Genomic DNA, 111,067 nt, shown 5'->3' on the forward strand with positions numbered 1-111,067 from the left:
GTTGGTCATCACGATCGAGAACAGGAGGCTGCCGCCGAGGATCACGGCGAGGCGTACGAGGAGCTTCATGTCTCCAGCCTCGCTGATCGTGCTGCGGGGCGCATGAGTGCGAGTACTCAGCCTTGCGGGAACGACTTGACCCTTGACACGGATGAGCCACGCCTCGATCGTGTTCGATAACGATTTCGAAGGAGCCGCCATGACTGTACGGAGCAGCGGCTGGCAGCCGGGAGGCGCGGTCCGTCCGACGTCGACGCCGCTCGCCGCCGCCAGGGGCACGGGCAACGTTGCCGCCCTCACCTTCGACGACGGCCCAAACCCCGGCGAGACGGATCGCCTGCTGGAGATTCTGGCGACTCACCAGGTCACCGCGGTGTTCTGTGTCATCGGCCAGAACATCACTGCCCCCGGCGGCGCCGAGATCCTCAGCCGCATCGTCGCCGCGGGCCACACGCTGTGTAACCACTCCACTTCCTACGCCGACATGGGCAGCTGGTCGCACGCCCAGGTCGAGCGGGATCTCAAGGCCAACCTCGCGACGATCCGAGAGGTGCTGGGAGACCCGGCTCAGAAGGTGCCCTACTTCCGGGCTCCCAACGGCAGCTGGGGCAACACCGGAGAGGTCGCCGCGTCCCTCGGCATGCAGCCGCTCGGGCTGGGCAACGTGATCTTCGACTGGGACGGCAACGACCTGTCCGAGGAGACGCTGGCGAGCAACCTCCGCGCGGCGATCCAGCCCGGCGCGGTGGCCCTGGCCCACGACGGTGGTGGCAACCGCGAGAACACCGTCGACGCGGTCGAGACGGTGCTCCCGGAGAAGCTTGCCGAGGGATACACCTTCACCCTGCCGCAGGGCGGCATCCCGGGCGCAGACTGGACGCCGAGGGTGCGGTGGTGACGTACGACCTCGTCGGCCCGGGCCAGGTCGGCGACGTCGGCTAGATTGCGCGTCGTGAATGGATCGACGAGCAGGCGGAGTGCCCTGGTGGTCGGTGCGGGGATCGGAGGGCTCACCGCGGCGCTCGCGCTGTCCCGGGTGGGATGGCAGGTGACCGTACTGGAACGCGCGCCGGAGCTGGGCGAGGTCGGCGCCGGACTCTCGATCTGGCCGCGGGCGTGGAAGATCCTTGCCGACCTCGGGGTCGCGGATCGCCTCGTGGACGGGACCCGGCCGGCGATCCAGGCGGGACTGCGGCGGCCCGACGGGCGCTGGTTGGCGAAGGTGGGTGCCGACGCCGTCGAACGGACACCGGTGATGGTGCATCGGGCCCGGCTGCACGAGGCGCTGGTGGGCGAGCTGGAGACGCGCGACGAGGTCGAGGTACGCACCGGGGTGACCGTCACCTGCCTGGCTGATCTCGACGACGTCGACGCCCGCGGCCCGGCCGACGTGGTGGTCGCCGCCGACGGGATCCGCAGCACGATCAGGAACGAGCTGCACCAGCGCGAGGACGTACGTTATGCCGGCTACACCGCCTACCGCGGCGTCACCGCGGAGCCGGTGCCGGGTAATGCGTCGACGACGGGCGGGGAGACCTGGGGGACCGGGGTGCGCGTCGGCTACGCGCCGCTGGTGGATGGCCGGACCTACTGGTTCGTCACCGCCAACCGGCCGGAGGGGGAGACCGGCGGGAACCATCACGCCGACGTCACCGCGCTCGTGGGCGACTGGCACGACCCGATCCCGCAGCTGTTGGCGGCGACGCCGCCGAGCGCCGTTCTCCGTGGGGACATCTGTGACCTGCGGCTGCCGCTGAAGCGGTTCGACCACGGGCGGGTCGTGCTCCTCGGCGACGCCGCGCACGCGACGACCCCCAACCTCGGTCAGGGCGCCTGTGCCGCGATCGAGGACGCCGCCGTTCTGGCCGCGCAGCTCGCCGGCCATGCTCGCGTCGAGAGTGCGCTGGTGGCGTACGACCGGACCCGGCGGCCCGCGACCTCTCGGCTGGTGCGGGCGTCCCGGCTGGTCGGCGTGCTCGGCCAGGTCGAGAACGGCCCCGTGGTGGCGGTCCGTGATGCCGGGCTCGCGGGGCTCGGCGCGATCGCGGGGCTGCTGAGCAGGTAGGCGTCACAGCCGCGGGGCCGCTGGTGTCTGGATGACCATGACGGCTACCTATCTCACCCTGACGCTCATCGCCTCGATCGCCGCGCTCGGCGGGGCGGTGCTCAACCTGACCGGTCATCGGATACCGGTGACCGAGGCCCAACGGCTCTCGGTGCCGCTGGAATGGCTGAGGTTCCCGATCGGGGCGTCCTACGCGCTGGGCTTCCTGGGGCTGCTCGTCGGTCTCGCGGTCCCGGCGGTCGGGATCGTCGCGGCCGCCGGGTTCGTCGTCTTCTTCGTGCTCGCGATCGGGGCGCACCTGCGGGCGGGGGACCGGAGCCTGGGCCGCGCGGCCGGTGGTCTCGCGCTCTCACTGGCCACGCTCGTCGCCACCGGGATGTACGCGGCGGCGCAGTCGGATCTTGGAGGGGTCGTCGCGGCGTACGTCAACGAACGTCCGGACCCGTGGTGGCCGGTCGTGCTGCTCGCGGTGATCCAGATCGGCGACGCGGCGATGTGCTTCAAGCCGGTCAGCTTCATCGCCCAGTGCTTCACCGACGTCGGGCTGCCGCGGGCCCTGTGGCCGGTGATGCCGTGGGTCAAGGTCGCCGCCACCGCCGGCCTGATCGCCGGGCTGTGGGTGCCGTACGTCGGGGCGCTGACCAGCGCGGCGCTGGTGGTCTACTTCGTGCTCGCCGTCTCGGCCCACATCCGGGCCCGCGATTTCGGCCGCAACCTCGCCCTCAACGCCACGTTGTCGCTGGTCCTGTGCGCGGCCGTCTTCGTCTTCTGCTTCCTGAGCTGAGCGGTTCCTATGACGCGCCGAACAGGGGCAGGCACGGCTCCAGGCCGCTGACCTCGATCTCGCTGCGATCGTTGAGCTCCCACCGTTCCCGGCCGAGCCGGAGGCGGTGGGAGACGAGCACCTCACCGTCCCGTACGTCGCGGGAGATGCCGTCGGGCTCGTAGCCGAGCCTGGTCGACACCCCGACGGAGGCGGCATTGTCGGGGAAGGCCTCGGAGGTGGCGTAGGCGCCGCCGAGATGGTCGAAGACCAGGGTGAGGGCGCCGAGGCGGGCCTCGGTGCCGAAGCCGCGGCGGTGGTGTCGCAGGCCGAGCCAGGACGCGGTGGTGACCTCGCGTCGGGTGGCGAACTCGGTCGCCGAGACCCATACGACCCCGATCGGGTCGTCGTCGAGGAAGGCGGCCAGCCCCAGGCTCCAGTCGTCGGGCTTCCACTCGCCCCGGCTGGACCAGGCGCCGCGCATCACGTGGCGGGCCCGCTCCAGCGGTGGCCGCTCGGCCCACGGGGTCAGGAACGGCCGCTGTGTCGGCTCGTGGACGCCGTCGGCAGCGACCTGTGCCAGCTGCGCGAGCTCGAGGTCGGTCGGCAGCCGCAGCTCCAGGCGCGGGGTCCGGATCACCAGGCCGAACAGCGGCCACACCTCGGTGGGAGTCATCCGCCCATCATTCGAGAGCGCGTACGCCGCGGGCAACCAGTTATCAGGACTCGGTGCTGCCCTGGGTCCGCACGTGCTCGAGGAGGTCGGGCGCTGCCGAGGTGTAGCGGTCGACCTCCTCGCCGCTGTCGCAGGTGCACAGCACGATGGTCACCTCACCGGCGCGCGGCCAGATCGCCTCCCAGGTCGCGCCGGCCTCCTCCCAGCGGAGCAGTCGCTCGAGGTCGTACGTCATCGCGTGATCCGTGCGGTCAGCCGAGGACGGCGTCGACGGACTGGTCCCAGAGGCCGGCCGCCTCGTCGATGGACGCGGAGTCGACGACGAGGGCGGGGATGAACCGCACGACCTGGCCCCAGGCGCCGCAGGTGAGCAGCAGCAGGCCGCGCCGAGCAGCCTCCTGCTGGGCCGCGGCGGCGGTCGCGCCGTCCGGCTCGCCGTCAGGGGTGCGGAACTCGTTGCCGAGCATGAGCCCGAGGCCGCGTACGTCGGTGATCGCCTCGTGCTTGCTCGCGACCTGCTCGAGGGCGGAGCGGAGCTCGGCGCCGCGCTCGGCGGCGTTCTTCACCAGACCCTCCTCCTCGATGACGTCGAGGGTCGCCAGGGCTGCGGCGCAGGCGACGGCGTTGGCGCCGTAGGTGCCGCCCTGCGAGCCGGGCCAGGCCTTCGACATCAGCGCCTCGCTCGCCGCGATCGCGGATAGCGGGAACCCGGAGGCGAGGCCCTTGGCGGTCATGATGATGTCGGGACGTACGCCGAAGTGGTCGTGTCCCCAGAACTCGCCGGTGCGGCCGAAGCCGGTCTGCACCTCGTCGATGATGAGCAGGATGCCGTGCCTGTCGGCACGCTCGCGCAGGCCGGCGAGGAAGGTCTCGTCGGCGGGTACGTAGCCGCCCTCGCCGAGGACCGGCTCGACGAGGAACGCGGCCGTGTCGGCTGGGGCGCTCTGGGTCTGCAGCGTGTAGTCGAGCTGGCGCAGCGCGAACTCGGTCGCCTGCTCCTGCGGCCAGCCGAAGTGGGGTGCGTCGGGGAAGGGGGAGACCACGACGCCGGCCATCAGCGGACTGAAGCCGGCGCGGAACTTGGTGCCCGAGGTGGTCATCGAGGCGGCCGCGACGGTCCGACCGTGGAAGCCGCCGTGGAAGACGACGATGTTGGGGCGACCGGTGGCCTGCCGGGCAAGGCGGATCGCGGCCTCGGCGGCCTCGGAGCCGGAGTTGGCGAAGAAGAGACTGTCGAGTCCTTCGGGGAGCACGGGTCCCAGCCGGTCGACCAGGTCGAGGAGAGGGCGGTGCCTGACCGTCGTGTACTGCCCATGGACCAGGTTGGCGATCTGGCGCTGGGTGGCCTCGACGACCTTCGGATGGCTGTGGCCGGTGCTCGTCACGCCGATGCCGGCGGTGAAGTCGAGATAGCGGCGGTCGTCCTCGTCGAAGAGCTGGACGCCTTCGCCGCGAGCCGCCACGACCGGGGTTGCCTGCTTGAGGATGGGGGAGAGCTTGGCCACCGTGGACTCCTGTTGATTGTCGACAATCCGACTGGCTACTACAGTAGGCGAGCGTTCGACGGCTGTCAGTAGGACAGTCGAATGCTGACCTTGGAGGCTGATGCGGGATGGGCGGAGAACCGAACGAGGCACGGGTCGTGGCGGAGGTGCCGAAGGGGCTCCTTGTCGCAGGTCAGTGGGTGGATGCGAGCGACGGCGCGACCTTCGACGTGCTCGACCCGTCGACGGGGGAGACGCTGTGCGCGGTCGCCGACGCGACCCCCGAGGACGGCCGCCGTGCGCTCGATGCCGCGGCGGGCGCGCAGAAGGAGTTCGCCGCGACTGCGCCGCGCGCCCGGGCCGACATGCTCATGGCCGCGTTCGACCTCCTGCACGAGCGGATCGAGGACCTCGCGCTGCTGATGACGCTCGAGATGGGCAAGCCGCTGGCCGAGGCGCGCGGCGAGATCGCGTACGCCGCGGAGTTCTTCCGTCACTTCGCCGAGGAGGCGGTGCGGATCGAGGGCGGCTACCAGACCGCGCCCGCCGGCGGCTCCCGGTTCCTCATCACGAAGCAGCCGGTCGGCCCCGCGCTGCTGATCACGCCGTGGAACTTCCCGATGGCGATGGGGACCCGCAAGATCGGGCCGGCGATCGCGGCCGGCTGCACGAGCATCATCAAACCCGCCCAGCAGACGCCGCTCTCGATGCTGGCGCTGGGGGAGATCCTTCGCGAGGCCGGCGTGCCCGACGGGGTTGTCAACATTCTGCCGACGACCCGGCCGGGTGAGCTGACCGAGCCGCTGCTGCGCTCCGGCGTGATCCGCAAGCTCTCCTTCACCGGTTCCACCGCGGTCGGGCGGGTGCTGCTCGGCCAGAGCGCGGAGAAGGTGCTGCGTACCTCCATGGAGCTCGGCGGCAACGCCGGCTTCGTCGTCTTCGAGGACGCCGACATCGACGAGGCGGTCGCGGGCGCGATGGCCGCGAAGATGCGCAACACGGGGGAGGCGTGCACGGCCGCCAACCGGATCTACGTCCAGCGCTCGGTCATCGAGGCGTTCGGCGAGCGGCTCGCCAAGGCGATGTCCGAGCTGCCCGTGGGTCGTGGCGTAGAGGAGGGCGTACGCGTCGGGCCGCTCATCGACGAGGCGGCCAGGGAGAAGGTGCAGACCCTTGTGGACGACGCCGTGGCCGGCGGCGCGCGGGTGCTGACCGGCGGCACCGCCCCCGACGGGCCCGGCTACTTCTACCCGCCGACCGTGCTCACCGGAGTCCCCGCGTCCGCGAAGATGGGCAGCGAGGAGATCTTCGGCCCGGTCGCGCCGCTGACCCCGTTCGACACCGAGGACGAGGTGGTCGAGGCGGTCAATGACACCGAGTACGGCCTGGTCAACTACGTCTTCACCAACGACCTGCGCCGCGGCCTACGGGTCGCCGAGGCGCTCGAGTCCGGCATGGTCGGACTCAACCAGGGCGTGGTCTCCAACCCCGCCGCCCCCTTCGGCGGCGTCAAGGCCTCGGGACTGGGGCGGGAGGGCGGGCGTACCGGGATCGAGGAGTTCCTCGAGACCAAGTACGTCGGGATCGCGATGTGACCCAGGCGTGATCCGGTCTAGACGTAGCCCTCGTCGTTGTCCTCGGCGTGGATCAGGCGCCGCAGCGCTTCGTCCATGTGCAGCTCGACGCGCTTGAGGGTCAGCTTGACGTCGCCGGCCTCGATGGCGTCGACGATCTGGATGTGCTCCTCGACCAGCTCGAGAGGCTGCTGGTAGGTGCCCTCCAGTGCGGTCAGGCACATCCGCGTCTCGACGATCAGGGTCTGGTGCATCCGGGCCAGGCGCCGGCTTCCGGAGCACTGTACGAGTACGTCGTGGAAGCGGAAGTCGGCATCGCTCAGCTTCGCCGGGTCGCCCAGCTCGAGGGACTTGGACATCGCGTCGCAGGCGGCGCGCAGCTCACGCAGCGCCGCGGGGATCCGCGCCTTAGCGATCATCGTGGCGGCGGCACCTTCGACGGCTGCCCTGGCCACGTAGATGTCTCGGATGTCGGCCTCGTCGAGCTCGATCACGAAGAGCCCGCGGTTGGGCTCACTGCGGAGCAGGCCCTCCTGGACGAGGCGCTGCATCGCCTCGCGCAGCGGGCCGCGGCTGACGCCGAACTGCGCCGAGAGCGCGGTCTCGCTCAGCTGTGCACCGGGCTGCAGGGTGCGCTCCATGATCGCCGTGCGCAGCTGGCGAGCGATGACCGAGGCCGTCGACTCTCTGTGCACGGGTTCGAAGCTCGATGTCACTGTCAACGTGGTCTCCGATAGGTCACCGAGAAAGAGTTTGATTGTTGACAATCATTGCATGTGGCCAGGGTCGCGGGACGGAAAGACCAGCGAGCGGGCCGGGCACGAGTGACGCGCTCGGCCCGCTCGTCAGCAGCTGCCGGTCAGAGGGTCTGGGCCTTGTCGAGCTCGGCGAGCTCCGCCTCGGACTCCGGCGTACCCGGGATCTCGGTGCCTCGGATCGACTTGCCCGCCGTCTCGACGACGAAGAAGAGCGCGATCAGGCCGACCACGGATCCGGCGATCATGTAGTACGCCGGCATCAGCACGTCGCCAGTCGCGCCGATCAGGGCGTTGTTGACGTACAGGGCAGTGCCACCGAAGGCAGCGGTGGAGATGTTGTAGCCGATCGCCATGCCGCCGTAGCGCACCTGCGAGGGGAACATCGCCGGGAAGGTCGCCGAGATCGTCGCGAGTTGGGCGACGTAGACGATGCCCAGCACGGTGAACCCGAGGACCGCGGGCCAGAAGCCCTGACCGATCAGGAGGAACATCGGCACCGACAGCACGATCAGGCCGATGAAGGAGCCGCCCCACATCGGTTTGCGGCCGACCTTGTCCGAGAGCGCACCGGCGATCGGCAGGAAGACCAGCATCGCGATCTGTCCGAAGATGACCAGCAGGTCGGCGTCCGAGCTGCTGAAGCCGGCTTCCTCCTGCAGGTAGGTCGCCATGTAGGCCAGCAGGGTGTAGTTGGCGATGTTGAGCGCGGCGACCAAGCCGATCAGGGTGAGGATCGGCTTCCAGAACAGCGAGAAGAGATCCTTCAGCGCGGCCCCGGCACCGCCCTCGACCGCGTCCTGCGTCTCGAGCTCCTGGAAGACCGGGGTCTCCTCGAGCCTGGTCCGGATGTAGAGGCCGATGAGGCCGATCGGGCCACCGATCAGGAACGGGATGCGCCAGCCCCACTCGGTCATCGCCGCGTCACCGATGATCGACTCGGTGGTGAAGACGACGGCGATGGCGGCGGTGAAGCCGACGATCGTGCCGAACTCCAGGAAGCTGCCGTAGAACCCGCGCTTCTTGTCGGGTGCGCACTCGGCCATGTACGTCGCAGCGCCGCCGTACTCGCCGCCGGTCGAGAATCCCTGGATCACCCGGAGCAGCACGAGCAGAACCACGGCCCAGATGCCGACCGAGTCGTACGTCGGCAGGCAGCCGACCAGGAAGGTGGCGCCCGCCATCAGGATGATCGTCATCGCGAGGACGCGCTGACGCCCGATGCGGTCGCCGAGGGGGCCCCAGAAGAGGCCGCCGAGCGGTCGCAGGATGAACGAGATCGCGAAGGTCAGAGCAGTGCCGGCGAACCCGTACTCCGGGAAGAAGTTGGCGGTGATCTCGGTCGCGACGTAGGCGAAGGCGCCGTAGTCGAACCACTCGGTCGCATTGCCGACCGCTGAGCCGGTGATGGCTCTTCGAAGCTTCGATTTGTCGGGTTGTGCCTCGTTGGAGGGGATGGTTGGGGTTCCTGACATTTCTTCTCACCTGCTCGGTGTGATTGATGGCTGGGGACCGCGTTTGACCCGCAGTGTTGACTGTAGGTTTGTCAACAATTTGCGCCACGTTAGCGCTGTCTGTGCGCCCTGGCTAGGGCGCGGCGATGGTGACGCAGGGTGTGGCGGGAGGTTTACATAAAGCCGCGAGGCTACCCGAACAGGGCTCCGAGCCCGGGCAGGGGGCGGGGGCTCCCGGCGAGTCGCAGGCCCTCCCAGACGGTCACCTGGTTGGCCGTCAGCACGGGTTTCCCGAGCTCTTTCTCCAACGTATCGATGCTGGTCAGCGTGTGCAGCGCGGTGTCAGGAACGAGGACCGCCTCGGCCTCGGGAACGTCGACGGCCACGGCCATCTCCAGGACCGCGTCCGGACCGAGACGGCCGGCGTCGACGGCGGTGAAGATTCCACTGGCACCGAAGGAGACCACGTCGATCCCGCCCGCCGCCAGGAAGGAGCTGAAGTGTCCGGCCAGATCCTCGGGGTAGGAGGCGGCGACGGCGACCTTCCCGAGCTCGAGCGCCCGGGCCGCCTCGACGAACGCGATCGAGGTCGACGAGGCTGGGACGCCGAGTCGCTCGCTGATCGCGGCCGCCTGGGCCGCGGCACCGTCCCAGCCGTAGACGAAGCTCCCCGACGTGCACGCCCACATCACCGCGTCGGGGGAGTGCACCGCGATCGCGTCGGCGCCTTGGGCGAGCCTGGCCGCGGAGCCGGTGTCGAGGAGCGCCTCGACGGTGTGCTCGTCGCGTCCCATGGAGGTATGGACCAGGGGCAGCCAGACCTCACCGCCGAGCGCGTTCTCGAGTGCGGGGAAGTCGTCCTCGGCTGCGTAGCCGGGATAGAGCAGCCCGATGACCGGCGGCCGGGTCATGAGGCTTGCCCCCACAGGTGCTCGGCGGTCGGCGGGGTGCGGCCGACCAGCCGCAGCGCAGCCTCCATGGTCGCGCGGTTGGCGGAGATGACCGGCTTCCCGAGCTCTGCCTCGAGCCGGCCGATGATGTCGTACGTCGCCAGGTTCGTGCACGAGACGACGACCGCCTCGGCGGCGTCGGTGTCGGCCGCCCGCACCAGTTCGAGCGTGGTCTCGTAGGGAACCTCCCAGATGTGGTGGCCCAACCCGAGGTCGCCGGCGCTCACCACGGTGACTCCGGCCTCGGCCAGGAAGCCGGCGAACCGGGCGGCGAGCGCGACGTCGTAGGGCGTGGCGACCGCGACCCTGGAGACGCCGAGAGCGGCCAGCGACTCCAGCACGGCGCCGGAGGTGGTGATCGCGGGAGCACCACCGGCGCGGTGCATCGCCGCGGTCAGCCGGCGCTCGCCGTGCCGGCCGTGGACGAAGCTGCCGGAGGTGCAGGCGTAGACGTAGGCATGGGGATCGGCGGCCGAGAGGTCGCGTACGGCCTGTTCGACGACCGCGGTCTCGCTGATCTCCTCAGCCATCTCGAGGGTGACCGCCCGGTCGGTGAAGGGCGTCCGGTTGAAGAGCAGGCAGGTGTCGGCCGGGGCCCACCGCCACAGCTCGTGGTCGAGCACCATGTCATGGGGAACGACCACGGCGATGCGTACCGTCGGGTACATCGCACCTCGCTAAGATTGTTGACAATCTTCAATCTGCTTTCCTAGCGTAGTCTCGGATTATTGCGAAGGTGTGTCGATGCGACGGAGGATTTTTCTTGGAGACGTCCCGGCGCCCCGCGATCACGATCCTCTGTCCGCCCGACGGCGGCAGACCCGCCGGGATGGAGCGCCTCGAGGCGGATGCCGAGCTCACCTACACCGATGCCGCGGGCCTGCCCGACGCGCTTCGCGGAGCCGAGGCGCTGCTGCTGTGGGACTACTTCTCCGAGGCTGTCCGTGACGCCTGGCCGAGCGCCGGCTCGCTGCGCTGGCTCCATGTCGCCGCCGCCGGGGTCGACAAGCTGCTCTTTCCGGAACTGGTCGCCTCCGAGGTGGTCGTCACCAACGCCCGCGGGATCTTCGACCGGGCGATGGCGGAGTTCGTGCTCGGCTCGATCCTGGCCGTGGCCAAGGACATTCACCTCAGCCATGAGCTGCAGTCGACCCGGAAGTGGCTTCGCCGCGAGACTCGGCTGATCAGTGCCGAGACCGCGCTCGTGGTCGGCACCGGCGCGATCGGTCGCGAGACGGCCCGGCTCCTGCGCGCGGCCGGGATGGACGTCCGCGGCGCCGGCCGCACCGCCCGTAGCGGTGATCCCGACTTCGGTGAGGTCGTCGCCAGCGCCGATCTGGCCGCGCACGTCGGCTGGGCCGACCACGTCGTCATCACGGCCCCGCTGACCGACAAGACCCGTGGCCTGATCAGCGAAGACGTGCTCGCCGCGATGAAGCCGGGCAGTCACCTGGTCAACGTCGGCCGCGGGCAGATCGTCGACGAGGCCGCGCTCGTCTCCGCGCTCCGAGACGGCCCGGTCGAGGCGGCGTCCCTGGACGTCTTCGAGGTCGAGCCGCTGCCGGCCGAGAGCCCGCTGTGGACGATGCCGGGCGTGGCGGTCTCGGCACACATGTCCGGCGACTACGAGGGCTGGCGGGAGGCGCTGGCGGACCAGTTCGTCGACAACGCACGGCGCTGGCTGAGCGGCGAGCCACTGCTGAACGTCGTCGACAAGCAGCGCGGCTTCGTCGCCGCGGAGCAGGGGGAGAGGCCATGACCGACCCGATGACCGACCCGAAGAGCGTGTCCGGATCCGACCTCAGCGCCCTGACCGCCGCCGAGCTCGTGGCCGGCTATCGCTCGGGCGCCTTCACCCCGCTCGACGCGACACGGTCGGTGCTCGACACGATCGAGGAACGTGACCCCGCGGTGAACGCGTTCGTCCGGGTCGACCCCGACGGCGCGCTGGCGCAGGCGACCGCCTCCACCGAGCGATGGCGAGCCGGGCACCAGTTCGGCAGCGCCGACGGCGTACCGACCTCGGTCAAGGACATCCTGTGGACCGCAGGATTGCCGACAATCCGCGGCACCTGGCTCATCGACGAGGCCGGGCCGTGGCCGGAGGATGCCCCCGCGGTCGCGCGACTGCGCGAGGCCGGCGCAGTGATCACCGGGAAGACGACGACGCCCGAGTTCGCCTGGAAGGGCGTCACCGACTCGCTCCGCTACGGCTCCACCGGCAACCCCTGGGACGCGAGCCTGACCTCGGGCGGCTCCAGCGGCGGCGCCGCGACGGCGGTCGGTCTCGGCATGGGCCCGTGGGCGCTCGGCACCGACGGGGGCGGCTCGGTACGGATCCCGGCCTCCTTCACCGGCACGGTGACGATCAAGCCCACCTACGGACTGATCCCGCTCTATCCCGCCAGCCCCTTCGGCACCCTCTCGCACGCCGGTCCGATGACCAGGACCGTGACCGACGCGGCCGCGCTGCTCGACGTGATCGCCGGCTTCGACTCCCGCGACTGGTCGGCGATGCCGGCGCCGGGTGCCTCCTTCCTGGCCGGCCTGGACGACGGTGTCGAAGGGCTGAGGATCGGGTTCTCACCCACGCTCGGCTACGTCGAGAACGACCCCGAGGTCGAACGGCTGGTCCGCGAGGCGGTCGCCGTGCTCGAGTCCGCGGGCGCCCAGGTCGAGGAGGTCGACCCAGGTTTCACCGACCCGGTCGAGGCGTTCGACGTGCTCTGGTTCTGCGGCGCGGCGAAGGTCATCGACGCCTATCCGCCCGGTGCGATCGAGAAGATCGACCCGCTGCTGCGCGAGGGCATCGAGACCAAGGGCCGCGGCTCCGCGGCCGACTACCTGGACGCCACCGCGGTACGGATGGACCTCGGCCGGTTGATGGGGCGCTTCCACGAGACGTACGACCTGCTGGTCACCCCGACCATGCCGATCACCGCCTTCGAGCGGGGGCTGCAGGCGCCGAAGGGCTGGCCCTCGCAGTGGTGGCCGAGCTGGACGCCGTACACCTACCCCTTCAACATGACCCAGCAGCCGGCGGCGAGCGTGCCCTGCGGCACCACCGAGGAGGGTCTGCCCGTCGGCCTCCAGATCGTCGGTGCCCGCCACGACGACGCCCGGGTGCTGCGAGCGGCGCGGGCCTACGAGCGGGCCAGCGGTGAGCTGTTCGTCCGACCTGTCGACAATCCTCGAGGAGCCCGATGAGCCGCTACATCACCGTCACCCTGGAGCGCCGCGGCGTCTCCTGCCTCGCCCGCCTGCTCGACGAGGAGGCGCCACGCACCGCCGGCGCCGTGTGGGACGCACTGCCGCTGAGCGGACAGGTCTTCCACGGCAAGTACGCCCGCAACGAGATCTACAACCTGGTGCCCGCCTTCGCCGCGAAGGAACCCGGCAAGGAGAACACGACGGTCACCCCGATCCCCGGCGACCTGTGCTACTTCGCCTTCTCCTCCGACGACCTCGGCAACCCGTCCTACGGCTACCCGGAGGACCGCGGGCCGGGAGAGATGACCGAGATCGTCGACCTCGCCCTCTTCTACGGCCGCAACAACCTGCTCATCAACGGCGACCAGGGCTGGGTGCCGGGCAACGTCTTCGGCACGGTCGTCGACGGCCTCGAGGAGATGGCGCAGGCCTGCCAGGACGTCTGGATGAACGGCGCCACCGACGAGACTCTCACCTTCGCGCGCTCGCACGACGACGCGCAGTAGCGACGACTGGGAACCGGACGGATCGGGTATCGGTCCGGTGTTCGAGGACACCGTCGATAGGGTTTGGACATGTCGTGGTCGGAGAGCAACACCCATCACTGGGACGACTGGTCGCTGGCCGACCTCGTCGCGGCCAAACAGGGGCAGCGGGTGAGCCTCGTGGTGCCCGCTCGCAACGAGGCCGCGACCGTCGGCGGCCTGGTCGACAAGCTGCGTACCAGCCTGATGGAGACCTCGGACCTGGTCGACGAGCTCGTCGTCATCGACTCCGACTCCTCCGACGACACCGCGAGGATCGCCGCCGACGCCGGCGCCGACGTCTACGCCTCGGCCGCGATCCGGCCCGAGCTCGGTTCCTACCCCGGCAAGGGCGAGGCGATGTGGAAGTCGCAGTTCGTCACCACCGGTGAGCTGATCGTCTTCATGGACGCCGACCTGACCGAGTGGGACACACATTTCGTACGCGGCCTCGTCGGCCCCCTTGTCAACAATCCGACGATCGAGCTGGTCAAGGGCTTCTACCGGCGTCCGGGAGAACACGGTCTCGACGGCGGCCGGGTCACCGAGCTCGTCGCCCGCCCGCTGCTGGCCCTCCACCGCAGGCCGCTGCGAGACCTGATCCAGCCGCTGGCGGGGGAGTGGTCGATCCGGCGCTCGCTGTTCGAGCGGCTGCGCGTCCCGACCGGCTACGGCGTGGAGCTCGCCGCCCTCATCGACACGCTGGACACGCGCGGCATGGACGCGATCGCCCAGGTCGACCTCGGCCAGCGCGACCACAGCCACCAGGACCTCTTCGACCTCGGCCTGATGGCGACCCAGATCGTGGGCATGATGTCGCGCCGCCTCGGCACGGGTCCGGCGGGCGACGACGTCGAGATGCGGCAGTACATCCCGATCGACGGCTCGACCAAGGTCGTCGACCGCTCCGTGAGCCTCCTGGAGCGGCCGCCGGTGCGCGACATCCCGGGCGGTATGGTCGCCTGATGCTGCGCCTGGGACGACAAGCCTTCGGTGATGACGAGGCGCTGATGATGGCGATCGTCAACCGCACCCCGGACTCGTTCTTCGACAAGGGTGCGACCTGGGCCGAGGACGCAGCCTTCGAGCGGGTACGGCTGGTGGCCTCCCAAGGCGCGGAGATCGTCGACATCGGCGGGATCAAGGCAGCCCCCGGGGCCGAGATCGACGCCGCGGAGGAGAAGGCCCGCGTGGTCGACTTCGTCGCCCGGGTGCGCGAGGAGTTCCCGGCGCTGGTGATCTCGGTGGACACCTGGCGCGCCGAGGTCGGCGACGCGGTGTGCGCGGCCGGCGCCGACGTCATCAACGACGCCTGGGGCGGGGCCGACCCGGAGCTCGTCGACGTCGCCGCGGCCCACGGCGCCGCGATCGTGTGCACCCACACCGGAGGCGTGACACCGCGGACACGGCCTTACCGGATCGAGTACGACGACGTGGTCCGCGACGCGATCGACTCGACCCTCGGCTACGCCCAACGGGCCCTGGACGCCGGCGTCGCCAAGGACTCGATCGTGATCGACCCGGCCCACGACTTCGGGAAGAACACCTTCCACTCCCTCGAGATCACCCGCCGGCTCGGCGAGATGGTCGCGACCGGCTGGCCGGTGCTGGTCTCGCTCTCCAACAAGGACTTCGTGGGGGAGGCGCTCGACCAACCGGTCGGAGAGCGCCTCCTCGGCACCCTGGCCGCGACCTCGGTCTGCGCGCTGGCCGGCGCCCGCATCTACCGTGTCCACCAGGTGCAGGAGACCCGGCAGACCGTCGACATGGTCTGGACGATCGCCGGCCGGCGTCGCCCGAAGCGAGCGATCAGGGGACTGCAGTGACTCGAGTGGCGCTGGTTCCCGGATGCCTGGCGCTGCTGCCGGAGTACGCCTCGCTCGACGACCCCGTCCACGAGCTCCGCTCGGCCTGCCTGGCCGCGGTGGCCTGGCTGGGCGAGGACGTACGCGTGATCGCTGGTACGCAGGGGGCCCGGGTGGCCTCCTCGCTGCTGGCCGAGGTCGGCACGGCTCCGGTGACCAGCGGCGAAGCGGCGTACCTGATCGTCGGCAACGGCTCGGCCCGCCGCAGCGAGAAGGCACCGGGCCACCTCGACCCGCGGGCCGTCGGGTTCGACGAGGCGCTCGGCAAGGCGCTGGTCACGCCCGACCCCGAGGCGCTCGGCGCGCTCGACCTCGGGCTGGCCGATGAGCTCTGGGCCGACGTCGGCCCGATCGTGGAGGCGGCAGACCTGCTGCGCAGCGTCGGCACGGTGGCGGTCGACTACGACGACGACCCCTTCGGGGTCCGTTACTGGGTCGCTCGCTGGGAGTAGCCGAGCAGGTCGGTGAGCCCCGCCGCGTAGACCTTCGGGGTGACGTCGCCCAGCATGAGCCGCTGCAGGATGAAGCCGGGCAGCAGGCCGGTGAGGACCATCGCGATCCTCTCGGGATCGGCGTCTCGGGGGAACCGGCCGGCCTCGATGGCGCCTTCGGCGTAGGTGCGCCAGGCGGCCCGGATCCGGCGCGCCTCGGGTGCCATCAGCTCGCGGACCTCCGGGTCGCGGGCGGCCTCGGCCCAGGTCTGCAGGGCGATCCGGGGGAGGTCGACGCCGAGCTCGGCGGAGAGGTCGAGGAGGTGCTGGGTCGCGGCCTCGATCGCCCGCTCGGGCGGGGGAGTGTCCTCACCGGAGCTCGGGTCGGGGGTGAAGCTGGTGATGGCCTGGGCGATGGTCGTCAGGCCCGACTCGGCGATCACGCGGATGATGTCGCTCTTGCCGCGGAAGTAGGTGTAGACCGAGCCGGCGGACAGGCCGGACTCCTTGACCACCGCGGCCATCGTCGTCTTGTGGAAGCCGTCGCGCTCCACGCAGCGCAGCGTCGCCGCGATGATCTGCTGGCGCTTCTCGGCGCGGTGTTCCTCGCTGATCTTCGGCATACCGGAAGCATACCTCAAAAGAAAACGAATATTCATTCTTGATAAATCCGACAGGACGGAGGAGAGTGTCTGTCAAAGAGAATGAACATTCGTTTTTTTGGAGAGGGAACCCGTCATGTCCCAGTCAGTCAAAGCCGTGATCGGGGTCAGCCTCGGTCTGGTCACCTTGCTCACGTTGCTCATCTCCGCGTTCGCCTGGCCCACCAGTGAGCTGGAGCCCAGGTCGCTGCCGTTGGTCGTCGCCGGCCCCGAGGCCGCGGTGACCCAGATCGAGACCCAGCTCGCCGCCAACGCGGGGGAGGACGCCTTCGAGATCACCGCCGTCGCGGACCGTGAGGAGGCGGTCGAGGCGATCGAGGACCGGGAGGCGTACGGCGCGATCGTCGTCGGCCCCCAAGGCTCGGAGTTCCTGGTCGCCTCCGCGGCCAGCGCCAATGTCGCTCAGCAGCTCACCCAGATGGCCACCGCCATGGGTGCCGAGACCGGCGCCCAGCCCCAGGTGACCGACGTCGTGGCGAGCGCGGAGGACGACCCGCGCGGCATCGTCTTCGGTGCCTCCGCGCTGCCGCTGGTGATCGGCGGCATCATGGCCGGCGCCATCACCTCGCTGGTACTGACCCGCACCCGGGACCGGGTCGCGGCCGCCTTCCTGATCGCGATCGGCGGCGGTCTCGCGATGACCGGCGTCGTCCAGGGCTGGCTCGGAGCCCTGGAGGGCAACTACCTGGCCAATGCCGGAGTCGTCGCTCTCGGCATCCTCGCGGTCGCGCTCCCGATCATCGGCCTGCGCCACCTCATCGGCCCGGCAGGCGTCGGCATCGTCGCGCTGCTGATCCTGCTCGTCGGCAACCCGCTCTCCGGGATCACCTCCGCACCGGAGATGGTGCCGTTCGGGTGGCTCGGACAGCTGATGCCCCCGGGTGCGGCCGGTTCGGCGCTGCGCGGCTTCTCGTTCTTCGACGGCGCCGGAACCACGATGCCGCTGATCGTCCTCGCCTGCTGGGCCGGGGTCGGCCTGCTGCTGACCCTGCTCCCGCACCGCGAGCAGGACAGCGCCGAGGATGCCGGAGCCGGACGGACCGAGCGTGACCTGGACGCCGTAGCACGGTAAAACAGTGGGGATGAGCCATCCACACGAGCCGGTCGGCGAGTGGTGGCGCGACCAGGTGGCCGCGCTCCACCGCTGGGGCCGGCTCGTGCTGCGTGACGAGGACGACTCGGTCCACCAGATGCGTGTGACCGTACGCAGGCTGCGCAGCGTCCTGGCGACGTACCGCCCGCTCCTCGACACCGAGCAGACCGAGCCGCTCCGCGCGGAGCTGAAGTGGCTGGCCGCCCTCCTGGGAGACGTACGCGACGCGGAGGTGCTCCGCAAACGGCTGCGGCAGTGGTCGGCCGAGCACGGTCCGGGACCGTCGGGTGTCGACGCACTCCGGGCCGCGCTCACTGAGCGCCAGGCCGTGGGCCGCGCCCGGCTGTTGCCGGAGCTGGACGGCGAGCGCTATCGAGCCCTGACCGCCGCCCTCGCCGCGGCCGATGGTTTTCCCTGGTCAGGAAGCGCCCCGGGCAAGAAGAAGCTGCGCAAGCGGCTCCGCCGGGACTGGCGACGACTGGCTGCGGCGGTCGATGCCGCCGAGCGCGCCGATACTGCGGTCGAGCGGCGCCGGCAGCTCCACGAGGTGCGCAAGAAAGCCAAGCGCACCCGCTACACGGCCGAGTCGCTACGTGAGGTCTTCGGCAAGGACGCCGAACGCCTCGCCGAGGCCGCCAGGTCGATCCAGTCGGCCCTCGGCGACCTCAACGACTCCGCGGTCATGATCCGGGCGATCGAGGACATCCCCGGGCGCGACGACGCGCTCCGCGAGTTCCTCGAAGCCGAGGAGGCCGCCGCCAAGGCCGCCGAGGAGAAGTTCGCCTCCGTCTGGAAGAAGGCGAACCGCTCGAAGGTCCACGGTTGGCTGAATCCCTGAGTCAGCCGATCGGGAAGTCGAAGTACGTGTCCGGGTAGGGCTCCTCGATCAGCGAGTAGTGCCACCACTCGTTCTCGTAGCGGCTGAACCCACATGACTCCATCACCGAGCACAGGTGCGACCGGTTGCGCGCCGCGACCTCGGAGACCCCGGCCGCGCCGTGGTGGGAGATCTCGTTCATCAGGTCGTGGTCGCCGCCCATGTCCAGCAGCGCCCCCGTGGCCAAGGAGAAGAGGGTCAGGTCGACGGTGCTGCCGCGGCTGTGGGCGGACTTCGTGGCGACGTACCCCTTCTCGAACATCTCCGGGCGGGTGATCCTCGGATAGTGGATTCGCTTGCGCTCGTCGTTGCCCGGCGAGGGCTCCTCGGCCCAGCGCAGGAACGCGTCGACGGCGCGCTGGGGGCGGTAGCCGTCCCAGAGCAGGATCCCGAACCCGAGGGCGGCCGCCTTGTCCCGGGCATCGGCGAGCGCGGCGCACAGCTCGCGGGTCCCGACGATGCGGTTCACCAGGTAGCCGTCGACCGGCTTGCCGGTGAAGTTGTCCCAGGTGGCGTACTTGCTGTCCCAGCGGATGCCCGGCGCGAGCTCGTCGACGAAGCCGAAGCCGTCCTTCATCGCGGGTTCTCTTCAAGTGCCAGGGTGACCGCGCGGTCGAGGAACTCGGTCATCGAGATCCCGGCCGCGGCCATCATCCGCGGGTAGCGGCTGTAGGAGGTCAGCCCGGGCAGCGTGTTGACCTCGTTGAGCACCACGGTCCCGTCCGGCTTGAGGAACATGTCGACCCGCGCCAGACCGCGGCAGCCCAGCGCGCGGTAGACCCGCTGCGCCTCGGTCTTGACCAGCTCCTGCGCCTCGGTTGGGATGTCGGCCGGCACGATGAAGGTCGCGTTCTCCGAGCCGGTCTCGGGCGCGTCCTCCTGGTGGATCTTGAAGAAGCCGTGCGAGAGCGCGACGTGGTCGACCTCTCCGGTGACCAGCTCGGCACCGTTGCCGAGGATGGCGCAGCCGATCTCCTCGGCGACGACGCCTTCCTCGACGAGCACCTTCTCGTCGTACTGCCGCGCGGTGGCCACCGCGTCGGCCAGCTCCTCGGCCGAGGTCACCTTGCTGACCCCGAACGACGACCCGGAGCGGGCCGGCTTCACGAAGACCGGATAGGGGAGTACGCCGGGGTCGATCGACTCGCCGGCGTCGAGAATCCAGAAGTTCGGCGTCGGGATCCCGGCCTCGCCGACGACGGTGTAGGCGAGCGACTTGTCCATGCACAGCGCCGAGCTCTGCACGTCGCAGCCGACGTACGGGATCCCGGAGAGCTCGAAGAGCCCCTGGATCGCGCCGTCCTCGCCGAGCTTGCCGTGCAGGACCGGGAGCACGACGTCGAGCCGGATGGTCTCGTAGCTGCCCTCATCGAGGACGAGCAGCCCGTGCACGCTGCGGTCGGGGGAGAGCACGACCGGGCGGTGCGCGCCGTCCTCCCAGCTCGCCTCGGGGCCGTCGCACAGGCGCCAATCACCGCTCTTGGTGATGCCGATCCAGTAGGCCTCGTACTTGTCGGCGTCGAGGTTCTTCGCGACCTCCTGCGCCGACTTCACCGAGACGGGGTGCTCCTCGAAGACGCCACCGAAGATGATGCCGACCTTGAGCTTAGACATGCGGAAACCTGCTTTCGAATTCACGACAGTTGACGATGGAGTTCTCGACCGTGTCCGTGAGGGCATGGTCGGTGAAGTAGGCGATATGGGGGCTGACCAGCACATTCGGCATCTCTTGGAGCCGTGCCAGCCAGCCGTTGGGGATCTCGCGTCCGCGGAGGTCGGCGTAGAAGATGCCCTCCTCGCCCTCGATGACGTCGAGGGCCGCACCACCCAGCCGGCCCTCCTCGAGCGCTTCGATGAGCGCCGGGGTCTCGATCAGCGCTCCGCGACCGGTGTTGATGACGTACGCACCGGGGCGCATCCGGTCGATGCGCCGCCGGTCGAGGAGATGGTGCGACTCCTCGCTGAGCGGTGCGTGCAGCGTGACGATGTCGCTGCGCTCGACCAGCGTGTCCAGATCGACGTGCTCGACCCTCTCGGTCGCGGGCCGTGGCCGGATGTCATAGGCGAGTACGTCGCAGCCGAAGCCCCGCAGCCGGTCGATGACCGCCGCGCCGATCCGCCCGGTCCCGACCACGCCGACGGTCAGGTCGCGCAGCTCGCGGCCGCGCGTGGCCGCCGGACGGTAGTCGTGGGCGTCTGTGCGCCGGATCGTCGACTTCGCCTGGCGTACCGACATGAGCATCAGCATCAACGTGTAGTCGGCCACGGAATCGGGTGAATAGGAGACGTTTCCGACCGTTATCCCGATGCTCGCCGCGAAGTCGACATCGATGTGGTTGAAACCGACGCTTCGTGTCGAGATATACCGGACACCGGACTTCTGCAGCGCGAGAAGCGTCTCGTTCGATATCGGCGACTTATGGCTGACGCTGATGCACCGGTCTCCTGCCGCGAGCTCGACATTGTCCTCGGTGACGGGATCAGGCGTGGTCCTCAGTGAGACCCCGAGACCAGGCGCCAGGGAATCGAAAAGAAGGCTCTCATCAGGGGCGCAGCCGTAGACCGTGATCCCGACGGTCGGCGAGATCACGGTCTGCTCCATCGGCTCGGTCGGCGCCGTCAGGGTCGGCTCGTGGTAGATCATCGACGCCAGCAAACCTCAGGAACGGTTGCGGGCCCGTATGGAATTTCCGATATGTCGACGATAGGTAGATCGGGGATCCGGGCGGAGTTATCGTCCGTATATCGATTAGTGGATACGCGCCGGCAACGTGGGTTTTCGAAGACTGAGGGGATGATTCCCCTCAGCTTGGACGAAATCGCCTCGTTGGTCGGCGGGAAGGTCGTCGGCGACGGCTCGGTGACCGTGAGCGCGCCGGCCGTGATCGACGGCCGTGAGGCAGACCCGGGCGGCCTCTTCGTCGCGTTCGCGGGCGAGCACACCGACGGCCACGAGTACGCACCCCAGGCCGCCGAGGCCGGTGCCGTCGCCGTGCTCGGCTCGCGCCCGACGGCGCTCCCGACGGTCGTCGTCGACGACGCGCAGGCTGCGCTCCAACGCCTGGCCGCCCACGTCATCGCACTGCTGCGCGACGAGATGACCGTCGTCGCGGTCACCGGCTCCCAGGGCAAGACCAGCACCAAGGACATGATCGAGGCGGTGCTGGCGAGCGCGGCGCCGACCGTCGCAACTTCCGGCTCGTTCAACAACGAGCTCGGCGTACCGCTCACCATGCTGCGCGCCGACGCGACCACGAGGTTCCTCGTCCTGGAGATGGGTGCTCGGCACATCGGCGACATCGCCGAGCTGACCGGCCTGGTCGCGCCGGACATCGCCGTCGTGACCAACGTCGGCCAGGCCCATCTGGGCGAGTTCGGGTCCCGGGAGGCCATCGCGACGGCCAAGAGCGAGCTGGTGCGGGGCATGGCGATCGGCGGCACGGCGGTGCTCCACGCCGACGACCCGCGGGTGCTCGCCATGGGCGAGCTCACCGACGGCCCGGTGCTGGCCTTCGGCGCCGGTGAGCGGTCGACCGTACGCGTGCGTGACCTCGCCCTGGGCCGGCTCGGCCGGCCCACGTTCACCCTTCAGCACGCAGACGCGGAGGCCGTCGTCGCTCTCCCGTTCGTCGGTGCCCACTGGACCCTCAACGCCGCGGCCGCCGCAGCGGCGGGGCTCGCCGCTGGGGTTCCGCTCGAGCAGGCCGCGGCCGCGCTCAACACCGCCTCGATCTCGAAATGGCGGATGGAGTTGCGCGCCCTCGCCAGTGGCGCGACCCTCCTCAACGACTCCTACAACGCCAACCCCGAGTCCACCCGCGCCGGTCTCGACGCGCTCGCCTCGATCGACGCCAGGCGCCGCATCGCCGTGCTCGGCGAGATGCTCGAGCTCGGCGAGACGAGCCGCGACGCGCACCACGCGATCGGGACGTACGCCGCGACCCGCGCCGACCTGATCCTCACCGTCGGCGAGGCCGCAGCAGTGATCGCGGACGGCGTGGGGGAGCGGGCGGTGGCCCTGCCCGACAACGCCTCCGCGATCGACTGGCTGCGCAGCCACCTCGCGCCCGGCGACGTGGTGCTCGTCAAGGCCTCACGCGGAGCCCGCCTCGACCAGGTCGCCGCGGCGCTGGTCTGAGGTCGGCGGAACGGATCGCCGGCGGCGCCACCACGGCCACGACACGATCGCGGCCAGCGTGGCACCGCCGGCGTTGAGGAGCACGTCGTCGATGGAGGAGACCCGGTCCAGGCGGAGGGTGTACTGCAGGGTCTCGATCGTCACCGAGGCGGCGACGCCGAGAGCGAGGACTCGCCCCACCGAGCGCAGCGCCCGGAAGCGGATCGGGCCGAAGAAGCCGGCCGCGGCGAAGAGCAGCAGGTTGCCGACGACACCGACGGTCGTCATGGTCGGCAGGTCCTCGAGCGGCACCAGGCTCACGCTGCCGTCGACCCGCCCGGCCATCGGCCCGGGGACCATCGTCAGCAGTACGAACGGCACGGTGCCGTAGACGATCGCGACCTCGGCCAGCGACCTACGCCATGCCCGGCCCGGCGCGACACCGAGTGCCCGGCGCAGCATCGCCAGGACCGGCACCGCCAGCACCGCCACGGGCAGAGCCAGGACGGTGAGCAGGGCGATGCCCACGAAGGTGAGCGAGCCCGATTCGTTCACCATCACTGGCCTCGCCGCCTCATGTAGAGGTCGAAGGCCCGGTAGACGATCGGCCGCAGCGGCAGATCCCACTCGCCGACGTACCTCACCGCCTGCCCGCCGGTGCCGACCTTGAACTGGATCAGCCCGACGTGGGAGTCGTCGGTGGACAGGGTCGGGGTGATGCCGCGCAGGTCGTAGACGTCGCAGCCGGCGGCCAGCGAGTCGCGGATCATCGCCCACTGGCAGGCGTTCGAGCCGCGTACGTCCCGCTTCTCCGTGGAGGAGGCGCCGTAGGCGTACCAGGCGTGGGCGCCGACGCGGACGTAGATCGTCGCGGCCACCAGGTCGCCGTCGTGCCAGGCCAGGTAGAGCTTGATCCGCTCGCCGTCCTCCGCGGCGAGCGCCGTGAACATCTTCTCGAAGTAGGCCAGCGGCCGCGGGGTGAAGTGGTCGCGCTCGGCGGTGTGGACGTAGAGGTCGTGGAACGCCTTCAGGTCCTCGCCTCCGGCGGAGGTGGTGATCTCGACGCCGGCCTTGGCGGCCTTCTTGATGTTGCGCCGCCAGAGCTGGTTCATCCCCGCGAGCACGTCGTCCTCGGACCGGGCGGTTCCGTCGGGGTGGCGCAGCGGGATCTCGTACGTGAACTGCGGCTGCCCCGCCCCGAACCCGTCCTTGGGGTTCTGCGGGATCCAGCCGGAGTCGCGGAGGTAGCGCGTCACCTCGGCGCCGACCGGGTCGGGTCGGCCGGGGACGTCGGTGAGGCGTACGACCTCGGGGTCGGCGATGCCCTCCTTGACCTGGGCGGCGTTCCAGGTGTCGGTGGGCACCGGGGGAGCGACCCGGATCGCGAACGCTCCCTGCGAGCGGAGGTAGGCGACCAGCGGCGGGAACCAGACGGTGAGCCCGCCGGCCCAGTCGATGTCGGGACCCCACGGCAGGTAGGCCAGCGTGTAGCCGAGCCGCGGCACCGGCCGGTGCAGCACCAGCCCGGTCCCGGCGAGCCGGTCGACGGCGTACCAACCCAGCGACTCGCTGCGCCACTCGGTCTTCACGTCGGCCCAGGCCGGGGTCTGCAGGAAGCTGACCGACCGCCGCGACCGGACGTGGTCGAGGTGCTCGGCGGGGCTGATCGGTCGGACAGTGAAGGTCACCGTGCCAGTAAACCCGCGGAGATGTCGTCAGGGCGTATGGCATTTCGGATACGTCGGCGATATGTCATCAACCTAGGATCAGAGCATGCGGGTGCTGGTGGTCGAGGACGAGCCGTTGATGGCTGGAGCGATCCGGGACGGGTTGCGGCTGGAGGCGATCGCCGCCGACATCGCCGGTGACGGGGACACGGCTCTGGAGCTGTTGAGCGTCAACGCCTACGACATCGCCGTGCTCGACCGCGACATCCCCGGGCCGTCCGGCGACGAGGTCGCCAAGCGCATCGTCGCCTCCGGCACCGGGATGCCGATCCTGATGCTCACCGCGGCCGACCGGCTCGACGACAAGGCCTCCGGGTTCGAGCTCGGCGCCGACGACTACCTGACCAAGCCGTTCGAGCTGCGCGAGCTGGTGCTTCGGCTGCGGGCGCTCGACCGGCGGCGTGCCTACAACCGGCCGCCGGTGCGAGAGATCGCCGGCCTACGGGTCGACCCGTTCCGGCGCGAGGTCTACCGCGACGGCCGCTACGTCGCGCTGACCCGCAAGCAGTTCGCGGTCCTCGAGGTGCTCGCCGCCGCCGAGGGCGGCGTGGTCAGCGCCGAGGAGCTGCTGGAGCGGGCCTGGGACGAGAACGCCGACCCGTTCACCAATGCCGTACGCATCACCGTCTCCGCACTGCGCAAACGGCTCGGCGAGCCCGCGATCATCGCGACCGTGCCGGGCGTCGGATACCGGATCGATGTCGATTCCTAGACGTCCGGGGATGAGCGTTCGGCTCAAGCTGACGCTCAGCTATGCCGGGGTCATCGTGGTCACCGGGGTGCTGCTGCTCGCGGTGGTGTGGGTCTTCCTGCTGCGGTACGTCCCCGACGGGGTGTGGCTGGAACTGCCGCAGCAGCCGGGGAGGCCGAGTTCTCCCTTCGTCCCGAACCGTTCGGACCTGGAGCGCGCCTTCGCTCCGCGGGCGGCCACGATGATGGGCTTCCTGGTCGTATTCGGGCTGGTGGGAGGCTGGATCCTCGCCGGCCGGATGCTCGCGCCGCTGCGGAAGATCACCGAGGCCACGCGTACGGCAGCGGACGGCTCGCTCTCGCACCGGATCGAGCTCGAGGGCCCCGGCGACGAGTTCCGGGAGCTCGCCGACGGTTTCGACGACATGCTCGCGAAGCTCGAGGCGCAGGTCGCCGAGCAGCAGCGGTTCGCGGCCAACGCCTCCCACGAGCTGCGTACCCCGCTCGCGATCACGCAGACCCTTCTCGACGTCGCGGGCAAGGACCCGAACCGCGACGTCGACGAGCTCATCGACCGGCTGCGCCTGATCAACTCCCGCGCGATCGACCTCACCGAGGCGCTCCTCGTGCTCAGCCGCGCCGACCAGCGCTCCTTCGCCCGTGAGCCGGTCGACCTGTCGCTGGTCGCCGAGGAGGCGGTCGAGACGCTGCTGCCGCTGGCCGAGCAGCGGGGCGTACGGATCGAGACCTCCGGAGACCAGGCGTCGGTCATCGGCTCGCCGGCGCTTTTGCTGCAGGTCGCGACCAACCTGATCCACAACGCGATCGTCCACAACCTGCCCGAGGACGGGTCGGTGTCGGTCACGATCAGCGCGAACGAGAGGAGCGTGGTCCTCACCGTCGCGAACACCGGTGAGGAGCTCTCCCGCGAGCTCGTCGCCACGCTCACCGAGCCGTTCCAGCGAGGCACCCAGCGCATCCACGGCGATCACGCCGGCGTCGGCCTGGGCCTGGCGATCGTCAAGAGCATCACCCGCGCCCACGACGGCAACCTCGCCGTCCTCGCCCGTTCCGGCGGTGGGCTCCGGGTCTCGGTCGAGCTGCCCAGAGCCTCCTGAGTCATCGGTCAGCGCGGTGTTGCTCCGGTGCGCAGCAGGTCGAGGGTGCGCGGCTCGATCAGGGTGGAGAGGGTGACCACGCTGGTCGAGCGGACGACGGCGTGGGACTGGTCGATGCGTACGAGCACCTCTTGGAGCTTCGCGTGCGACCCGGTCGCCACCTTGCAGAAGACGTCGAAGGAACCCGTGGTGACGTACGCCTCCAGCACCTCGGGGATCTCGGCGAGGTCGCGACGTACGTCCTCGAGGGCTCCCTGGGAGATCTCCAGGGTCACGAAGGCCTGCACCGTGTGGCCGGCGGCGGCCGGGTCGATCGTCGGTGCCCAGTCGCGGATCACCCCGGCCTCGGTCATCTTGCGGAGCCGGCTCTGCACGGTGGCGCGGGCGACGCCGGCGACCCTGGAGAGCTCGAGGTCGCCGACTCGCGGGTGGGCGTGCAGGGTCTCCAGCAGGGTGACGTCGAGGTCATCGAGGTTCATGGCTCGATGGTAGTCAAAGTGCCTAGCAAAGCGTGATGGATGCTGGTCCGATCTGACAGATTGCCCAGTGCCCGGTGGTCAACTTGTTTGGTGTGACTCGGCCCACTTGACTTGCCCGCATGACGCTTGCAGACACCCTGACCAACCAAGAGAAGCTCGCCGGACTCGGGCTGGCCGAGCTGGAGCAGCTCGTCGGCCTCGTGGCGTACGACGACACCTCCGACCCGTTCCCGGTCACCGGCTGGGACGCGGTCGTGTGGGCTGTCGGCAACGCCACCCAGACCGCCCACTTCTTCCAGAGCGCCTTCGGCATGGAGCTGGTCGCCTACTCCGGTCCCGAGACCGGCAACCGCGACCACCACGCCTTCGTACTGCGCAGCGGGGGAGTGCGGTTCGTGATCAAGGGCGGCGTCGCGCCCGAGAGCGAGATCATCGCCCACCACGCCCGCCACGGTGACGGCGTCATCGACATCGCCCTCGAGGTGCCCGACGTCGACCGCTGCATCGAGCACGCTCGCAAGCAGGGTGCCCGCGTCCTGGAGGAGCCCCACGATGTGAGCGACGAGCACGGCACCGTACGCATCGCCGCGATCGCCACCTACGGCGAGACCCGCCACACGCTGGTCGATCGGTCCGGCTACGACGGCCCCTACCTGCCCGGCTACGTCACCCGCACCTCGACACTGAAGAAGCCCGAGGGCGCCCCCAAGCGCCTCTTCCAGGCGCTCGACCACGTCGTCGGCAACGTCGAGCTCGGCAAGATGGACGAGTGGGTCGACTTCTACGGCCGAGTCATGGGCTTCACCAACATGGCCGAGTTCATCGGCGACGACATCGCCACCGACTACTCCGCGCTGATGTCGAAGGTCGTGGCCAACGGCAACCACCGGGTGAAGTTCCCGCTCAACGAGCCGGCGATCGCCAAGAAGAAGTCGCAGATCGACGAATACCTGGAGTTCTACCAGGGCCCCGGCGCCCAGCACCTCGCGCTGGCGACCGGCGACATCCTGGCCACCGTCGACGCGCTGCGCGACGCCGGCATCGAGTTCCTCAACACCCCCGACTCCTACTACGAGGACCCCGAGCTGCGCGCCCGGATCGGTGAGGTGCGCGTGCCGATCGAGGAGCTGCAGAAGCGCGGCATCCTGGTCGACCGCGACGAGGACGGCTACCTGCTGCAGATCTTCACCAAGCCGATCGGCGACCGCCCCACGGTCTTCTTCGAGATGATCGAGCGCCACGGCTCCCTCGGCTTCGGCAAGGGCAACTTCAAGGCCCTCTTCGAGGCCATCGAGCGCGAGCAGGAGCGCCGCGGCAACTTCTGATCCCCGCCGAGTCGGCTCATTCTGACCGGATTCCACGCCGAGTCGGCGCGTCATGACGCGCCGACTCGGCGCCTTCCTTGGTGAGGATGCGCCGACTCAGCGGGACTGTTGGGCGAGGCGTACGGGGGCGTTGCCGGCGCCGTAGCCGTCGTAGCGATCGCGGCGCTCGACGAGCTCGAAGAAGACCTCGCCGACGGTCTCGGTGTAGCAGTGCAGGTACTCACCATCGGCGTCGCGGTCGTAGAGCAGATCGAGATCGCGCAGGGTGGTGACGAGGTCGTCGGTGAGGCCGAAGCGGGCGACCAGATCGTCGTAGTAGTTGCCCGGGACCTCGAGCGGCCGCAGACCGCGCTCCCGAGCGGCCGCGACGACCCCGATGATGTCGTGGCAGGCGAGCGCGATGTGCTGGGCGTGGCCCTGCTGATCGTTGGGGAGCTGCCCGGACGGGAGTAGGTTGAGCGGAAGGCGTACGCCGCCGGCCGGCGAGCTCATCACCTGGCTGCGTACGAGACCGGCCGGGCCGGCGACCTCCTGGGTCGGCTGCGGGGTCAGCGACAGCACGCTGGTGTAGAAGAGGACCGCCTCGTCGAAGCTGTGCCAGGGCTGGACCAGGTTGACGTGGTCGATCCGCACGGCATGTCCGTCGGTGCTCGAGACGCCACCGTCGAACTCGCCGATCCAGTCCTCCGCGTGCGAGAGGAAGACCTCGGTGCCGTCGGGGGAGGTGAAGGCGCGCAGCGCCTGCTCTCCGGCGTACGTCCGGCGGTGGACCGGCGGCGCCATCAGCCGTGCGGCACGCTCTGCGGCCGGGTCCGAGTCGGCGACGTCGAAGCCGACGGCCGCGATGTGCGGCTCGGGGGAGGAGCTGGGCACGTCGTTGCACACGACGCGGGCCGCACCCCAGGTCCACAGCCGTACCTGCTTGCTGCGGTGGCGGCCGCCGAAGTCGAAGCCGAGCTGCTCGAGCAGCACCTCGACACCGGAGGTGTCTGGTGCCTTGATCTCCACGAAGTCGAAGGCCTCCGGCGCGTCCACCTGGGGCAGCCGGGGGAGCGGGCGCCCGCGGCCGGCCTCCTCGCCGAGCAGTTCGGCGGTGCGGTCGGCCAGCCAGCGCAGCGAGCGCTGGGCCTGACGGGCGGTGCGTACCGGGTCGGTCTGGCGGAAGGTGTCGTTGAAGACCTCCAGCGACAGCGGGCCGTCGTAGCCGGCGCGCAGCACGTGGCCGAGGAAGGCCGGCAGGTCGAAGCTGCCCTCGCCGGGGAAGAGCCGGTGGTGACGGCTCCAGGAGAGCACGTCCATGCTGAGCGCCGGAGCGTCGGCGAGCTGCAGGAAGAAGATCTTCTCGGCCGGGATCTCCTCGATCTGCTTGGGGTCGTGGCCGCGCGAGAGGATGTGGAAGCTGTCCAGGCAGATCCCGACGTTGGGGTGGTCGGCGAGCTCGACGATGCGCCACGAGCGCCGGTAGTCGTCGACGAACCGTCCCCAGGCGAGCGCCTCGTAGGCGAGCCGGATGTCGTACGTCGCCGCCAGGTCACCCAGCCGCCGCAGCTGTCCCGCGGAGACCTCGTCGTCGTCGACGGTCGCGGTGCCGACGTTGCTGCAGACCAGCATCAGGTCGATGCCGAGCCGCCGCATCAGCCGGAACTTCGCCTCGGCGCGGTGCTGTACGTCCTGGAAGGCGGTCTCGTCGACGCCCTCGGCGTCGCGGAAGGGCTGGTAGAGGTCGAGGGTGAGCCCGAGCCGGTCGGCGAGTGCCCGGATCTCCTCGGGGGACTGAGGTGCGGCGATGAGGTCGGGCTCGAAGATCTCGATCGCGTCGAAGCCGGCTTCGGCCGCGGCGTACATCTTCTGGACCAGGCCGCCGCTGAGACAGACCGTGGCGATCGAGGTGCGCATGGTTCTCCGTTCGTCGCTAATGTACGAAACGGTACATACATTGTTGTGAGTTGGGAAGCCGGTCGTGCTCTAGGCTCGGGGCATGGTTCAGTCGCGTGATGCCGAACGCACCCGGTCTGATCTGCTCGAGATCGCGACCGAGATCTTCTCCGAGCAGGGCTACTCCGGTGCGCGGGTCGACGAGATCGCCGAGCGCACCCGCACGACGAAGCGGATGATCTACTACTACTTCGGCGGCAAGGAGGGGCTCTACCTCGCCGTCCTCGAGGCTGCCTATCGCCGCATCCGTGAGACGGAGCAGGGGCTGCATGCCGACCACCTGAGTCCCGTCGATGCGGTGCGACGGATCGCCGAGCTGACCTTCGACCACCACCACGACCACCCGGCCTTCATCCGTCTCGTCTCGGTGGAGAACATCCATCACGGCCAGCACCTGGGGAAGGTCGAGTCGCTGCGCGACCTCGGTACGCCGGCCGCCTCGCTCCTCGACGAGGTCCTCGCCCGCGGGCGCGCTTCCGGCGAGCTGCGCGACGACGTCGATGCCGTCGACGTGCACATGATGATCAGCTCGTACTGCGTCTTCCAGGTCGCCAACAGCGCCACCTTCGGCTTCCTCTTCGGCCGCGACATGCTCGCGCCCGACGTACGCGAGCGTCACCGCCGCATCCTCGGCGACATCGTCGTCGGCTGGCTCACCGCTCACTGACGCAGACCCCCGAAGAGCCCGTTCCCGCGCTGCGGGGACGGGCTCGTTGCCGTGCGGGGGTTGACGTCGCGGGGACGGATGTGATCCCCTTCACTCTCGTAACGTACTAGTTCGTACATTAAGGATCGTCTGGATGAAGTCTTCGTTTCTTGTCGGCCTGATCGGCGCGGGAGTAGGACCCTCGCTGAGTCCGGCGCTGCACATGCGCGAAGGGTTCGAGCACGGGTTGTCGTACGTCTACAAGACGCTCGACATCACCGAGCTGGGCGTCCCGGCCGAGCGCGTGGGCGACCTGATGAGGGAGGCTCGACGACTCGGCTTCGACGCGCTCAACATCACCCACCCGTGCAAGGAGCTCGTGATCGAGCACCTCGACCGGCTCGACGAGACCGCGGCCCGCCTCGGTGCGGTCAACACCGTCGTCTTCACCGACGGCGGTGCGGTCGGCTACAACACCGACACGACCGGGTTCGGCCACGCGCTGCGTACCGGGATGCCGGGTGCCCCGCTCGGCACCGTCGTCCAGCTCGGCGCGGGAGGGGCGGGCTCGGCCGTCGCTCACGCGCTCGTGGCCCAGGGCGTCGACCAGCTGGTCATCGCCGACATGGATCTCGACCGCGCCCAGGCGCGCGTCGAGGAGATCCGGCGTCACCACCCGGAGAGCACCGTCGAGGCGAGCCACGTCGACAAGCTGCCGGCGCTCCTGCCCGACGCCGACGGATTGGTCAACTGCACCCCGGTCGGCATGGCCGACCACCCCGGTACGCCGCTGGACACGAGTCTCCTCCGCCCCGAGCTGTGGGTGGCGGACATCGTCTACCGGCCTCTGGACACCGCGCTGCTGCAGGCGGCGCGGGAGGTCGGCTGCCGGACGCTCCACGGAGGCCACATGGCGGTCTACCAGGCTGTCGACGCCTTCCGGCTGATCACCGGCATCGACCCCGATGCCGGGCGGATGCTCGCCCACCTGCGCGAGCTGGCCGCGGCCGGCTGACTCCCAGCTTCAGTTCCAGACATTCAGACACAGCACCCCCCCACCAGCCCGCGGTCAGGACCGCGGGTCAAACCCCGAGGAGGACCCGATGGCGGGACCTGACACCGAGAACCAAGAAGGCAAGACCCCGGTACGGGCCGCGCTGGCCAGCTTCATGGGCAGTGCCGTCGAGTACTACGACTTCTTCGTCTTCGGCTCTGCCGCGGCGCTGATCTTTCCGCACGTCTTCTTCCCCAGCACCGGCGACGCCGCGCTGGTGATGTCGTTCGCGACGTTCGCGTTCGCGTACGTCGCCCGCCCTGTCGGCGCGGTCTTCGTCGGTCACTTCGGTGACCGGATCGGCCGCCGGAAGGTGCTGCTGTTCACCCTTCTGCTGATGGGTGGCGGCACGTTCCTGATCGGCTGTCTGCCGACGTACGACCAGGCCGGCTGGATCGCGCCCGCACTGCTGGTCTTCTGCCGGCTGCTCCAAGGGCTCTCGGCCGCGGGCGAGCAGGCTGGCGCCAGCTCGCTCACACTCGAGCACGCCCCCGACGACAAGCGCTCCTTCTACACGTCCTGGACCCTCACCGGCACCCAGGGCGGCCAGATCCTGGCTGCGCTCGTCTTCATCCCGGTCGTCGCGCTGCCCGACGACATCAAGTACGGCATCGGCTGGCGGATCCCGTTCTGGCTCTCCGCGATCGTCGTCGTGGTGGCGTTCTTCATCCGTAGCCGCCTCAACGAGACCCCGGAGTTCGAGGAGGCCAAGGCCAACAACGAGGTCGCCAAGCTGCCCCTCGCGGTGCTGCTGCGTGACCACTGGGTCGACGTGCTGCGGGTCATCTGCTGCGCCTTCATCGCGGCCGTCTCCACGGTCTTCGGCAACCTGGCCATCGCCTACGGTGTCGCGGTCGGCATGGTCGACTCGATCACGCTGTGGCTGGTCGTCGCGGCCAACGTCGTCGCGCTGTTCACCCAGCCGATGTTCGGCCGGCTCGCGGACCGGATCGGGCGCAAGCCGGTCTTCATCTACGGTGCCGTGGCCAGTGCGGTGATGATGCCGTTCTACCTGCTCTCGATGAGCCAGGGCAACGAGCTGCTCGTCTTCGCGCTCGCGATCGTCACCTTCTCCTTCGGATACGCAGCCGCGAACGCGACCTGGCCGTCGTTCTACGGCGAGATGTTCTCGACCCCGGTGCGCTTCTCCGGTGTCGCGATCGGGACCCAGATCGGCTTCATGCTGGCCGGGTTCACACCCTCGATCGTCACCGCTCTGGGTGGCGTGCAGGAGGGCGGCTGGGTCGTCACGGCGGGCTACACCGCGGTCGTCTGCCTCGTCGCGTCGGTCGCTGCCCTGACCGCCCGCGAGACCAAGGACGTACGCACCGCCGACCTCGGTATGCGGCCGCTGGCCCGACAGGGTGCGACGGTCTGATCCGCTGAGCCGCTCAACCCCCGCGTCGCGGGCTGTGACCGCCGGTCACAGCCCGCGGCGGTGGCGGTTGCGGCGGCGTACGACGTCCTTCAGGTCCGCGACCGGGCCCAGGTGGCCAAGTTTCTCGGGGTTGGTGACCGAGCGGATCCGCTGGATCTGGCCGTCGAGGATGTCGAGGGTCCAGGTGCCGAGGATGGCGCCGTCGGGGTCGCGCAGGATGGCGCCCGGCTCGCCGTTGAGCTCGCGCTGCTCCAGGCGGGCCCCGATGGCGAGCAACGGCGGCACGGCCGCGATCAGGATGCGAGCGGCCTTCTCGGCGCCGTACCGGCCACCGGAGCCACCGGCCACGCCACCACCGTCGTTGACGGTCTCGACATCGGCGGCGAGCAGCGCCTGGAGCCGGTCGAGGTCGCCGTCGCGCAGCGCCTCGAAGAACCGGCTGGAGAGCTCGACCCGCTTGCGCCGGTCGGCCTCGAACCGCGGCTTGCCCTCGTCCATGTGCCGCCGGGCGCGGGAGGCGAGCTGCCGGCAGGCGGCCTCGGAACGGTCGACCGCCGCGGCGATGTCGGCGAAGCCGAAGTGGAACACCTCGCGCAGCACGAATACCGCCCGCTCCAGCGGACTGAGCCGTTCGAGGAGCAGCAGCGCGGCCATCGACACCGAGTCGGCCAGCTCCGTCGCGAGCTCGGGGCTGGCGTAGAGGTCCGCATGCTCGTCGACGTGGCTGTCGGTCGGCAGCGGCTCGGGGAACCACGGCCCGACGTACGTCTCCCGCCGCACCCGCGCGGAGCGCAGCACGTCGAGCGAGATCCGGGTGACCACGGTCGACAGGTAGGCCTTGAGCGAGTCGGGCTCGGTCGAGGTCCCCTCCAGCCGGAGCCAGGTCTCCTGCACCGCGTCCTCGGCCTCGCTCACGCTGCCGAGGATCCGGTAGGCGATCGAGAACAGCAGCGGGCGCAGCTCCTCGAACTCGATCTCGGTCTCAGGTGTCACGGTCGTCCTCCCTCAGGTCCACATCTTCCACCCTGGGACGAGACGGCGCCTCGGACTGTGACATCGACCTTGGGACGTGCCTAGCCGTTGGCGGTCAGGAAGGCATCCAGATCCTCGAGGTCGTCGGTGTTGATGTGGTCGACGCCGGCTGCGAGCAGCTCGGTCCAGACCGCCTCGCGCGCGGGGCCGTCGGTGTCCGGCGTCGCCCAGAAGCGCACCCGGTAGCCCTTGGCGTGAGCGTGGTCGACGATCTCGTGGAGCTTGCGGCGCTCGGTCTCCGGCATCGGGCCGATGCCCTGCCAGACGAAGACCTTGGTCCAGTTGTCGCTGACCAGCGGCATCAGCGAGGCCGGCATGCCGGAGCGGAGGTCGCTCATCCGGCCGTCGTAGAAGCTGAACCGCTCGGTCGCGCTCCGCATCGTCTCCAGCGGCCGGTCACCGCTGATGACCGCCTCGACCGGACCGTCCTTGACGGTGCCGTTCTCGTAGCGCGTGAAGAGCTCCTCGTAGTCGCCGAGCTCCTTCTCGATCGCCGCGTAGGTCGCCTCGCCGGTGTTCTTGATGTCGATCAGGAGTTGGAAGGTCCCGTCGTAGCCGGGATACACGTCGCGTCCCTTGCCGCTGACAAGCTTCTTGAGCGGGGCGAGGTAGAGACCCTCCAGCGTGCGCGACGGGTCGAGGTCCTCCGCGTCGTGCGCCACCAGGAGCTCGCCGTCGACCAGCCACACGTCGGCCTCGACGCTCGTGAAGCCGTGCTCGAGCGCGTCGAGCAGCGGACGGTCGTGCTCGTAGTCGTTGTGCGCATGCGCCTCCGGGTGCGGCGTACCGAGGTCGGCGGAGGTCCGCGCAGAGTCGGTCGTGCTCGCCGTGGCGGCGGTGGGGGAGAGGAACGCAGCCGCGGCGAGGACCGCGGTCAGCGACCGGACGAAGGTACGCATCGGGATCTCTTTCGGTGAGGGTGGCCCTCAACCTGGCCGTGCCGCGTGATCCCGTGGCGACCGCCGTACGACCGCTGCCTGAACTCCTCCCGAAGGCTCAGCCGAGAAGGACGAAGGCGGCGAGACCGGCGTACGCGAGGTTCACGACGCCCCGGGTGACGACCCCGCCGGTGGTGTCGCTGAGACGGGAGGCACCGGCCGTGTGGCGGAGGTCGTCGAGGTGGACGAGCGTGTAGGCGAGGAACATCAGCACCGCCACGCCGGCCGCCCAGGGGCGGGTGGCCGGGACCAGCAGGCCGATCCCGATCACCACCTCGGCGACCCCGGAGGCGTACACCGTCAGCCGCTTGGCCGGCCACCACTCCGGGACGAGCGGCTCCACCTTGCCGGGGGCGACCAGATGGGCCACCCCGACGACGAGCAGGAGCGCGGCCAGGAGCCAGGCGACGACGGTGACCGCGAGACTCACAGGCTGGGCTCCCGGACCAGCGGTGCCGCTGCCGCCTGGACGCGTGCGGCGCGCGACCTGTCCTTGAGACCGATCGCGGAGCCCGGGTGACGCGCCTCCATCCCCAGGGCCCAGATCGTGCTGCGGCAGACCAGCTCCTTCACCTTCGCCGCGGTCACGCCACGGAGGCGAGCACCCACGGCCGAGTCGTCGCGGCGGGAGAAGTTCACCAGGCCGAGCCCGCGGCCGATACTGATGCACTCGCCCACGAACCCGATGCTAACGGGCTTCGGTGTCGCGCCCGCGAGGCGCTCGAGCACCGTCTCGGCGGCCAACGGCCCGAGCTGGTTGGCCGCCTGGCAGCTCATCCGGTACGGCAGCCCCGACGGCGCGGAGGCGTCCCCGGTCGCGACGATCCTGTCGTCGTCGACGCTGGTCAGGGTCTCGTCGGTGACCAGCCGGCCCACTTCGTCGGTGGAGAGCCCGCTGCGGCGCGCCAGGGCCGGCGTGGTGAACCCGGCGGTCCAGATCGTCACCGAGCTGGTGAGCTCGCGGCCGTTGTCGAGGCGTACCCGGCCGTCCAGCACCTCCGCCACCCGGGCACCCTCGACGATGCCGACGCCCAGCCGCCGCAGGGCGCGCTCGGCGTCCGCCCGGCCCTTCTCGTGCAGCCACGGGCCGAGCCTGTCGCCGCAGATCAGCGCCACGTTCCGGCCGGCCTCGGCGAGCTCGGAGGAGACCTCGATGCCGGTTGGGCCGCCGCCGACGACGACCACCGGCGCGTCGGCCGGCGTCGTCTCCAGCGCGGCCCGCAGCCGGGTCGCCTCCTCGTAGGTCGAGATGCCGAAGGCATGCTCCCGCGCTCCCGTCACCTGCGTCTCGCCGGTGCTGCCGACGGCGTAGACCAGATAGTCGTACGCCACCTCCTGCCCGTCCTCGAGCGCGACCGTCCGCGCGGCGGCGTCGATGGCGCTCACCGTGCCGACGCGCAGACGGACCCGCGGGCTCAGGATGTCGGCGTAGGCCACCACCGCCTCGGACGTACCGCCGACCAGCTGGTGCAGCCGGATCCGCTCGACGAAGTGGTCGCGCGAGTTGACCAGGGTGATGGCGATGTCGTCGCGCTTGGTGAGTCGGTTCGCGGCCATCACGCCGGCGTACCCGCCACCGACGACCACGACCCGGCTCCTGCTGAAGGCTTCTTGTTTGCTCATACCCCAAGGACACCGGCCCCGCGACGTCTGTGACATCGGGAGGTTGTGAAGCCGAGAGTGAGCCATAGGCCACTCTCGGCTTCACAACCTCCGCTCGATCAGGAGACCGTGACGGTGAACCTCGTCGTCGAGCCGTTGGACGCAGTGATCTTGCCGCGATACGTCCCCGGGGAGTCGTACGCATGAGCCGCCGTCACTGCATAGACCCCAGCAGCGTGGAGCGAATCCCGGAATTCAGACGCGGTGAACCGTGAGGGGACCGGAGCCGACCCGTCACCGAAGTCGACTGTCGCGGTGAGCGGTGCGGTCAGCGACGAGCCACCGGTGCTGTCTGCGTCGTCGACCTCGTCGACGGTGACCGTGGTCCCGTCCGTCTTGGTCCCGGGGGCGGCGAGCAGTCCGATCGAGACCGATCCAACCGACCCTGCCGACACCGCAGCATCGGTCCCGGCCAGCTCCGTCGACCAGGCGATCTGCGGCCCGTCGTAGAAGTTGGTGCCGGCGGCAGCCAGTCGCGGACCGACCGAGGCGAGCCGCGCCGCGAAGTCCGACGGCGAGCGCAGCGACTCGGCGGTCCAGCCGGTCTCCCCGTGCGCGAGGATGCGAGGGTAGATCATGAACTCGGCCTGATCGACGCCCCGGATCGTCTCGGACCACAGCGGCGCCTCGGTGCCGAGGATGTGCTCGTCCCCGACGCCCGCGATGACCTCCTGCGGGCTCCAGTCGTAGTAGTGCGCGACGTCGCAGTCGCCCGAGCACGCCCAGGAGAGCCCGATCGGCGTCTTCGGGTGATACTTCATGTCGAGGTAGGACATGTTCCCCGGCGAGACGAGCAGCTTGGCGCCGTCCTCGATGACGGCGCGCTTCGCGCGCTCGGTCGTGCCGGCCCAGTACTGCACACCGTCACCCGCGGTGAGCCCGGACTCGGCGTACTCGTTCCAGCCGATCGTCTTCTTCCCGAGTCCGTGGACGATCGCGAGCGCCCGCTCGACGAACGCCACGTAGCCCTCGTGGCCATAGCGCTGCGTCATCGCATGCGACTCGTCGCCGCCGACGTGCAGGAACTCGGACGGCGTCAGCGCGGCGAGCTGTGAGAAGACGTGCTCGATGAACGTGTAGGTCGCCTCCGAGGTCGGATCGAGGTAGGAGTAGCCGACGTCGATGGTCCCGTTGTGCGGCGCCACCGGCTCGTCCTCGGTCGCCGGGTGGCTCGACCCGGCGGTGTTGAGTTGCGGGATCGCGGCCAGGGCGGCATTCGTGTGGCCGGGGATGTCGATCTCGGGGATGATCTCGATCTCGCGCTCGGCGGCGTACCGCACCAGCGAGCGATAGTCGTCCTGGGTGTAGAACCCAGTGTGACCGTCGGCGCTCTGATACGGGTTGCCGAGCACCGCGGTCGCACCCGAGACCCGGGTCAGCGCCGTGTAGTCGATGTCGTCGTCGGCCGCCCGACCGGAGTTGGTGATGTCGATCCGCCACCCCTGGTCGTCGGCCAAGTGCAGGTGCAGCACCGAGATCTTGGCCGCCGCCGCGGCGTCGATGACCTGCTTGACCTCGTCGACCTCGAGGAACGAGCGGGCGACATCGAGCATGAGTCCGCGATAGCCGAACCGTGGCGCGTCCAGGATCGAGACGGCTGGCACCGTCCAGTCGGTGTTCACCCGGACGGTCGATGAGGCAAACGCCGGCAGCAGTTGACGCAGCGTCTGGGTGCCGTTGAACAGCCCGTGGCGACTCGCCCCGGTGACCTTGACCCCGTTGGCCGTCGAGGAGATCTTGTACGCCTCCGGGTTGCCCTCGACCTCGCCGAACCCGGCCTTGGGGTCGATGGTCAGGACGACATCGCGACGGGTCGCCCTGCCGGCGACGACCGGGAGATCGAAGCCGGTCGCCGGGCGCAGTTCGGCGGCCATGAGGACACCGACCTCGTCGGCGTCAGTGCCACGGGCGACGATCCGGGACTGCTCGGTCAGGACGAAATCGGGCCCGCCCTTCGCGCTCACCTGGAGCGGCTTCGGCACCAGGCCGGGCACGGGGGTCTCGGCCTTGCCCAGACGTTCGGCCCGGGGTTGAGCCGTGGCGGGTGACGTAGTCGACGCGGCGATGAGCATCGTGGCGACGCCGAATGCCAACGCCGTTGTCAGAATTTGGATAGGGCCCGAACGAATCATGCGCATGCCTCCATCAACGGCCAACTCGGTCAACCATCGAGCGTAACGGCGCTAGCGCCGCAGCGTCGCGGAATCAAGGATCGGGGTTCGACCTCTGTCCAGGACCCGGCGGTGTGACATCGACTGGAGCGGTCCGCGTCGGGGGTCGCGCCGGTCAGGCCAGAGCGGAGACGGCGTCCGCCAGATCGTCGACGGACCGGGCGCGCTCTGGAAGGCTCCCGTCGGGACCCAGGCTGAGCTGGAAGCCCATGAAGGCGGCGTCGATGACGTGGGCTGCCCGTTCGGCGACGGCGGGATCCACTCCCGACTTGTCCAGATGCGCGATGAGAACGCGCATCCACAGTGTGTTGGCTTCGCGGACCGCCGAGACGTACGGCTCCCTGCCGAAGAGACCGAGTGCGGCCGCCTCCACGTAGATCCGGCTGCACCGGTCGCCCTCCATCACCGCCCAGAGGTCATAGACAGCGGATCGCAGGTCCTTGGAGGGCTCGAGCGCGGCTACCTCGGCGACCGATCGCTTGTTGGATGTGCGGAGCACGTCGGCGACCAGCTGGTCCTTGGTGCCGAAGTGGTAGAGCAGGACCCGGTTGCTGGTGCCCAGCTCGGCCGCCAGCGGGCGCAGGCTCAGGCCGATCAGGCCGTGCTCGTGGACGTAGTCGGTCGCCAGTTCGGCCCAGGCAGCGCGGCGCTGTGGATCTTTCGCGGGCGCGGTACCAGCGGTCGTCATGCGGCGACTGTAACAACCGCCGCAGCCATTTGTATCAGTTGCAACAAATTTGTACCACCTGCAACAACTTTGTCCTCCCAGCACTTGACCTGGTCCTTCACTCGGCGCAGGATCATTTGCAATTCACCCGCGGTTGCCTGTTGAGCAACCCGACGTCGGAGGTTGCATGAGCCAGATCTACATCGACGGGCGCTGGTTGCCCGCGCAGTCGGGCGAGCAGCGGGAGATCCGCTGCCCAGCCGACGGCGCGGTTGTCGGAACCGTTGCGGAGGCTGGAGCGGAGGACACCCGGGCCGCGATCGCCGCGGCGCGGAACGCCTTCGACAGTGGCGTGTGGCCGGCGACGCCTGCGCGGGAGCGCGGCGACCTGCTGCTGAGGGTCGCCGACCTGCTCGAGCGGGACACCGCGATCGTCGCTCGGGCGGAGTCGCTCGACACCGGGAAGCGGCTGGTCGAGAGCGAGTACGACGTCGCCGACGTGGTCTCCGTGTTCCGTCATTTCGGCCACATCGCCACCGAGGACGCCGGGCGGGTGGTCGACACCGGGAACCCTTCCGTCAAGAGCCGGATCGTCCACGAGCCGGTCGGGGTCTGCGGACTGATCACCCCGTGGAACTACCCGCTGCTGCAGGTCGCGTGGAAGGTCGCGCCGTGCCTGGCCGCGGGCAACACGTTTGTGCTCAAGCCCAGCGAGATCACGCCGCACACCGCGATCCACCTGATGAAGGTGCTCGAGGAGGCCGGCCTGCCGGCCGGTGTCGGCAACCTGATTCTCGGCGAGGGCCCGACCGCCGGCGCGCCGCTGTCCGAGGACCCGCGCGTCGACCTGGTCTCCTTCACCGGTGGCCTGGCCACGGGTAAGCGGCTGATGGCCAACGCCTCAGGCACCGTGAAGAAGGTCGCCCTCGAGCTCGGTGGCAAGAATCCCAACATCGTCTTCGCCGACTCCGACCTCGAGACCGCGCTCGACTTCGCGCTGACCGCGGTCTTCCTGCACTCCGGCCAGGTCTGCTCCGCCGGAGCGCGGCTGATCATCGAGGAGTCGATCAAGGACCGCTTCGTCGACGAGCTCGTCGCCCGGGCCGAGCAGATCCGCCTCGGCGGCCCCTTCGACGATGAGGCTGAGACCGGGCCGCTGACCAGCAGCGCCCACCGGGACAAGGTCGAGGCGTACGTCGCGAGGGGTCTGGCCGAGGGCGCCACCCTGCGCACCGGCGGGAAGCGCCCCGACGGCGCCGAGTTCGCCGACGGCTTCTACTACCTGCCGACCATCCTCGACGACTGCACCACCGAGATGAGCGTGACCCAGGACGAGTCCTTCGGACCGGTCCTCACCGTCGAGACCTTCAGCGACGAGGACGACGCCGTTCGCATCGCCAACGACTCCATCTACGGCCTCGCCGGTGCGGTGTGGACCTCCGACGCCGGCCGCGCCGAGCGGGTCGCCGCCAGGCTCAGGATGGGCACGGTCTGGATCAACGACTACCACCCGTACGTCGCCCAGGCGGAGTGGGGCGGCTACAAGCAGTCCGGGATCGGGCGCGAGCTCGGCCAGGCCGGGCTGGAGGAGTACCGCGAGACCAAGCACATCTGGCACAACATCGATCCCAGCCCGCAGCACTGGTTCGCGCCGCGTACCGCCGAGGAGAAGTGAAGACGATGACCCAGACCTACGACTACGTGATCGTCGGCGGTGGCTCGGCCGGCTCCGCGCTCGCCAACCGGCTCAGTGCCGACCCTTCCACGAGCGTTCTGGTCCTCGAGGCCGGCCACAGCGACTTCAAGATCGACCCGTTCATCCACATGCCCGCGGCGCTGCCGTTCCCGATCGGCTCGAAGCTCTACGACTGGGGCTACGAGACCGATCCTGAGCCTCACCTCGGTGGCCGAAAGGTCTACCACGCGCGCGGCAAGGTGCTCGGCGGCTCGAGCTCGATCAACGGGATGATCTTCCAGCGCGGGAACCCGTTGGACTACGAGCGCTGGGCGGCCGACCCCGGTATGGAGACCTGGGACTACCGCCACTGCCTGCCCTACTTCAAGCGCATGGAGAGCCGCTTCCTCGAGGACGGCACCTCCGGCGCCGACCAGTGGCGCGGCGGCTCCGGCCCGCTGCATCTCGAGCGCGGCCCCGCCGCGAACCCGCTCTTCTCGGCCTTCTTCGAGGCCGCCCAGGAGGCCGGCTACCCGCTCACCGACGACGTCAACGGCTACCGCCAGGAGGGGTTCGCCCCCTTCGACCGCAACGTCAAGCACGGCCGTCGCTGGTCGGCCGCCCGGGCCTATCTGCACCCGGTGATGAGCCGCCCCAACCTCGAGGTCGAGACCTTCGCGTACGCCACCAAGATCCGCTTCGACACCTCCGGCGACGTCCCGCGGGCGACCGGCGTGGACTACGTACGCGGTGTCGGCCGGGCGAGCCGGGAGCACACCGTCAACGCCGGCGAGGTGATCTGCTGCGGCGGTGCGATCAACACGCCCCAGCTCCTCCAGCTCTCCGGCGTGGGGGAGGAGTCGCTGCTGCGGCAGCACGGCATCGACGTCGTGCACAACCTTCCCGGCGTGGGCGAGAACCTCCAGGACCACCTCGAGGTCTACATCCAGTACGCCTCCAAGCAGCCCGTCTCGATCGCACCCGGTCTGGTGTGGCACCAGCGGCCCAAGATCGCCTGGCAGTGGCTCTTCCAGAAGAAGGGCCTGGGCGCGACCAACCACTTCGAGGGCGGCGGGTTCGCGCGGTCCAATGAGGACGTGGACTGGCCCAACCTGATGTTCCACTTCCTGCCCATCGCGATCCGCTACGACGGCTCGATGGCGCCCGGTCAGGAGAAGGGCCAGCACGGCTACCAGGTGCACATCGGCCCGATGTACGCCGACACCCGCGGGCACGTGCGGATCAAGAGTGCCGACCCGGCGCAGAAGCCGTCGATGCTGTTCAACTACCTCTCCACCGCGACGGACCGGAAGGAGTGGGTGGAGGCGGTCCGGGTGGCGCGCAACATCCTCAACCAGCCCGCCTTCGCGCCGTTCAACGCCGGCGAGATGTCCCCGGGTCCGAGCGTGGAGACCGACGAGGAGATCCTCGAGTGGGTCCGCAAGGACGCCGAGACCGCGCTGCACCCCTCGTGCACCGCCGCGATGGGGACCGGCGAGATGGCCGTCACCGACCCCACCTCGTTGAAGGTGCACGGCACCGAAGGACTGCGGGTCGTGGACGCGAGCGTCTTCCCGTACGTCACCAACGGCAACATCTACGCGCCCGTGATGATGGTCGCGGAGAAGGCGGCCGACCTGATCGCCGGCAACACCCCGCTGGCGCCCTCCGATGCTCCCTACTACCGCCACCGCGACGACTCGCCGCTGTGGCCTGTGGGAGACCCGCGCAACCAGTCCTGAAACCCAATCGTGACCCGAACCGGCGCCGGGTGGACTAGCCTGCCGGGCACCCGAACCGGAGGAGACAGCTCATGCCGGAGACAATCGACCCGTCGCGTACGCCCTTGGGTGAACCCGCCGCAGACCCAGACGAGATCCCGACGACGAAGCCGGAGCTGAACAAGACCGTCTTCTTCGGCTCCGCCGGAGTGGTGGTCGCGTTCACGCTCTTCACGTTGCTCGCCCCGGAGACCTCCGGGACCGCGATCGGGCACGTGGTCACCTGGATCTCGGACTACTTCGGCTGGTGGTACTTCGCGCTGGCCGCCGGGCTGATCGCCTTCGTGCTGTTCATCTGCCTGTCCCGCTACGGGCGGATCCGGCTCGGCCCGGAGGAGTCCCGGCCGGAGTACTCGATGTTCACCTGGACCGCGATGCTCTTCGCGGCCGGCATCGGCGCCGACCTGATGTTCTACTCCGTCGCGGAGCCGGTCTCGCAGTACCTCACCCCGCCCACCGGCGAGGGCAGCACCATTGCCGCCGCCGAGCAGGCGGTGACCTGGACGCTGTTCCACTACGGCCTCTCCGGCTGGGCGATGTACGCGGTCATGGGCATGGCGCTGGGCTACTTCTCCTTCCGCCACGGGCTGCCGCTGTCGATCCGCTCCGCGCTCTACCCGATCTTCGGCAAGCGGGTCCACGGGCGCCTCGGTGACGGCATCGACCTGGCCGCGGTCCTCGGGACCATCTTCGGTATCGCCACCTCGCTCGGCATCTCGATCGCGCTGCTCAACGCGGGGCTCAACGTCCTCTTCGACATCCCCGAGGGCCGCGGCGCGCAGGTCGGCCTGGTCGTGGTCGCGGTGCTGCTCGGCACCATCTCGGCGATCTCCGGTGTCGACAAGGGCATCCGTCGGCTCTCCGAGCTCAACGTGCTGCTCTCGCTGGCGCTGATGCTCTACGTGCTCTTCTCCGATGACACCGCGTTCCTGCTCAACTCGCTGGTGATGAACCTCGGTGACTACCTGGTGCACCTGCCCGGGATGAGCTTCGACACGATGCCGTACGACACCGCCGAGAACCCCGACGTCGGGGTCTGGAAGAACCTGTGGACGCTCTTCTTCTGGGCGTGGTGGGTGGCCTGGTCGCCGTTCGTCGGGCTGTTCCTGGCGCGGATCTCGCGCGGGCGTACGATCCGGCAGTTCCTGGTCGGCGTGATGATGATCCCGTTCGGCTTCATCCTGCTGTGGGTCTCGATCTTCGGCAACAGCGCCCTGGGCCGGATCCGAGGCGGCGACGCCGAGTTCGGCGAGCTGACCAACAGCAACTACGCGCAGGGCTTCTACGCCTTCCTCGAGGCCTACCCGGCGGGGACCCTGGTGATCGCGGTCGCCACGCTGACCGGCTTCCTCTACTACGTCACCTCGGCCGACTCGGGCGCGCTGGTGATGGGCAACTTCACCTCACGGCTGCCGCACCCGATGGCCGACTGCTCGATCCCGGTACGCATCTTCTGGTCGTTCGCGATCGGCGCGCTGACCCTCGCCCTGATGTTCGCCGGTGGGGATGCGTGGCTGACCACGCTGACCAACGCGACGATCATCATGGGGTTGCCATTCTCGATCGTGCTGGCACTGGTCGCGGTCGGCCTCTATCGCTCGCTACGGCTGGAGTCGTTCAAGACCGACAGCGTGCGCTACGCCCTCCCGGCCGCGATCTCCTCGGCCCGTCTGGTCGGGGCGGCCGAGGGTGCCGTACGTCCGTCGCTGTCGCAGCGCCTGCGCCGTTCGGTCACCTATCCGACGGCCAGGGACACCGAACGGTTCGTCGCCACGGTCGCGAAGCCGGTCCTCGAGGAGGTCGCCGCCGAGCTCTCCTCGCACGGGCTGTCCTCGGTCGTGACCGAGACCAAGGCCGTACGCGGCATCGCCGGTGTCCAGCTCCACACCGATCTGGAGGACGCGCCGGCGTTCGTCTACAAGGTCACGCCGCTGCCGTGCCCGGCGCCGACCTTCGCGGTCGGCCGGGTCACCGGTGAGGTCTACTTCCGTACCGAGGTACACCTCGCCGAGGGCACCCAGGGCTACGACGTCAACGGCTACTCACGCGAGCAGCTGATGGGTGACGTCCTCGACCAGTACGAGCGCCACCTCTCCTACCTCCACCTCGTCCAGCAGGAGCAGCTGCATGCCGAGGTGCCCGAGGCGCCGGAGGAGAACGTCAGCGGAGCAGATCGGTGAGGTCGATCTTGACCGGGAACGGCACCGGGACGTCGAGCCTGTCGCGGAAGATCCCGATCGGGACGTAGGTGTTGGTGAGGACGTCGCGCTCGTAGACATGGATCGCGGGCGCGCCGTCCTCGTTCTCGATGCGCCAGTAGTGGGCGATGCCCGCCTCGGCGTACTTCTGCGGCTTCACCGACCGGTCGCCGTGCTCGGACTCCGGCGAGACCACCTCGACCACCAGGGCCACGGTGTCGGCGTCGTAGAACGACGCCTGGTCGGAGATCCGCGCCGTGCTCACCAGCACGTCCGGCTCCGGCCGGTTGCGCCTGTCCAGCACCACCGTCAGTTCCCGATCCACCTCGAACCCGTCCGGCGCCTGCGCCGTCAGCGCGTTGGTCAGGGCCGTGACGAGCCGACTGTGCCAGCGGCGCTGCGGTGACATATTGAAGACCAGGGCTCCGTCGATGAGTTCGGTATGACGCGGCGCCTCGACGAGCATGTCGAGGTCTTCGGAGTACCAACCCTCCTCACGGGGAGGGTGCATCCAGTCGGGCAACGCGGTCATGTTTCGAGGATACCGCCTGTGGCTGGGGTCGGTGGGTGAGCGCGGACGTGACCGTGGCTCCGTTTCAGTGTTTCGCCGCCGACCCTTGGTTCGATTGTTTCTCGATCGCGCGCCGCGTCAAGGACGGGCTTCGCCCGCCGGCTTCGCCGGTCGCCTGCGGCGATCCTTGACCCGGCGCGCGATCGAGAAAGATTTGGCCTGTATCGGGTCGGCGGCGAGGGTGTGGTGCAGCGGATTCAGTTGGGTACGGGCTTGATATCCGTGGCTGGTCGTGCGCGGGCAGCCCGGTGCCTTCGTCGGTGCCTACGACAGTGGGCGGGACCTTGTGAATCGTTCACAAGGGAGCCGTCGCTTTTGGCCTGGTCGGGTTCGGTGCCGGCAGGATCATCAGTTCCCCACTGATCCGAAGAGCTCCCCACGGGCGCGGAGCTTCCCCATCCTCCGGAGGGTGGGGGAACCTTCACCGCCGTGGGGAAATGTCCCCGCCAGCAGGGAAACGGCGAAGGTGGAGTCGAGGAAAGTTGACCGAACGCTCGTTGGGCACGGGACGGACGGCGTCAGCGAGAGCTGGGGCCGCTCAGCGGTGGTGTCGTCAGGGCTGGCGGGCAGGCCTGGTGGAGCGATTCCTCGCCCAGCTGGTCAGGGGCGGCGGGTGAACCGGATCGTGCCGTCGGGTAGTCGCTCATGAACGTAAACCGGGTTGTGCGCCAGACGGTGATGATGGGGACACAACAAGGCCCCGTCCTTCAGGTCTGTCTTCCCGCCCGCCGCCCACGGGTCGAGGTGGTGGGCGTCGCACCACTCCGGGGGCATGTCGCAGCCCTCGGCCTGGCAGCACTTCTGCTGCAACCGGAGTGCTTTGCGCTGGATCGGCTGGAAGAACCTACTGCCGCGCCCGGCGTTGAGGACTTCGCTGTCACCGCCGAGGACCCACGGAATGATCGTGGCGTTGCAGGCCATCCGACGGGCCTCGGCCGCCGAGATGGTGGTGCCGTTGGTCTCGTCGTAGCCCAGGGTGGCGATACCGAGGTCTTTGCGGAGCTCCTCGAGGGAGATCACCACGTTGATGGTGGTCGCATCGCCACCGTGGCGGGGCAGCGAGGCCGGGTCGACGGTCTCCAACAACCGGGCGAAGCCCTGGCCCATCAGTCGCTCCCACGGCGGCAGCGGGGCGCCCTTGCCGATGAGTTGTTGTTTGCGGGGTTGGGCCCAGGCCTCCACCAGCCGCTTGAAGCGCATCCCGATCGAGACCGGCAGCACGCCCTCGAACCCAATCGTCCCGTCGTAGTTGTCCCACACCCGCAACGCCGTCTTCTGCTGCGCCCGTTCCTCCTCCGCCAGGAGGGCCTTTGCTTCGGCATCTTCGAACCGGACCGGATCGACCTCACGCAGGATACGTTTCCCGACGATCCGGAGTTCGTTGGCGGTCAACCCGTTGGCGTAGTCGACCAGCAGTTTCTCGGCCAACACCAGGTCCTCAGCACTCGCGACCGGGTCGGCCTCGATCTTGTCGAGTGCCTTGGTGATCACCCGGGCTTTGTCCTGGGACACAACACCTTCGGCGAGGCCGGCAGCGACTAGCTCGTACTTCGCGACACTGGCCGCGAGTTTGATCTGCGACCGGGCTACGCCCTTGTCGACCAACAACTCGGTTCGCATCCACCCGGAGGCGTCTTTCGTGCCGGTTTCTTCGGCGATGTCGCCTGCCGTAGCGAGGACTCGCAGCTTCAGTGCGGCTTGTTGGGCTTGGAGTTTCTCCAACCGTTCCAGCAGGTCCTTCTTCTGGTCCGTGCGCCAGTAGGCAGGCTCGGTGGCCAGCAGCTCTTGGAGCGCGGTCTCGATGGCCTTCAAGGCAGCGTCGATCGCATCGCCGGGGTTGGTGCCCCAGTGGTCGATCGAGCGGCCGAGACTCATCGCGCTCCTGCCCTTCAAACGGGTGCTGTGATGCGTCTGATTCTACGCCTTCCGCCACCCTCGGGCCATTTATTTTCCCAGGTCAAACCCGGGTTTCGCGGTGAGCGAACGACCTCGTATCTGTGGATGGTAAGTGGCCCGAAGGGCCACCCTTCCGCCCCATCAACCCCAACCTTCCGCCCCATCAACCCCAACCTTCCGAGCAAAGATCTCTCCGCGCCACACCCGGGCCGCCGCCCCGATAGCCAGCCAAATCTTTTCTCGACGGGCCCCGGTGTCAAGGACCGCGAAGCGGCCGGCGAAGCCGGCGGCCGAAGGCCGTCCTTTACTCCGGGGCCTGGCGAGAAGACCCTTCAAGAGAGGGTCGGCGGCCCACCCCAACCCCGAAAACACGGCCCGCAACAGAGGTGAAAACAGACTCACCCGAAGTCGATGAGCCGCCCATCCTCATGCATCACACAACCCCGCCCAATCCAAGCAACAGCGTGCTCCTTGTCCCCGACAGCAATGTGCGAATAGCTAGGCGGAACCCAGACGAGCTCAAAGTCGACGTCACCCAGCGCCGCCTCAGTAGCCCGAACGGCATCGTCGGAAGGGTCGAGGGTGCGTACAGCCTGTTCGACGGAGTCGAAGTATTTTCGGCCGGCCTCGGAGAGCTCCTTGGCGCACCACGCGCACGTGCCCAACGACTCGACCTGCGCAAGAGTGGCCCTGATCGGGGCGTCGAGACCGAGGAGCTGGGGGCAGGCCCGGACATGCAGGAGACGACCCGTCGCGTGTGCGACGAAGAGGGTCTCGGGGGTGTCGGAGGGCATCTCCGGAGCCTAGGGGAGGGAGGCATGCCCCGGGAGGTACCTGGGACGAATTCAGGACGTTCGGCCCCCGTGATCGCTGTGGTCCAGGTCACGTACGATCCGGGGTATGGCGCATTACCAACAGCGCGGGCACATCCCGCCCAAGCGGCACACCCAACACCGCGACGGAGAAGGGAATCTCTACTACGAAGAGCTCATGGGCGAGGAGGGGTTCTCCTCGGACTCCTCCCTGCTCTACCACCGCCACATCCCCTCGGCGGTGAAGGACGTACGCATCTGGGAGCTGCCCGACCACGGCACCACCCCCAACCACCCCCTGCGCCCGATGCACCTCGGGCTTCACGACCTTTTCCCTGGTGAAGACAGGCTGAGTTCGACTTGGGGGGCCAACGACGCGGTGACCGGGCGCCGCCTGGTGCTCGGCAACGGCGACGTACGTCTTCACTATGCGGTGGCGGGGGAGACCTCGCCGCTCTACCGCAACGCGATCGGCGACGAGTGTGTCTACGTCGAGTCCGGGACCGGTGTCGTCGAGACGGTCTTCGGCGACCTGATGGTGGGGGAGGGCGACTACGTGGTGATCCCGCGCGCCACCACCCACCGCTGGGTGCCGGTCGGCGATGCCCCGCTGCGGGTCTACGCGATCGAGGCGAACTCCCACATCGCCCCGCCGAAGCGCTACCTCTCCCGGTTCGGCCAGTTCCTCGAGCACGCCCCGTACTGCGAACGGGACCTCCGGCTCCCGACCGACCCGCAGACCGTGGACGCGACCGAGGCGGAGGCCCAGGGGATTGAGGTCTACATCAAGCACCGCGGCCCGGGCGCCGGCGGCATCGCCGGCTCGGTCCATGTCCTCCCGCACCACCCGTTCGACGTCGTCGGCTGGGACGGCTGTCTCTATCCGTACGTCTTCAACATCGCCGACTACATGCCGATCACCGGCAAGGTCCACCAGCCGCCGCCGGCCCACCAGGTCTTCGAGGGCAACAACTTCGTGATCTGCAACTTCGTGCCGCGCAAGGTGGACTACCACGAGCTCGCGGTGCCGGTGCCCTACTACCACTCCAACGTCGACTCCGACGAGGTCATGTTCTACGTCGGCGGCGACTACGAGGCCCGCAAGGGCTCCGGGATCGGCATCGGCTCGATCACCCTCCACCCCGGCGGCCACGCCCACGGACCGCAGCCCGGAGCGATGGAGCGCAGCCTGGGAGCGGAGTTCTTCGACGAGCTCGCGGTCATGGTCGACACCTTCCGGCCCTTGGAGGTCGGCGAGGCCGGCGCCACGGTCGACGACGGCAAGTACGCCTGGACCTGGGCGGGAGGCCGCCAGTGACGTCGTGGCTGGACATCAACAACAGTCAGTTCGGCCTCGAGGCGCTTCCGTACGCCACCTTCCGCACCTCCGCGGACCCCACCCCGCGACTCGGGGTGCGGATAGGTGACCTGGTGCTCGATGTCGCCGCAGCGGCCGAGGATCTGGCCGGGCACTGCGAGGGTGGCCTCGACGGGCTCCTCGCCGCGGGGCCCGACGTATGGGCGCAGGTGCGCGCCGAGGTGACCCGGCTGCTCAGCGAGCCCGCGTGCGAGGCCGAGGTCAGGCCGCACCTGGTGGCGATCGAGGACACCGACCTGCTGCTGCCGTTCACGGTGGCCGACTACGTCGACTTCTACGCCTCCGAGCACCACGCGTCCAACGTCGGGAAGATGTTCCGCCCCGACTCCGAGCCGCTGACGCCCAACTGGAAGCACCTGCCGATCGGCTATCACGGCCGCTCCGGCACCGTGGTCGTCTCCGGCACGGACGTCGTCCGGCCGACCGGGCTGCGGAAGACTCCCGACGGGATCGTCGACGGCCCCTCGATCCGGCTCGACATCGAGGCCGAGCTCGGGTTCGTGGTCGGCGTCGGCTCCGAGATGGCTCACCCCGTCCCGCTCGCCGAGGCCGCCGACCACATCTTCGGGATCACCCTCCTCAACGACTGGTCGGCGCGCGACATCCAGGCCTGGGAGTACGTCCCGCTGGGCCCGTTCCTCGGCAAGTCGTTCGCCACCTCGATCTCGCCGTGGGTCCTCCCGCTCGCGGCGCTCGAGGCGGCGTGGGTCCGGCCCCCGGAACGAGACGTTCCGCTGGCCGGGTACCTGGACGACTCGGCGCTGGAGCCCTGGGCACTCGACCTCGCCTTCGAGGTGCGGCTCAACGGTTCGCTGGTCGCCGAGCCGCCGTACGCCACCATGTACTGGACCGCCCCGCAGATGCTCGCGCACATGACCGCCAACGGTGCCTCGCTGCGTATCGGCGACCTGTTCGGCAGCGGCACGATCAGCGGCCCCGAGCCGGGCCAGCGCGGCTCGCTGCTCGAGCTCAGTTGGTCGGGGGCCGAGCCTTTCAAGCTGGACGACGGGTCGATGCGCACGTTCCTGGAGGACGGCGACGAGGTCACCATCACCGCCACCGCGCCGGCGCCGGGCGGCGGCCGGATCGCACTCGGCGAGGTCAGTGGGCGGATCCTGCCCGCGAAGGAGCGCGCATGACGTCGGTCTACGAGTTCTCGCCCCGTTACTTCGAGGTCGACATGCAGGGGGTGATGTTCAACAGCTGGTACCTCGGCTACGTCGACGAGGCGATGAACCACTTCATCGACGCGCGCGGGGTGCCCTACTCCCGCTGGAAGGAGCTGGGGGTCGACGCTCACCTCGCCCACGCCGACCTGGACTGGAAGGCCGGCATCGGCTTCGGCGACCGGGTCCAGGTGCCGGTGCGCACCACCCGGATCGGCACCAAGAGCTTCACGCTCGAGTTCGAGTTCCGCCGGGGCGAGGACGTCACCTGCGCCGTGTCGGTCGTCTACGTGATCGTCGCCGCCGACGGCTCCGGGTCGATCGCCATCCCGCCCGAGATCGCCGCCGCGATCGAATAGCTGCGCAAGAACGGTCAAGCGACCCGGGGGCCGTCGGTGTGAGACTCGTCGTGTGCACGAGACAGACGAAGAGATCGCCGACCTGCAACGCCTCCTGGACGCCTCGATCGGCCGCGCGAGCGGCCATCTGACCGGCATCGTCAACAACGACCAGCGCCTGAATGCCCGTCAGCTCGTCACCGAGCTGACGGGCATGAAGGTGCTGGTTCTGGCCACCGTGACCGCCCGCGGTGAGCCGCGGACCAGCTGCGTCGACGGCCACTTCGTACACGGTCGTTGGCTGTTCGGGACCTCGCCCACCGCCATCAAGGCCAAGCACATGCTCGCCCGCCCGGCCGTCAGCGCGACCCACGTCGACGGTGAGCGCATCGGCGTCTTCACCCACGGCCAGGCGCACGTGGCCTCCGAGGGGCAGGAGTTCGAGGAGCACAACGCCTACTTCACCGAGTTCTACGGCTCGGACCCGCAGACCTGGGAGGGGCCGGGCGTCGTCTACGCCACCATCGAGCCGAGCTGGATGGTGGCGTACGCCGCCGACCCCGCCTCATTTCCGACGAGCTGAGTAGTTACTCGGCACCACGAACAAGGCTCTTCTTGATCTCGGTCTTGAGCACCTTGCCGACCTTCGAACGCGGCAGGTCGGGCCAGACCTCGATCTGCTTGGGGGTCTTGACCGCGCCGATCCGCTCCTTGACGTACGCCTTGAGCTCGGCGACGTCGACCTCGGCACCGGGCCGGGGGAGGATGACGGCGGTGACGCGCTCGCCCCACTTCTCGTCGGGAAGCCCGATCACCGCGCAGTCGGCGACGGAGGGGTGGGTCATCAGCGCCTGCTCGACCTCGGTGGAGTAGACGTTGAAACCACCGGTGATCACCATGTCCTTGGCGCGGTCGACGATGTGCAGGAACCCGTCCTCGTCGAGGAACCCGATGTCGCCGGTGTGATGCCAGCCGTGCGCGCTCGCCTCGGCGGTCGCCTCGGGGTTGTCGAGATAGCCGCGCATGACCAGGGAGCTGCGTACGACGATCTCGCCACGCTCACCGGAACCGAGCAGCGTGCCGCGCTCGCCCATGATCGACACGGTCACCAGCGGTGCCGGACGACCGGCCGAGGAGAGGCGCTCGGTGGCGACGGTGCCGTCCGCGTGGAAGTGGTCGGCGGGCGCCATGGTCGCGATCATCATCGGCGCCTCGGTCTGCCCGAACAGCTGCGCCATCACCGGACCGATCCGGGTCAGCGCTTCCTCGAGACGCGTCGCCGACATCGGCGCCGCGCCGTACCAGAAGCAGCGCAGCGAATCGAGGTCGGTCGACTTCAGCGCCGGGTGGTCCAGCACCAGGTAGATCAGCGTCGGCGGCAGGAACGTGTGGGTGACGTGGTGGCGCTCGATGTGCTCGAGGAACGCGCCCACGTCCGGCGTACGCATCACCACGATCTTGCCGCCCAGGCACAGCACCGGGAAGCAGAGCACCCCGGCGGCATGGGTGAGCGGGGCGAGCGCGAGATAGGTCGGACGTTCCGGCGCACCCGGCCACGGGTAGGCCATCAAGGTGATGGCCGACATCGTCTCCAGGTTGGCGCCGGTGAGCATGACGCCCTTGGGGCGCCCGGTGGTCCCGCCGGTGCCGACGACCATGGCCAAGTCATCCACGACGTCGAATGGCTCGAACACCTCGTCGGCCGAGCCGAGGAAGTCGTCCCAACCGATCGCCCAGTCATAGGTCGCGTCGAGGCAGACCAGGGTGGTCAGCTCCGGCAGATCTCCGCGGATCTGGTCGACCAGGCCGGCGAAGGACGACTGGAAGATCAGCGCCGAGCAGCCGAAGAGGTCGAGAAGCTCCCGGTTCTCCGCTGCCTCGCTGCGCGGGTTGATAGGGCACCAGACGCCCCCGGCACGACTGATCCCGAAGACGGAGGCGAAGGCGACCGGGTCGTTGGCCGAGAGGATGGCGACCTTCGCGCCCGGGGCGACGCCGCGGGCCCGAAGGCCCGCGGCGACGCGCACCGAGAGATCGACGACCTCGGCGTACGACCAGGTGTCCTCGCCGCAGACGAGACAGGGCGCGTCGCCTCCGAGCGAGGCACCCTTGTCCAGATAGTCGACGAGCCGCATCCGGCCGCCCTCAGCCGCGCTGCCGGGTCACGACCGGCTCCGAGACGAGGCCGAAGGCCTGCAGCTGGCCGAGGAGTTCGCGGTGGCCGAACGCCTGGCAGCCCGAGGCGAAGCCCACCCGGCGAGGCGGCTGCTGCAGCAGCGAGTAGGCGACGTACGCCTGCAGCAGCCCGGTCTGCTTGTAGTTCTGGTTGCCGTGGATGACGCAGTGCGCGCGTCCGAGCGGGCCGGAGGCGTGCACCGAGTCGAGCGACTTGTTGAGCCGCGGGTTCTCACGCGGCGGCATCTGGTTCATCACCTGGGCCGCGGTGGCGGTGAGCGCCTCGTCGCGCTGCTCGGCGTCCATGTCCTTGGTCGCCTCGAGCGCAGCCGCCACGATCTGCGGCACCCCGTTCATCAGCGCGGCGTTGAAGACGCCACCCTGGGCCTTGCAGCTGGCCACCTTCGGGTCGCGTCGGTACCAGACCGGGTGCGAGGTGCCGCCCCACGGCAGCGAGAGCGCCAGCTCGTGCTGGCCCGGCACCACCAGCGGGACCAGCCCGGCGGTGGGGTCGAACTCGACGTACGCGTTCTGCTCGAGGAAGTGCGCCTTCGAGGTCGCCGCGTTGACCAGGATCGTGCGGGTCGAGGCGATCGTGGGGGAGCCACCCCAGAAGACCGCGATGTCGAGGGTGTCGAGGCCGGGTTGCTCGAGGCAGATCTCGGCGGCGATCTCGCCGGTGGTGTACATCTGTGCGATGCCCGGCGCGAGCAGCAGGCCCTTCTCGGCGAAGCCCTCGCTGTAGGTCTCGTCGCAGGTGATCAGCCAGTCCTGCTCGCCGGTGGTGTCGGTGTAGTGGACGCCGGCGGCCATCGCCGCCTCCACGACCTGGGGACCGTACGTGGAGAACGGGCCGACGGTGTTGAGCACGACGCGAGCGCCGGTGAGCAGCTCGGTGAGCGCCTCGACGGAGTGCTCGACCTCGGCGATCTCGTAGTCGGCGGTCTCGATGCCGGGCACGTTGGCGGCCATCGAGGCGACCAGCTTGTCCTTGGAGCGGCCGGCGGCCACGAACGGCACCCCGAGCTCGCGCAGGTATTCACACACCAGCCGGCCGGTGTAGCCGGAGGCGCCGTAGACGACGACAGGCTTGTTCTCGCTCATGGTCACATCCCCATTCCGCCGTCGACCGCGAGGCCGACGCCGTTGACGAAGGCCGCCTGGTCGGAGGCCAGGAAGACGACTGCGTTGGCCATGTCCTCGACCGTGCCGAGGCGTCCCGACGGGGTCAGCTCGATGACGCCGCCGACGGCCGCCTCCGGAGATTCGAAGAGACCGAGCTTGGCGACGTCGTCGGCGAGCCTGGCACCCATCTCGGTCGGCACCAGGCCGGGGTAGATGCAGTTGACGCGTACGCCGTAGCCGAGCTTGCCGCTCTCCATAGCCGCGACCCGGGTGAGCCGGTCGACGGCGCTCTTGGTGGCCGAGTAGACCGAGATGCCGGGGAAGGCGATGGTGGCCGCGACCGAGGCGACGTTGACGATCACGCCTCCGTTGTCGGCGGCGCCGTCGGACCGCATCGTACGCAGCCCGTGCTTGAGTCCGAGGGCGGTGCCGAGCACGTTGACCTCGAGCATCTTCCTCACATCGTTCGGGTCGAGCTCGGTGACCAGGCTGGTGATCTCGACACCGGCGTTGTTGACCAGGATGTCGAGCCCGCCGAATGCCTCGACCGCGGCGGCCGTGCCCGCCTCCCAGGAGGCGTCGTCGGTGATGTCGAGGTGCACGAAGGTGCCGCCGATGGACTCGGCCACCTTGGCGCCCTGGTCGTCCTGCACGTCGGCGACGGCCACCTTGGCGCCGGCCGCCGCGAGCGCTCGGGCGATTCCCTCGCCCAAGCCTTGGGCACCGCCGGTGACGAGTGCTGTACGTCCACTCAGATCGGTCATCGTGACTCCTTCGTCGATGTGATGTGGACCACAGGTAATCGCGTATCTTGACGAGTGTCAAGATTTCTCTTGACGATTGACCAGAAAATGGTCCGAATGGCATCGACCGGCGCACGGGAGGGGGTATCGTTTCCGCCCATGACCCAGGTCGCCGCACCCAAGTCGCCTCGCCGCACGCCTGCCGACAAGCACGACGAACGCCGCAAGGCCCTCGCTGAGTCGGCGCTGCGTACGTTGGGGGAGCTGGGCTACGCCCGCGCCAGCCTGCGCGAGATCGCCAACAACTCCGAGTTCAGCCACGGCGTCGTGCACTACTACTTCAACGACAAGCTCGAGCTGATCGTCTTCTGCGTGCGCTACTACAAGGAGACCTGCGTCCACCGCTACGACGGTGTCGTCGCCGAGGCCACCTCCCCGGACGACCTCGTCGCCCGCTTCGGCGACAAGCTGGTCGAGACGATCGTCGAGGAAGCGCCGATGCACCGGCTCTGGTACGACCTGCGCTCGCAGTCCATGTTCGAGGAGAGCCTGCGCGAGGCGGTCACCCAGATCGACCAGAGCCTGGAGGACATGATCGCGCGGGTCGTGAACCGCTACGCCGCGCTCGCCGGCACCGAGCCCGCGATCGCGGCGCCGGTGGTCTACGGGATGTTCGACGGTGTCTTCCAGCAGGCGCTGCTGGGCTACCTCAACGGTCGCGACGGCGCTCTGGAGGACCTGCGCAACCAGGTGGCCGGGCTGATGCCGATGCTGCTGGCGCAGCCCGCCGAGACCACCATCAGCCACGAGCAGGGAGAGCTGGCATGACACCGATGATCGGCCTGCCCACCGGAGCCGAGTGGGCTTCCCTGATCGGTGGCATTCTGCTGCTGCTGGTCTGGTTCGCGCTCACCGTGTGGTGGCTGGTGATGCTGGTGCAGGCCCTCCGGACGCCGGACAGCGTGTGGGCCGCGGCCGATCAGAGCAAGATCCTCTACGTCCTGCTGATGATCTTCCTCGGCTGGCTCGGGGCGCTCCTCTACGTCGTCATCGCCCGGCCCAGGCTCCGTTCCTGAGCCTCACACGACCATCGCGACCACGGCGGCCGCGGCTAGGACCGTCGCGGCGACGCGTACCCTCCCGATCGGCTCGCGCAGCACCAGCGCCGCTGCGAGCGCGACCCAGATCAGGCTCGAGCTGCGCACCGCCGCCACCAGTGAGACCGGGGCGTGCAGCGTGGCGTAGAGGCTGAGGACGTACGAGGTGGGGATCAGCACCGCCAGCACGGCCACGGTCCGCGCGTGGATCCTGAGCTGGCGCAGCCCCTCGGCGTACTTCCCGTGCACGATCACGCTCCACAGCACCACCTGGATCACCGTGCCGACGGCGTAGTAGGCGATCGGGTCGAGGCCACGCTCGACGACCACCCAGCCGTCGTAGGTCGTGTAGCCGGCGATCGAGACGGCGATGCAGGCGGACCACAGCAGCGGCTTGGCCTGCAGCGAGCCCCGGGTGCGCACGGTCTCGAACAGCAGCGCCCCGACCGCCGCCGCCATCAGGAGTACGCCACCCCACTGCGCCCAGCTCAGCCACTGCCCGAGGACCACCATGCCGGTGAGTGCCACCACGACCGGGGCCAGGCCGCGGGAGAGCGGGTAGATCTGGCTGACGTCGAAGTCCTGGTACGCCACCTGGACCAGGCCCATGGTCAGCGCATGCATCGCGGTGCTGCCGAGCGAGAGCAGGAGAAGCTCCCATGTCACCGCGATGCCGTGCCCGCGCACGATCATCACGACTGCGGTGACCGTGACGACCAGGCAGCTCTCCACGATCGCCACCGCCCACAGCGCCGGTCTCCCTGCGGGCGCGATGGTCTTCGACGCCGTGTTCCAGGCAGCGTGGGCGACCGCCGAGCCCAGGGCGAGAGTGACTCCGAGCAGCAGCATTCGGGCGAGCCTACGGCGTCGCTGCACGCATCGTGACCGGACTCCTCCTAGGGTGGGCCACTCCAACCCCACAACACCGAGGACTTCTGTGATGGACCCCGTCGACCTGGCTCTGATGATTCTTCGTCTCGCCGTGGGTGGCACGATGATCGCGCACGGCGTCAACCACTGGCGCGGAGGCGGCAAGATCGCCGGCACCGCCGGCTGGTTCGAGAGCCTCGGCCTGCGCCACGGCACCCTGCAGGCATGGGCCAGTGTGGTCACCGAGATCGGCGCCGGCGTACTGCTGATCCTGGGCCTGATCACGCCGCTGGCCGCAGCTGGCGTCGTCGCGGTGATGCTGGTGGCCGCGCTGCTGGCGCACCGCCCCAACGGGTTCTTCATCTTCAAGGACGGCTGGGAGTACGTGATGATCCTGGCCGTCGTCTCGGTCGTGCTCGGCGTCACCGGCCCCGGCACGATCTCGCTCGACGCGACCTTCGACATCGTCTACGACGGCTGGATCGGCGGCGCGGTCGCGCTCGGCGGCGGTCTGCTCGGCACCGCCCTGCTCCTCGCCGCGTTCTGGCGGCCGCAGCGGGACGGGGCGCCCGTGGAGGCCGATGAGGAGCCGACCCCGGAGGCCTAACGGCGCGAGCGCATCCCGAGCCGAGCGGTCTCCCCGGTGGCGGAGCGCTCGAGTTCGGCGATGAGGGTGCGGGCGTCGTAGCGGCCCTCGTGGCGGTGTGACCCGACGAAGAACGTCGGGGTGCCCCGGGCGCCGCTGTCGTTGGCCGAGGCCATGTCCTCGCGGACGTGCTCGGCGAGCTCCGGGTCCTCGAGGTCGCGAAGGAACTGCTCGACGTCGAGCCCGAGGACACCGGCGTAGCCGGCCAGGTCCTGGTGCTCGAGCTCGTTCTGATGCTCGAAGAGGTGCTTGTGCATCTCCCAGAACTTGCCCTGCCGGGCGGCGGCCTCGGCTGCGACGGCAGCCAGCTCGGCATGCGGGTGCTGGGCGAGGGGGAGGTGGCGTACGACGTAGCGGATCCGGGGGCCGAAGTAGTCGCGGACCTCGTTGGCGGTGCCGGTGGCCCGGGCGCAGAAGGGGCACTCGTAGTCGAGGTACTCGACCAGGGTGACCTCGGCGTCCTCGGCACCATAGATGTGGTCGCGCTCCGGATCGACCGGCGGTGAGAGCAGCTTCGGCAGGGCCGCGTCACGCTGGCCGAGGAAGCGCGCGGCGAGCTGGAAGATCACCCAGCCGAGCGCGGAGGCGATCACGACGGCGAGGAGTACGCCGACGATCGCGTCGCGCTGCAGCGTCTCGGAGTCGAAGGCGAGGGTGGTGATCAGCAGCGCGACGGTGAAGCCGATCCCCGACAGCGCGGCGCCGCCGAGAACATGGCCGCCACCGACGCCCTGGGGTAGCCGCCCGATCCGTAGGCGCGTGGCCACGAGCGCGCCGCCGCCGATCCCGAGCGTCTTGCCCAGGACCAGACCGGCCACGACACCCCAGGTCACCGGCGAGCGCAGTGCTTCTCCGAGGACGCCGTCGCGCAGGTCGACGCCGGCGTTGGCGAGTGCGAAGACCGGCACGATGAGATAGCTCGTTGGTACGTGCAGCGTCTCCTGGAGCCGCTCGTTGACCGAGATCGTGCGGGTCAGCTCGTCGCGGGTCTCGCGCTGCAGCGTGGGCAGCGGCGACTGCCGGAACGCCCGGAACCGCGAGGTCGCGACCTCCATCTGGGCCCGGGTCGGCTCCGCCGCCGGCACCAGCAGGCCGGCCAGCATCCCCGCGATCGAGGCGTGCAGGCCGGCGCCGAGGGTGGCCACCCAGGCGATCAGGACGAGCAGCACATAGGGCCCGGCCCGCCACACCTTGACCCGGTCGAGCACGAAGATCCCGACGAGGGCCAGTCCGGCCACCACCAGCGGGCCGACCTCGAGGTTCTTGGTGTAGGCGACCCCGATCACGCTCACCGCGACGATGTCGTCGATGACGGTCAGCGTGAGCAGGAAGATGCGCAGCTGGGTGGAGACCGCCGGCCCGACCAGCGCCAGCATGCCGAGCAGGAACGCGGTGTCGGTGCCGATCACGATGCCCCACCCGCGCGCCGCCTCACCCGACGGGTTGAGCAGCAGGTAGATCATCGCCGGCAGGATCAGGCCGCCGGCGCCGGCGATCAGTGGGACCACCATGCGGCGACGATCGGTCAGCTCGCCGACGGCGAGCTCGCGGCGTACCTCGAGGCCGACGACGAAGAAGAAGACCACCATCAGGCCGTCGTTGACCCAATGGTGCAGGTCCATCGAGAGCCCGACGTCGCCGAACCGGACCGAGAACACCGTCTCCCACAGGTGCTCGTAGCCGTGCGACCACGGCGAGTTGGCCCAGGCCAGCGCCAGCAGCGAGGCGACCACGAGCAGCGCGGCGCTCGTCGACTCCAGATGCATGAAGTGCCGCAGCCTGGTGCCGAGCTGCCCGGTCAGGTCCTCGTCACGCCGGCACTGCGTCTGCTGTTTCCCCACGGAATGATCCTAGGCCGGACAGGCGTCGCGACCTGTGGCTGTCCGTGTGAGAGTCGCCTCAGCGCCGTACGGCGACCGGGCCGGCGAGCGTGCCCTGGAGCAGGGTGCCGTCGGGGAGGATCGTGCCGACCATCTGCAGGGTGTTGGCCAGCGGGCCTAGGCCGAGGAAGGTCTCGGAGAGGATCTCGCCGTCGGCCGGGTCGATCCGGGCCAGCCGCCAGGTCAGGCCGCTGCCGCGGCGGGTAACCGTGTAGAGCACGTCTTCGCCGCGGGAGAGCCGGGGGACCGCGGCGGAGGGCACCTCGTTGCGCCAGACCGACGCACAGGTGCCGGAGCGCTCGTCGATGTCGATGCGCTCCATGCCGCCGGCGAAGTCGGCCTTCGCCGGGACGGACTCGCCCGCGTCCTCAGTCGCCTGCGCGGGGTAGGGGTAGCCGTAGGTGCTGGCGATGTAGACCGAGTTCTCCCAAGCGACGGGGGAGTTCTCGGTGCCGCTGCTCTCCTCGGTGAGGATCGGGACCCGGCAGACCTCGCGCCCGTCGCGTGCCCGGTAGACCAGGAGGTTCTCGCGCGGGCTGGCGTTGTCGGTGATCACCACGAACTCCGCGCCCGTGCGCTCCCCGAAGAACGTCGGCGTCGATCCGCTGCCGTGGCTGAGCTGTCCCGGCTTGCGGGCCTCGCCACGGTCATAGGGCTGTCGCCAGACGGTTCGCACGCCGTCGCCGTCGGCACGCAGGAGGTACGTCGCGTGGTCGGTCGTCACCGCGACCCCGCTCGGGGCGCTGGAGATGGAGTTGGCGACCTTCTCGCCGCCGGTGCCGAGACTCGCGGTGACGACGTCGCCCTCCGGCGTGACGTACCCGGCACGGCCCTGGGCGGTCGCGAACCAGATGTTGGCGTCGTAGCCCGGTCCGACGGTCGTGACCGCGTCGCCGTTCGGCATGTTCAGCGGCACCTCGCGCGCCACGTCGATCGACCAGCGGAAACGGGACTTGGAGTGAGCCAGCCAGAGCAGCGAGCCGGATCCGTCGACGGTGACGAGTCGCGACTCGTTGTCGACGTAGGCGTAGACGCCGCCGAGCAGCGACCCGGCCGAGAGATGGCGCCGGGCGACCGGGAGGAGCGTGCTGGGGTCGAGGAGGTAGAGGCTGGGCGCCCGGTCGATGTACTCGGTGCACAGCGCCTGCACCATGCCGTCGGCACCGCTGAGGATCGTCGGGCACACGGCGGGCAGCGGCACCGGCTGCGCGGGGGAGGGGTCGGCCCCCGGCCCCTCGAACGGCGTCGTGTCGGACGCCCCGGCGTCGCCGTGCATGTTCCAGGTGCCGTCCGGACCGGCGTACGGGTTCGGCGGCATGGTCGCGCCGGCCGCTGGGCCGACTGCCGGGCCGGCAAGGAGGGCGACGAGGGCCAGAAGGACGGTGGCGGGCGCGGTCCGGCGGATCATGATGAGGATCTAAGCACGAGTAAGTCGAGCGGGTCGGTCGGAGATCATGTGGCGGTCGCCACAGGCGTTACACGAATGTCCAACAGATGCGTGACCTGTCACCCACATCGTCGTTAGCCCCTGTGACGGCGAGTAACAGCCGGACGACAGCGTCTACGCAAGTGGCGCGACCCGGTTCTCAGCCGTACATGGGGGCTTCCGTTGTATGTGTCCGAGTGTTGACGGGCGCAAACACGCACATCGTGGACATAGCCCGATATAACTATGTCCAATAGGTCCTATGACTCATATTTTGTAGAGGACAAAGTCCTTTCAAGTCTTCCTTGAAAGTCTGGATGGGAGTTAGATGGGCAACATGACAACTAGGCGTTCTCGGCCCGGCCGCCCTAGGCATGTTCCCGACTCAGGTACGACCTCACCGCGTGACCAGATCCTGGATGCCGCATCGCGGCTGTTCGTCTCCCAGGGTTTCGCGGCGACGTCTACCCGCGAGATTGCCGACATGGTCGGCATCCGCCAGGCGTCCCTCTACTACCACTTCGCGGGGAAGGACGAGATCCTCGGCGAGCTGCTCCGCCGGTCGGTCCGCCCGACCACGGACAAGGTCGAGAAGATCCTCGACCAGGTGCCGCCGCTGGACTACGAGACGGCGCTCTACCTGCTGGTTCTCGTCGACGTACGCACCCTCGCGGACGTGCCGCACAACGTCGGCATGCTCTACCAGCTCCCCGATGTGGCCAAGTGCGAGGTCTACGACGAGTTCCGCAACGAGCACGCGGAGCTGGCCGGACACTACGCACATCTGGCCGGTGAGATCGCCTCGAAGACGGTCCGTTCGACGGTCAGCCGCAAGCAGCTGGGTGACCTGCTCATCCAGCAGGTCGAGGGCGTGATCAACATGCGCACCGAGGACCCGAACCGGAGGATCCCGTGCCGCGAGGCGTGGGCGATCGCCGCCACCTGCCTGCGGATCTGCGACGTGCCGCAGGAGAAGATCGACGCCGCGGCGCCCATCGCCATCGACCTGCTCCCGCAGTTCATCGACGAGAAGGTCGTCGAGCCCGCCTGAGGCCCATAACCCGGTGGACGCGGGTGCGCGGGTAGGTTTCGATGTGGGCATGACCCTCTTCGTCTCGCACACCACCATCGACTGTCATGACGCGTACGCGCTCTCGGAGTGGTGGAAGGCTCTGCTCGGCTACGTCGACGTGGAGGGTGACCCGAACCTCCCCGGTCACGAGGAGTGCATGATCCTCGACCCGGAGACCGGTCACCAGCTGCTGTTCATCGAGGTGCCCGACGAGGAGCTGCCCGCCAAGCGGATCCATCTCGACCTGCGCCCACGCACGGGCACCCAAGACGGGGAGGTCGAGCGGCTCCTCGAGCTCGGCGCGACCCAGATCGCCGACCACCGCGGGAAGTATGGCCCCGGGACCGGCTGGGTGATCTTCGCCGATCCCGAGGGCAACCAGCTCTGCGTACTGCGCTCCGAGGCGGAGGTCGCCGCCTGGAAGGCACAGAGGTCAGGGGCGTAGCAGCTCGTACATGCTGGAGAAGCCTTGGTCGCCGTGGCCTTGGGCGATCCGGCGGTCCATCAGCGACTTCACCTCCCGCATCCGCGCCGCCTCGATCCCGGCGGACTCCCGGTGCCCGATCAGGTCGTCCATCAGGGCTGCCTGGACGTCGAGCGAGCCGAGGTCGGGGCCGTACGTCCCGCTCTTGATCGCGCCGGCCATCATCGTCAGTAGGCCGGCGTAGCCGTTCAGCGACCCGGCGAGCCTCTCGGTGAATGCCTCCAGGTCCATGCCCTCGGCCTCGACCAGGCTGAGGGTGTGCAGGAAGCCGATCAGGAACTCGTATCCCATCGCGACCTGGGCGTTGAACTCCACGGCCGCGTACCCGGCGTCGGGTCCGTGGTAGACGACTGTGCCGAGCTCCCGCAGCGCCGGCTCGGCGGTCTCGTAGGCGTCGCGATCCCCGCTGAAGGCGAGCGACACCTTGGGCGTGCCGACGTCGGGCGGGTCTCCCATGACCTTCCCGTCGACGTACGCCGCGCCGTGCTCGGCCGCCCAGCTCTCGTTTGCCCGTGCCTGGGCGGGGGAGCCACTGGTCAGGCTGACCAGGGTGTGGCCGGCGGCGGTCTGGCCGACCGACTCCAGGACGTCCTCGACCGCGGTGTTGTCCAGCAGGCTGAGGATCGTCAGCGGGCTGGCCGCGACTGCCTTCGCTGCGGTTGATGCGACCTCGGCTCCCGAGTCCGTGAGCGCCTCGGCCTTGTCGGCCGTTCTGTTCCAGACCGTGGTCCGGTAGCCCCGTTCGAGGTACGTCCGGGCGACCGCCGATCCCATGTTGCCCATCCCGATCACGGTCACGGCGGGTCGATCGTTGCGTTCCGACATGGTCCAGCTCCATCTCTCGTGGTGGATCACCATCGTCAAAGATGAAGTTGACTTGAGGTCAAGGCCATTGTTGTCGAGCTAGCTGGTCTCCACCGGGAGGTCGTGGTTGCTCCACTGGCTCCACGAGCCGGGGTAGAGCGCGGCGTCGTAGCCGGCGATCGCCAGCGCGGCGACCTCGTGGGCGGCGGTGACGCCCGAGCCGCAGTAGGCGGTCACGGGGGAGCCGGCCTCGACCCCGAGCGCGGCGAACCGGGCCCGCAGCTCCTCGACCGGCCGGAAGCGGCCGTCGGCGGCGAGGTTGTCGGCGGTCGGTGCGGAGACCGCGCCGGGGATGTGCCCGGCCTTCGGGTCGACGGGCTCGACCTCGCCGCGGTAGCGCTCGGCGGCGCGGGCGTCGAGCAGAAGGCCCTCGTACGCCTCGACCTGCTCGAACGGCAGCACGGGCAGGTGGCCCGGGGTGAGCGTCACCGTGCCGGGCGCGGGCACGACGTCGTCGGTGGCCAGCGGGTGGCCGGCGGTGGTCCAGGCGCCGAGGGCGCCGTCGAGGAGGCGTACGTCCGCGACGCCCGCCCAACGCAGCAGCCACCACGCGCGGGCCGCGGAGGTGTTGCCGACGGCGTCGTAGGCGACCACGGTGTCACCCTCGGAGATGCCCCACCGTCGGGCGGCGGCCTGCAGGTCCGCGAGCTCGGGGAGCGGGTGGCGGCCGTCTGTGGGCTCGCCGTGGCGGGCCAGCTCGGTGTCGAGGTCGACGTAGACGGCGCCGGGGATGTGGCCCGCGAGGTAGGACTCGTGTCCGGGCGGGCCGCCGAGCTGCCAGCGTACGTCGAGGAGGACCGGGGGCTGGTCGGAGGAGAGCGCGGTCGCGAGCTCGTCGGCGTCGATGAGTACGTTCACGGGTGAAGTCTTTCAGGAAGGCGGTCAGGTGCTCGCCCATCCGGCGGCTTCGGCGCTCAGGTGTCGACAGACGTGGCCGGCGGCCGGCGGGGCGCTGGGGCCGGTGACGAGCCAGAGGGTGTTGAGCGGACCGAGCCTGGGTTCGTGAAGGCGTACGACCGTGCCGTCGGCGAGAGCCCCGTCGACCAGGTAGCGGGGCAGCACCGAGGCCCCGATGCCGGCGACGACGGCGCGGAGAATGCCGCGCAGGTCGGGCAGGACGAGCGCGGTGCGGTTGGTGGGGCGCTCGTCGAACTCGGTGAGCCAGTAGCGCCGGATGATCGGGAGGTCGGGGGAGTAGGCCGCCAGCGGCACGGCCGCGAGCGCGCGCACCGGGTCCTGCTCCAGCTCCGCGGGATCGACCTGTGCCGCGATCGCCGGCGCCGCGACCAGGAGGAACTCCTCGTCGACCAGCACGGCCGAACGCAGCCGCTCGTCGCCGGGGCGTACGGAGGAGATGACGAGGTCGAGGCGCTCGCCGGCCAGGTCGTCGAGGAGGTCCTGCGCCAGGCCGGTGGTCACCGAGACGTCGAGGCCGTCGCGTACGAGCGGGGCCAGGGCCGGCACGATCCGCGTGGTCATCACGTCGGCCGCGCCGCCGATCCGGATGCTCGCTGGGCCGATCGCGGGCTCGGTGTCGACGGCGCCGCGCAGCTGGTCGACGAGCGGCGTGATCCGGGCGGCGAGCGCGTCGGCCCGTTCGGTGGGCACCAGGCCGGTGCGAGAGCGCTCGAACAGGGTCGTGCCGAGATCGTTCTCGAGCTTGCGGATCCGGGCGGTGACCGCGGGCTGGGTGAGATCAAGGCGGCGGGCCGCACCGCTGATCGAGCGTTCCCGGTAGGCGTGCGCGAACGCTTCCCAGAGGTCGAGCGAGGTCATAGAAATCATTATGACCGGCCGAGTGGGTTCGGGAGTGAAGCGGGGGATGGTCGTCGTTACGTCATCACCGAACCGAACAAGAAGGAAAGAACCCATGACTCGCGTACTGATGGTCGTCTCGGCGGCCGACACCCTCGTCCTCGCCGACGGCACCGAGCACCCGACCGGCTACTGGGCCGAGGAGGTCGCCGCCTCTCACGAGACGCTCGTCGGAGCCGGCGTCGAGATCGACATCGCCACCCCGGGCGGTAGGGCGCCGACCGTCGACGCGCTCTCGCTCAGCGAGCAGGGCGGCGTCCAGCCCGAGGACGCCCAGCGCTTCCGCGCCTACCTCGACACCCTCGAGAAGCAGCTCGCCCACCCGCTGGTGCTCGCCGACGTCGACCCCTCGGCGTACGACGCCGTCTACATCCCCGGCGGTCACGCCCCGATGGCGGACCTGGTCGAGGACTCCGCGCTCGCCGCGCTCCTGACCGCCACCGACTCCGCCGGCCGCCCGGTCGTCGCACTCTGCCACGGCGTCGCCGGCCTCCTCGCCGCCACCGGCGAAGGCGGCTGGCTCTTCCGCGGCCGCCGGATGACCGGGTTCACTGACACCGAGGAGCAGCAGGGCGGCTACGGCGACAGCATCCCCTTCTCGGTCGAGCAGCGGATGCGTACGGCCGGCGGGATCGTCGAGGTCGGCGACCCGTGGAGCGACACCGTGATCGTCGACGGCGCCCTGATCACCGGACAGAACCCGCAGTCCAGCGTCTCCACCGCGAAGGCGCTCCTGAAGCAGCTCGCCTGAGCCTGCAGGCCTGAACCTGCTGGCCAGGGCTCGTCAGGAGGCGACTTCGCCGTCAGTGGCGAAGTCGGCCTCCACGATGGAACGCTCGAGCTTGCTGAGCAGCCGGGCGAGCTCGTCGCGCTCCTCCCTGGTGAGGCGGTGGAGCAGTGCGTTCTCCGCGCGCAGGTGGTCCTCGATCGCGCGGTTGATCACCTCGAGGCCCCTATCGGTGAGCTGGGAGTAGACGACGCGGCGATCCTCAGCGTCGCGTTGGCGGGTGATGAGCCCCGCGGCCTCGAGGCGGTCGAGCCGGAAGGTCACGCCCGCCGAGGAGAGCAGCGAGCCACTCGCCAGATCGCGGCCGGCCTTGCGGTAGGGCGCGCCCGCGCGGCGCAGCGCAGCAAGGACGTCGAAGGAGGCGGAGTTCAGGTCGTGGCGGCCGAAGACCTGGGTGAGCACCGCCTGGTAGCGCAGGTAGATCCGATGCACCCTCCCGAACAGCGCGATGGGAGAGGGGTCGAGGTCAGGGCGCTCGTGTGTCCACTGGGAGACGATCGCGTCGACCGCGTCATCGCTGCCCGAGGGCTGGTTGACGCCGGATCCGGTGTGACTCATGGTCGCAGTGTACGAGTCGACTCGGGCTCCGCGAGACAGGAAGTTAACACAGAGGGGGTTGACGGAGGATCGTGACGCACCGCACACTCTTAGGACTTAACGATTAAGCACTTAGGGATTATTTCTTGCCCAGTGCTGTGAACCGAAAGTTCCCCTCACATGGTCAACATCACCCCGGTGCCGCCGGCTGTCACGGCGGAGCAGATCAGCGCCAGGCTCGAGCGACTTCCGCTCTCGCGCTGGCACGTCAAGACCCGCGTGCTCGTCGGCGTGGCCACCTTCTTCGACGGTTTCGACCAGCTGATGATCGCCTACGCGCTGCCGGTGCTCATCCCGTTCTTCGGCCTCAATCCGGGGATGATCGCCTGGACGATCGCCATCGGCGGCATCGGGATGCTGCTCGGCGCGCTCGCCGGCGGCTGGGCCGCCGACCGGGTCGGTCGAGTGCCGGTCCTCATCGGCTCGCTGGTGCTGTACGCCGTCATGAGCCTGCTGATGGCGGGCACCTCCACGCTGTGGATCTTCCTGGTGCTCCGGTTCGTCCAGGGCTTCGGCCTCGGTGCGGAGGTCCCGGTCGCGGCGACGTACATCGGTGAGATCACCCGCGCCCACCGCCGCGGTCGCTTCGTGCTGCTCTACGAGCTGATCTTCCCGGCCGGGCTGGTCGCCTCCGCTCTGGTGGCGGCATGGGTCGTGCCTGCGTTCGGCTGGCGCTGGCTGTTCGCGCTCGGCGCCATCCCGCTCGTGCTGGTGCCCTTCCTGCGTCGCGTCCCCGAGTCGCCCCGCTGGCTCGCCGCCCACGGACGACTGGAGGAGGCTGACCGCGCGACGCGTCGGATCGAGGAGCAGGTCGCAGCCCAGAAGGGCGAGCTGCCGGATCCCGTCGTCGGTGAGGCCCAGGTGGTCAAGCAGGGCCGCGTACGCGTCACCGAGCTGTTCCAGGGCGTCTACCTGCGACGGACCCTGATGCTCGCGGCTGCCTGGCTCACGGCGTACTTCGTCAACTACGGCATCGCCGCCTGGCTGCCCACGCTCTACGGCCGGGTCTTCCACCTCGACGTCGACACCGCGCTGCGTTACAGCGTCGCCACCAGCATCGCCGGCATCATCGGCTGCGTCATCATCGCGCTGACCATCGACCTGATCGGGCGCCGCGTTGCGATCTCGGTCGCCATGCTCGGAAGCGCCACCACCCTGTTCATCCTCGCCTCGACCGGAGCGACCAGTGCCACCTCCGTGCTGCTCTGGTCGGCCCTCTCGGCGATGTGCATCTTCGCCGTGAACCTGGCGCTGTACGTCTACACCGCCGAGCTCTACCCGACCCGGATGCGTGCGCTCGGCTGCAGCGTCGGCGGGGCCTTCGGCCGGCTCGGCATCATCATCGGCCCGCTCGTGGTCGGCGGCCTGATCGGCCGCGGGTTCTCGATCGCCGACGTGTTCGTCGTCATGGGTGCGGTCGCGGTGGTCGGTGCGCTCACCACAGCCGTGTTCGCGATCGAGACGCGCGAACGTACGTTGGAGGAGATCTCCCAGTGAGCGCCGTCGACACCACGACGGACGCCATGACGGGGACGGTCGTGCCGGCCGACGAGATCCTGGTGGCGGGGGAGTGGCGCCGCGGCGACGGCGCGGGATCGGAGAGCATCGACCCCGCCGACGGCAGCGTGATCACCACCGTTCACCACGCCTCGGTCCATGACGTCGACGAGGCAGTCGCCCGCGGTGCGGAGGCGTCCGCTGCGTGGGGCAGGCGGCTTCCGCACGAGCGGGCGCGCCACCTGCACCGGATCGCCGATGGGATCGAAAGAGCGGCCGAGCGCCTCGCCCGACTGCAGACGCGTGACACCGGCAAGACGCTGACGGAGACCACCGCCCTCGTGGCCAGCGCGTCCGGCACCTTCCGCTACATGGCCGGGGCTCTGGAGACCTTCGACGAGGAGCTGACCACGCAGCGAGGCCCGTCGCTCACGATGAGCGTGCACGAGCCGATCGGGGTCATCGGCGCGATCACCCCGTGGAACTCGCCGATCGCCAGCGACGCCCAGAAGATCGCGCCGGCCCTCGCGGCGGGCAACGCGGTCGTGCTCAAGCCGGCCGAGTGGACACCGCTGGTCTCGCTAGCCCTGGGTCGCATCATCACCGAATCCGGACTTCCGCCGGGCCTGGTCTCGGTGCTGCCGGGCGCGGGCTCGGTCGTCGGTGACGCGATCGTGCGCCATCCCGGCATCGGCAAGGTCTCCTTCACGGGAGGGACGACGACCGGTCGCCTGATCGCTCACGCCGCGGCCGACAAGCTGATGCCGGTCACTCTCGAGCTGGGCGGCAAGTCCCCGGCCATCGTGTTCGAGGATGCTGACTTCGAGGCGGCGATCGCGGGGATCCTGTTCGGCATCTACTCCAGCTCCGGGCAGAGCTGCATCGCCGGATCGCGGTTGTTCCTGCCCTCCGCCCGTGCCGAGGAGTTCCTCGAACGCCTGGTCAAGGCCGTCGCGCGCCTGCGTATCGGCCACGGACTCGACCCGGTGACCCAGGTGGCGCCGCTGGTCCACCACCGGCATCGCGACAGCGTGGCCGGCCACGTCGACCGTGCCCGTGCGGCCGGCGGGGAGGTGCTGGTCGGTGGCGAGGTGCCCGAAGGGGACGCGTACGCCGCCGGTGCCTACTACAGGCCGACTGTCATCGCCGGCCTGGACAACTCCTCGCCGACCTGCCAGGACGAGATCTTCGGGCCGGTCCTCTCGGTGCTCACCTATGACGACGAGGACGACCTGGTCGCCCTCGCGAACGACTCGGTCTACGGGCTGGCCTGCGGCCTGTGGACCCGTGACTACCGGACGGCTTGGCGGGTGGCCCGCCGGATCGACGCCGGCACGGTGTGGATCAACACCTACAAGCAGTTCAGCATCTCCACCCCGTTCAGCGGGATGAAGGAGAGCGGCCTCGGCACCGAGAAGGGCCGCCGCGGCATCGCGGAGTACACGCGTCAGAAGAGCCTCTACTGGGGACTCGACGAGGCGCCGCACCCCTGGGCCGGCTGACCGGTCTCAGACCGTGATCTGGGCCACGGTTTTCCTTGACATAAAAAAGCCTAAGCGCTTAAATATTAATCACTAAGAGAAAGGGGTCGGGATGTCGATCGCCACACTGCACTCACTGCGCAGCGTCCAGCTGCAGGTGCCGACGCTCACCGAGTCGACGGACTTCTACTCCGAGGTCTGGGGCCTGTCGGTCGTCGAGCAGGACCACGACGACACCTGGCTGCGGGGCACGGGGGAGGACCACCACGTCCTGCAGCTGACCCGCGCGGAGCGGAACGGCCTCGGCGCCATCTCGTTCGCGGTGCGTACGCCGGCTGAGGTCGACGAGGCCGCCCGGCGGCTCGCGCTCCGTGGGATCCCGATGCTCACCGAGCCGGGTGCCCTGGACCAGGCGGGCGGCGGCTACGGCATCCGCTTCGCCGATCCGGAGGGCAGGGTGATCGAGCTCGTTGCCGACGTCCACGCCGTGAAGCCGCTCGACCGGGACCGTCCGGTCCCGATCGGGGTGACGCACGTCGTGCTCAACACGGTCGACATCGACCGCGCGGTAGCGTTCTACACCGACGTCCTCGGGATGCGCGTCTCCGACTGGTCCGAGCACCAGATGGCGTTCCTGCGCTGCAACACCGACCACCACAGCATCGCGTTCAACCAGGCCGCCTGGACCTCGGTCAACCACGTCGCCTACGAGATGCCGAGCATCGACCACTTCATGCGGGGCATCGGCTCGCTCAAGCAGCAAGGCGTCACCCCGTTGTGGGGTCCCGGTCGCCATGGCCCGGGCAACAACACCTTCTCCTACTTCGCCGATCCCGCCGGGCTCGTGTGCGAGTACACCTCCGACGTCGCCCAGGTCGTCGAGGACCAGTGGCTGTGCAAGGTGTGGCGCCGGGTTCCGGAGCTGTCCGACCTGTGGGGCACCGCGGGCCCTCCGTCCAAGGACGTACGCCGCCACATGGCAGGCATCGAGGACGCGGGCGTGTTCGCCGACCGTCCCGACCTGGCCGCTTCGTACGTCTCGACGCGGGGCCGCGATCTCGTGGAGGTGGCCCGATGACGAAGGTCAGCATCATCGGCGCCGGCGCCATCGGCCGCCCTGTGATCGAGGCCCTGGTGGCCGGAGCGGTCGAGGATGTCGAGGTCGTGGGAGTCGTCAACGACACCCCCGTCGGCGAGTGTCCGGTGCCGCAGATCAGGCTCGCCAAGGCGATGGAGACCAGCGACGTGATCGTCGAGTGCGCTGGTCAGGCGGTCGTCTCCCGGCACGGGGCCGAGATCCTCGGCGCCGGGCGCGACCTGCTCATCACCTCGGCCGGAGCGCTGGCCGACCAAGAGTTGGTCGCCACGCTCAGGGCCGCCGGTCCGGGGCGGATGTTCATCACCTCCGGTGCCATCGGCGGCATCGACCTGCTGGTCAGCGCCGCCAGCCACGGTGCCGTGCACCGCGCGTCGGTGACCACCACCAAGCTGCCCGCGACCCTGCTGCAGCCGTGGATGGACGACGAGACCCAGGAGCGGGTCCGTGCCGCCACCGCCCCGACCACCATCTTCGAGGGATCCGCCGCGGAGGCTGCGCGCTACTTCCCGCGCTCGCTCAACGTCGCCGCTACCGTGGGGCTCGCCGTCGGCGACCTGGAGCTGGTCGAGGTCCGCCTCGTCGCCGACCCGGGCGCCGAGCTGACCAGCCACGTCATCGAGGCCGACGCGGACGCGGGCAGCTACCGGTTCGAGATCCGCAACCATCCCTCGGCCGCCAACCCGCGTACCAGTGGCGTCGTCTCGCGCGCCGTGGTCCGGTCCCTGTCCATGCTCGTCGGCCGCCCGGTCGGTGCGGTCAGCATCATCTGAGGCCGCGATGACCACCACCACGCTCCGTGCCACCGGGGTCCACGTCGAGGACACCGGCAGCGGTCCGACCCTGCTGTGCCTGCACGGCATCGGGTCCAGCTCGGCCTCGTTCGCGCCCCAGATCGCGGCGCTCGCCGGCGAGTTCCGGCTGCTGGCCTGGGACGCACCCGGCTACGCCCGCTCTGCCGACCCGGAAACCGATCTCGACCTCGACGGCTTCGCCGACGCGGCGGCCGCCGTCATCGAGGAGTACGCAGCAGACGGCCCCGTCCACGTCCTGGGCGTCTCCTGGGGCGGTGTCATCGCGGTCCGGCTGGCGTCACGCCACCCCCGGCTCGTCCGCAGCCTCGTGCTCGCCGACGCGAGCCGTGGCTCCGGCACCGCTCCGGAGAAGGCAGCGGCGATGCGTAGCCGGGCCACCGAGCTCGGCAGCACGGGCAGCGCCGACTTCGCCGCCCAGCGCGGGCCGCGGCTCGTCAGCGCCGAGGCTCCCGACGAGCTCGTCGACCGGGTCGTCGCCACGATGCGGGACTCGATCCGGCTCCCGGGCTACGGCTTGGCCGCCGAGTCGATGGCCGCCACCGACCTCACCGCCGAGCTCGCCGCCATCGACACCCCGACCCTCGTGCTCTGCGGCGACCAGGACCAGGTCACCGGGATCACCGAGTCGCAGGCACTCGCCGGCGGCATCCCCGACGCGGTCCTCGTGACGCTGCGCGGCGCCGGCCACCTGGCCAACCAGGAGTCGCCCGAGGCGTTCAACGCCTGGCTCTCCTCCTTCGTCGGGATCGTCGAGCGCCTCTACGGCTGACGTCCCGGCCACCCGAAACCCGAGAACGAACACACCAAGAAAGGAACGACCCATGTCGATCACCCAGCAGCCCCTCACGTACGAGACGGCCGAGAGCCTGGAGCAGTTCACCGACTCCATCATCCTGACTCGCGCCTCGCGCCACGAGGACTGGGACACCCTCGGCTTCCAGGCCAAGGCGGGCGACCAGTTCAAGCGGGCCCAGATCCGTTACGTCGGTTCCGGCGCCACCGGCAACCACGAGAACGACAACCGCACGATCAAGTCCCAGGGCTTCACCTTCTCCAACATGCTGCTGCCCCCGGGCGGCGAGGGCCCCGAGCACACCCACCACGACGCCGAGGAGGCCTTCTTCGTGCTCGAGGGTGAGGTCGAGGTCGGCGTGCACCGCGACGGCCAGGTCGTCAAGCGCACCCTCGGCTACCGCGACATGATCGTGGTGCCCGCCGGCGTGCCGCGGAGCCTGAAGAACAACGGCGACACCGACGCGCTCTTCTGCGTGATCATCGGTGCCCAGAAGCCCCAGGTCCCGACGTACCCGGAGACCTCCGCGATGCACGGCGTCACCCGGGACTGACCCATGAGTCTCGACGGTGCACCGGTTCTGGTCACGGGCGCGGGTCGCGGCCTCGGGCTGGCGATCTCGCGGCGCCTGGCCCAGGCCGGTGCCCAGGTCTGGCTCGCCGACATCCGCGAGGACTGGCTGGAGGCGGCCGGTGCCGCGCTCCGCGCGGAGGGGTACGCAGCCTCGACCGTTCCGGTCGACGTCACCGACCATGCATCGGTGCGGGCGATGGTGAAGGAGACCGGGCCGGTCTACGGCCTGGTCAACAACGCCGCTCGCGCCGACGGGGTCGGCGGCAACCCGGTCCACGAGATCGACCCCGCCGAGTGGGACTCGCTGATGGCGGTCAACCTGCGCGGCCCGTGGCTGGTCAGTCGCGAGGTGGCCCCGGGGATGATCGAGGCCGGCGGCGGCCGGGTCCTCAACATCGGCTCGGACTCGGCGCTCTACGGCTCGGCGAACCTCGCCCACTACATCGCCTCCAAGGGCGGTCTCGCGGCGCTGACCCGGGCGATGGCGCGCGATCTCGGTCCCCACGGGATCACGGTCAACACCCTGGCTGCCGGCCTGACCACCACCGAGGCCGCGCAGCAGATCCCCGAGCACCGCCACCAGCTCTACCGCGACAACCGCGCACTGACCCGGGACCAGGAGCCCGCCGACGTCGTCGGGGCCGCGGCCTTCCTGCTCGGCCCCGAGGCCGCGTACATCACCGGCCAGCAGCTCGTCGTCGACGGCGGCTTCGTCTTTCACTGACAGGACCTTCAGACCATGGATCTCCACCTCGCCGATCGCACCGTGCTCGTCACGGGAGGCAGCTCCGGCGTCGGTCTCGCGACCGTCGCCACCCTCCTCGAGGAGGGCGCGAACGTCATCACCTGCGCCCGCCGTCTCGATGTGCTCGAGAAGGCGCTCGCCGACCTCGGCGCGCCCGCCGACCGGGTGCTCGCGATGAGCTGCGACGTACGCGACGCCGACCAGGTCCGCGCGCTTGTCGAGAGCGGCGTGGCCCGGTTCGGCGGGATCGACGGGCTGGTCAACAACGCGGGTCAGTCCCGGATGCTCGGTCTCGACAAGGCGACCGTGGAGGACTTCCGCGACGAGCTCGACCTCAAGTTCGGCGGGGTCCTCAACGTCACCGGAGCCGTGCTTCCCCACCTGCGCGCCTCCGATGCCGCCGCGATCGTGACGATCAACGCGGTCCTCGCCCGCCAGCCCGAGCCGCGCCTGGTCACCACCTCCGCCGCGCGCGCCGGCCTGCTCAACCTGACCAAATCGATGGCCTCCGAGTACGCCCCCGACATCCGGGTCAACAGCGTCTGCCTCGGGCTGATCGACACCGGCCAGTGGCGCCGCCGCTTCGAGGCGGACGAGAGCGCGACGACGTACGAAGCCTTCGAGCGCGAGCTCGCCGCCGACCGAGGCGTCTCCCTGGGCCGGTTTGGCCGTGCCGAGGAGGTCGCCTCGATGGTCGTGACCTTGCTGTCCCCGCGTGCCTCGTACGTCACGGGCGCGGCACTCGACGTGTGCGGCGGCGCCGCCCGCTACCTGGCCTGAGGAGACCGATATGACCAACCTGACCACGGCCCCCGAGGCCGACGTCATCACCCATGCCGACGGCGGCGCCCTGCTCGTCCAGGTGCTCCGCGAGGTCGGCGTCGACACCGTCTTCGGTGTCATCTCCGTGCACAACCTGCCGCTCGTCGAGGCGGTCTCGCGCGAGCTGCGGTTCGTGCCGGTCCGCCACGAGGCGAGCGCCGTCAACGCGGCCGACGGCTACGCCCGGGCGACCGGCGGCCTCGGCTGTGCCCTGACCAGCACCGGGACCGGCGCGGGCAACGCGGCCGGCTCGCTGATCGAGTCGCTGAGCTCGGCCACCTCCGTGCTGCACGTGACGGGGCAGGTCGAGTCTGCGTACCTCGGCTCCGGACGAGGCTTCATCCACGAGACCAAGGATCAGCTCGGCATGCTCGAAGCGATCTCGCTCGACGCGGTCTGTGTGCCCTCGCTCGAGGAGTCGGCCGGCATCCTGCGCGCCGCAGTCGACCGGGCCCTCGGCGGTCCCGGCCGGGCCGGCGGCCCGGTGAGCGTCGAGTGGCCCATCGACCTGCAGTACCTGCCGCAGCGCGAGGTCGTGACCCCCGTGCCCGAGGTGCCGGTCGCGTCGTCGCCGCCCGCGGGCCTCGATGCCCTGACCGAGCTCGTCGCGGCGGCCGAGCGGCCGCTGATCTGGGCCGGTGGCGGCGTCGCCGAGGCCGGCACGGCGCTCACCGAGCTCATCGACACCTGGGGAGCGGGACTTCTGACGTCCAACTCCGGGCGCGGCGCGGTCCCCGAGGACCACCCCTTGGTGGTCGGCAACTACGGCGCCACTCCTGGCGGCGGCGAGCTGCTCGCCGAGGCCGACCTGCTGCTCAGCATCGGCACCCACTTCCGCTCCAACGAGACCCGCGACTACGACCTCGTTCTGCCCGCGGTGCACGTGCAGGTCGACCTCGATCCCGCTGCACTCGGGCGGGTCTTCCCGATCGCGGCCGGCGTGGCCGCGGACGCCCGCGACGTGCTGCCCGCGATCACCAACGCCGTGCGCGATAGCGGCCGGGTCGCGGGGGCGTGGCGTGCCCGGGTGACCCGGGCACGCGAGGACGTACGCGCCACCCAGCGCAAGGGGCTCGGCGACCACGCCGTGCTCGCCGACGCACTGCGCTCCGCGCTGCCGCGCCGGTCGGTGCTCGCCCGCGACGTCACCATCGCGTCCTCGTCCTGGGGCAACCGACTCTTCGAGATCTACGATCCCCGCGACAACGTCTTCCCGCGCGGCGGCGGCATCGGCCAGGGCCTCGGCATGGGGCTCGGTGCCGCCATGGGCCGACCCGACGAGCCGACCGTTGTCATCGCCGGTGACGGCGGCCTGGCCGTACATCTCGGTGAGCTCCTCACGCTCGCCCAGGAGCGTCCGTGGCTGGTGCTGCTCGTCTTCAACGACGGTGGGTACGGCGTGCTCCGCAACATGCAGGAGGCCCGGGGCGTCGACCGTGCTGGTGTCGACCTGACCACCCCCGACTTCGCCGGGCTCGCCGGCGCGCTCCGGCTGCCCTATCAGCAGATCGGCACCGCCGCCGAGGCGGCGACCGAGCTCGGGCGGGCCGTCGCCCGACGTGGACCGGTGCTCGTCGAGGTCGACCTGGAGTCCTTCGGCCCGATGCCGCGGCCGTTCACACCACCGGTCAAGGTTCCCGACCCGACCACGAGGAGGTCGTCATGAGTGTCGCCACCGAGGAGCAGGAGCTGGAGCTCCTGGTCAAGCAGATGACCCTGGAGGCCGACGGCGTACTGTCGCTGCGGCTGGTCCATCCCGGCGGCGACCCGCTGCCGGAGTGGCGCCCGGGAGCCCACGTCGACCTGACCCTCAAGGGGTCGCTGGTCCGGCAGTACTCGCTGTGCGGCGATCCCGCAGACCGGGGCAGCTACCGGGTCGCGGTGCTGCGGGAGCAGGCCGCCCTCGGCGGTTCCGAGTACGTCCACGAGGGGCTGCGCCCCGGACACCGGCTGCGCGTGGTCGGTCCCCGCAACAACTTCGACTTCCTCCCCGCCAAGCGGTATGTCTTCGTCGCAGGCGGCATCGGGATCACCCCGCTCCTCGCGATGCTCACCGAGGCCGAGCGGCAGGGCACCGACTGGGAGCTCTGGTACGGAGGCCGCCGCGAGGACTCGATGGCGTTCCTCGACGAGCTGGCTGCGTACGGGGACCGGGTGAAGGTCATCCCGGAGGAGACCCGCGGTCGGCTCGATCTGTCTGCCGCGCTGCCGACGCCCGCCCCCGGAACACTGGTCTACTGCTGCGGACCAGAGGGGCTGCTGGCCGCCGTCGAGGAGCACGCCGCCGGCTGGCCCGAGGGGACGCTTCAGGTCGAGCGCTTCAAGGCCAAGCAGATCGAGGTCGACCCTGACGGCGAGCAGCCGATCTCCGTGGACTGCCGCCGCTCGGGCCGGGTCGTGCAGGTGCCTGCCGACGTACCAGTCATCGACGCCCTCGAGAGTGCCGGGATCACGGTCTCGAGCTCGTGCCGCGACGGCATCTGCGGCACCTGCGAGACCAAGGTGCTGGCCGGCACCCCCGACCACCGCGACTCCCTGCTCAGCGACGGCGAGCAGGCGGCTGGAACCACCATGATGATCTGCGTCTCCCGGGCGCGGACCCCCGAGCTGGCGCTCGACATCTGACGCGCCACACCGACTGCGTTGACTGCACAGAGGGAGAACAGAGAAATGGGCTATCTACAGCCGGTCCAGGCGGCGGTCGCCGAGACGACCCCGTGGGAGACCAAGCTCGCCGGCGCCATCGAAGAGGTCTTCGGGGGCGGCCGGCACGACCTGCCGGGTCTCGTCGACGGGCTCAACGAGCTCGGCATCCCGGCTCCCGGTGGTGGTCGGTGGACCACCGAGGGATTCACGACAGCGATCGCCGAGCTCGCCGCGGCGGGGAAGCAGGAGGACTGAGCCATGGGACCGATGGTGAAACGACAGCTGAGCGCGGAGAAGATCCTCGCGACCGGCCTGCGCAACCAGTGGTACGCGATCTGCCCCTCCGATATGGTGCCGCAGGGCGGCGTCCACCGGGTGCGCCGGCTCGGGATCGACTGGGTGCTGTTCCGGGAGTCCGACGGCACCCTGCGGATGCTCGAGGACCGCTGTCCGCACCGCGGCGCGCCGCTCTCGCAGGGACAGCACCTCGGCAGCAAGATCGCCTGCGCCTACCACGGCGTCCAGGTCGACGGCACCGGCAAGGTGGTCTCGGTGCCCGGTCTGCCCGGCTGCAACCTGGAGGGCAAGACGCTGGTCCCCAGCCCGCCGCTGCAGGAGCTGGGCGGTGCGATCCTCGCCTACATCGGCGACGAGCAGCACCCCGATCCGGCCCCAGTCGAGCTGCCCGACCCGCTGGTGGACGAGGAGATCTCCTCGTTCCTCTGCTACGCCGAGTGGGACACTCCCTGGCGCTACGCCATGGAGAACCTGCTCGACCCGATGCACGGGGCGTTCCTGCACCGCGAGTCGCACTCGATGTTCGGCGGCGACACCGAGGCCCGGTTCCGGATCCGCGAGACCGACCGCGGGTTCTTCTTCGAGAAGACCGACCAGCGCGGGGTGAACTTCGACTGGGTCGAGTTCTGCCGCACCGGCGTCGACTGGGTCGACCTCTCCATTCCGTATCCGCCGACCGCGGGTCCTGGAGGCTCGTTCGGCATCGTCGGCATGGGCACCCCGATCGACGCGGGCACCACCGCGGTGTTCTTCTGGCGCTACCGCAAGGTCAGCGGCTGGGAGCGCGACGTGTGGCGCTTCCTCTACCGCACCAGGCTCGAGGCTCGCCACTGGCACGTGCTCGAGCAGGATCGGGTCATGCTCGAGGCGATGGCCGACGACGCCGACCAGGCCGAAAACCTCTACCAGCACGACCTCGGGGTCGTCCGGTTGCGCAGGCTCTACAAGAAGCTCGCCGAGGAGCAGGTGGCAGCCCTCGCGCCTACTCCGGAGCCGGTGCCGGCCGGGCGCGCCTGAGGCGAGCCCGGCCGGAAGGCCATCGAAGGGTCAGCGGACAGGCGCACCCGGGCCGAGCGGGATGCCGAGGGCCCACCAGAGGAAAAACAGGGCGGTCCAGGCGAGGCTCATCGCGATGGCGAGCGGCAGGGTGTACGAGGCGAGGGTGCCGATGCCGGCGTCCTTGCGGTAGCGCTGCAGGAAGCCGAGGGCCATCACGAAGTAGGGGCTCATCGGGGTGATCGCGGTGGAGCCGGAGTCGGCGATGCGGAAGAGCGCCTGGGTGGTCTCGGGCGGCACCGAGAGCAGCATCAGCATCGGCACCAGGACCGGCGCGGCGATGGACCACATCGCAGAGCCGCTGGTGACCATGATGTTGACGATGCTGAGCAGCGCCAGGACGAGCAGGAAGACCACCCACACCGGGATGTTGCTGGTCTCGAGCGCCTCTGCGGAGTTGACCGCGAGCACGTCGCCGAGGTTGGACCACTCGAAGTACGCCAGGAACTGGGCGATCGCGAAGAAGAGCACCAGCACCGGAGCCATCTGCTTGATCCCCTGACCCATGAGCGCGGGCACGTCGCCGGCCTTGGTGATCGAACCGGACAACGTGCCGTACACGGTGCCGGCGAGGCCGAAGAGGAGAGCGACGACTGCGGCGATGCCGGTGAGGAACGGCGACTCGGTCAGGGACCCGTCCTCGCCGCGCAGGGGAGAGGCCGGCGGGATGACGATGGCGGCGATGACCACGATCGCGGCCAGCAGGGTCACCAGGGACCAGCGCAGCGCCCGGCGCTCGCTGTTGTCGAGCTCGAGGGAGCCGAAGTCGCCGTCGTCGGCGTGCTCGTCGGCGTCGAGGTCGGGCCGCTTCGAGAGGACGAACTTGGTCATCAGGGTGATCACCGCGGCCAGCAGCAGCGAGGAGGCGATGTTGAAGAACCAGTTGCTGACGGGGGAGACGTACGCGCTCTCGTCGACGATCTGGGCCGCGGCGGTGGTGATGCCGGCGAAGATCGCGTCGTTGGGTGTGGGGATCGGGCTGGCGTCGTACCCGCTGGCGATCGCGGTGTAGGCGACCACGATCCCGAGGATCGGGGAGCGCCCCACGGCCCGGAAGGCGAGGCCGCCGAGCGGGACCAGGATGATGTACGCAGCCGCCGAGGCGACGTGGGCGACGGTTCCGGTGAACGCGACGGCGAAGACCACCCAGCCGACGGGCACCCGGGAGATGCCGATCTTCATCGCGGCGGTGAGGAACCCGGTGCGCTCGGCGACGGCGACGCCCATGATGACCACGACGATGGTCGCCATCGGCGGGAACTCGGCGAAGTTCGAGACCATCGTGGAGACCGCCATCGCCAGGCCCTCGCCGCTGAGCAGACTCTGTACGACGACCTCCTCCCCGTCGCTGGGGGAGATGACCGAGACGCCGGCGGCGGCGCAGATCGCACTGATCACGGCGAGGATCGCGGCGAGGATCCAGAAGAGCCAGAACGGGTGCGGCAGGGCGTTGCCGACGCGCTCGACCACGCCCATGGCGCGGATGATCCACGGCAGCCTGTCGCTGGTGGTGGTTGCGGTGCTGGTCATGGGAGTCACCCTTCGCTGGTGAGGCGGTGGCGGGAGAAGAAGTCCCAGATCACCGTCGCGGACTCGATGGTGTGGGTGACGTGGCCGCCACCTGAGTAGATGTCGCCACCTGGCCAGACGTGGCCACCGCCATCGACGGCGACGTGCTGGACCTCGGCACCCTGGTCGCACCCGGTCCATCGCGTGGTCTCGACGTCGCGGTTGGTGCGCGTGGCGGAGGTGGTGCAGCCGTTGTGGTCGGCCCAGCCCTGGACCCACTCCGGGATCGCGGGCAGGTCACGGTCGGCGTCGCCCGCGTAGGGGATGGTCGCGTCGGCGACCCCGTGGATCTCCAGGATCGGGGTCGGCGGTGCCTCGGCGCAGCTGACCCGGGTGCCTGGATAGAGGGCAGGCGCGACCGGGGCGACTGCCGCGAACGTGTCCGGCAGCTGGCAGGCGAGCAGGGCGGCCAAGCCGGCGCCGTTGGACTTCCCGGTGGCGTAGACGCGGCTCGTGTCGATGCAGTGGTCGGCCTCGATGGCGGCGAGCAGGTCCGAGGTGAAGGCGACGTCGTCGACGCCGGGTGCTTCGTACGGTGCGCCCTGCCAGGCCTTGCGATAGCCCGACCCGGTGCCGATCGCACCGTCGGGATAGGCGACCACGGCGGGGAGGTCGGAGAGCTCGGAGTATCCCTCGACCTCGACGCCGGTGCTGCCGCGGCCGTGGAAGGCGACGATCAGCGGCCAGTCCGCGCGCCGGTCGTAGCCCTCGGGCAGGCGGAGTACGTAGCTGCGCTCGATGTCGCCGCTGGTCAGCTCGTACTTCTGGCTGCTGTCCGGCTCCTGGTCCGTCGGCTTGGCGCAGGGCGCCGGGGTGGTCTCGCCGGCTGCTCGGTCGGAGGCGCGGGTCAGGGCGGAGGTGGCGGTCGGTGCCAAGGACAGCGCGGCCACTGCCGCGACCGCGACGGCCGGGGCCAGGAGGCGGGATTGTCGTGGGGACATGGGTGCTCCTTCGGGGCAGATCGGTGCGTTTTCGGGTGTGCTGGATCGCCCGGCGACGCGGTGTGCGTCCCGGTCGGGTCCCGAGCTGGAGGGCGGGTGGCCTAGGTGTCGAGCCACTCCTTGATGAAGGCGACGATGCGGTCGGTGGCCTCGGCGAGGATGGCGCGGCCGTCCTCGGCGGTGGCGCGACGTGGGTCGCCGAGCACGCCGCTGGGGGAGAGGCGGTCGTAGGGGAGGGCCACGGCGGGGTGGTTCACCGAGCGGGCCAGGCGGGCGAAGGGGTCGAGCTCGTCGGGCGAGGTGGTGCCCGGGGCGAGCAGGTCGTGGCGTACGAGATGGGGGGCGATGTGCAGCATCTGGGCGGTCTCGGCCTCGCCGCTGTGACCGGAGATCTCGCTCAGCTCCATGCCGGCCACACTGTCCTTGGCCAGCGCGGTCACCGGCGCCCAGGCCAGCTCCAGGTCGGGCCGGTCGCGCAGCAGCTCCTGGGCCAGGGTGCCGAGGGTGGCGTTGTTGCCGCCGTGCCCGGTCACCACCAGGAACCGGCTCCAGCCGTGGGCGGCCAGCGACTCGACGTACTCACGGACGACGGCGGCGAACAGGGCCGGGCGCAGGCTCACCGTGCCGGCGAAGGCCTGATGGTGGGGCGAGACGCCGACCGGTACGCCCGGACCGATGACGACCTTGCCGGGCAGGGCCTCGGCAACGGCCTCGGCGACGGCCTCGGCGCGGATCTGATCGGTGGCCAGCGGGAGTCCGGCGCCGTGCTGCTCGAATGCGCCGACGGGGATCACCACGACCGTCCCGCGCTCGGCGGCCTCTGCCGCCTCGAGCGTGGTCATCTCGGCGAGCTTCGCGGTCATCGGGCCTGCTCCGGACCGAGGGTGGAGGCGATCGCCTCGCGGATCGCGAGCAGGTGCTCGCGGGTCAGGTCGGCCGCGGCATCGGGGTCCCCGTCGCGTACGGCCTCGACGATCCGGAGGTGGTCGGCGTGGTCGCGGTCCCGGTCGGTGTAGCGGTGCCGGATCTCGATCTGGTCGCGGGCCCTCACCTGGAGCAGCGCCTCGATCGTCTCGCGCAGCAGCAGGTTGCCCGAGGCCCCGGCGAGCGCGACGTGGAAGTGCAGCTCCGGCCGCTCGTCGGCGAACTGGGGCTTGAGCGAGTTGTCGGCCGAGAGCGTCAGCGCGGCCAGGTCGTCGTCGGTACGCGCCGAGGCCGCGGCCGCCGCGACCGGCGGCTCGAGCACGATCCTGGCGTCGAGGAGCTCGAGGACCGACTCGCTGCGCGACTCCGAGACATGCGGGTTGACCAGCAGCCGCCGGTTCACCCCGCCGCTCACGTAGGTGCCAGACCCATGCCGGAAGCGGATCACGTCGGTCGCCTCCAGACGGCGCAGCGCCTCCCGGATCGTCGGTGTGGTCACCTCGAAGCGTTTGGCCAGCTCGCGCGAGGAGGCCAGAGCGTCGCCCGGCTCCAGGCCCGCGGCCTCGATCATGGCGACGATCCCGTCGGCGATGCGTTCAGAGAGCGATGATGTGTTGCTGGTCACAATAAGTGACTAAATCACTTATTGAATTGTGCGTCAAGGAAAACCTCTTGCCCTGCAGCCCCGGTCAGCCCGGCAGCGGAAGGACCTCGACCGGGCAGGCGGCCTCGCGAAGCAGTGCGCGGGTCACGCCGCCCAGATGTGGGAACGCGTTGAGATGCGAGGCTCGCCCCACGACGACGAGGCGGGCTTCCTCGCTCGCGGTCACCAGGGCATCGGCTGGTGCTTCGGCGAAGACCCGGGTCGCGAGAGGTACCTGGGTATCCGGAACCTGGTCGCGGGCCCTCTTGACGAGGTCTGCCAGGTAGCGCTCGCCGCGCGCCGTCCAGTCCCGGGTGGTGGCGTAGTCGACCAGATCCCCGTGGAGGGCAGGGAGGTCGAGACCGTGGAGCACGGTGACCGGGTCGCCGAGCCGGGTCGCCTCCTCGAGAGCGTGACCCAACACGTGCCCGTCGGACTTGTCGTCGCTGACGCCGACGACGACTCCCGTCCGGCCCTCGGCGGACCAGTCTTCGGGCACAACGGTGACCGGGCAGTGGGAGTGCGCCGCGATGCGGGAGGAGGTCGATCCCGTGAAGACTCGGCGGATGCGAGAGAACCCGCGGCGCTGGACCACGACCCGGTATGCGTCCTCCGACTCCTCGATCAGGACGTGGGCCACGTGGCCGCGCAACAGCTCGGAGGAGACCTCGACAGCCCCGGCGACGACGTCCCGGGCGACCGCAGTGGCCTCGGCGAGAATCTGTTCGGCCAGCCGCCCGACCCCGGCGTCGTCGATGATCATCGACTGGGGCTGCATCGCGCCCGGGAGGCCGAGGATGGGATCTCCGAACACGACGTTCGCCTGGACGACATGCACCAGGCGCAGCGGGTGGCCGCTGGTCGCGGCCAGCCGTCCGGCGTACTCCAGAAGTGCCGTCTCGACCTCCGGATCGAGGACGCCGACGACGATGGGAGCGGGTGTGGTGTCGGTGGGCATCTGTCAGCCCGCCATCATGCACACGTGACCGGTGGTGAAGCCACTGAAGCCTTGGTGCATGCCCGGGTTGTGGGTGCCGTCGAAGCCCACGCCCTGAGCGCAGTGGACGACGTGGTGTCCGAACTCCTGCCCGTCACCGGTTGCTGCCGATGCGGGGACGACGAGGGCGACGGTGGCGACTGCGGCCGCTGCTGCTGGGATCAGGATGCGTTTCATGGTGCGATCACTCCTCGGTGTGACTCCTGGGAATCGGTACGTACTCGGGTGACTCCCGGGACGGTCGCCGCGGCGGACTCGGCAAGGGCGCGCTCCCTCGGCGTCACCGGCCCGAAGATGACGGCACCTCCGTCGTCGACGTCGACGACCCAGTCGGGGTGACCGAGCTCGGTGACGAGCGCTGTCAGCTCACGGATCATCGTGTCGTCGTCCCGGGCCAGGGCACTGGCCACGTCGCTGCGGCTGATGACGCCGACGAGAGTGTCGTCGTCATCGAGGACCGGGAGGCTCTTCAACGACCGGTCGGCCATGATGTCGACCGCCACGGCGACCTCGGCGCTCGCTCGCACGGCGATCGTCACCGGATTCATCACGTCTTCGACGTACGCTGCGGGCCGATCGGTCACCGGCGCAGGCGGGAGTACGTGCGCGCGGGGGTCCTGCGGGACGCGGTCGCGGATCAGGTCGATCTCGGCGACGACGCCACAGACGCGGCCCGCGGAGGTCACCACCGGCAGGGCCGTGATGTGGTGGTCACGGAGCAGGGCGAGCGCCTCCCTGACGGGAGTCTCTCTCCGTGCGGTGACGGGGGACGGGGTCATGATCTCTCGAACGAGCATGGTCATCCCCGCTGCGAGTGCTGGGCTTTCATAGGGCCAGCCTCGTCCGGCCGAGAAGGTCGGTCATGAGCGCAAGGTCCCGAGTCGGGGAGACCTTCGGCACTCCTGCGGAGATCGCGATCGGAGTGTGCTGGACCCGTCCACGACCATCCGAGGGGAGGGGCCCAGGTGAGGATCGTCGTCGCCATTGGCGGCAATGCCCTGCTGCGGCGTGGCGAGCGGCCGGATGCGGCACCCCAGCGCCGGCACGTGGCCGCTGCGGCGGCCGCGCTGGCGGATATCGCCCGCGAGCACCAGGTCGTGGTGGTCCATGGCAACGGCCCCCAGGTCGGTCTGCTGGCACTCGAGAGCGGATCGGACCCCAGCCTCTCGGAGCCCTATCCGCTGGCGGATCTCGTCGCGGAGTCCCAGGGCCTCATCGGGCTCTGGCTCCAGCAGGCTCTTCTCGCCGAGATGGCCGGCGAGGTGGTGACGCTGGTCAGCCAGACCGTCGTGGATCCGGAGGACGGGGCGTTCCAGGTGCCGACCAAGTTCATCGGCCAGGTCTACGACGAGCTGTCGGCGCGCCGTTTCGCGGGCAGATACGGTTGGACCGTCCGGGCCGACCGCGGTGGCTGGCGACGCGTCGTCGCCTCCCCGCTTCCGCGTGACATCGTCGAGCTCCCTGTGGCTGAGCGTCTCCTCGACGCGGGTGTGACTGTCGTGCTCGCCGGTGGCGGGGGAGTGCCGGTCGTGGAACGAGACGGGCGCTACGAGAGCGTTGACGCGGTGGTCGACAAGGATCGGGCGGCTGCCCTCGCCGCGGAAAGGCTCGGCGCCGACCTGCTGCTCGTCATCACCGACGTCGAGGGCGTCATCCGTGACTTCGGCCGTCCCGAGGAGAAGGTGCTGCGCGAGGTGAGCGTCGCCGAGCTGTCCTCGATGTGGTTCCCCGCAGGGTCGATGGGACCGAAGGTCGAGGCCGTCTGCGCCTTCACCCGACGGACCGGCCGACGCTCGGCGATCGGCTCTCTGGACCAGATCGACGGCGTTCTCGCCGGTACGTCGGGCACTCAGCTGCGGCGATGAGGCCGGTGCCGGCGAGGACTCAGTGGACCTAGGTCCTCCGTGCGTGGCCCCGAAGGCCCTGACGTACGCCGGCCGTCCCGACGAGATTGGAGACTCGGGAGCCGGACGCGCGTGCCGTGCTCGCAAGGAGGGCACATGTCCGAGAACGACCGGATCCTCGTCGCCGTCGACGGGGGAGAGGGCGGCCGAGCGGCGATCCGCTACGCCGCGGCCCGGCGAGATGGCGCCGACCTGTGGCTCGTCCACGTGGTCGACCTCGCGGTGGCGACCGGTGTCTTCTACCCGTACGGCTACTCGGGGCTGGCGGACCAGGTACGCGAGGCCGGCGAGACCGTTCTGGACCGGGCGGAGAAGCTGGCCGCCGAGCTCGTCGGTGCCGATCGTGTGACGGTAACGCTCCGGGATGGCGGTGTGGTCGCCGAGCTCGTCCACATCGCCGCCGACGCCCGGATGGTGGTGCTCGGCGACGAGCGTCGCCACGGTCTGACCCGCATCGTGACCGGCTCGGTGACCGGCCGGGTCGCCTCTCGGGCCCCTGTGCCCGTCGTGGTCGTTCCGACCGGGTGGGCTCCCGGTCACGACGCCTACCGGATCGTTGTCGGCGTCGCGGATCTGGATGACTCCGCCGAGCTCGTCGCCCACGCGTTGGGCGAGGCCGCCGATCGTGGTGGCGAGCTGGTTCTCGTCCATGCCTGGGAGCTGCCGGCGGTCTTCTACGACACGACCCTGGCACACGATCAGGCCGCCTGGGAGGCGGGTGCTCGTCACCGCCTGATGCAGACCCTGGACCGGGCGCGGAACCTGGCAGCACATGCGGTCGGGACCGAGGCCTGGATCCAGATCCGCCAGGGGCAGCCCGCCCAGCTCCTCGCCGACGAGTCGAAGGGGGCGGACCTGCTGGTCATCGGCCGACGCGGTCATGCGTTCCCGCTGCGGCGTCTGGGCGGCACCGGACACGCACTGCTCCGGGAGGCCGGCTGCCCCGTCGAGGTGGTGCCGCCCGCGCCCGAGGCGCCATGAACGTAGAGACCTCGCCGCTGCACGCGGCCGAGAACGCTCCGCCGACGAGACCCGATGTGCTGCGGTGCACCGACCTGCACCGGTCCTTCGGACCTGTCAAGGCGGTGGACGGCTTCTCGTTCCGGATCGGCAGCGGTGAGACGTACGGCCTTCTGGGCCCCAACGGGGCCGGCAAGACGACCATCATCTCGATGGTCGCGGGGGTGCTGGAAGCCGACTCCGGCTCGATGCTGGTCGAGGGCATCGAGATGAATCCCGGCGCGCTCGCGGCCAAGGCGGCCATCGGCTACGTCCCCCAGGACGTCGCCCTCTATCCCGATCTGACCGGTCGCGAGAACCTGCTCTTCTTCGCCTCGTTGTACCGGATCGGGCGTCGTGACGCCCGCGCCCGCGTCGAGGAGGTCCTCGACATCGTCGGGCTGACCGACCGCGCGGGCGACCGGGTCCAGAAGTACTCCGGCGGCATGAAGCGTCGGCTCAACATCGCGGTCGGGCTGATCCACCGGCCCCGCCTGCTGGTGCTGGACGAACCCACCGCGGGCGTCGACCCGCAGAGCCGCAACGCGATCCTCGCCAGCGTCGAGCGGCTCAGCACGGAGGGCATGGGGGTCCTCTACACGACCCACTACATGGAGGAGGCTGAGCGACTCTGCGACCGGGTCGCAATCATGGACCTCGGCCGGCTGGTCGCCGAAGGAACGCCCCGGCAGCTGACCGCGCAGCTCGGCGAGTCCGAGCACATCCGACTCACGATCGAGGGCGACCTGACCCGTGTCGTCGAGGCACTGCGCGAGCTCCCTCTCGCCAGTCGGGTGACGGGGGCCGGCGACGAGGTCGACGTGCTCGTGCAGGACGCCGAGTCGGCGCTTCCGCAGGTCATCGAGGTGGCCGCCGTCCATGGCACGGTGCGGTCGGTCACCGTGGAGGAGCCGGATCTGGAGACCGTCTTCCTCCGTCTCACCGGCAAGAAGCTGCGGGACTGACGATGCACGCCAGTCTGCTGATCGCAGCCAAGGACCTTCGGCAGCGAGCCCGGGACCGGTCCGCCTTCCTGCTCGCGATCGTGGTGCCCTTCGCGCTGGCCGCCATCTTCAGCCTGCTGTTCGGGCCCGCGTCCACACCGCGAGCCTTCGAGTACGCCGTCGTCGACCAGGACCACAGCGCCGTGTCGCGTACCTTCACCGACGAGGTCCTCGGCGCGTTGCAGGAGCAGGGGGTCGCCGAGGTGAGCGAGCTCGATGAGGCGCAGGCGCGGGCCGGTGTCCGTGACGGCGACCTGGACGCGGCGTTCGTCCTGCCATCGGGGTTCGCCGCTGACGTCGCGAGTCCGCGCCCTGCCGAGCTGCACGTGGTCGGCAGCGCCGACTCCCCGACCGGGACCGTGGTGGCGCGCTCGGTCGCCCGGTCCTACGTCCGGGGCCTCGACGCGGCTCGGGTGAGCATCGCCGCGGTCCAGGCGTCCCAGCCCGGCCTGACGCCCGCCGAGATCGAGCGGGTCGCGCAGGAGACCGTGCACGGCGTCACACCGGTGGCGCTCGAGGACGTCTCGGCGACCACACGGGTGCTCGACACGAAGACGTACTTCGCGGCCGCGATGGCGGTCTTCTTCCTGCTGTTCACCGTCCAGTTCGGCGTCTCCTCGCTGGTCGACGAGCGCGACGAGGGCACCCTTGCGCGCCTGCTCGCGGCGCCTGTCCAACGGTGGGCGATCCTCGTCGGAAAGCTGATCACCAGCCTGGTCCTCGGCATCGTCAGCCTCACGGTCCTGATGGTGGCCAGCTCGGTGATGCTCGGCGCCGACTGGGGCGATCCGCTCGGCGTGGCGCTCCTGATCGTCGCCGGGGTGCTGGCCGGGACCGGCATCGCCTCGGTGATCGCCTCGCTGGCGCGAACCTCCGAGCAGGCGGGGGCCTGGCAGGCTGTCGTCGCGGTTACCCTCGGCCTGCTCGGTGGCGCGTTCTTCCCGGTGCGTCAGGCCGGCGGCATGATGGCGAACCTCAGCCTGGTGACGCCGCACGCGTGGTTCCTGGGTGGTCTGGGCGACCTGGCAGGCGGTGGCGGAGCCATCCAGGCGCTCCCCTCGGTCGCGGTGCTGCTGGGCATGGCCGCGGTCACCATCGGGATCGCGCTGCTGCGGACCGGGCGGGTGGTGGCGCCATGAGCGCGATCGTCATCGCGTGGACCAACCTGCACCGCTTCCTGCGGGACCGCACCAACGCCTTCTTCTTCGTGCTCTTCCCGCTGTTGATGATCGCGGTGCTCGGCCTGGCGTTCGGCGGCGGGTCCGAGCCTCGGCTCGGGGTGGTGCAACCGGCGACGGGCGCGCTCTCGGGTGATCTGGTGGCCGCCTTCGAGGACGCCGACGGCATCGACGTACGCCACTTCGACACGCGCGCCGAGGTCGTCGAGGCGGTCGAGGAGGGTGCTCTCGAGGCGGCGGTGGTGATCCCGAGGACGTACGACACCCGGCTCGCGAGCGGAGGGGACACCACGGTGCAGTACCTGTCCCGGTCCGACCGGAGCGCGCAGCAGATCGGCATGATCGTCCGGGCGGTCGTCGACGACGAGGCGGGGCGACTCCGGGTGGCCAGAACCCTGCAGGGCGAGCTCGGTGGCGGGTTCGGGCCGAACCTCGTCCGCGGGGACGAGTTCGCTGACCAGGTCGCCGATGTCGCCGTCGTGGCCACCACGGTCGGGTCCGCACCGCTCCCCGAGGATCTGGGCCGCTTCGATCTCGGCGCGAGCAGCCAGCTGCTGCTGTTCATCTTCGTCACGTCCATGACGTCGGCGGCGTCGCTGATCGAGACCCGGCGGTTCGGTGTGGCTCGCCGGATGTTCGCCACGCCCACCAGGGCCGCCACCATCGTTGCCGGGGAGGCTCTCGGGCGGGTGGCGATAGCGGTCGTCCAGGGCCTGGTCATCATGCTCGGGGCCGCCATGCTGTTCGGCGTCTCCTGGGGCGACCCGGTCGCCGCGGCGCTGGTGATGCTGCTGTTCGCGACGGTCGCCGGCGGGGCCGGCATGGTGCTCGGAGCCGTGGCCACGAACGTCCAGCAGTCGACCGCGGTCGGCCTCCTGGCCGGGCTCGGGATCTCTGCTCTGGGCGGCTCGATGATGCCGCTCGAGTTCTTCTCGCCCACGATGCTCACCGTCGCTCACCTGACGCCGCACGCCTGGGCCGCCGATGGCTTCGCCACCCTGGTGCGTCACGACGGGACGGTGCTCGACGTCCTGCCCCAGCTCGGGGTGCTGGCCGCGTTTGCGGCAGCCCTCTTCGTCCTCGGTTCGTGGGCGCTTCGCCGCCGGATCCTCGCCGGGTGAGGACGTCGGGCTGACCTCGGCCTGCCGAACGTCCTCGTACCTGGGGGACGTACGGCCCAGAGCCTTCGGACTCCCTTCTCTCGCGGCGCGCGGGCCGCGGGCGGTTCGCTGGTGTTGATGGCCCGACGCGTCCCGTGGCGCGGGTGCGGAGATCGACGGCAGGAGGTAGCACGATGACCGCTCGGATCGAGCTGGGTGTGCAGGGACCGGCCTGGGAGGATGTGTTGCTGCGCGACGGCACGATCGCCCGCGTACGCGATGCGGTGGCGGGGGACCGGGACCGGTTGGTCCAGCTGCACGATGCGTGCTGCGAGGGCGATCGCCGCGAGCCGTTCTTCCACGTCGGCCACCACGACGGTGTGCACTTCGTGGATTCCCTGCTGCCACGGCTCACCACCGACGAGGCGTTCGGAAAGCTGGCGACCGTCGACGGTCACGTCGTCGGGCTGGCGACCGCCATGAAGACGGGACGCGACGAGGAGGCCGAGCTGGACCTGGTCGTTGCCGAAGGGTATGCCCAACGCGGCGTCGCCACTCTGCTGCTCGAGCATCTCGCCGTCGCGGCGGCCGGCTCCGGGGTGACCGACTTCGTCGCGTACGTGATGGCTGACAATGCCGCTGCGTTCGACGTCATCCGGAACTCCGGGTTCGAGATCACCTCGATCCCGCATGAGGAGACCGTCGAGCTGCGCTTCCCGGTGCGGCTCACCGATCGGGTGCTGGAGGCGATGATCTCCCGCGAGCAGCGGGCCGACGCCGATTCCCTGCGCGCGTTGCTGCGGCCGCGCTCCGTGGCCGTGATCGGGGCAAGCCGACGTGTGGACCGGGCGGGGCATCAGGTCGTGCGCAACCTGCTGCGTGCCGGGTTCACCGGCACCATCCATCCGGTCAACCCGAACAGTGACTATCTGCTCGGGCTCAGCTGTCGCTCCTCGATACGCGAGGTGGCACCGGTGGATCTGGCGATCGTCGCGGTGCCGGCCGCTGAGGTGCTGGCGGTCGTGCGGGACTGTGCCGCCAGCGGCGTACGGAATCTGGTGATCCTTGCCAGCGGCTTCGCTGAGGAGGGCCCGAAGGGACGACGGCTCCAGGACGAGGTCCTTGTGGTGGCCCGGAGGGCGGGCATGCGGTTGGTGGGCCCCAACTGTCTCGGCATCGCCAACACCGACCCCGACGTGCGCCTGAACGCCACGTTCTCGCCGACGAGCGTCGCCCACGGACGAGTGGCGATGATGGCGCAGTCCGGTGCGGTGGGGATCGCCGCGCTGCAACGGGCCCACGAGCTCGGTGTCGGACTGTCGGCGTTCATCTCCTCGGGGAACAAGGCCGACGTCAGCGCCAACGACCTGCTCATGTACGCCGCCGAGGACGATGCCACCGACGTGGTCGCGCTCTACCTGGAGTCGTTCGGCAACCCTCGCAAGTTCTCCCGTGTGGCCAGGCGGCTGGCCGTACGCAAGCCGGTCGTCGCCCTGGTGGGCGGCAGCAGCAGGACCGGTCGGCAGGCGGCCGTCGGCCACACCGCGGCGGCGGTGACCTCCACGTCCGGGGTGGAAGCACTCTTCCGGCAGTGCGGCGTGATCGGCGTGGACGGCCTCGAGCAGCTGCTGCAGACCACCAGCTTGCTGGCCAACCAGCCGCTGCCCGGCGGTCGTCGGGTGGGGATCGTCAGCAACGCCGGCGGGCCGGGCATCCTGGCCGCTGATGCCTGCGAGCGCGCCGGTCTGCAGCTGACGACGCTGAGTGCCGAGACGATGGCCAGGATCCGCGAGACCGTGCCCGACGCGTCGTCGGTGCAGATGCCGGTCGACCTGGGGTCGGGGGTCGGCGGAGAGGCCTACTCCGAGGTCGTCTCGACGATCGCCCGGAGCGGCGAGGTCGACATGCTGATCGTCCTGCGCACGGCCTTGCCCGCGCTCTCGTACGCATCCTTCGCGCGGGCGCTGCGCACCGCGCTGCGCCGTGAACCGGGAGAAGCCGGCGCGCCGGTCACCACCGTGGCCGTCGTGCTCGACCAGCGGGGTCCGATCCGCCCGATCACTGCCGGGAGCCACCATGTGCCCGTCTTCGCGTTCCCCGAGGACGCAGCGCATGCGCTCGGCCCGATCGTCACCTACGCAGAGTGGCGGGCCGAGCCACGCCAAGCCGTCGCCGAGGCAGCGTCAGGCAGCCGGGCGGCGGCTCGTGACGTGATCGCCAGGGCGTCCGCAGCGGCGCCGGAGGGAGGTCGGCTGGCGGAGACCGACGTGCGGCAGTTGCTCGGTGCGTACGGGATCGAGGTCTTGCCGAGCGTGCTCGCCGCCGATGCGGAGGCGGCCGTCGAGGCCGCTGATCGGCTGGGTTGTCCGGTAGCGGTCAAGATCGCCGATCCCGACATCGTGCACCGCACCGATGTGGGCGGTGTACGCGTCGGTCTGAACGGTTCCGACGAGGTGCGCTCTGCGGCGCAGGAGCTGCTCCGCACCCCGACCGAGCACCCGGGCCTGCTCGTCCAGCGCCAGGTCGCCGAGGGGGTCGAGCTGATCGCCGGCGTCACCCAGGACGCGGTCTTCGGGCCGCTGGTCATGGTGGGGTACGGCGGCACGTACACCGAGCTGATCGACGACCGCAGCTTCCGGCTCACGCCACTCAGCCGCGCCGATGCCGCCGCAGCGCTCGGCGAGCTTCGCACCGCGCCGCTGCTCTCCGGCTACCGCGGCGCGCCCCGGTTGGACGCGGCCGCCGTCGAGCACCTTCTGGTCTGCCTCGGTCGCCTCGCCGACGATGTTCCGGAGGTCGCTGACATCGACCTCAACCCGGTGATCGTGCACGAGCGCGGAGTCTCGGTCGTCGACGCGAAGGTGCGGTTGCGCCCGCTGCCGCAGGTACCCGACCCCGACCTGAGGAACCTGCGCCCGCCTGCGGGGGAGGGCTCGTGATGGCGACGATGCGGGGTTGGCGTACGACAGGTGACGGGCGTCTGTCGGTCGAGGAGCTCGCGGTGCCCGAACCGGCTTCGGGCGAGGTCCTCATCGGAGTGGAGGCGTGCGGCGTGTGCCGGACGGATCTCCATGTCGTCGACGGCGATCTTCCCGCCCGTCGGAGTCCGGTCGTGCCGGGGCACGAGGTCGTGGGCCGGGTGCTGGCCGGCTTCGATCATGAGATCGACGGTCCCCGTGTTGGCACGAGGGTCGGTGTGCCGTGGTTGCGCTCGACCTGCGGGCGCTGCCGGTGGTGTCGAGCCGGCGCCGAGAACCTCTGTGAGAGGTCTCGCTACACAGGGTGGGACGCCGACGGTGGCTACGCCGAGTATGCCGTCGCGCCCGCCTCATACACCTATCGGATCCCGGACTCGCTGGAACCGCTCCAGGCGGCGCCGCTGCTGTGTGCGGGGATCATCGGATACCGCGCACTGCGGCGCGCCGCGCTCCCGCCAGGAGGTCGCCTGGGCCTCTACGGGTTCGGTGCGAGCGCCCACCTGACCGCACAGATCGCGATCCGCCAGGGTGCGGAGGTGCACGTCGTCACGCGCGGCGAGCCGGCGCGCCGGCTCGCGCTCGAGCTCGGGGCCGCCTCCGCGGTCGAGCCCGGCAGAGCCGTACCGCCGCTCGACTCGGCGATCGTGTTCGCACCCTCCGGAGAGGTCGTACGCGACGCGCTCGCCCATCTCGGAGCCTCCGGAACCTGCGCGGTCGCAGGCATCCACGTCTCCGACATCCCGCCGCTGGACTACCAGCGCCATCTCTTCCGGGAGCGCACGCTCACCAGCGTCACCTCCAACACGAGGGCCGACGGGGCCGAGCTGTTGAGGCTCGCCGGCCGGCTGGGCATCCACGCCGAGGTCACGCCGTACCCCATGAGCGAGGCCGACCGGGCGCTCGCCGACCTCGCCGAGGACCGCGTCCGGGGCGTCGCAGTCCTAGACATGACCAGATGACGCGGATCGGCTCGGTCGCATCACCAAGCCATGAGGCGTACTCGTTCAGCTCTTACGTACGAACTCGGACTTGAGCTGCATCGGACCGACGCCGTCGACCCTGCAGTCGATGTCGTGGCCACCGAAGCCATCGGCGAGGAGAGGTGCCAAAGGTCATCTGGTGTTCTTCTGGCGAATCGGTCGAGTATCTGACGAGGTCACGTGGCGACGCTGCCCGTGGAGTCGACGGCCGATCCGTCGGCGGTGTGGTCGACGCGGGCCGCGTGAAGGCGGGCATGGGTGATGGCTTCGGGGGTGGTGGCGAAGAGGTGGCGTTCGTGAGCGAGCCGCTCGTAGACGCCGAGCTCGGTGAGCACACGAGCATGTGCGGGGCGCACCCCGGAGAGCAGGACGGTGATCCCGCGACGTTCGAGACGCCCGATGGTGTCGGCCAGGACGTGCGCGCCGGTGGCGTCGATATGGGTCACGTGCGACATCCTCAGGATCACGACCCGCACGCGACTGACTTCGGCGAGCTCGAGCAGGAAGTCATGGGCCGCGGCGAAGAACAACGGCCCGTCGATGCGGTAGGCGACGATGTGGTGGTCGAGCAGGTCGCGTTCTTCGTCGCGGTGGTCGAGATCGTCCAACGGTGTCTGCTCGAGCCGCGCGGTCCGAGCGGTCTGCTGCAGGGCGAAGAAGCCGGCGACCACCAAGCCGATGATGACGGCCAGCACGAGATCGAGGACGACGGTCGCCGCGGCGGTGAGGATCATGGTCGCGGCGTCACCGCGAGTGGAACGGATCAACGCACCCAGGCTCGAGACCCGGATCATCTGCACGGCGGTGGCGAGCAGGACGCCGGCCAGGGCGGCCAGCGGGATCTCGCCGACCCAGCGGGCGGCGAGGAGGACCACGCCGAGCAGCAGGACGGCATGAGCGAGCGCGGCCAGTCGTGAGGTGGCCCCGGCGCGTACGTTGACGGCGGTACGTGCGATCGCCGCGGTCGCCGGGATGCCGCCGAACAGGGGACTGGCGATGTTGGCCAGCCCCTGGCCGAGAAGCTCACGATCGGGGTCATGCCGCTGCCCGACGCTCATCGCATCCGCGACGGTTGCCGAGAGCAGGCTCTCGAGCGCGCCCAGCGCGGTGACGGCGACCGCGGCGAGCATCAGCGTGTCCAGGTCGCCCCACGGCACGTCCGGCACGTGCGGCGCGGGCAGGCCGGATGGGATGTGGCCGATGGTGGGCAAGCCGACGTCCAGCCACGCGTTGGCCGCGGTGACGGCGCCCACCAGCAGCAGGGCGGCGGGCAGTCCGGGGCGCAGCCTGGCGACGGTGAGGATCCCCAGCGCAACCCCGAGGCCAGCGGCGGGTGCGGTCCAGCCGGGGTCCGCCGCCCACGTGGACACGGCGTCTCCTGCGAGGCCGAGGATCTTCTCGGCGTGCACGTCAACGCCAAGGACCGCCGGGAGCTGCTGCAGAGCGATGATGATCGCGATCCCGGCCGTGAATCCCTCCACCACCGAGACCGGGACGAAGCGGATCGCACGACCGGCGCCGGTGACCGAGAGGACCAGCAGGAACACGCCCGCGAGGAGGCCGACCACCAGCACTCCGTCGGTGCCGTGGGCGGCGACGATCGGGATCAGCACGACGGTCATCGCGCCGGTAGGCCCGCTGACCTGCAGGTGGCTGCCACCGAAGACCGCGGCGACCGCCCCGGCGACGATCGCGGTCACGATCCCAGCGCCCGCACCGACACCGGAGCTGACACCGAACCCGAGCGCGAGCGGCAGCGCGACCAGCGCCACCATCACACCGGCCAGCAGGTCGCGGCCGACCCGACCGTTGGTCCAGTCCTCGCGGCGCGGGCGCAGGGCCTCGAAACGGGAGAAGACTCCTGCCGCGCCGGCCCGGGCTGAGCCCATCAGGGATGACATCACTCGGGTGGGATCATCAGCTCGTCGTCGAACTCGCTGCGGGTCTCGGCCAGGCCGGCCAGGATCTTGCGGGCTGAGAGCAGGAGGTCGCGGACCTCGGGAACGCTGATGGAGTACACGACCTCGCCGGCGCGGCGCTGGGAGATGACCAGTGAGGTGCGTCGCAGCACCGAGAGCTGCTGGGACAGGTTGCTGGGCTCGATCGCGATCCGTTCCAGCAGCTCGTGCACGGCATGGTCGCGCTCGGCGAGAAGCTCCAGGATCCGGATCCGGGCCGGGTGGCCGAGGGTGCGGAAGAACTCGGCCTTGGCCTGGTACAGCGGGACGCCCATCGAGCCCTCCTGGGATCGGAACCGGAATGCCGCCATACTACACGACTTGAAAACATCTTCATGTTTTGGTTTCTGCATCGCCGACCAAGTGCCTTTCTGCCCGGGACATTCAGCACTCGGCTCCCGGTGGCCACCTGAGGTGCAGTGGAGGTCAGGTGCCGGCCACATCACGAGCCGGTCGAAACTCCGCCAGCCCGAAAGAGAGCATCGACATGAAGGCAGCAGTTGTCATCGGCTTCGACCAGCCCCTGGAGCTTCAGGAGCGCCCCATCCCCGAGCCGGGGCCCGGGCAGGTTCTCGTACGTCTCGAGGCCTGCGGGCTCTGCCACACCGACATCCACGCCGCCCACGGTGACTGGCCGGTCAAGCCGACACCACCGTTCGTCCCCGGCCACGAAGGGGTCGGCACCGTCACCGCCGTCGGCGCGGGCGTCGCCCACCGTGCGATCGGCGACCGCGTCGCGATCGCCTGGCTCGGCCATGCGTGCGGCCGCTGCGACCACTGCATCAATGGCTGGGAGACGCTCTGCGAGGAGCAGCAGAACAGCGGCTACTCGGTGGACGGTGCCTTCGCCGAGTACGCGGTGGCCGACGCGGACTACGTCGTGGCCGTCCCCGAGGCGGTGTCGTCGTTCGACGCGGCACCCCTGACCTGCGCGGGAGTGACGACGTACAAGGCGATCAAGGTCGCCCATGTCACGCCGGGGGAGAGGGTCGCCATCTTCGGGATCGGCGGTCTTGGTCACCTCGCCGTGCAGTACGCCCGTCTGGTCGGCGCCGAGGTCATCGCGGTCGACCTGACCGAGGAGAAGCTCGAGCTGGCCCGCGAGCTGGGCGCCGACCACACGGTCAACGCGGCCACCACCGACCCCGTGCAGGCCATCGCGGACCTCGGCGGCGCCGACGTCGCAGTCGCGCTCGCGGTCACCCCCAAGTCGTTCGAGCAGGCGTTCGCGTCGCTACGGCGCGGGGGCCGGCTGGTCTGCGTCGCACTGCCGCCCGAGATCGAGGGACCGATGCACCTGCCGATCTTCCAGACCGTGCTCTTCGGCATCAGTGTCATCGGCTCCATCGTCGGCACCCGCCAGGACCTCGCCGAGGTCTTCCGCCTCCACGCGCTGGGACGCACCCGCGTCATCGCGGAGTCGCGCAAGCTCGAGGAGGTCAACGAGTCGATCGACGACGTCCTGCATGGGTGGACCGCGGCACGGTTGGTCTTCGAGCTCTGAAGGTGGGGGGACGGACCTGGCGTCGCGAATCCGCTGTCACCGCGGATTCGTGGCGCCGGGGATCTGCCTGTCGTCGGAGTCTTCGGCGCTGTCGCGGTTCCGGATGCCGAGGAGGGTGTAGGCGCCCGCCACCGCGGCGACGACGACGAGGAGCAGCAGGCCGATGGTGTAGGAGTGGGTGGCCTCGTTGTAGGTGGCGCCGAGAACGAGCGGAGGGAAGAAGCCGCCCAGGCCGCCGGCCGCGCCGACGATGCCGGTGACGGAGCCGACGCGAGCAGGCGGAGCGAGAAGCGCGACCCAGGTGAAGACTGCGCCTGCGCCGAGACCGAGGCAGGCGGCCATGAGCACGAAGACGATGCCGGCGGGGATCTCGAGCGGAGGCTCGAGGGCCATCGCGACCGCGAGCACGGCGGCGCCGCCGAACGCGGCGGCGGTGACGAGCTTGGGTCCGAGCCGGTCGGAGAGGATGCCACCGAGCGGGCGGCAGACGACCGCGGCGACCGCGAAGCCGGCGGTGCGGGTGCCGGCGGCGGTCAGGTCGAAGGCGTACACGTCCTTGAGGAAGGTGGGCAGGTACGTCGAGAACGCGACGAAGCCGCCGAAGGCGACCGCGTAGAGGAACGACATCTGCCAGGTGACCGGCAGCTTCGCGGCGGCGACCAGCTTGGGAACGACCGGGTCATGGTTGGGCCGCCACGTGGGTGCGTCACGCAGGGTGAACCAGATCAGCACCGCCGATGCGACCAGGGCCGCGGTGATGATCACGTGCGTGCCGACGTACCCGAACCAGGAGACGAAGCGTGGGGTGAAGAAGGCCGACAGCGCCGTGCCGCCCATCCCGGCACCGAAGACGCCGGTGGCGAAGCCGCGCCGCGACTTCTCGTACCAGGCGTTCGCGAACGGGATGCCCACCGCGAAGGTCGTGCCGGCGATGCCGAGGAAGAAGCCGAAGACGAGGAGGAGCACGTACGAGTCCAGCGTCCCCGCCAGCGCGACCAGCATCACGAACGGTGCCGCGGCCAGCATCAGCACCGGGAACATCACCCGGGCGCCGTACCGGTCGGCCAGCGCGCCGGCGAGGATCCGGCCCACCGACCCGACCAGCACCGGCGTGGCCACGAGCACGGACTTCTGGGTGGCCGAGAGCCCCAGGGACTCGGTGTAGGTCACCCCGAGCGGCGCGATCATGTTCCAGGCCCAGAACGAGATGGCGAAGGCCCAGGTGGCCAGGAGCAGGTTCTTCAGCTGCATCGTGACTCCTCAACAGTGCTTGGTCAACGCTGCCGGTCGGAGGTGCCGACCGGTGCCCAGCCGGGACGGTCGGGGCGACTGCGTGGGGTGGGTGCCGCGTCGCGGCTGCGGTAGACGATGTAGGGCCGAAACAGGTAGTGCAACGGCGCGGTGAACGCGTGCACCAGCCGGGTGAACGGCCACATGGTGAAGAGCAGGAAAGCCACCAGTACGTGGACGTGGAACTGCACCGGCGCGGCCGCCATCGCTGCCACGTCGGGCTGCAGGATGAACAGCGAGCGGAACCAGACCGACACCGTCTCGCGGTAGTCGTGGGCGTCGTGCCCCGCGCCGATGCTCACCAGCGTGGTCCACAGGCCGAGCACGATCGCGGCGACCAGCACGACGTACATGACCTTGTCGTTGGTGGTGGTGGCCATGAAGACCGGACCCGTCGTACGCCGCCGGTAGACGAGCAGCAGGATGCCCCCGAGCGTGCAGACCCCCGCGATCACTCCCCAGAGCAGCGCGTTGACGTGGTAGAAGCCCTCGGAGATGCCGACCGCCTCGGTCCACGACTTCGGGATCAGCAGTCCCGCGACGTGTCCGACGATGACGACCAGGATGCCGAAGTGGAACAGCGGCGACCCGATCCGCAGCAGCCGCGACTCATAGAGCTGGGACGAGCGGGTCGTCCAGCCGAACCGGTCATACCGGTAGCGCCAGATGGTGCCCGCGACCAGGATCGCGACGGAGAGATAGGGCAGTACGCCCCACAACGCGGTGTCCACTAGCGGGCCCCCATCATCGTGGCTGGGCTGATTCCGGGGCTCGTTCCTGGGCTCGTCGGGAACGGCAGATCGATGCCGACGGACTCCTGCGGGGGCTCGGCCTGAGCCATGGCGAGCGCTTCGCGTCGGTCCTTGGCCGACGGCCCCGGAAGGGTCGCGCACACGGCGGCGAGCACATCGGCGTACGCCGAGCCGCGCTCGGTCAGGGAGAGCCGGATGAGCTCCAGCGCCGAGCGGTTCTCGATCAGCAGCTCACGCCCGCCGGCCGGGTCGGCGAGCGCGGCGTACTCCAGCACCATCGGCAGGTGGTCGGGCAGCTCGCCGCCGGTGTCGACGAGCCAGTCGCCCTTGGCCGACCCGTCTCGCAACCGGGCCTTGAACCCGGCCAGCGACTCACCGCGACGCCGCGTGTCGCCATCACGCCAGTAGGAGAGGTGCAGGGTCTGGTGGCGGCGCAGGTCGAAGAGCTCGACGTAGACGTGCTGCAGCGCATGGGGCTCCTGCTTCGCGAGGGTGTCGACGAAGCCGCGCAGCAGCCGTACCGGCTCCGAGGAGGGCTGCTCGGCGAGGGCGCTGCGCAGCAGCGGGAGCTTCGCGATCAGCTCCTCGTCGGGGTAGCCCAGGCACCAGGCGGCGACCTGGTGCACCACCCGCCAGTCGCGTCTCATGCTTCCTCCTTCGCCGGTGGGAACAGGCCGTCCGGACGTCCGTGGCCGTCCCAGTTGAGCAGGTTGACGCGGCCGCGAAGGGTGCTGGCGGAGGCGGGACTGTCCGAGGTCTGACGCTGCTGCAGCGCGTGGAAGGTCTCGACGGAGACGGGGGTCAACGGGCCGGAGGCCTCGCCGAGAGGACCCGATTCATACATTCCTGGGCCGTCGTCGTAGTCGAGCGAGCAGGCCATCTCCTCCAGCTCGTGAGCTCGCTCGGCGTGCGCGGTCGGGATCACGTAGCGCTCGGCGTACTTGGCGATGCCGAGGAGGCGGTACATCTCATAGACCTCCTCCTCGGTCATGCCCACCGATGCGGGAATCGACTCGTCAGGCTCGCGGCCGAGGGTGACCTCGCGCATGTACGCCCGCATCGCCGCGAGCCGGCGGAGCACCCCGGTCACCACGTCGGTGTCGCCGGCGGTGAACAGCTCTGCCAGATACTCGACCGGGATCCGCAGCGCCTCGATCGCGCCGAAGAGGGTGCCGGCGGCCTCGGCGTCGTGGCCCTGCTCACTGAGCAGGTCGACGACGGGGGAGAGCGGCGGGACGTACCAGACCATCGGCATCGTCCGGTACTCCGGGTGCAGCGGCAGCGCGACCTGATAGTCCTTGATCAGCCGGTAGGTCGGAGAACGGCGCGCCGCGTCGAGCCAGTCCTCCGGTATCCCCTGTTCCCGAGCAGCCTTCAGGACAGACGGGTCGTGGGGGTCGAGGATCACGTCGAGCTGAGCGGCGTACAGCTCCTGCTCGTCCTCTGTCGATGCGGCAGCGGTGACGGCGTCGGCGTCATAGAGGACCAGTCCGAGGTAGCGCAGCCGGCCCACGCACGTCTCGGAGCAGACGGTCGGCAGTCCGACCTCGACCCGCGGGTAGCACATCGTGCACTTCTCGGCCTTGCCGGACTTGTGGTTGAAGTAGATCTTCTTGTACGGGCAGCCGGTGATGCACTGGCGCCAGCCGCGGCAGCGATCCTGGTCGACGAGCACGATGCCGTCCTCGGCGCGCTTGTAGATCGCCCCTGACGGACACGAGGCCACGCACGAAGGGTTGAGACAGTGCTCGCAGATCCGGGGAAGGTAGAACATGAAGGTCTGCTCGAGCTCCGCCTTGACCTGCGCGTTCGACTTGGCTCGGAGCTTGGCGACGATCGGGTCCTTCTCGAGGTGCTCTGCCGAGCCGCCGAGGTTGTCGTCCCAGTTGGCCGACCAGGTGATCTTGGTGTCCTCGCCGGTGATCAGCGACTTCGGCCGGGCGACCGGGAAGTCGTCGCCGAGCGGCGCGTCGATCAGGGTCGCATAGTCGTAGGTCCACGGCTCGTAGTAGTCGCCCAGCTCGGGCTGCACCGGTGAGGAGAAGATGGTGAGCAGCTTCTTGATCCGGCCGCCGGCCTTGAGCTCGAGCCGGCCGCGGCGGTTGAGGGTCCAGCCGCCGCGCCAGCGCTCCTGGTCCTCGTAGCGGCGTGGGTAGCCCTGTCCGGGCCTGGTCTCGACGTTGTTGAACCAGACGTACTCGGTGCCGGCTCGGTTGGTCCAGGCCTGCTTGCAGGTCACCGAGCAGGTGTGGCAGCCGATGCACTTGTCCAGGTTCATCACCATCGTCATCTGGGCCATCGGTCTCATCAGTTCGCTCCGCTCCGGGGCATCAGTACGCCACCTCCTGCGATCGTTTGCGGATGGTCGAGACCAGGTCGCGCTGGTTTCCGGTCGGGCCGAGGTAGTTGAACGTGTAGGAGAGCTGGGCGTAGCCGCCGATCAGATGCGTCGGCTTGACCAGCAGCCGGGTCACGGAGTTGTGGATGCCGCCGCGTCTCCCGGTCGCCTCCGACAGGGGTACGTCGATGGTGCGTTCCTGGGCGTGGTGGACGTAGACGACCCCCTCGGGCATCCGGTGGGAGACGATCGCGCGGCCGACCAGCACGCCGTTGGCGTTGGTGGCCTCCACCCAGTCGTTGTCGCGTACGTCGATGGCCTCTGCGTCCTGCGGGGACATCCACACCGTCGGGCCGCCACGGGAGAGGGAGAGCATCAGCAGGTTGTCCTGGTACTCGGAGTGGATCGACCACTTCGAGTGCGGCGTCAGATACCTCACCGTGACCTGGGCTGCCCCGTCCGCGCCGAGCCGGGGCTCGCCGAAGAGACGGTGCATGTCGAGCGGCGGCCGGTAGATCGGCAGCCCCTCGCCGAGATCGGTGATCCAGTCGTGGTCGAGATAGAAGTGCATCCGGCCGGTCAGGGTGTGGAACGGCTTGAGCCGCTCGATGTTGACCGTGAACGGCGCGTACCGGCGTCCGCCGGTCTCCGAGCCAGACCACTCCGGGCTGGTGATCACGGGGACCGGGGCCGACTGCGTCATCGCGAAGGTGATCCGCTTCTCCTCCGAGCCCTCCGCCAGGTCGGCGAGCGGCTTGCCGACGCGGGCCTCCAGATCGCGGAAGCCCTGCACCGCGAGCTCACCGTTGGTGGTGCCGGACAGGAGCAGGATCGCCTCGGCCATCCGCTCGTCGGTGTCGATCGCCGGTCTCCCCGCTGCCGGTCCGCTCGGCATCACGCCGTGCTGCCGAGCCAGCCGTTCGGTCTGTTCGGCCACCCGATAGGTCACGTTCTTCACCGTGAACCCGAGCGTGTCGGCCAGCGGCCCGACGCTGGCCAGCTTGTCGGCGATGGCGGTGTAGTCACGCTCCACCACGTGGAAGACCGGCATGGTGGCGTACGGGTCGGGCGGCGTCTCACCCGGCGTGTCGTGCTGCAACGGCACGCTGACCAGGTCCTTCCTGACCCCCAGGTGCGTCTTCGCGAGCTGGGACAGCTTCTGGGCCAGGCCATGGAAGAGCTCGAAGTCGGTGCGCGCCTCCCAGGGTGGGTCGATCGCGGGGGAGAAGGCGTGCACGAAGGGGTGCATGTCGGTCGAGGAGAGGTCGTGCTTCTCGTACCAGGTGGCTGCCGGGAAGACGACGTCGGAGAGCAGTGCCGTCGAGGTCATCCGGAAGTCGGCGCTGACCAGCAGGTCCAGCTTTCCCTCCGGCGCCTCCTCGTGCCACGCGATCGTCTCCGGTCGCGGCGTCTCGGGTGACTCGGTGCCGAGCACGTTGTGATGCGTGCCGAGCAGCGTACGCAGGAAGTACTCGTTGCCCTTCGCGGAGGATCCGAGCAGGTTCGAGCGCCAGAGCATGAGCGTGCGCGGCCATGCGGTGGGCGCGTCGATGTCATCGATCGCGGCATTGAGGTCGCCCGAGGCCAGGGCGGCGTTGATGTGGGCCGGGATCTCCTCGGGCGAGGAGACCGCCGCGACCACCTCGTCGGCGACATCGAGCGAGTTGCGGTCGAACTGCGGGTAGAACGGCATCCAGCCGCGCTTGGCGGACTGTGCGATCACGTCGGCGGTGTGCCCGCGAAGATGACCCTTCGCGAGGGGTGTGGCGAGGGAGTCGGCCGAATAGCCGTCGGTGCGCCACTGGCCGGTGTGCAGATACCAGAATGAGGTGCCGGTCATCGTGCGCGGCGGTCGCGACCAGTCCAGCCCGTTGGCCAGTGAGATCCAGCCGGTGATCGGCCGGCACTTCTCCTGGCCTACGTAGTGCGCCCAGCCGCCGCCGTTGCGGCCCATCGCGCCGGTCAGGATGAGCAGCGCCAGGATCGACCGGTAGGTCGTGTCGCCGTGGAACCACTGGCAGATACCGGCGCCCATGATGATCATCGACCTGCCCTGCGACTGCGCCGAGTTGGTGGCCAGCTCGCGGGCGATGCGCGCGCACTTCTCGGCGGGCACCGAGGTGACCTCTTCCGCCCACGCCGGTGTGTAGGGCACGCTCGCGTCGTCGTAGCCGCTCGGCCACTCGCCCGGCAGCCCGGCCCTGGCGACGCCGTACTGGGCGAGCATCAGGTCGAAGACCGTGGTGACCAGGTGGTCGCCGACGCGGCGGGCAGGTACGCCGCGGTGCAGCACCTCGCCGGAGCCGTCGGGCTGCGTGAACGCGGGCAGGAGGACCTCGACCGGCTCGTCGCCGATCATCGTGATCCGCGGGGTGATGCCGTCGAGGTCGAGGTTCCACCTGCCGACACCGGAGTTGGCGTAGCGGAACCCCATCGATCCGTTCGGCACGACCGGCGCTCCGGTGGTGTCCATCACCACCGTCTTCCATCGCGCCTCGGGTGTCTCGTCGCCGAGGTCGGTGGCGGTGAGGAACCGGCCCGGGACGTACGCCCCGTCCTGCTCCTCCAGACGCACCAGGTGCGGCAGGTCGGTGTAGGTCCGCACGTACGACTCGAAGAACGGGGTGGTTCCGTCGACGAAGAACTCCTTCAGGATGACGTGTCCCATCGCCATCGCGAGTGCCCCGTCGGTGCCCGCGTGCGGGCGGAGCCACTCGTCGGCGAACTTGGTGTTGTCGGCGTAGTCGGGGCTGACCGACACCACTTTGGTGCCGCGGTAGCGCACCTCGGCCATCCAGTGAGCGTCGGGCGTCCGGGTCACAGGAACGTTCGAGCCCCACATCATCAGGTACGTCGCGTCCCACCAGTCACCCGACTCGGGCACGTCGGTCTGGTCCCCGAACACCTGTGGGCTGGCCACGGGCAGGTCGGCGTACCAGTCGTAGAAGCTGGTCATCACCCCGCCGATCAGCTGGGTGTAGCGGGTGCCGACGCAGTGGGAGACCATGGACATCGCCGGGATCGGGGAGAAGCCGATGTTGCGGTCGGGGCCGTGGGTCTTGATCGTGTGTACCTGCGCGGCGGCGACCATCTCGGTCGCCTCCTCCCAGCCCACCCGCACCAGGCCGCCCTTGCCGCGGGCGCGCTGGTAGCTGCGCCGCTTCTCCGGGTCGGCCTGGATCGAGGCCCACGCCTCGACCGGGTCCTTCCCCTCGGCCCGCGCCTGGCGGAAGAGGTCGACCAGCACCCCACGGGCGTAGGGGTAGCGCACACGCGTGGGGGAGTAGGTGTACCAGGAGAACGCGGCGCCCCGGGGGCAGCCGCGGGGCTCGTACTCAGGGCGGTCCGGGCCGACGCTCGGATAGTCGGTCTCCTGGGTCTCCCAGGTGATGATGCCGTCCTTGACGTACACCTTCCACGAGCACGAGCCCGTGCAATTGACCCCGTGGGTGGATCTGACCACCTTGTCGTGGCTCCACCGGTCCCGGTAGAACACGTCGCCCTTCCGGCCGCCCCGGCGGAAGACCGCGCGCCCGTCCTCGCTTTCCTCCCAACGGGTGAAGAACCTCCCTGCCTTGAGCAGGGCCTGCGACGCGGTTCCCGTGATGTCGGTCACCTCTTTACCTTGCGCCGGTAGGCATCATCACGACAAGGACTTTCGGCCTGGAACCGGCCCCCTTTGAGTGAGTTGCTCTCGTGGGCTTCGTCGGGGAGCCTCGACATCTCAGGCCACCTGCCGCTGCACCTGGTGACCGAGGTTCGTGGCCCAGTCACTGGCACGAGCCTCCTCGTCGTGGGCGAGGGGTCCCACGGTGGCGGAGACGTAGAAGCTGGTCGCCGGCGGTACGTCGTAGCCGCGCCGGCGCAGCATGTGGGCCACGTGCCGGGCGGCCGAGCCCGGGAGGTGGCGCATCGCTCGCGCCCGGGTGTCGAAGGTGGCGATCTGCACCGACTTCGGTTCAGCGTCGGTCAGCTCCGCGAGCCACTCCCGTACGCCGCGGGCCTCGACCTCGGCCGGAGCGCCCTGGAGGACGGCATCGGCGCGCGTGCTGGGCCTGCTCAGCCCGAGCGCGTGCGTCGGTGCCCCGATCACGACCAGGTCGTGGGTGTGGAGTACGTCGTCGCCGGCCAGCTTCACCGGGATCACCTTGACCTCCACCCCGGCCTTTCGAAGACCGTCGGCGACCGAGGTCGCGATCGTGGCGGTGTTGCCGAACATCGACTCGTACACGACTGCTGCTCGCATCTGGCTCACGTCCTTCCTCTGGCCCGCGCCCTCTGCGTCCTGCCAGTGGCACCACCCTCCGTTTGACCGCCCGCGCGCAGGCAGTGGCACACGTCCCCCACCCGAGGACCTTGGTCCGATGCCGTCGGCCAGCACTGCGCGGAGGGTGGGAGACATGAACTCAATCGGATCCCGGTCGTGAGCGCGCGCGGCGGAGGGACGCGGCTGCGTCTAGGGACCTTGGTCCTCGGCCTGCGGGCACGACGCGCATTGGCAGGGGTCGTCCGCGGTCGTAGATTGACCAGGTGACCGAATCAGCAGGGCTGGAGAGTGCGGCAGAGCCCATCCGGGTCTTCCTGCTCGATGACCACGAGGTGATCCGCCGGGGGATCAAGGACCTCCTCGAGGACGAGGACGACATCGTCGTCGTGGGGGAGTCGGGGCTCGCCGATGAGGCCCGGCGCCGGATCCCGGCGCTGCGGCCCGATGTCGCGATCCTCGACGGCCGGCTGCCCGATGGATCCGGCATCGACGTGTGCCGCGACATACGTTCGGTGGACCCGAGCATCGCCGCGCTGATCCTCACCTCGTTCGACGACGACGACGCGCTGTTCTCCGCGATCATGGCCGGCGCCTCCGGCTACCTCCTCAAGCAGGTACGCAGCGCCGACCTCGTCGAGACGGTCCGCCAGGTCGCCGCGGGTCGGTCGATGCTGGATCCCGCGGTCACGGCGCAGGTCCTCGAGCGGATCCGCACCGGGCCGAAGACCAACTCGGCCTTCGAGCACCTCACCAACCACGAGCGCCGGATCCTGGAACTCATCGGTGAAGGGCTGACGAACCGGCAGATCGGCAAGGAGATGCACCTCGCCGAGAAGACGGTGAAGAACTACGTCTCGTCATTGCTCGCGAAGCTGGGCCTGGAGAGCCGGACCCAGGCTGCGATTCTGGTCACCAGGACCTTGCAGGGTTGATACGTTGGGGGGCGTACCACTCATCCGATGGGGAGGGTCGATGTGGGACGCACACCACCCCGTCAGCGTCGTGAATCGAGCACCACGACCGAGACGACTGTGCACGGCGCACCGTTCGACGAACTGCTGACCGAAGTGCTCGACAGGGTCACCGATGCTCGCGACGAGCAGGTGCGGTGGCGGCTGCTGCTCGACGCCATCGTCACGATGGGTGCCGGGCCCTCCATCGACGAGCTGCTGGACCGGATCGTCAAGGTCGCCGGGGCCTTGGCGGGCGCGAAGTACGCCGCGCTCGGAGTCCTGGCCAGCGCCGGCGACCGCCGGCTGCGCCTGTTCATCACCCACGGGCTCACCGCGGAGGACCAGATCCTGATCGGCGACCTGCCGAGCGGACACGGCGTGCTCGGGCTGCTGATCGACCTTCCCGAGCCGCTCCGGCTGCCGGAGATCACCGCGCACAAGGCGTCCTACGGTTTCCCCGCGAACCATCCGCCGATGCACTCCTTCCTCGGTGTGCCCGTCCGTATCGGCGAGAAGGTGTTCGGCAACCTCTACCTCACCGAGAAGATCGACGGCGACGAGTTCACCGACCAGGACGAGGACATCGTGGTCGCCCTGGCTGCGGCCGCCGGCGTCGCGATCGAGAACGCCCTGCTGGCCGAGGAGGCTGCCCGCCGCAACCGGTGGCTCGATGCCCGCGCCGAGATCACCAGTGCGCTGATGGGCGACATCGACCGTACGACCGCGCTGCAGCTGGTCGCCGACCGTGCTCGCGAGATCGCCGGCGCCGACGTCGCCTGGATCGTCACCGGGCCCACTGCCGAACGGCTGCGGGTGGAGGTGGTCTCCGGGGCCGATATCGACGTCGAGGCCCTGAAGAACGCGCCGCTGCGCGAGTCGGTCGCGGGCCAGGCGATCGGCGTCGGCGCACCGATGATCGTGGAGGACATCGCGACCGCCGCCGGTGGCGGCAGCGCGGCCGCCGTCATCGACCTGAGCGACATCGGGCCAGGGGTGCTCGTGCCGCTGGGGCGCACCGACCCGTCCGAAGAGGTGAACGCGGTGGGTGTGCTCGCGCTCGCCTGGAGCCGTGAGCATGCCGATCAGGCACAGAACGTCGATCTGACCGTCGCCAACGCCTTCGCCGAGCAGGTCGCGCTGGCCATCAGGCTCGCGCAGAACCGTGAGGAGCGCCAGAGGCTGGCCGTCTTCGACGACCGCGACCGGATCGGACGCGACCTCCATGACATCGTGATCCAGCGGCTCTTCGTCATCGGCATGCGGCTGCAGGGCGGGCTCAACCTGGCCGAGAACCCGAAGCTTCGCGCCCGCCTCGACAAAGCCGTGGACGACATCGACGACACCATCCGCGACCTCCGGCGCGCGGTCTTCGAGCTCGGCGCGCCCGAGCACAGCGGCGACATCCAGTCGCAGGTCACCGAGGTGGTGAACCGGGCCGCGGAGTCGCTCAAGTTCCGCCCGGCGCTCACGTTCGCGGGCCCGGTCCGGCTACGGTCCACGCCCGAGGTCACCCAGGACGTTGTGGCCGTTCTCGGGGAGGCACTGTCGAACACCGTGCGCCACGCCCACGCGAGCGAGGTCGAGGTATCGCTCTCAGCCGGCGCCGACCTGCTGCTCCGGGTACGCGACGACGGAGTCGGCGTCCCTGCCGACGTGGTGGAGAGCGGGCTGGCCAACATGCGGCAACGGGCCGAGATGAGAGGCGGCCGGTGCACCGTGGAGCCCGCCCAGCCGAAGGGCACCGTGGTCGAGTGGTCTGTGCCTCTCGACTAGGCCTTCTGTCCTGACCGCGGCGGGCGGACGGTGACTCGTGGGACAGTGCTGCCATGGACGTACGCCGGGTGATGCCGCCGTGGATCGCCGGCTACGAGCGGCGCTGGCTGTGGCTCGATCTGCTCGCCGGGGTGACGATCACCGCCTACCTGGTGCCCCAGGTGATGGCGTACGCCGAGCTGGCCGGCCTCCCGCCGGAGACCGGGCTGTGGGCGTGCGTCGGTGCGATGGTGGTCTACGGGCTGCTGGGCACCTCCCGGCTGCTCTCGGTCGGTCCGGAGTCGACCACCGCGCTGATGACGGCCGCGGCGATCGGCGCCACCCCGGCCGCGGCTGAGGACCCCGCCTCGTTCGCGGCCACGCTCGCGCTCGTGGTCGCCGCGATCTGCGTGGTGGGCTGGTTCGTGCGGGTCTCGGTGCTCGCCGAGCTCTTCTCGCGGCCGGTGCTGGTCGGCTACATGGCCGGGATCGCGGTCCTCATGATCGTCTCCCAGCTCGACAACCTCACCGGCGTCACGATCACCGGCGACGGGGTGCTGGCGGAGCTGGGCAGCTTCGTCGGCAACCTCGACCAGATCCATGTCCCCACGCTGCTGCTCGGTGGCAGCGCGGCCGCGGCGATGATCGCCGGCTCCCTGCTGGCCCCGCGGGCTCCGGTCGCGCTGATCGGCATGCTCGCCGCCACTGCGCTGGTGGCACTGCTCGGTGACGGGTATGGACTGCGGCTTGTCGGCGAGATCCCGAGCCGGCCACCGGCTCCGGGACTTCCGGTCCTGGACGCGGGCGCCATCGTCGCGATGCTCGGCCCGGCCCTCGGCGTCGCCTTCGTGGGCTACACCGACAACATCCTCACCGGCCGCGCATTCGCCCGCCGCGGCGAACGTGTCGACGCGCGGCGGGAGCTGCTCGCCCTGGGCGGGGCCAACCTCGGCTCGGCGCTCCTGCACGGGTTCCCGGTGAGCAGCAGCGGCAGCAGGACCGCCATCGGTCACGCCGTGGGCGGGCGTACGCAGCTGACCTCGTACTTCGCGGCCGCCACCACGGTGGCCGCCGTGCTGCTCCTGGCGCCGGTCCTGGAGGCGTTCCCCGAGGCCGCGCTCGGCGCTGTGGTGGTCTACGCCGCCACCAAGCTGGTCGAGGTGGGCGAGCTGCGCCGCTTCGTCCGCTTCCGGCGCAGCGAGCTGGTCCTCGCCCTGGTCACGACGGTGGCGGTGCTCGCCGCCGGGGTGATGTGGGGCGTACTGATCGCGGTCGGACTCTCCGTGCTCGACCTGCTGCGCCGGGTCGCGCACCCGCACGACGCGGTCCTCGGCCACGTACCAGGGCTGGCCGGGATGCACGACGTGGACGACTACCCCGAGGCCGAGGAGGTGCCCGGCCTGCTCGTCTACCGCTACGACTCGCCGCTCTTCTTCGCCAACGCCGAGGACTTCCGCACCCGCGCGCTCGCGGCTGTCGACTCTGCCGAACGGCCGGTGGAGTGGTTCCTGCTGAACGCCGAGGCGAACACCGAGGTCGACGTCACCGCGGTGGACGCGCTGGAAGCGCTGCGCACCTCGCTGAGCGAGCGCGGCATCGTCCTCGCGATCGCCCGGATCAAGCAGGACCTGCGTGACTCGCTGGCTCCCTCCGGGATCCTGGACAGGATCGGTGAGGAGCGGCTCTTCCCGACCCTTCCCACCGCCGTCGAGGCCTACCGGCACCGGCAGCGCTGACGGGCGGACCAAGGTCCCCGGAACCCGGATCCGACGTCCCTGCCCGCCGGCGACGACCTCGATGAGAGTGGGAACGGGACGGCCGGATGCGCCGCGCCCGTGAGGAGACGACATGTCCGAGAACAACCGGATCCTGGTGGGCATCGACGGGGGAGCGGGCCGCCGGGCTGCGATCGCCTACGCCGCGGCCGAGGCCGGGCTGGACGACGCCGACCTCTGGCTCGTGCACGTGACGCTGTCTCAGCCGGCCGACGTGATCGGCCGCTATCCCTACCCATCGTTCGGAGAGGACGTCCGCCGAGCCGGGAACGAGCTGCTGGAGAAGGCTACCGACGAGGCCGTCGCGTACGTCGGTGCCGAGCATGTGACCGCGACCCTCCTGGCGAGCTCCGTGGTCTCCGGGCTGGTTCACTGCGCTGCCGCCGCCCGGCTCGTGGTCCTCGGCGACGATCGCAGACAGGGCCTGGAGCGCATCATGACCGGGTCGGTCCTCAACCGGGTCGCGGGCCATGCGCCGGTCCCGGTCGTCATGGTGCCGAGCGGCTGGTCGCCCGAGAGCTCGACTCGCCGGGTGGTCGTGGCGGTCAAGGACTGCGTGAGCTCGGCGGGACTGCTCGCCCAGGCCCTGAAGCACGCGGCCGACCGGAACGCAGAGCTGGTCGTGCTCCACGCCTGGCAGCTGGACACCGTCTACGACGACATGACCGTGGCCCACCTGGACATGAGCGACTGGGAGGACAACGTACGCCGCGACCTGGAGG

Annotated in this window: 107 protein-coding genes (1 of these 107 cut by a window edge); 56 read left to right on the top strand and 51 right to left on the bottom strand. The window is 69.9% G+C overall.

Annotated elements, in window-relative coordinates; genetic code table 11:
• Positions 1 to 201, bottom strand: a 201-nt coding sequence (locus ABTW65_RS00005) for a hypothetical protein (RefSeq protein ID WP_350657703.1), incomplete at its 3' end; no start/stop codon positions are given.
• Here ABTW65_RS00005 and ABTW65_RS00010 point away from each other — a divergent pair.
• The 3 genes from ABTW65_RS00010 to ABTW65_RS00020 are packed head-to-tail and all read left to right on the top strand — an operon-like array spanning position 200 to position 2,849.
• Complete coding sequence (locus ABTW65_RS00010) at positions 200 to 898, top strand: polysaccharide deacetylase family protein (protein WP_350657704.1); 699 nt, start codon at positions 200 to 202, stop codon at positions 896 to 898. The two genes, ABTW65_RS00005 and ABTW65_RS00010, sit on opposite strands and share 2 nt — an antisense overlap.
• A 54-nt stretch (positions 899 to 952) precedes the next feature.
• On the top strand, positions 953 to 2,065 hold the full coding sequence (locus ABTW65_RS00015) for an FAD-dependent oxidoreductase (RefSeq protein WP_350657706.1): 1,113 nt from the start codon (positions 953 to 955) through the stop codon (positions 2,063 to 2,065).
• Positions 2,066 to 2,096: 31 nt separating this feature from the next.
• Positions 2,097 to 2,849 carry a DoxX family protein gene (locus ABTW65_RS00020; protein ID WP_350657707.1) on the top strand — a complete coding sequence of 251 codons (753 nt, stop codon included), beginning with the start codon at positions 2,097 to 2,099 and terminating at the stop codon, positions 2,847 to 2,849.
• A gap of 7 nt (positions 2,850 to 2,856) precedes the next feature.
• On the opposite strand, the gene ABTW65_RS00025 is transcribed toward ABTW65_RS00020, so the two are convergent.
• Genes ABTW65_RS00025 through ABTW65_RS00035 form a run of 3 tightly spaced genes read right to left on the bottom strand, consistent with a single transcriptional unit; the run spans position 2,857 to position 5,009 of the window.
• Positions 2,857 to 3,504 (bottom strand): GNAT family N-acetyltransferase, encoded by a 648-nt coding sequence (locus tag ABTW65_RS00025; protein ID WP_350657708.1) that lies wholly within the window; start codon positions 3,502 to 3,504, stop codon positions 2,857 to 2,859.
• A 43-nt stretch (positions 3,505 to 3,547) separates the two neighbouring features.
• Positions 3,548 to 3,739, bottom strand: coding sequence for a hypothetical protein (locus tag ABTW65_RS00030; protein WP_350657709.1), 192 nt, complete (start codon positions 3,737 to 3,739; stop codon positions 3,548 to 3,550).
• Positions 3,740 to 3,755: 16 nt separating this feature from the next.
• Positions 3,756 to 5,009 (bottom strand): aspartate aminotransferase family protein, encoded by a 1,254-nt coding sequence (locus tag ABTW65_RS00035; RefSeq protein WP_350657710.1) that lies wholly within the window; start codon positions 5,007 to 5,009, stop codon positions 3,756 to 3,758.
• 107 nt (positions 5,010 to 5,116) lie between these two features.
• Between ABTW65_RS00035 and ABTW65_RS00040 the strand changes: the two genes are divergently transcribed.
• The gene (locus tag ABTW65_RS00040) at positions 5,117 to 6,583 is read left to right on the top strand and encodes an NAD-dependent succinate-semialdehyde dehydrogenase (protein WP_350657711.1); all 1,467 of its coding nucleotides are present in this window, start codon (positions 5,117 to 5,119) and stop codon (positions 6,581 to 6,583) included.
• Positions 6,584 to 6,600: 17 nt separating this feature from the next.
• On the opposite strand, the gene ABTW65_RS00045 is transcribed toward ABTW65_RS00040, so the two are convergent.
• The 4 genes from ABTW65_RS00045 to ABTW65_RS00060 all read right to left on the bottom strand — a co-directional run bounded on the left by ABTW65_RS00045 (position 6,601) and on the right by ABTW65_RS00060 (position 10,389).
• Complete coding sequence (locus ABTW65_RS00045) at positions 6,601 to 7,257, bottom strand: GntR family transcriptional regulator (RefSeq protein WP_350657712.1); 657 nt, start codon at positions 7,255 to 7,257, stop codon at positions 6,601 to 6,603.
• A 164-nt stretch (positions 7,258 to 7,421) separates the two neighbouring features.
• Positions 7,422 to 8,792 carry an MFS transporter gene (locus ABTW65_RS00050; RefSeq protein WP_350657713.1) on the bottom strand — a complete coding sequence of 457 codons (1,371 nt, stop codon included), beginning with the start codon at positions 8,790 to 8,792 and terminating at the stop codon, positions 7,422 to 7,424.
• Between the two features lie 170 nt (positions 8,793 to 8,962).
• Positions 8,963 to 9,682: a maleate cis-trans isomerase family protein gene (locus ABTW65_RS00055; protein ID WP_350657714.1), complete on the bottom strand. Its 720-nt coding sequence runs from the start codon at positions 9,680 to 9,682 to the stop codon at positions 8,963 to 8,965.
• Positions 9,679 to 10,389: a maleate cis-trans isomerase family protein gene (locus tag ABTW65_RS00060; RefSeq protein WP_350657715.1), complete on the bottom strand. Its 711-nt coding sequence runs from the start codon at positions 10,387 to 10,389 to the stop codon at positions 9,679 to 9,681. The genes ABTW65_RS00055 and ABTW65_RS00060 overlap by 4 nt, the downstream gene beginning before the upstream one ends.
• A 95-nt stretch (positions 10,390 to 10,484) precedes the next feature.
• Between ABTW65_RS00060 and ABTW65_RS00065 the strand changes: the two genes are divergently transcribed.
• The 6 genes from ABTW65_RS00065 to ABTW65_RS00090 all read left to right on the top strand — a co-directional run bounded on the left by ABTW65_RS00065 (position 10,485) and on the right by ABTW65_RS00090 (position 15,772).
• Positions 10,485 to 11,480 (top strand): D-2-hydroxyacid dehydrogenase, encoded by a 996-nt coding sequence (locus tag ABTW65_RS00065; RefSeq protein WP_350657716.1) that lies wholly within the window; start codon positions 10,485 to 10,487, stop codon positions 11,478 to 11,480.
• Entirely contained in the window at positions 11,477 to 12,928 is a 1,452-nt protein-coding gene (locus tag ABTW65_RS00070) for an amidase (protein WP_350657717.1), read from the top strand. The genes ABTW65_RS00065 and ABTW65_RS00070 overlap by 4 nt, the downstream gene beginning before the upstream one ends.
• The gene (locus tag ABTW65_RS00075; protein ID WP_350657718.1) at positions 12,925 to 13,437 is read left to right on the top strand and encodes a DUF3830 family protein; all 513 of its coding nucleotides are present in this window, start codon (positions 12,925 to 12,927) and stop codon (positions 13,435 to 13,437) included. Before ABTW65_RS00070 ends, ABTW65_RS00075 begins: the two co-directional genes overlap by 4 nt.
• Before the next feature lie 69 nt (positions 13,438 to 13,506).
• On the top strand, positions 13,507 to 14,421 hold the full coding sequence (locus ABTW65_RS00080) for a glucosyl-3-phosphoglycerate synthase (protein WP_350657719.1): 915 nt from the start codon (positions 13,507 to 13,509) through the stop codon (positions 14,419 to 14,421).
• Positions 14,421 to 15,281 carry a dihydropteroate synthase gene (gene folP, locus ABTW65_RS00085; protein ID WP_350657720.1) on the top strand — a complete coding sequence of 287 codons (861 nt, stop codon included), beginning with the start codon at positions 14,421 to 14,423 and terminating at the stop codon, positions 15,279 to 15,281. Before ABTW65_RS00080 ends, folP begins: the two co-directional genes overlap by 1 nt.
• A complete protein-coding gene (locus tag ABTW65_RS00090; protein ID WP_350657721.1) occupies positions 15,278 to 15,772 on the top strand; it encodes a class III extradiol ring-cleavage dioxygenase family protein in 495 nt (164 codons plus the stop codon). The genes folP and ABTW65_RS00090 overlap by 4 nt, the downstream gene beginning before the upstream one ends.
• On the opposite strand, the gene ABTW65_RS00095 is transcribed toward ABTW65_RS00090, so the two are convergent.
• Positions 15,748 to 16,374 (bottom strand): TetR/AcrR family transcriptional regulator, encoded by a 627-nt coding sequence (locus ABTW65_RS00095; protein ID WP_350657722.1) that lies wholly within the window; start codon positions 16,372 to 16,374, stop codon positions 15,748 to 15,750. The genes ABTW65_RS00090 and ABTW65_RS00095 overlap by 25 nt on opposite strands.
• 115 nt (positions 16,375 to 16,489) lie before the next feature.
• On the opposite strand from ABTW65_RS00095, the gene ABTW65_RS00100 reads away from it, so the two are divergent.
• Together ABTW65_RS00100 and ABTW65_RS00105 are read left to right on the top strand one after the other, a co-directional pair.
• Positions 16,490 to 17,485: a hypothetical protein gene (locus ABTW65_RS00100; RefSeq protein WP_350657723.1), complete on the top strand. Its 996-nt coding sequence runs from the start codon at positions 16,490 to 16,492 to the stop codon at positions 17,483 to 17,485.
• A gap of 10 nt (positions 17,486 to 17,495) precedes the next feature.
• The gene (locus ABTW65_RS00105; protein WP_350657724.1) at positions 17,496 to 18,344 is read left to right on the top strand and encodes a CHAD domain-containing protein; all 849 of its coding nucleotides are present in this window, start codon (positions 17,496 to 17,498) and stop codon (positions 18,342 to 18,344) included.
• Between the two features lies 1 nt (position 18,345).
• Here the strand turns inward: ABTW65_RS00105 and vanX are convergent, their stop codons facing one another.
• The 3 genes from vanX to ABTW65_RS00120 are packed head-to-tail and all read right to left on the bottom strand — an operon-like array spanning position 18,346 to position 20,985.
• Positions 18,346 to 18,960, bottom strand: a complete 615-nt coding sequence (gene vanX, locus ABTW65_RS00110; protein ID WP_350657725.1) for a D-Ala-D-Ala dipeptidase VanX — start codon at positions 18,958 to 18,960, stop codon at positions 18,346 to 18,348.
• Complete coding sequence (gene vanA, locus ABTW65_RS00115) at positions 18,957 to 19,997, bottom strand: D-alanine--(R)-lactate ligase (protein ID WP_350657726.1); 1,041 nt, start codon at positions 19,995 to 19,997, stop codon at positions 18,957 to 18,959. Before vanA ends, vanX begins: the two co-directional genes overlap by 4 nt.
• The gene (locus ABTW65_RS00120; protein ID WP_502890539.1) at positions 19,990 to 20,985 is read right to left on the bottom strand and encodes a D-isomer specific 2-hydroxyacid dehydrogenase family protein; all 996 of its coding nucleotides are present in this window, start codon (positions 20,983 to 20,985) and stop codon (positions 19,990 to 19,992) included. The genes vanA and ABTW65_RS00120 overlap by 8 nt, the downstream gene beginning before the upstream one ends.
• A 192-nt stretch (positions 20,986 to 21,177) precedes the next feature.
• Here ABTW65_RS00120 and ABTW65_RS00125 point away from each other — a divergent pair, with 192 nt between their 5' ends.
• On the top strand, positions 21,178 to 22,521 hold the full coding sequence (locus ABTW65_RS00125; RefSeq protein WP_350657727.1) for a UDP-N-acetylmuramoyl-tripeptide--D-alanyl-D-alanine ligase: 1,344 nt from the start codon (positions 21,178 to 21,180) through the stop codon (positions 22,519 to 22,521).
• On the opposite strand, the gene ABTW65_RS00130 is transcribed toward ABTW65_RS00125, so the two are convergent.
• Together ABTW65_RS00130 and ABTW65_RS00135 are read right to left on the bottom strand one after the other, a co-directional pair.
• Entirely contained in the window at positions 22,477 to 23,058 is a 582-nt protein-coding gene (locus ABTW65_RS00130) for a VanZ family protein (RefSeq protein WP_350657729.1), read from the bottom strand. The two genes, ABTW65_RS00125 and ABTW65_RS00130, sit on opposite strands and share 45 nt — an antisense overlap.
• Positions 23,058 to 24,188, bottom strand: coding sequence for a lipid II:glycine glycyltransferase FemX (locus ABTW65_RS00135; protein WP_350657730.1), 1,131 nt, complete (start codon positions 24,186 to 24,188; stop codon positions 23,058 to 23,060). The genes ABTW65_RS00130 and ABTW65_RS00135 overlap by 1 nt, the downstream gene beginning before the upstream one ends.
• A gap of 85 nt (positions 24,189 to 24,273) precedes the next feature.
• Between ABTW65_RS00135 and ABTW65_RS00140 the strand changes: the two genes are divergently transcribed.
• Together ABTW65_RS00140 and ABTW65_RS00145 are read left to right on the top strand one after the other, a co-directional pair.
• Entirely contained in the window at positions 24,274 to 24,939 is a 666-nt protein-coding gene (locus ABTW65_RS00140; protein ID WP_141804182.1) for a response regulator transcription factor, read from the top strand.
• 10 nt (positions 24,940 to 24,949) lie between these two features.
• Complete coding sequence (locus ABTW65_RS00145; RefSeq protein WP_350657731.1) at positions 24,950 to 26,035, top strand: sensor histidine kinase; 1,086 nt, start codon at positions 24,950 to 24,952, stop codon at positions 26,033 to 26,035.
• Between the two features lie 8 nt (positions 26,036 to 26,043).
• Here the strand turns inward: ABTW65_RS00145 and ABTW65_RS00150 are convergent, their stop codons facing one another.
• A complete protein-coding gene (locus ABTW65_RS00150; protein WP_350657732.1) occupies positions 26,044 to 26,514 on the bottom strand; it encodes an Lrp/AsnC family transcriptional regulator in 471 nt (156 codons plus the stop codon).
• A gap of 119 nt (positions 26,515 to 26,633) precedes the next feature.
• Between ABTW65_RS00150 and hppD the strand changes: the two genes are divergently transcribed.
• Positions 26,634 to 27,839: a 4-hydroxyphenylpyruvate dioxygenase gene (gene hppD, locus ABTW65_RS00155; protein ID WP_350657733.1), complete on the top strand. Its 1,206-nt coding sequence runs from the start codon at positions 26,634 to 26,636 to the stop codon at positions 27,837 to 27,839.
• 96 nt (positions 27,840 to 27,935) lie between these two features.
• Here hppD and ABTW65_RS00160 read toward each other — a convergent pair whose 3' ends face one another.
• The gene (locus ABTW65_RS00160) at positions 27,936 to 29,735 is read right to left on the bottom strand and encodes a bifunctional sugar phosphate isomerase/epimerase/4-hydroxyphenylpyruvate dioxygenase family protein (protein ID WP_350657734.1); all 1,800 of its coding nucleotides are present in this window, start codon (positions 29,733 to 29,735) and stop codon (positions 27,936 to 27,938) included.
• Positions 29,736 to 29,817: 82 nt separating this feature from the next.
• On the opposite strand from ABTW65_RS00160, the gene ABTW65_RS00165 reads away from it, so the two are divergent.
• The 3 genes from ABTW65_RS00165 (at position 29,818) to ABTW65_RS00175 (ending at position 32,852) form a co-directional block, all read left to right on the top strand.
• Positions 29,818 to 30,441, top strand: a complete 624-nt coding sequence (locus ABTW65_RS00165; RefSeq protein ID WP_350657735.1) for a TetR/AcrR family transcriptional regulator — start codon at positions 29,818 to 29,820, stop codon at positions 30,439 to 30,441.
• 133 nt (positions 30,442 to 30,574) lie between these two features.
• Entirely contained in the window at positions 30,575 to 31,435 is an 861-nt protein-coding gene (locus tag ABTW65_RS00170; protein WP_350657736.1) for a shikimate dehydrogenase, read from the top strand.
• 88 nt (positions 31,436 to 31,523) lie between these two features.
• Entirely contained in the window at positions 31,524 to 32,852 is a 1,329-nt protein-coding gene (locus tag ABTW65_RS00175; RefSeq protein WP_350657738.1) for an MFS transporter, read from the top strand.
• Between the two features lie 45 nt (positions 32,853 to 32,897).
• On the opposite strand, the gene ABTW65_RS00180 is transcribed toward ABTW65_RS00175, so the two are convergent.
• From ABTW65_RS00180 to ABTW65_RS00205, 6 genes are all read right to left on the bottom strand, one after another.
• Entirely contained in the window at positions 32,898 to 33,845 is a 948-nt protein-coding gene (locus ABTW65_RS00180; RefSeq protein ID WP_350657739.1) for an RNA polymerase sigma-70 factor, read from the bottom strand.
• An 80-nt stretch (positions 33,846 to 33,925) separates the two neighbouring features.
• Positions 33,926 to 34,783, bottom strand: a complete 858-nt coding sequence (locus tag ABTW65_RS00185) for a phosphatidylinositol-specific phospholipase C/glycerophosphodiester phosphodiesterase family protein (protein WP_350657740.1) — start codon at positions 34,781 to 34,783, stop codon at positions 33,926 to 33,928.
• Positions 34,784 to 34,880: 97 nt separating this feature from the next.
• Positions 34,881 to 35,252, bottom strand: coding sequence for a DoxX-related protein (locus ABTW65_RS00190; RefSeq protein WP_350657741.1), 372 nt, complete (start codon positions 35,250 to 35,252; stop codon positions 34,881 to 34,883).
• Positions 35,249 to 36,445, bottom strand: a complete 1,197-nt coding sequence (locus ABTW65_RS00195) for an NAD(P)/FAD-dependent oxidoreductase (protein ID WP_350657742.1) — start codon at positions 36,443 to 36,445, stop codon at positions 35,249 to 35,251. The genes ABTW65_RS00190 and ABTW65_RS00195 overlap by 4 nt, the downstream gene beginning before the upstream one ends.
• Before the next feature lie 98 nt (positions 36,446 to 36,543).
• Positions 36,544 to 38,577: a family 20 glycosylhydrolase gene (locus ABTW65_RS00200; protein ID WP_350657743.1), complete on the bottom strand. Its 2,034-nt coding sequence runs from the start codon at positions 38,575 to 38,577 to the stop codon at positions 36,544 to 36,546.
• Between the two features lie 193 nt (positions 38,578 to 38,770).
• The gene (locus tag ABTW65_RS00205) at positions 38,771 to 39,343 is read right to left on the bottom strand and encodes a TetR/AcrR family transcriptional regulator (RefSeq protein WP_350657744.1); all 573 of its coding nucleotides are present in this window, start codon (positions 39,341 to 39,343) and stop codon (positions 38,771 to 38,773) included.
• A 166-nt stretch (positions 39,344 to 39,509) separates the two neighbouring features.
• Between ABTW65_RS00205 and ABTW65_RS00210 the strand changes: the two genes are divergently transcribed.
• The 3 genes from ABTW65_RS00210 (at position 39,510) to betT (ending at position 44,958) form a co-directional block, all read left to right on the top strand.
• A complete protein-coding gene (locus ABTW65_RS00210; protein WP_350657745.1) occupies positions 39,510 to 40,997 on the top strand; it encodes an aldehyde dehydrogenase family protein in 1,488 nt (495 codons plus the stop codon).
• Between the two features lie 5 nt (positions 40,998 to 41,002).
• A complete protein-coding gene (gene betA / locus ABTW65_RS00215) occupies positions 41,003 to 42,739 on the top strand; it encodes a choline dehydrogenase (protein ID WP_350657746.1) in 1,737 nt (578 codons plus the stop codon).
• A gap of 71 nt (positions 42,740 to 42,810) precedes the next feature.
• Complete coding sequence (gene betT, locus ABTW65_RS00220) at positions 42,811 to 44,958, top strand: choline BCCT transporter BetT (protein WP_350657748.1); 2,148 nt, start codon at positions 42,811 to 42,813, stop codon at positions 44,956 to 44,958.
• Here betT and ABTW65_RS00225 read toward each other — a convergent pair.
• The 3 genes from ABTW65_RS00225 to ABTW65_RS00235 all read right to left on the bottom strand — a co-directional run bounded on the left by ABTW65_RS00225 (position 44,939) and on the right by ABTW65_RS00235 (position 48,237).
• On the bottom strand, positions 44,939 to 45,508 hold the full coding sequence (locus tag ABTW65_RS00225; RefSeq protein ID WP_350657749.1) for a Uma2 family endonuclease: 570 nt from the start codon (positions 45,506 to 45,508) through the stop codon (positions 44,939 to 44,941). The two genes, betT and ABTW65_RS00225, sit on opposite strands and share 20 nt — an antisense overlap.
• Positions 45,509 to 46,147: 639 nt before the next feature.
• Positions 46,148 to 47,422, bottom strand: a complete 1,275-nt coding sequence (locus ABTW65_RS00230; protein ID WP_350657750.1) for an HNH endonuclease signature motif containing protein — start codon at positions 47,420 to 47,422, stop codon at positions 46,148 to 46,150.
• Between the two features lie 419 nt (positions 47,423 to 47,841).
• On the bottom strand, positions 47,842 to 48,237 hold the full coding sequence (locus ABTW65_RS00235) for a hypothetical protein (RefSeq protein WP_350657751.1): 396 nt from the start codon (positions 48,235 to 48,237) through the stop codon (positions 47,842 to 47,844).
• Positions 48,238 to 48,343: 106 nt separating this feature from the next.
• Between ABTW65_RS00235 and ABTW65_RS00240 the strand changes: the two genes are divergently transcribed.
• The 4 genes from ABTW65_RS00240 to ABTW65_RS00255 are packed head-to-tail and all read left to right on the top strand — an operon-like array spanning position 48,344 to position 51,720.
• Positions 48,344 to 49,573, top strand: coding sequence for a homogentisate 1,2-dioxygenase (locus ABTW65_RS00240; RefSeq protein WP_350657752.1), 1,230 nt, complete (start codon positions 48,344 to 48,346; stop codon positions 49,571 to 49,573).
• Complete coding sequence (fahA, locus tag ABTW65_RS00245; RefSeq protein ID WP_350657754.1) at positions 49,570 to 50,772, top strand: fumarylacetoacetase; 1,203 nt, start codon at positions 49,570 to 49,572, stop codon at positions 50,770 to 50,772. Before ABTW65_RS00240 ends, fahA begins: the two co-directional genes overlap by 4 nt.
• Positions 50,769 to 51,158 carry an acyl-CoA thioesterase gene (locus tag ABTW65_RS00250; RefSeq protein WP_350657755.1) on the top strand — a complete coding sequence of 130 codons (390 nt, stop codon included), beginning with the start codon at positions 50,769 to 50,771 and terminating at the stop codon, positions 51,156 to 51,158. Before fahA ends, ABTW65_RS00250 begins: the two co-directional genes overlap by 4 nt.
• Before the next feature lie 52 nt (positions 51,159 to 51,210).
• Entirely contained in the window at positions 51,211 to 51,720 is a 510-nt protein-coding gene (locus ABTW65_RS00255; protein WP_350657756.1) for a pyridoxamine 5'-phosphate oxidase family protein, read from the top strand.
• 4 nt (positions 51,721 to 51,724) lie between these two features.
• Here the strand turns inward: ABTW65_RS00255 and ABTW65_RS00260 are convergent, their stop codons facing one another.
• From ABTW65_RS00260 to ABTW65_RS00270, 3 genes are read right to left on the bottom strand one after another with little or no spacing between them, the layout of a single operon-like run.
• On the bottom strand, positions 51,725 to 53,272 hold the full coding sequence (locus tag ABTW65_RS00260) for an AMP-binding protein (protein ID WP_350657757.1): 1,548 nt from the start codon (positions 53,270 to 53,272) through the stop codon (positions 51,725 to 51,727).
• Between the two features lie 10 nt (positions 53,273 to 53,282).
• Entirely contained in the window at positions 53,283 to 54,416 is a 1,134-nt protein-coding gene (locus ABTW65_RS00265; protein ID WP_350657758.1) for a DUF5938 domain-containing protein, read from the bottom strand.
• 2 nt (positions 54,417 to 54,418) lie between these two features.
• Positions 54,419 to 55,201: an SDR family NAD(P)-dependent oxidoreductase gene (locus tag ABTW65_RS00270; protein WP_350657759.1), complete on the bottom strand. Its 783-nt coding sequence runs from the start codon at positions 55,199 to 55,201 to the stop codon at positions 54,419 to 54,421.
• A 138-nt stretch (positions 55,202 to 55,339) separates the two neighbouring features.
• Between ABTW65_RS00270 and ABTW65_RS00275 the strand changes: the two genes are divergently transcribed.
• Complete coding sequence (locus ABTW65_RS00275) at positions 55,340 to 56,008, top strand: TetR/AcrR family transcriptional regulator (protein WP_350657760.1); 669 nt, start codon at positions 55,340 to 55,342, stop codon at positions 56,006 to 56,008.
• Entirely contained in the window at positions 56,005 to 56,256 is a 252-nt protein-coding gene (locus ABTW65_RS00280; protein ID WP_350657761.1) for a hypothetical protein, read from the top strand. Before ABTW65_RS00275 ends, ABTW65_RS00280 begins: the two co-directional genes overlap by 4 nt.
• A 3-nt stretch (positions 56,257 to 56,259) precedes the next feature.
• On the opposite strand, the gene ABTW65_RS00285 is transcribed toward ABTW65_RS00280, so the two are convergent.
• Complete coding sequence (locus ABTW65_RS00285; protein ID WP_350657762.1) at positions 56,260 to 57,126, bottom strand: DMT family transporter; 867 nt, start codon at positions 57,124 to 57,126, stop codon at positions 56,260 to 56,262.
• 91 nt (positions 57,127 to 57,217) lie between these two features.
• Between ABTW65_RS00285 and ABTW65_RS00290 the strand changes: the two genes are divergently transcribed.
• The gene (locus ABTW65_RS00290) at positions 57,218 to 57,754 is read left to right on the top strand and encodes a DoxX family protein (RefSeq protein WP_350657763.1); all 537 of its coding nucleotides are present in this window, start codon (positions 57,218 to 57,220) and stop codon (positions 57,752 to 57,754) included.
• On the opposite strand, the gene nhaA is transcribed toward ABTW65_RS00290, so the two are convergent.
• Entirely contained in the window at positions 57,751 to 59,634 is a 1,884-nt protein-coding gene (gene nhaA / locus ABTW65_RS00295) for a Na+/H+ antiporter NhaA (protein WP_350657764.1), read from the bottom strand. The genes ABTW65_RS00290 and nhaA overlap by 4 nt on opposite strands.
• 58 nt (positions 59,635 to 59,692) lie before the next feature.
• Entirely contained in the window at positions 59,693 to 61,081 is a 1,389-nt protein-coding gene (locus ABTW65_RS00300) for a hypothetical protein (RefSeq protein ID WP_350657765.1), read from the bottom strand.
• 355 nt (positions 61,082 to 61,436) lie between these two features.
• On the opposite strand from ABTW65_RS00300, the gene ABTW65_RS00305 reads away from it, so the two are divergent.
• Complete coding sequence (locus tag ABTW65_RS00305) at positions 61,437 to 62,150, top strand: TetR/AcrR family transcriptional regulator (protein ID WP_350657766.1); 714 nt, start codon at positions 61,437 to 61,439, stop codon at positions 62,148 to 62,150.
• Positions 62,151 to 62,199: 49 nt separating this feature from the next.
• Complete coding sequence (locus ABTW65_RS00310) at positions 62,200 to 62,616, top strand: VOC family protein (protein ID WP_350657767.1); 417 nt, start codon at positions 62,200 to 62,202, stop codon at positions 62,614 to 62,616.
• On the opposite strand, the gene ABTW65_RS00315 is transcribed toward ABTW65_RS00310, so the two are convergent.
• The 3 genes from ABTW65_RS00315 to ABTW65_RS00325 all read right to left on the bottom strand — a co-directional run bounded on the left by ABTW65_RS00315 (position 62,605) and on the right by ABTW65_RS00325 (position 65,295).
• Complete coding sequence (locus ABTW65_RS00315; protein ID WP_350657769.1) at positions 62,605 to 63,480, bottom strand: NAD(P)-dependent oxidoreductase; 876 nt, start codon at positions 63,478 to 63,480, stop codon at positions 62,605 to 62,607. The two genes, ABTW65_RS00310 and ABTW65_RS00315, sit on opposite strands and share 12 nt — an antisense overlap.
• A gap of 78 nt (positions 63,481 to 63,558) precedes the next feature.
• Entirely contained in the window at positions 63,559 to 64,377 is an 819-nt protein-coding gene (locus tag ABTW65_RS00320; RefSeq protein WP_350657770.1) for a sulfurtransferase, read from the bottom strand.
• Between the two features lie 24 nt (positions 64,378 to 64,401).
• The gene (locus ABTW65_RS00325) at positions 64,402 to 65,295 is read right to left on the bottom strand and encodes a LysR family transcriptional regulator (RefSeq protein WP_350657771.1); all 894 of its coding nucleotides are present in this window, start codon (positions 65,293 to 65,295) and stop codon (positions 64,402 to 64,404) included.
• A gap of 94 nt (positions 65,296 to 65,389) precedes the next feature.
• Here ABTW65_RS00325 and ABTW65_RS00330 point away from each other — a divergent pair, with 94 nt between their 5' ends.
• Positions 65,390 to 66,085 (top strand): type 1 glutamine amidotransferase domain-containing protein, encoded by a 696-nt coding sequence (locus ABTW65_RS00330; RefSeq protein WP_350657772.1) that lies wholly within the window; start codon positions 65,390 to 65,392, stop codon positions 66,083 to 66,085.
• A 33-nt stretch (positions 66,086 to 66,118) separates the two neighbouring features.
• Here ABTW65_RS00330 and ABTW65_RS00335 read toward each other — a convergent pair whose 3' ends face one another.
• A complete protein-coding gene (locus tag ABTW65_RS00335; RefSeq protein ID WP_350657773.1) occupies positions 66,119 to 66,679 on the bottom strand; it encodes a MarR family winged helix-turn-helix transcriptional regulator in 561 nt (186 codons plus the stop codon).
• A gap of 159 nt (positions 66,680 to 66,838) precedes the next feature.
• Here ABTW65_RS00335 and ABTW65_RS00340 point away from each other — a divergent pair, with 159 nt between their 5' ends.
• From ABTW65_RS00340 to ABTW65_RS00395, 12 genes are all read left to right on the top strand, one after another.
• On the top strand, positions 66,839 to 68,215 hold the full coding sequence (locus tag ABTW65_RS00340) for an MFS transporter (RefSeq protein ID WP_350657774.1): 1,377 nt from the start codon (positions 66,839 to 66,841) through the stop codon (positions 68,213 to 68,215).
• Positions 68,212 to 69,717 carry an aldehyde dehydrogenase gene (locus ABTW65_RS00345; protein ID WP_350657775.1) on the top strand — a complete coding sequence of 502 codons (1,506 nt, stop codon included), beginning with the start codon at positions 68,212 to 68,214 and terminating at the stop codon, positions 69,715 to 69,717. Before ABTW65_RS00340 ends, ABTW65_RS00345 begins: the two co-directional genes overlap by 4 nt.
• Positions 69,718 to 69,808: 91 nt before the next feature.
• Positions 69,809 to 70,774, top strand: a complete 966-nt coding sequence (locus ABTW65_RS00350) for a VOC family protein (protein ID WP_350657776.1) — start codon at positions 69,809 to 69,811, stop codon at positions 70,772 to 70,774.
• Entirely contained in the window at positions 70,771 to 71,565 is a 795-nt protein-coding gene (locus tag ABTW65_RS00355) for an aspartate dehydrogenase domain-containing protein (RefSeq protein ID WP_350657777.1), read from the top strand. Before ABTW65_RS00350 ends, ABTW65_RS00355 begins: the two co-directional genes overlap by 4 nt.
• A 7-nt stretch (positions 71,566 to 71,572) precedes the next feature.
• Positions 71,573 to 72,376, top strand: coding sequence for an alpha/beta fold hydrolase (locus ABTW65_RS00360; protein WP_350657778.1), 804 nt, complete (start codon positions 71,573 to 71,575; stop codon positions 72,374 to 72,376).
• A 52-nt stretch (positions 72,377 to 72,428) separates the two neighbouring features.
• Positions 72,429 to 72,953: a cupin domain-containing protein gene (locus ABTW65_RS00365; RefSeq protein ID WP_350657779.1), complete on the top strand. Its 525-nt coding sequence runs from the start codon at positions 72,429 to 72,431 to the stop codon at positions 72,951 to 72,953.
• A gap of 3 nt (positions 72,954 to 72,956) precedes the next feature.
• The gene (locus ABTW65_RS00370; protein WP_350657780.1) at positions 72,957 to 73,697 is read left to right on the top strand and encodes a 3-oxoacyl-ACP reductase family protein; all 741 of its coding nucleotides are present in this window, start codon (positions 72,957 to 72,959) and stop codon (positions 73,695 to 73,697) included.
• A 15-nt stretch (positions 73,698 to 73,712) separates the two neighbouring features.
• Entirely contained in the window at positions 73,713 to 74,498 is a 786-nt protein-coding gene (locus ABTW65_RS00375; RefSeq protein WP_350657782.1) for an SDR family oxidoreductase, read from the top strand.
• A gap of 10 nt (positions 74,499 to 74,508) precedes the next feature.
• On the top strand, positions 74,509 to 76,206 hold the full coding sequence (locus ABTW65_RS00380; RefSeq protein ID WP_350657783.1) for a thiamine pyrophosphate-binding protein: 1,698 nt from the start codon (positions 74,509 to 74,511) through the stop codon (positions 76,204 to 76,206).
• Positions 76,203 to 77,165, top strand: coding sequence for a PDR/VanB family oxidoreductase (locus tag ABTW65_RS00385; protein ID WP_350657784.1), 963 nt, complete (start codon positions 76,203 to 76,205; stop codon positions 77,163 to 77,165). The genes ABTW65_RS00380 and ABTW65_RS00385 overlap by 4 nt, the downstream gene beginning before the upstream one ends.
• Positions 77,166 to 77,210: 45 nt before the next feature.
• The gene (locus tag ABTW65_RS00390; protein WP_350657785.1) at positions 77,211 to 77,441 is read left to right on the top strand and encodes a recombinase-like helix-turn-helix domain-containing protein; all 231 of its coding nucleotides are present in this window, start codon (positions 77,211 to 77,213) and stop codon (positions 77,439 to 77,441) included.
• A gap of 3 nt (positions 77,442 to 77,444) precedes the next feature.
• The gene (locus ABTW65_RS00395; RefSeq protein WP_350657786.1) at positions 77,445 to 78,500 is read left to right on the top strand and encodes a Rieske 2Fe-2S domain-containing protein; all 1,056 of its coding nucleotides are present in this window, start codon (positions 77,445 to 77,447) and stop codon (positions 78,498 to 78,500) included.
• 30 nt (positions 78,501 to 78,530) lie between these two features.
• Here ABTW65_RS00395 and ABTW65_RS00400 read toward each other — a convergent pair whose 3' ends face one another.
• The 7 genes from ABTW65_RS00400 to ABTW65_RS00430 all read right to left on the bottom strand — a co-directional run bounded on the left by ABTW65_RS00400 (position 78,531) and on the right by ABTW65_RS00430 (position 84,392).
• Positions 78,531 to 80,069, bottom strand: coding sequence for an AbgT family transporter (locus tag ABTW65_RS00400; RefSeq protein ID WP_350657787.1), 1,539 nt, complete (start codon positions 80,067 to 80,069; stop codon positions 78,531 to 78,533).
• A gap of 5 nt (positions 80,070 to 80,074) precedes the next feature.
• Positions 80,075 to 81,049 carry a CE1 family esterase gene (locus ABTW65_RS00405; RefSeq protein ID WP_350657788.1) on the bottom strand — a complete coding sequence of 325 codons (975 nt, stop codon included), beginning with the start codon at positions 81,047 to 81,049 and terminating at the stop codon, positions 80,075 to 80,077.
• Positions 81,050 to 81,150: 101 nt separating this feature from the next.
• Positions 81,151 to 81,912: a creatininase family protein gene (locus ABTW65_RS00410; protein ID WP_350657789.1), complete on the bottom strand. Its 762-nt coding sequence runs from the start codon at positions 81,910 to 81,912 to the stop codon at positions 81,151 to 81,153.
• Positions 81,909 to 82,598, bottom strand: coding sequence for a FadR/GntR family transcriptional regulator (locus ABTW65_RS00415; RefSeq protein WP_350657790.1), 690 nt, complete (start codon positions 82,596 to 82,598; stop codon positions 81,909 to 81,911). The genes ABTW65_RS00410 and ABTW65_RS00415 overlap by 4 nt, the downstream gene beginning before the upstream one ends.
• 64 nt (positions 82,599 to 82,662) lie before the next feature.
• A complete protein-coding gene (locus ABTW65_RS00420) occupies positions 82,663 to 83,574 on the bottom strand; it encodes a universal stress protein (protein ID WP_350657791.1) in 912 nt (303 codons plus the stop codon).
• A 3-nt stretch (positions 83,575 to 83,577) separates the two neighbouring features.
• Positions 83,578 to 83,790, bottom strand: a complete 213-nt coding sequence (locus ABTW65_RS00425) for a hypothetical protein (RefSeq protein WP_350657792.1) — start codon at positions 83,788 to 83,790, stop codon at positions 83,578 to 83,580.
• Positions 83,787 to 84,392 (bottom strand): CBS domain-containing protein, encoded by a 606-nt coding sequence (locus tag ABTW65_RS00430; RefSeq protein ID WP_350657793.1) that lies wholly within the window; start codon positions 84,390 to 84,392, stop codon positions 83,787 to 83,789. The genes ABTW65_RS00425 and ABTW65_RS00430 overlap by 4 nt, the downstream gene beginning before the upstream one ends.
• Positions 84,393 to 84,578: 186 nt before the next feature.
• Here ABTW65_RS00430 and ABTW65_RS00435 point away from each other — a divergent pair, with 186 nt between their 5' ends.
• The 7 genes from ABTW65_RS00435 to ABTW65_RS00465 all read left to right on the top strand — a co-directional run bounded on the left by ABTW65_RS00435 (position 84,579) and on the right by ABTW65_RS00465 (position 93,735).
• Positions 84,579 to 85,478 carry a carbamate kinase gene (locus ABTW65_RS00435; RefSeq protein WP_350657794.1) on the top strand — a complete coding sequence of 300 codons (900 nt, stop codon included), beginning with the start codon at positions 84,579 to 84,581 and terminating at the stop codon, positions 85,476 to 85,478.
• A gap of 135 nt (positions 85,479 to 85,613) precedes the next feature.
• On the top strand, positions 85,614 to 86,498 hold the full coding sequence (locus tag ABTW65_RS00440; RefSeq protein ID WP_350657796.1) for a universal stress protein: 885 nt from the start codon (positions 85,614 to 85,616) through the stop codon (positions 86,496 to 86,498).
• Positions 86,495 to 87,481 carry an ABC transporter ATP-binding protein gene (locus ABTW65_RS00445; protein WP_350657797.1) on the top strand — a complete coding sequence of 329 codons (987 nt, stop codon included), beginning with the start codon at positions 86,495 to 86,497 and terminating at the stop codon, positions 87,479 to 87,481. The genes ABTW65_RS00440 and ABTW65_RS00445 overlap by 4 nt, the downstream gene beginning before the upstream one ends.
• A 2-nt stretch (positions 87,482 to 87,483) precedes the next feature.
• A complete protein-coding gene (locus tag ABTW65_RS00450) occupies positions 87,484 to 88,659 on the top strand; it encodes an ABC transporter permease (RefSeq protein ID WP_350657798.1) in 1,176 nt (391 codons plus the stop codon).
• Entirely contained in the window at positions 88,656 to 89,819 is a 1,164-nt protein-coding gene (locus tag ABTW65_RS00455) for an ABC transporter permease (RefSeq protein ID WP_350657799.1), read from the top strand. Before ABTW65_RS00450 ends, ABTW65_RS00455 begins: the two co-directional genes overlap by 4 nt.
• A 173-nt stretch (positions 89,820 to 89,992) precedes the next feature.
• Complete coding sequence (locus ABTW65_RS00460; RefSeq protein ID WP_350657800.1) at positions 89,993 to 92,737, top strand: bifunctional acetate--CoA ligase family protein/GNAT family N-acetyltransferase; 2,745 nt, start codon at positions 89,993 to 89,995, stop codon at positions 92,735 to 92,737.
• On the top strand, positions 92,737 to 93,735 hold the full coding sequence (locus ABTW65_RS00465; RefSeq protein WP_350657801.1) for a zinc-dependent alcohol dehydrogenase family protein: 999 nt from the start codon (positions 92,737 to 92,739) through the stop codon (positions 93,733 to 93,735). Before ABTW65_RS00460 ends, ABTW65_RS00465 begins: the two co-directional genes overlap by 1 nt.
• Before the next feature lie 45 nt (positions 93,736 to 93,780).
• Here ABTW65_RS00465 and ABTW65_RS00470 read toward each other — a convergent pair whose 3' ends face one another.
• The 3 genes from ABTW65_RS00470 to ABTW65_RS00480 are packed head-to-tail and all read right to left on the bottom strand — an operon-like array spanning position 93,781 to position 95,989.
• Complete coding sequence (locus ABTW65_RS00470) at positions 93,781 to 93,885, bottom strand: PhnA domain-containing protein (RefSeq protein ID WP_350657802.1); 105 nt, start codon at positions 93,883 to 93,885, stop codon at positions 93,781 to 93,783.
• Between the two features lie 47 nt (positions 93,886 to 93,932).
• Positions 93,933 to 95,657, bottom strand: a complete 1,725-nt coding sequence (locus ABTW65_RS00475; RefSeq protein ID WP_350657803.1) for a SulP family inorganic anion transporter — start codon at positions 95,655 to 95,657, stop codon at positions 93,933 to 93,935.
• A complete protein-coding gene (locus ABTW65_RS00480; RefSeq protein WP_350657804.1) occupies positions 95,657 to 95,989 on the bottom strand; it encodes an ArsR/SmtB family transcription factor in 333 nt (110 codons plus the stop codon). The genes ABTW65_RS00475 and ABTW65_RS00480 overlap by 1 nt, the downstream gene beginning before the upstream one ends.
• 212 nt (positions 95,990 to 96,201) lie before the next feature.
• Between ABTW65_RS00480 and adhP the strand changes: the two genes are divergently transcribed.
• Positions 96,202 to 97,218, top strand: coding sequence for an alcohol dehydrogenase AdhP (gene adhP / locus ABTW65_RS00485; RefSeq protein ID WP_350657805.1), 1,017 nt, complete (start codon positions 96,202 to 96,204; stop codon positions 97,216 to 97,218).
• A gap of 36 nt (positions 97,219 to 97,254) precedes the next feature.
• Here adhP and ABTW65_RS00490 read toward each other — a convergent pair whose 3' ends face one another.
• The 6 genes from ABTW65_RS00490 to ABTW65_RS00515 form a co-directional block, all read right to left on the bottom strand.
• Positions 97,255 to 98,469 carry an MFS transporter gene (locus tag ABTW65_RS00490; protein ID WP_350657806.1) on the bottom strand — a complete coding sequence of 405 codons (1,215 nt, stop codon included), beginning with the start codon at positions 98,467 to 98,469 and terminating at the stop codon, positions 97,255 to 97,257.
• A 23-nt stretch (positions 98,470 to 98,492) separates the two neighbouring features.
• Positions 98,493 to 99,239 (bottom strand): respiratory nitrate reductase subunit gamma, encoded by a 747-nt coding sequence (gene narI / locus ABTW65_RS00495; RefSeq protein ID WP_350657808.1) that lies wholly within the window; start codon positions 99,237 to 99,239, stop codon positions 98,493 to 98,495.
• Positions 99,239 to 99,907 (bottom strand): nitrate reductase molybdenum cofactor assembly chaperone, encoded by a 669-nt coding sequence (narJ, locus tag ABTW65_RS00500; protein WP_350657809.1) that lies wholly within the window; start codon positions 99,905 to 99,907, stop codon positions 99,239 to 99,241. Before narJ ends, narI begins: the two co-directional genes overlap by 1 nt.
• A complete protein-coding gene (narH, locus tag ABTW65_RS00505) occupies positions 99,904 to 101,568 on the bottom strand; it encodes a nitrate reductase subunit beta (RefSeq protein ID WP_350657810.1) in 1,665 nt (554 codons plus the stop codon). Before narH ends, narJ begins: the two co-directional genes overlap by 4 nt.
• Before the next feature lie 22 nt (positions 101,569 to 101,590).
• The gene (locus tag ABTW65_RS00510; RefSeq protein WP_350657811.1) at positions 101,591 to 105,214 is read right to left on the bottom strand and encodes a nitrate reductase subunit alpha; all 3,624 of its coding nucleotides are present in this window, start codon (positions 105,212 to 105,214) and stop codon (positions 101,591 to 101,593) included.
• Positions 105,215 to 105,322: 108 nt separating this feature from the next.
• Entirely contained in the window at positions 105,323 to 105,844 is a 522-nt protein-coding gene (locus ABTW65_RS00515) for a flavodoxin family protein (RefSeq protein WP_350658618.1), read from the bottom strand.
• A gap of 284 nt (positions 105,845 to 106,128) precedes the next feature.
• On the opposite strand from ABTW65_RS00515, the gene ABTW65_RS00520 reads away from it, so the two are divergent.
• The 4 genes from ABTW65_RS00520 to ABTW65_RS00535 all read left to right on the top strand — a co-directional run.
• Positions 106,129 to 106,797, top strand: coding sequence for a response regulator (locus ABTW65_RS00520; protein ID WP_350657812.1), 669 nt, complete (start codon positions 106,129 to 106,131; stop codon positions 106,795 to 106,797).
• Between the two features lie 42 nt (positions 106,798 to 106,839).
• Entirely contained in the window at positions 106,840 to 108,591 is a 1,752-nt protein-coding gene (locus tag ABTW65_RS00525; RefSeq protein WP_350657813.1) for a sensor histidine kinase, read from the top strand.
• 53 nt (positions 108,592 to 108,644) lie between these two features.
• The gene (locus ABTW65_RS00530; protein ID WP_350657814.1) at positions 108,645 to 110,306 is read left to right on the top strand and encodes a SulP family inorganic anion transporter; all 1,662 of its coding nucleotides are present in this window, start codon (positions 108,645 to 108,647) and stop codon (positions 110,304 to 110,306) included.
• Between the two features lie 112 nt (positions 110,307 to 110,418).
• On the top strand, positions 110,419 to 111,067 hold the 5' portion of the coding sequence (locus ABTW65_RS00535) for a universal stress protein (protein ID WP_350657815.1). 314 nt of this gene lie beyond the right edge of the window; the window shows 649 of its 963 coding nt (coding positions 1-649); it begins with the start codon at positions 110,419 to 110,421; the stop codon falls past the right edge of the window.

It is taken from the genome of Nocardioides sp. NPDC127503, from assembly GCF_040302165.1.
GTDB lineage: Bacteria > Actinomycetota > Actinomycetes > Propionibacteriales > Nocardioidaceae > Nocardioides.

Excerpts from the sequence above, each read along its gene's own strand:
- ABTW65_RS00055 (WP_350657714.1), bottom strand. The coding sequence starts at position 9,682 with ATGACCCGGCCGCCGGTCATCGGGCTGCTCTATCCCGGCTACGCAGCC.
- ABTW65_RS00185 (WP_350657740.1), bottom strand. The coding sequence starts at position 34,783 with ATGCGTACCTTCGTCCGGTCGCTGACCGCGGTCCTCGCCGCGGCTGCG.
- ABTW65_RS00205 (WP_350657744.1), bottom strand. The coding sequence starts at position 39,343 with ATGACGACCGCTGGTACCGCGCCCGCGAAAGATCCACAGCGCCGCGCT.
- ABTW65_RS00360 (WP_350657778.1), top strand. The coding sequence starts at position 71,573 with ATGACCACCACCACGCTCCGTGCCACCGGGGTCCACGTCGAGGACACC.
- ABTW65_RS00020 (WP_350657707.1), top strand. The coding sequence starts at position 2,097 with ATGACCATGACGGCTACCTATCTCACCCTGACGCTCATCGCCTCGATC.
- ABTW65_RS00380 (WP_350657783.1), top strand. The coding sequence starts at position 74,509 with ATGACCAACCTGACCACGGCCCCCGAGGCCGACGTCATCACCCATGCC.
- ABTW65_RS00355 (WP_350657777.1), top strand. The coding sequence starts at position 70,771 with ATGACGAAGGTCAGCATCATCGGCGCCGGCGCCATCGGCCGCCCTGTG.
- ABTW65_RS00265 (WP_350657758.1), bottom strand. The coding sequence starts at position 54,416 with ATGAGCGAGAACAAGCCTGTCGTCGTCTACGGCGCCTCCGGCTACACC.
- ABTW65_RS00235 (WP_350657751.1), bottom strand. The coding sequence starts at position 48,237 with ATGCCCTCCGACACCCCCGAGACCCTCTTCGTCGCACACGCGACGGGT.
- adhP (WP_350657805.1), top strand. The coding sequence starts at position 96,202 with ATGAAGGCAGCAGTTGTCATCGGCTTCGACCAGCCCCTGGAGCTTCAG.
- betT (WP_350657748.1), top strand. The coding sequence starts at position 42,811 with ATGCCGGAGACAATCGACCCGTCGCGTACGCCCTTGGGTGAACCCGCC.
- ABTW65_RS00075 (WP_350657718.1), top strand. The coding sequence starts at position 12,925 with ATGAGCCGCTACATCACCGTCACCCTGGAGCGCCGCGGCGTCTCCTGC.
- ABTW65_RS00450 (WP_350657798.1), top strand. The coding sequence starts at position 87,484 with ATGCACGCCAGTCTGCTGATCGCAGCCAAGGACCTTCGGCAGCGAGCC.
- ABTW65_RS00490 (WP_350657806.1), bottom strand. The coding sequence starts at position 98,469 with ATGCAGCTGAAGAACCTGCTCCTGGCCACCTGGGCCTTCGCCATCTCG.
- ABTW65_RS00050 (WP_350657713.1), bottom strand. The coding sequence starts at position 8,792 with ATGTCAGGAACCCCAACCATCCCCTCCAACGAGGCACAACCCGACAAA.
- ABTW65_RS00420 (WP_350657791.1), bottom strand. The coding sequence starts at position 83,574 with ATGCCCACCGACACCACACCCGCTCCCATCGTCGTCGGCGTCCTCGAT.
- vanA (WP_350657726.1), bottom strand. The coding sequence starts at position 19,997 with ATGTCTAAGCTCAAGGTCGGCATCATCTTCGGTGGCGTCTTCGAGGAG.
- ABTW65_RS00375 (WP_350657782.1), top strand. The coding sequence starts at position 73,713 with ATGGATCTCCACCTCGCCGATCGCACCGTGCTCGTCACGGGAGGCAGC.
- narJ (WP_350657809.1), bottom strand. The coding sequence starts at position 99,907 with ATGAGACGCGACTGGCGGGTGGTGCACCAGGTCGCCGCCTGGTGCCTG.
- ABTW65_RS00145 (WP_350657731.1), top strand. The coding sequence starts at position 24,950 with ATGAGCGTTCGGCTCAAGCTGACGCTCAGCTATGCCGGGGTCATCGTG.
- folP (WP_350657720.1), top strand. The coding sequence starts at position 14,421 with ATGCTGCGCCTGGGACGACAAGCCTTCGGTGATGACGAGGCGCTGATG.
- ABTW65_RS00240 (WP_350657752.1), top strand. The coding sequence starts at position 48,344 with ATGGCGCATTACCAACAGCGCGGGCACATCCCGCCCAAGCGGCACACC.
- ABTW65_RS00140 (WP_141804182.1), top strand. The coding sequence starts at position 24,274 with ATGCGGGTGCTGGTGGTCGAGGACGAGCCGTTGATGGCTGGAGCGATC.
- ABTW65_RS00405 (WP_350657788.1), bottom strand. The coding sequence starts at position 81,049 with ATGTCCCCACGACAATCCCGCCTCCTGGCCCCGGCCGTCGCGGTCGCG.
- vanX (WP_350657725.1), bottom strand. The coding sequence starts at position 18,960 with ATGAAGGACGGCTTCGGCTTCGTCGACGAGCTCGCGCCGGGCATCCGC.
- ABTW65_RS00250 (WP_350657755.1), top strand. The coding sequence starts at position 50,769 with ATGACGTCGGTCTACGAGTTCTCGCCCCGTTACTTCGAGGTCGACATG.
- ABTW65_RS00040 (WP_350657711.1), top strand. The coding sequence starts at position 5,117 with ATGGGCGGAGAACCGAACGAGGCACGGGTCGTGGCGGAGGTGCCGAAG.
- ABTW65_RS00385 (WP_350657784.1), top strand. The coding sequence starts at position 76,203 with ATGAGTGTCGCCACCGAGGAGCAGGAGCTGGAGCTCCTGGTCAAGCAG.
- ABTW65_RS00285 (WP_350657762.1), bottom strand. The coding sequence starts at position 57,126 with ATGCTGCTGCTCGGAGTCACTCTCGCCCTGGGCTCGGCGGTCGCCCAC.
- ABTW65_RS00305 (WP_350657766.1), top strand. The coding sequence starts at position 61,437 with ATGACAACTAGGCGTTCTCGGCCCGGCCGCCCTAGGCATGTTCCCGAC.
- ABTW65_RS00130 (WP_350657729.1), bottom strand. The coding sequence starts at position 23,058 with ATGGTGAACGAATCGGGCTCGCTCACCTTCGTGGGCATCGCCCTGCTC.
- ABTW65_RS00395 (WP_350657786.1), top strand. The coding sequence starts at position 77,445 with ATGGGACCGATGGTGAAACGACAGCTGAGCGCGGAGAAGATCCTCGCG.
- ABTW65_RS00230 (WP_350657750.1), bottom strand. The coding sequence starts at position 47,422 with ATGAGTCTCGGCCGCTCGATCGACCACTGGGGCACCAACCCCGGCGAT.
- ABTW65_RS00125 (WP_350657727.1), top strand. The coding sequence starts at position 21,178 with ATGATTCCCCTCAGCTTGGACGAAATCGCCTCGTTGGTCGGCGGGAAG.
- ABTW65_RS00165 (WP_350657735.1), top strand. The coding sequence starts at position 29,818 with ATGGTTCAGTCGCGTGATGCCGAACGCACCCGGTCTGATCTGCTCGAG.
- ABTW65_RS00210 (WP_350657745.1), top strand. The coding sequence starts at position 39,510 with ATGAGCCAGATCTACATCGACGGGCGCTGGTTGCCCGCGCAGTCGGGC.
- ABTW65_RS00440 (WP_350657796.1), top strand. The coding sequence starts at position 85,614 with ATGTCCGAGAACGACCGGATCCTCGTCGCCGTCGACGGGGGAGAGGGC.
- ABTW65_RS00060 (WP_350657715.1), bottom strand. The coding sequence starts at position 10,389 with ATGTACCCGACGGTACGCATCGCCGTGGTCGTTCCCCATGACATGGTG.
- ABTW65_RS00150 (WP_350657732.1), bottom strand. The coding sequence starts at position 26,514 with ATGAACCTCGATGACCTCGACGTCACCCTGCTGGAGACCCTGCACGCC.
- ABTW65_RS00455 (WP_350657799.1), top strand. The coding sequence starts at position 88,656 with ATGAGCGCGATCGTCATCGCGTGGACCAACCTGCACCGCTTCCTGCGG.
- ABTW65_RS00325 (WP_350657771.1), bottom strand. The coding sequence starts at position 65,295 with ATGACCTCGCTCGACCTCTGGGAAGCGTTCGCGCACGCCTACCGGGAA.
- ABTW65_RS00310 (WP_350657767.1), top strand. The coding sequence starts at position 62,200 with ATGACCCTCTTCGTCTCGCACACCACCATCGACTGTCATGACGCGTAC.
- ABTW65_RS00105 (WP_350657724.1), top strand. The coding sequence starts at position 17,496 with ATGAGCCATCCACACGAGCCGGTCGGCGAGTGGTGGCGCGACCAGGTG.
- ABTW65_RS00170 (WP_350657736.1), top strand. The coding sequence starts at position 30,575 with ATGAAGTCTTCGTTTCTTGTCGGCCTGATCGGCGCGGGAGTAGGACCC.
- ABTW65_RS00350 (WP_350657776.1), top strand. The coding sequence starts at position 69,809 with ATGTCGATCGCCACACTGCACTCACTGCGCAGCGTCCAGCTGCAGGTG.
- ABTW65_RS00340 (WP_350657774.1), top strand. The coding sequence starts at position 66,839 with ATGGTCAACATCACCCCGGTGCCGCCGGCTGTCACGGCGGAGCAGATC.
- ABTW65_RS00515 (WP_350658618.1), bottom strand. The coding sequence starts at position 105,844 with ATGCGAGCAGCAGTCGTGTACGAGTCGATGTTCGGCAACACCGCCACG.
- ABTW65_RS00025 (WP_350657708.1), bottom strand. The coding sequence starts at position 3,504 with ATGACTCCCACCGAGGTGTGGCCGCTGTTCGGCCTGGTGATCCGGACC.
- ABTW65_RS00100 (WP_350657723.1), top strand. The coding sequence starts at position 16,490 with ATGTCCCAGTCAGTCAAAGCCGTGATCGGGGTCAGCCTCGGTCTGGTC.
- ABTW65_RS00300 (WP_350657765.1), bottom strand. The coding sequence starts at position 61,081 with ATGATCCGCCGGACCGCGCCCGCCACCGTCCTTCTGGCCCTCGTCGCC.
- ABTW65_RS00390 (WP_350657785.1), top strand. The coding sequence starts at position 77,211 with ATGGGCTATCTACAGCCGGTCCAGGCGGCGGTCGCCGAGACGACCCCG.
- ABTW65_RS00120 (WP_502890539.1), bottom strand. The coding sequence starts at position 20,985 with ATGGAGCAGACCGTGATCTCGCCGACCGTCGGGATCACGGTCTACGGC.
- ABTW65_RS00480 (WP_350657804.1), bottom strand. The coding sequence starts at position 95,989 with ATGGGCGTCCCGCTGTACCAGGCCAAGGCCGAGTTCTTCCGCACCCTC.
- ABTW65_RS00195 (WP_350657742.1), bottom strand. The coding sequence starts at position 36,445 with ATGAGCAAACAAGAAGCCTTCAGCAGGAGCCGGGTCGTGGTCGTCGGT.
- ABTW65_RS00465 (WP_350657801.1), top strand. The coding sequence starts at position 92,737 with ATGGCGACGATGCGGGGTTGGCGTACGACAGGTGACGGGCGTCTGTCG.
- ABTW65_RS00080 (WP_350657719.1), top strand. The coding sequence starts at position 13,507 with ATGTCGTGGTCGGAGAGCAACACCCATCACTGGGACGACTGGTCGCTG.
- ABTW65_RS00370 (WP_350657780.1), top strand. The coding sequence starts at position 72,957 with ATGAGTCTCGACGGTGCACCGGTTCTGGTCACGGGCGCGGGTCGCGGC.
- ABTW65_RS00365 (WP_350657779.1), top strand. The coding sequence starts at position 72,429 with ATGTCGATCACCCAGCAGCCCCTCACGTACGAGACGGCCGAGAGCCTG.
- hppD (WP_350657733.1), top strand. The coding sequence starts at position 26,634 with ATGACGCTTGCAGACACCCTGACCAACCAAGAGAAGCTCGCCGGACTC.
- ABTW65_RS00225 (WP_350657749.1), bottom strand. The coding sequence starts at position 45,508 with ATGACCGCGTTGCCCGACTGGATGCACCCTCCCCGTGAGGAGGGTTGG.
- ABTW65_RS00530 (WP_350657814.1), top strand. The coding sequence starts at position 108,645 with ATGGACGTACGCCGGGTGATGCCGCCGTGGATCGCCGGCTACGAGCGG.
- ABTW65_RS00475 (WP_350657803.1), bottom strand. The coding sequence starts at position 95,657 with ATGTCATCCCTGATGGGCTCAGCCCGGGCCGGCGCGGCAGGAGTCTTC.
- ABTW65_RS00330 (WP_350657772.1), top strand. The coding sequence starts at position 65,390 with ATGACTCGCGTACTGATGGTCGTCTCGGCGGCCGACACCCTCGTCCTC.
- betA (WP_350657746.1), top strand. The coding sequence starts at position 41,003 with ATGACCCAGACCTACGACTACGTGATCGTCGGCGGTGGCTCGGCCGGC.
- ABTW65_RS00445 (WP_350657797.1), top strand. The coding sequence starts at position 86,495 with ATGAACGTAGAGACCTCGCCGCTGCACGCGGCCGAGAACGCTCCGCCG.
- ABTW65_RS00290 (WP_350657763.1), top strand. The coding sequence starts at position 57,218 with ATGGACCCCGTCGACCTGGCTCTGATGATTCTTCGTCTCGCCGTGGGT.
- ABTW65_RS00095 (WP_350657722.1), bottom strand. The coding sequence starts at position 16,374 with ATGCCGAAGATCAGCGAGGAACACCGCGCCGAGAAGCGCCAGCAGATC.
- ABTW65_RS00275 (WP_350657760.1), top strand. The coding sequence starts at position 55,340 with ATGACCCAGGTCGCCGCACCCAAGTCGCCTCGCCGCACGCCTGCCGAC.
- ABTW65_RS00280 (WP_350657761.1), top strand. The coding sequence starts at position 56,005 with ATGACACCGATGATCGGCCTGCCCACCGGAGCCGAGTGGGCTTCCCTG.
- ABTW65_RS00315 (WP_350657769.1), bottom strand. The coding sequence starts at position 63,480 with ATGTCGGAACGCAACGATCGACCCGCCGTGACCGTGATCGGGATGGGC.
- ABTW65_RS00425 (WP_350657792.1), bottom strand. The coding sequence starts at position 83,790 with ATGAAACGCATCCTGATCCCAGCAGCAGCGGCCGCAGTCGCCACCGTC.
- ABTW65_RS00460 (WP_350657800.1), top strand. The coding sequence starts at position 89,993 with ATGACCGCTCGGATCGAGCTGGGTGTGCAGGGACCGGCCTGGGAGGAT.
- ABTW65_RS00175 (WP_350657738.1), top strand. The coding sequence starts at position 31,524 with ATGGCGGGACCTGACACCGAGAACCAAGAAGGCAAGACCCCGGTACGG.
- ABTW65_RS00010 (WP_350657704.1), top strand. The coding sequence starts at position 200 with ATGACTGTACGGAGCAGCGGCTGGCAGCCGGGAGGCGCGGTCCGTCCG.
- ABTW65_RS00430 (WP_350657793.1), bottom strand. The coding sequence starts at position 84,392 with ATGACCCCGTCCCCCGTCACCGCACGGAGAGAGACTCCCGTCAGGGAG.
- ABTW65_RS00400 (WP_350657787.1), bottom strand. The coding sequence starts at position 80,069 with ATGACCAGCACCGCAACCACCACCAGCGACAGGCTGCCGTGGATCATC.
- ABTW65_RS00335 (WP_350657773.1), bottom strand. The coding sequence starts at position 66,679 with ATGAGTCACACCGGATCCGGCGTCAACCAGCCCTCGGGCAGCGATGAC.
- ABTW65_RS00260 (WP_350657757.1), bottom strand. The coding sequence starts at position 53,272 with ATGCGGCTCGTCGACTATCTGGACAAGGGTGCCTCGCTCGGAGGCGAC.
- ABTW65_RS00410 (WP_350657789.1), bottom strand. The coding sequence starts at position 81,912 with ATGACCGCGAAGCTCGCCGAGATGACCACGCTCGAGGCGGCAGAGGCC.
- ABTW65_RS00270 (WP_350657759.1), bottom strand. The coding sequence starts at position 55,201 with ATGACCGATCTGAGTGGACGTACAGCACTCGTCACCGGCGGTGCCCAA.
- ABTW65_RS00070 (WP_350657717.1), top strand. The coding sequence starts at position 11,477 with ATGACCGACCCGATGACCGACCCGAAGAGCGTGTCCGGATCCGACCTC.
- ABTW65_RS00030 (WP_350657709.1), bottom strand. The coding sequence starts at position 3,739 with ATGACGTACGACCTCGAGCGACTGCTCCGCTGGGAGGAGGCCGGCGCG.
- ABTW65_RS00160 (WP_350657734.1), bottom strand. The coding sequence starts at position 29,735 with ATGCGCACCTCGATCGCCACGGTCTGTCTCAGCGGCGGCCTGGTCCAG.
- narH (WP_350657810.1), bottom strand. The coding sequence starts at position 101,568 with ATGAGACCGATGGCCCAGATGACGATGGTGATGAACCTGGACAAGTGC.